112 protein-coding genes and 1 pseudogene (2 of these 113 cut by a window edge) are annotated in these 111,725 nt (G+C 64.4%); 56 read left to right on the top strand and 57 right to left on the bottom strand.

The genetic code is table 11. The annotated features are described in order from the left end of the window. The 5 genes from L0V05_RS15315 to L0V05_RS15295 form a co-directional block, all read left to right on the top strand. On the top strand, positions 1–309 hold the 3' portion of the coding sequence (locus L0V05_RS15315) for a 5-aminolevulic acid synthase (protein WP_234871923.1). Its footprint begins 288 nt before the window's first position; the window shows 309 of its 597 coding nt (coding positions 289–597); the start codon falls outside the window, past its left edge; the stop codon is at positions 307–309. 148 nt (positions 310–457) lie between these two features. Next, a complete protein-coding gene (gene hemA, locus L0V05_RS15310) occupies positions 458–1,681 on the top strand; it encodes a 5-aminolevulinate synthase (RefSeq protein WP_234871921.1) in 1,224 nt (407 codons plus the stop codon). A gap of 116 nt (positions 1,682–1,797) precedes the next feature. Further along, on the top strand, positions 1,798–3,057 hold the full coding sequence (locus L0V05_RS15305) for a helix-turn-helix domain-containing protein (protein ID WP_234871919.1): 1,260 nt from the start codon (positions 1,798–1,800) through the stop codon (positions 3,055–3,057). A 116-nt stretch (positions 3,058–3,173) separates the two neighbouring features. After that, positions 3,174–4,304, top strand: a complete 1,131-nt coding sequence (gene ispG, locus L0V05_RS15300) for a flavodoxin-dependent (E)-4-hydroxy-3-methylbut-2-enyl-diphosphate synthase (protein ID WP_234871917.1) — start codon at positions 3,174–3,176, stop codon at positions 4,302–4,304. A 116-nt stretch (positions 4,305–4,420) separates the two neighbouring features. Beyond that, positions 4,421–5,284, top strand: a complete 864-nt coding sequence (locus L0V05_RS15295) for a peptidoglycan-binding domain-containing protein (protein WP_234871915.1) — start codon at positions 4,421–4,423, stop codon at positions 5,282–5,284. Positions 5,285–5,477: 193 nt separating this feature from the next. On the opposite strand, the gene L0V05_RS15290 is transcribed toward L0V05_RS15295, so the two are convergent. After that, the gene (locus L0V05_RS15290; protein WP_234871913.1) at positions 5,478–6,272 is read right to left on the bottom strand and encodes a DsbA family protein; all 795 of its coding nucleotides are present in this window, start codon (positions 6,270–6,272) and stop codon (positions 5,478–5,480) included. A 165-nt stretch (positions 6,273–6,437) separates the two neighbouring features. Here L0V05_RS15290 and L0V05_RS15285 point away from each other — a divergent pair, with 165 nt between their 5' ends. The 3 genes from L0V05_RS15285 (at position 6,438) to prfB (ending at position 11,494) form a co-directional block, all read left to right on the top strand. Continuing rightward, entirely contained in the window at positions 6,438–7,643 is a 1,206-nt protein-coding gene (locus L0V05_RS15285) for an N-acetylmuramoyl-L-alanine amidase (protein WP_234872227.1), read from the top strand. A gap of 93 nt (positions 7,644–7,736) precedes the next feature. Further along, positions 7,737–10,280, top strand: a complete 2,544-nt coding sequence (locus L0V05_RS15280) for a penicillin-binding protein 1A (RefSeq protein ID WP_234871911.1) — start codon at positions 7,737–7,739, stop codon at positions 10,278–10,280. An 86-nt stretch (positions 10,281–10,366) separates the two neighbouring features. Beyond that, positions 10,367–11,494 (top strand): peptide chain release factor 2, encoded by a 1,128-nt coding sequence (gene prfB, locus L0V05_RS15275; RefSeq protein ID WP_234871910.1) that lies wholly within the window; start codon positions 10,367–10,369, stop codon positions 11,492–11,494. A gap of 82 nt (positions 11,495–11,576) precedes the next feature. Here prfB and L0V05_RS15270 read toward each other — a convergent pair whose 3' ends face one another. Beyond that, on the bottom strand, positions 11,577–12,146 hold the full coding sequence (locus L0V05_RS15270; RefSeq protein WP_234871908.1) for an imm11 family protein: 570 nt from the start codon (positions 12,144–12,146) through the stop codon (positions 11,577–11,579). A gap of 254 nt (positions 12,147–12,400) precedes the next feature. Here L0V05_RS15270 and L0V05_RS15265 point away from each other — a divergent pair, with 254 nt between their 5' ends. Together L0V05_RS15265 and L0V05_RS15260 are read left to right on the top strand one after the other, a co-directional pair. Beyond that, complete coding sequence (locus L0V05_RS15265) at positions 12,401–13,177, top strand: DUF2189 domain-containing protein (protein ID WP_234871906.1); 777 nt, start codon at positions 12,401–12,403, stop codon at positions 13,175–13,177. Between the two features lie 68 nt (positions 13,178–13,245). Further along, complete coding sequence (locus tag L0V05_RS15260; RefSeq protein WP_234871904.1) at positions 13,246–14,028, top strand: DUF2189 domain-containing protein; 783 nt, start codon at positions 13,246–13,248, stop codon at positions 14,026–14,028. 289 nt (positions 14,029–14,317) lie between these two features. Here the strand turns inward: L0V05_RS15260 and L0V05_RS15255 are convergent, their stop codons facing one another. The 4 genes from L0V05_RS15255 to bcp form a co-directional block, all read right to left on the bottom strand. Next, entirely contained in the window at positions 14,318–14,830 is a 513-nt protein-coding gene (locus L0V05_RS15255) for a bactofilin family protein (protein WP_234871902.1), read from the bottom strand. Next, the gene (locus tag L0V05_RS15250) at positions 14,820–16,169 is read right to left on the bottom strand and encodes a DUF5930 domain-containing protein (protein ID WP_234871901.1); all 1,350 of its coding nucleotides are present in this window, start codon (positions 16,167–16,169) and stop codon (positions 14,820–14,822) included. Before L0V05_RS15250 ends, L0V05_RS15255 begins: the two co-directional genes overlap by 11 nt. Positions 16,170–16,406: 237 nt before the next feature. After that, a complete protein-coding gene (locus tag L0V05_RS15245) occupies positions 16,407–17,207 on the bottom strand; it encodes a ferritin-like domain-containing protein (RefSeq protein ID WP_234872225.1) in 801 nt (266 codons plus the stop codon). 17 nt (positions 17,208–17,224) lie between these two features. Next, positions 17,225–17,686 (bottom strand): thioredoxin-dependent thiol peroxidase, encoded by a 462-nt coding sequence (gene bcp, locus L0V05_RS15240; RefSeq protein WP_234871899.1) that lies wholly within the window; start codon positions 17,684–17,686, stop codon positions 17,225–17,227. Positions 17,687–17,892: 206 nt separating this feature from the next. On the opposite strand from bcp, the gene L0V05_RS15235 reads away from it, so the two are divergent. The 6 genes from L0V05_RS15235 (at position 17,893) to L0V05_RS15210 (ending at position 27,263) form a co-directional block, all read left to right on the top strand. Then, positions 17,893–21,120, top strand: a complete 3,228-nt coding sequence (locus tag L0V05_RS15235) for a YhdP family protein (protein WP_234871898.1) — start codon at positions 17,893–17,895, stop codon at positions 21,118–21,120. 2 nt (positions 21,121–21,122) lie between these two features. Beyond that, positions 21,123–22,178, top strand: coding sequence for a tRNA preQ1(34) S-adenosylmethionine ribosyltransferase-isomerase QueA (gene queA, locus L0V05_RS15230; protein WP_234871896.1), 1,056 nt, complete (start codon positions 21,123–21,125; stop codon positions 22,176–22,178). Positions 22,179–22,266: 88 nt separating this feature from the next. Then, positions 22,267–23,502 carry an MFS transporter gene (locus tag L0V05_RS15225; protein ID WP_234871894.1) on the top strand — a complete coding sequence of 412 codons (1,236 nt, stop codon included), beginning with the start codon at positions 22,267–22,269 and terminating at the stop codon, positions 23,500–23,502. A gap of 147 nt (positions 23,503–23,649) precedes the next feature. Continuing rightward, positions 23,650–24,234: a DUF924 family protein gene (locus L0V05_RS15220; RefSeq protein ID WP_234871892.1), complete on the top strand. Its 585-nt coding sequence runs from the start codon at positions 23,650–23,652 to the stop codon at positions 24,232–24,234. A gap of 84 nt (positions 24,235–24,318) precedes the next feature. After that, positions 24,319–25,716, top strand: a complete 1,398-nt coding sequence (gene lpdA, locus L0V05_RS15215; protein ID WP_234871890.1) for a dihydrolipoyl dehydrogenase — start codon at positions 24,319–24,321, stop codon at positions 25,714–25,716. 380 nt (positions 25,717–26,096) lie between these two features. Beyond that, the gene (locus L0V05_RS15210; protein ID WP_234871888.1) at positions 26,097–27,263 is read left to right on the top strand and encodes an MFS transporter; all 1,167 of its coding nucleotides are present in this window, start codon (positions 26,097–26,099) and stop codon (positions 27,261–27,263) included. Here the strand turns inward: L0V05_RS15210 and L0V05_RS15205 are convergent. Next, on the bottom strand, positions 27,260–27,595 hold the full coding sequence (locus tag L0V05_RS15205; protein ID WP_234871887.1) for a rhodanese-like domain-containing protein: 336 nt from the start codon (positions 27,593–27,595) through the stop codon (positions 27,260–27,262). The two genes, L0V05_RS15210 and L0V05_RS15205, sit on opposite strands and share 4 nt — an antisense overlap. Positions 27,596–27,827: 232 nt before the next feature. On the opposite strand from L0V05_RS15205, the gene uvrA reads away from it, so the two are divergent. Next, complete coding sequence (uvrA, locus tag L0V05_RS15200; protein WP_234871885.1) at positions 27,828–30,686, top strand: excinuclease ABC subunit UvrA; 2,859 nt, start codon at positions 27,828–27,830, stop codon at positions 30,684–30,686. A 193-nt stretch (positions 30,687–30,879) separates the two neighbouring features. Then, positions 30,880–31,854 (top strand): Lnb N-terminal periplasmic domain-containing protein, encoded by a 975-nt coding sequence (locus L0V05_RS15195; RefSeq protein WP_234871883.1) that lies wholly within the window; start codon positions 30,880–30,882, stop codon positions 31,852–31,854. A gap of 2 nt (positions 31,855–31,856) precedes the next feature. On the opposite strand, the gene L0V05_RS15190 is transcribed toward L0V05_RS15195, so the two are convergent. From L0V05_RS15190 to L0V05_RS15175, 4 genes are all read right to left on the bottom strand, one after another. Beyond that, positions 31,857–32,063: a YgaP family membrane protein gene (locus L0V05_RS15190; RefSeq protein ID WP_234871881.1), complete on the bottom strand. Its 207-nt coding sequence runs from the start codon at positions 32,061–32,063 to the stop codon at positions 31,857–31,859. A gap of 94 nt (positions 32,064–32,157) precedes the next feature. After that, a complete protein-coding gene (locus L0V05_RS15185; RefSeq protein ID WP_234871880.1) occupies positions 32,158–32,814 on the bottom strand; it encodes a Crp/Fnr family transcriptional regulator in 657 nt (218 codons plus the stop codon). Positions 32,815–32,877: 63 nt separating this feature from the next. Continuing rightward, the gene (locus L0V05_RS15180) at positions 32,878–33,231 is read right to left on the bottom strand and encodes an excinuclease ABC subunit A (protein WP_234871878.1); all 354 of its coding nucleotides are present in this window, start codon (positions 33,229–33,231) and stop codon (positions 32,878–32,880) included. 160 nt (positions 33,232–33,391) lie between these two features. Beyond that, positions 33,392–34,891, bottom strand: a complete 1,500-nt coding sequence (locus L0V05_RS15175) for a CoA-acylating methylmalonate-semialdehyde dehydrogenase (protein WP_234871876.1) — start codon at positions 34,889–34,891, stop codon at positions 33,392–33,394. 101 nt (positions 34,892–34,992) lie between these two features. Between L0V05_RS15175 and L0V05_RS15170 the strand changes: the two genes are divergently transcribed. The 3 genes from L0V05_RS15170 to coaD all read left to right on the top strand — a co-directional run bounded on the left by L0V05_RS15170 (position 34,993) and on the right by coaD (position 36,950). Beyond that, positions 34,993–35,886, top strand: coding sequence for a LysR family transcriptional regulator (locus L0V05_RS15170; protein ID WP_234871874.1), 894 nt, complete (start codon positions 34,993–34,995; stop codon positions 35,884–35,886). A gap of 54 nt (positions 35,887–35,940) precedes the next feature. Further along, positions 35,941–36,375, top strand: a complete 435-nt coding sequence (locus L0V05_RS15165; RefSeq protein ID WP_234871872.1) for a CBS domain-containing protein — start codon at positions 35,941–35,943, stop codon at positions 36,373–36,375. Positions 36,376–36,458: 83 nt separating this feature from the next. Beyond that, positions 36,459–36,950 (top strand): pantetheine-phosphate adenylyltransferase, encoded by a 492-nt coding sequence (gene coaD / locus L0V05_RS15160; protein ID WP_234871870.1) that lies wholly within the window; start codon positions 36,459–36,461, stop codon positions 36,948–36,950. A 77-nt stretch (positions 36,951–37,027) separates the two neighbouring features. Here coaD and L0V05_RS15155 read toward each other — a convergent pair whose 3' ends face one another. The 5 genes from L0V05_RS15155 to gap (L0V05_RS15135) form a co-directional block, all read right to left on the bottom strand. Then, entirely contained in the window at positions 37,028–37,192 is a 165-nt protein-coding gene (locus L0V05_RS15155; RefSeq protein ID WP_234871868.1) for a DUF1127 domain-containing protein, read from the bottom strand. A 162-nt stretch (positions 37,193–37,354) separates the two neighbouring features. Next, positions 37,355–39,925, bottom strand: a complete 2,571-nt coding sequence (locus tag L0V05_RS15150) for a cation:proton antiporter (RefSeq protein ID WP_234871866.1) — start codon at positions 39,923–39,925, stop codon at positions 37,355–37,357. A gap of 89 nt (positions 39,926–40,014) precedes the next feature. Further along, on the bottom strand, positions 40,015–41,016 hold the full coding sequence (gap, locus tag L0V05_RS15145) for a type I glyceraldehyde-3-phosphate dehydrogenase (RefSeq protein ID WP_234871865.1): 1,002 nt from the start codon (positions 41,014–41,016) through the stop codon (positions 40,015–40,017). Positions 41,017–41,118: 102 nt separating this feature from the next. Continuing rightward, on the bottom strand, positions 41,119–41,262 hold the full coding sequence (locus tag L0V05_RS15140) for a hypothetical protein (protein ID WP_234871863.1): 144 nt from the start codon (positions 41,260–41,262) through the stop codon (positions 41,119–41,121). A 29-nt stretch (positions 41,263–41,291) separates the two neighbouring features. Then, positions 41,292–42,296, bottom strand: coding sequence for a type I glyceraldehyde-3-phosphate dehydrogenase (gap, locus tag L0V05_RS15135; protein ID WP_234871861.1), 1,005 nt, complete (start codon positions 42,294–42,296; stop codon positions 41,292–41,294). 196 nt (positions 42,297–42,492) lie between these two features. On the opposite strand from gap (L0V05_RS15135), the gene L0V05_RS15130 reads away from it, so the two are divergent. Then, positions 42,493–43,455 (top strand): DUF808 domain-containing protein, encoded by a 963-nt coding sequence (locus tag L0V05_RS15130; RefSeq protein WP_234871859.1) that lies wholly within the window; start codon positions 42,493–42,495, stop codon positions 43,453–43,455. A gap of 9 nt (positions 43,456–43,464) precedes the next feature. Here L0V05_RS15130 and L0V05_RS15125 read toward each other — a convergent pair whose 3' ends face one another. After that, positions 43,465–44,157, bottom strand: a complete 693-nt coding sequence (locus tag L0V05_RS15125; RefSeq protein WP_234871857.1) for a winged helix-turn-helix transcriptional regulator — start codon at positions 44,155–44,157, stop codon at positions 43,465–43,467. A gap of 166 nt (positions 44,158–44,323) precedes the next feature. Between L0V05_RS15125 and L0V05_RS15120 the strand changes: the two genes are divergently transcribed. After that, positions 44,324–44,650, top strand: a complete 327-nt coding sequence (locus L0V05_RS15120) for a DUF1330 domain-containing protein (RefSeq protein WP_234871855.1) — start codon at positions 44,324–44,326, stop codon at positions 44,648–44,650. A 56-nt stretch (positions 44,651–44,706) separates the two neighbouring features. Here the strand turns inward: L0V05_RS15120 and tkt are convergent, their stop codons facing one another. Then, positions 44,707–46,722, bottom strand: coding sequence for a transketolase (tkt, locus tag L0V05_RS15115; protein WP_234871853.1), 2,016 nt, complete (start codon positions 46,720–46,722; stop codon positions 44,707–44,709). Between the two features lie 266 nt (positions 46,723–46,988). Between tkt and L0V05_RS15110 the strand changes: the two genes are divergently transcribed. Further along, the gene (locus L0V05_RS15110) at positions 46,989–47,468 is read left to right on the top strand and encodes an Atg14 domain-containing protein (RefSeq protein ID WP_234871851.1); all 480 of its coding nucleotides are present in this window, start codon (positions 46,989–46,991) and stop codon (positions 47,466–47,468) included. Then, positions 47,461–47,820 carry a cell division protein ZapA gene (locus L0V05_RS15105; RefSeq protein WP_234871849.1) on the top strand — a complete coding sequence of 120 codons (360 nt, stop codon included), beginning with the start codon at positions 47,461–47,463 and terminating at the stop codon, positions 47,818–47,820. Before L0V05_RS15110 ends, L0V05_RS15105 begins: the two co-directional genes overlap by 8 nt. A gap of 46 nt (positions 47,821–47,866) precedes the next feature. Here L0V05_RS15105 and L0V05_RS15100 read toward each other — a convergent pair whose 3' ends face one another. The 4 genes from L0V05_RS15100 to purL form a co-directional block, all read right to left on the bottom strand. Then, the gene (locus L0V05_RS15100) at positions 47,867–48,520 is read right to left on the bottom strand and encodes a glutathione S-transferase family protein (protein WP_234871847.1); all 654 of its coding nucleotides are present in this window, start codon (positions 48,518–48,520) and stop codon (positions 47,867–47,869) included. Between the two features lie 44 nt (positions 48,521–48,564). Further along, positions 48,565–48,927 carry a Grx4 family monothiol glutaredoxin gene (gene grxD, locus L0V05_RS15095; RefSeq protein ID WP_234872223.1) on the bottom strand — a complete coding sequence of 121 codons (363 nt, stop codon included), beginning with the start codon at positions 48,925–48,927 and terminating at the stop codon, positions 48,565–48,567. A 17-nt stretch (positions 48,928–48,944) separates the two neighbouring features. Further along, positions 48,945–49,187, bottom strand: a complete 243-nt coding sequence (locus L0V05_RS15090; protein WP_234871845.1) for a BolA/IbaG family iron-sulfur metabolism protein — start codon at positions 49,185–49,187, stop codon at positions 48,945–48,947. Between the two features lie 80 nt (positions 49,188–49,267). Further along, positions 49,268–51,427, bottom strand: coding sequence for a phosphoribosylformylglycinamidine synthase subunit PurL (purL, locus tag L0V05_RS15085; RefSeq protein WP_234871843.1), 2,160 nt, complete (start codon positions 51,425–51,427; stop codon positions 49,268–49,270). Between the two features lie 222 nt (positions 51,428–51,649). Here purL and L0V05_RS15080 point away from each other — a divergent pair, with 222 nt between their 5' ends. Both L0V05_RS15080 and L0V05_RS15075 read left to right on the top strand, forming a co-directional pair. Then, positions 51,650–51,988 carry a YciI family protein gene (locus tag L0V05_RS15080; protein ID WP_234871841.1) on the top strand — a complete coding sequence of 113 codons (339 nt, stop codon included), beginning with the start codon at positions 51,650–51,652 and terminating at the stop codon, positions 51,986–51,988. After that, on the top strand, positions 51,985–53,226 hold the full coding sequence (locus L0V05_RS15075) for an RNA polymerase sigma factor (RefSeq protein WP_234871839.1): 1,242 nt from the start codon (positions 51,985–51,987) through the stop codon (positions 53,224–53,226). The genes L0V05_RS15080 and L0V05_RS15075 overlap by 4 nt, the downstream gene beginning before the upstream one ends. Positions 53,227–53,501: 275 nt before the next feature. On the opposite strand, the gene L0V05_RS15070 is transcribed toward L0V05_RS15075, so the two are convergent. Continuing rightward, positions 53,502–54,395: a LysR family transcriptional regulator gene (locus L0V05_RS15070; protein ID WP_234871837.1), complete on the bottom strand. Its 894-nt coding sequence runs from the start codon at positions 54,393–54,395 to the stop codon at positions 53,502–53,504. Between the two features lie 233 nt (positions 54,396–54,628). Between L0V05_RS15070 and L0V05_RS15065 the strand changes: the two genes are divergently transcribed. The 7 genes from L0V05_RS15065 (at position 54,629) to L0V05_RS15035 (ending at position 59,974) form a co-directional block, all read left to right on the top strand. Continuing rightward, complete coding sequence (locus tag L0V05_RS15065) at positions 54,629–55,507, top strand: lysophospholipid acyltransferase family protein (protein WP_234871835.1); 879 nt, start codon at positions 54,629–54,631, stop codon at positions 55,505–55,507. A gap of 33 nt (positions 55,508–55,540) precedes the next feature. Next, positions 55,541–56,353, top strand: coding sequence for a glutamate racemase (locus L0V05_RS15060; protein ID WP_234871833.1), 813 nt, complete (start codon positions 55,541–55,543; stop codon positions 56,351–56,353). A 172-nt stretch (positions 56,354–56,525) separates the two neighbouring features. Beyond that, on the top strand, positions 56,526–57,170 hold the full coding sequence (locus L0V05_RS15055) for a hypothetical protein (RefSeq protein WP_234871831.1): 645 nt from the start codon (positions 56,526–56,528) through the stop codon (positions 57,168–57,170). A gap of 145 nt (positions 57,171–57,315) precedes the next feature. Next, positions 57,316–58,344: an N-acetyl-gamma-glutamyl-phosphate reductase gene (gene argC / locus L0V05_RS15050; RefSeq protein ID WP_234871829.1), complete on the top strand. Its 1,029-nt coding sequence runs from the start codon at positions 57,316–57,318 to the stop codon at positions 58,342–58,344. 7 nt (positions 58,345–58,351) lie between these two features. Continuing rightward, the gene (gene ccmE / locus L0V05_RS15045) at positions 58,352–58,810 is read left to right on the top strand and encodes a cytochrome c maturation protein CcmE (RefSeq protein WP_234871827.1); all 459 of its coding nucleotides are present in this window, start codon (positions 58,352–58,354) and stop codon (positions 58,808–58,810) included. Positions 58,811–58,880: 70 nt separating this feature from the next. Next, positions 58,881–59,492, top strand: a complete 612-nt coding sequence (locus L0V05_RS15040; protein ID WP_234871825.1) for a holin-associated N-acetylmuramidase — start codon at positions 58,881–58,883, stop codon at positions 59,490–59,492. Next, complete coding sequence (locus tag L0V05_RS15035) at positions 59,483–59,974, top strand: holin family protein (RefSeq protein ID WP_234871823.1); 492 nt, start codon at positions 59,483–59,485, stop codon at positions 59,972–59,974. Before L0V05_RS15040 ends, L0V05_RS15035 begins: the two co-directional genes overlap by 10 nt. An 81-nt stretch (positions 59,975–60,055) precedes the next feature. Here L0V05_RS15035 and L0V05_RS15030 read toward each other — a convergent pair whose 3' ends face one another. The 4 genes from L0V05_RS15030 to L0V05_RS20550 are packed head-to-tail and all read right to left on the bottom strand — an operon-like array spanning position 60,056 to position 64,013. Next, positions 60,056–61,357 carry an HlyC/CorC family transporter gene (locus L0V05_RS15030; protein ID WP_234871821.1) on the bottom strand — a complete coding sequence of 434 codons (1,302 nt, stop codon included), beginning with the start codon at positions 61,355–61,357 and terminating at the stop codon, positions 60,056–60,058. A gap of 59 nt (positions 61,358–61,416) precedes the next feature. Continuing rightward, positions 61,417–62,343 (bottom strand): site-specific tyrosine recombinase XerD, encoded by a 927-nt coding sequence (locus L0V05_RS15025; protein ID WP_234871819.1) that lies wholly within the window; start codon positions 62,341–62,343, stop codon positions 61,417–61,419. A gap of 4 nt (positions 62,344–62,347) precedes the next feature. Then, positions 62,348–63,889, bottom strand: coding sequence for a hypothetical protein (locus L0V05_RS15020; protein ID WP_234871817.1), 1,542 nt, complete (start codon positions 63,887–63,889; stop codon positions 62,348–62,350). After that, the gene (locus L0V05_RS20550) at positions 63,879–64,013 is read right to left on the bottom strand and encodes a hypothetical protein (RefSeq protein WP_255683779.1); all 135 of its coding nucleotides are present in this window, start codon (positions 64,011–64,013) and stop codon (positions 63,879–63,881) included. Before L0V05_RS20550 ends, L0V05_RS15020 begins: the two co-directional genes overlap by 11 nt. 172 nt (positions 64,014–64,185) lie before the next feature. On the opposite strand from L0V05_RS20550, the gene L0V05_RS15015 reads away from it, so the two are divergent. The 4 genes from L0V05_RS15015 (at position 64,186) to L0V05_RS15000 (ending at position 68,118) form a co-directional block, all read left to right on the top strand. Further along, positions 64,186–64,731 carry a shikimate kinase gene (locus L0V05_RS15015; RefSeq protein ID WP_234872222.1) on the top strand — a complete coding sequence of 182 codons (546 nt, stop codon included), beginning with the start codon at positions 64,186–64,188 and terminating at the stop codon, positions 64,729–64,731. 1 nt (position 64,732) lies between these two features. Further along, the gene (aroB, locus tag L0V05_RS15010) at positions 64,733–65,851 is read left to right on the top strand and encodes a 3-dehydroquinate synthase (RefSeq protein ID WP_234871815.1); all 1,119 of its coding nucleotides are present in this window, start codon (positions 64,733–64,735) and stop codon (positions 65,849–65,851) included. 56 nt (positions 65,852–65,907) lie between these two features. After that, on the top strand, positions 65,908–66,567 hold the full coding sequence (locus tag L0V05_RS15005; RefSeq protein ID WP_234871813.1) for a GntR family transcriptional regulator: 660 nt from the start codon (positions 65,908–65,910) through the stop codon (positions 66,565–66,567). 153 nt (positions 66,568–66,720) lie between these two features. Beyond that, a complete protein-coding gene (locus L0V05_RS15000) occupies positions 66,721–68,118 on the top strand; it encodes an aspartate aminotransferase family protein (RefSeq protein WP_234871811.1) in 1,398 nt (465 codons plus the stop codon). A gap of 249 nt (positions 68,119–68,367) precedes the next feature. Here the strand turns inward: L0V05_RS15000 and L0V05_RS14995 are convergent, their stop codons facing one another. The 8 genes from L0V05_RS14995 to L0V05_RS14960 form a co-directional block, all read right to left on the bottom strand. Then, positions 68,368–68,922 (bottom strand): fasciclin domain-containing protein, encoded by a 555-nt coding sequence (locus tag L0V05_RS14995; protein WP_234871810.1) that lies wholly within the window; start codon positions 68,920–68,922, stop codon positions 68,368–68,370. A gap of 109 nt (positions 68,923–69,031) precedes the next feature. After that, positions 69,032–69,700, bottom strand: a complete 669-nt coding sequence (locus L0V05_RS14990; RefSeq protein WP_234871808.1) for an anti-sigma factor — start codon at positions 69,698–69,700, stop codon at positions 69,032–69,034. Next, complete coding sequence (locus tag L0V05_RS14985) at positions 69,697–70,338, bottom strand: sigma-70 family RNA polymerase sigma factor (RefSeq protein WP_319937890.1); 642 nt, start codon at positions 70,336–70,338, stop codon at positions 69,697–69,699. The genes L0V05_RS14990 and L0V05_RS14985 overlap by 4 nt, the downstream gene beginning before the upstream one ends. After that, on the bottom strand, positions 70,310–72,352 hold the full coding sequence (locus L0V05_RS14980) for an ASKHA domain-containing protein (protein ID WP_234871807.1): 2,043 nt from the start codon (positions 72,350–72,352) through the stop codon (positions 70,310–70,312). The genes L0V05_RS14985 and L0V05_RS14980 overlap by 29 nt, the downstream gene beginning before the upstream one ends. Before the next feature lie 149 nt (positions 72,353–72,501). Beyond that, the gene (locus tag L0V05_RS14975) at positions 72,502–72,729 is read right to left on the bottom strand and encodes an N-(5'-phosphoribosyl)anthranilate isomerase (protein ID WP_234871805.1); all 228 of its coding nucleotides are present in this window, start codon (positions 72,727–72,729) and stop codon (positions 72,502–72,504) included. A gap of 39 nt (positions 72,730–72,768) precedes the next feature. Then, positions 72,769–73,749, bottom strand: coding sequence for a methyltetrahydrofolate cobalamin methyltransferase (locus L0V05_RS14970; RefSeq protein ID WP_234871803.1), 981 nt, complete (start codon positions 73,747–73,749; stop codon positions 72,769–72,771). A 15-nt stretch (positions 73,750–73,764) separates the two neighbouring features. Then, the gene (locus tag L0V05_RS14965) at positions 73,765–74,685 is read right to left on the bottom strand and encodes a methylenetetrahydrofolate reductase (protein WP_234871801.1); all 921 of its coding nucleotides are present in this window, start codon (positions 74,683–74,685) and stop codon (positions 73,765–73,767) included. Between the two features lie 22 nt (positions 74,686–74,707). Beyond that, complete coding sequence (locus tag L0V05_RS14960; RefSeq protein WP_234871799.1) at positions 74,708–75,004, bottom strand: virulence factor; 297 nt, start codon at positions 75,002–75,004, stop codon at positions 74,708–74,710. Positions 75,005–75,290: 286 nt separating this feature from the next. On the opposite strand from L0V05_RS14960, the gene L0V05_RS14955 reads away from it, so the two are divergent. Then, positions 75,291–76,430 carry a Ppx/GppA phosphatase family protein gene (locus tag L0V05_RS14955; RefSeq protein ID WP_234871797.1) on the top strand — a complete coding sequence of 380 codons (1,140 nt, stop codon included), beginning with the start codon at positions 75,291–75,293 and terminating at the stop codon, positions 76,428–76,430. Continuing rightward, on the top strand, positions 76,427–77,173 hold the full coding sequence (locus L0V05_RS14950) for an RlmE family RNA methyltransferase (protein WP_234871795.1): 747 nt from the start codon (positions 76,427–76,429) through the stop codon (positions 77,171–77,173). The genes L0V05_RS14955 and L0V05_RS14950 overlap by 4 nt, the downstream gene beginning before the upstream one ends. Before the next feature lie 54 nt (positions 77,174–77,227). Here the strand turns inward: L0V05_RS14950 and mepK are convergent, their stop codons facing one another. Next, positions 77,228–77,797: a peptidoglycan L,D-endopeptidase MepK gene (gene mepK / locus L0V05_RS14945; RefSeq protein WP_234871792.1), complete on the bottom strand. Its 570-nt coding sequence runs from the start codon at positions 77,795–77,797 to the stop codon at positions 77,228–77,230. Between the two features lie 318 nt (positions 77,798–78,115). Here mepK and L0V05_RS14940 point away from each other — a divergent pair, with 318 nt between their 5' ends. The 5 genes from L0V05_RS14940 to L0V05_RS14920 are packed head-to-tail and all read left to right on the top strand — an operon-like array spanning position 78,116 to position 82,704. Further along, positions 78,116–79,735, top strand: a complete 1,620-nt coding sequence (locus tag L0V05_RS14940; RefSeq protein ID WP_234872218.1) for a L,D-transpeptidase family protein — start codon at positions 78,116–78,118, stop codon at positions 79,733–79,735. A gap of 31 nt (positions 79,736–79,766) precedes the next feature. Further along, complete coding sequence (gene lpxD, locus L0V05_RS14935) at positions 79,767–80,852, top strand: UDP-3-O-(3-hydroxymyristoyl)glucosamine N-acyltransferase (RefSeq protein WP_234871790.1); 1,086 nt, start codon at positions 79,767–79,769, stop codon at positions 80,850–80,852. Positions 80,853–80,882: 30 nt separating this feature from the next. Then, complete coding sequence (locus tag L0V05_RS14930) at positions 80,883–81,146, top strand: acyl carrier protein (RefSeq protein ID WP_234871788.1); 264 nt, start codon at positions 80,883–80,885, stop codon at positions 81,144–81,146. Positions 81,147–81,155: 9 nt separating this feature from the next. Further along, the gene (locus L0V05_RS14925) at positions 81,156–82,364 is read left to right on the top strand and encodes a beta-ketoacyl-[acyl-carrier-protein] synthase family protein (RefSeq protein ID WP_234871786.1); all 1,209 of its coding nucleotides are present in this window, start codon (positions 81,156–81,158) and stop codon (positions 82,362–82,364) included. A 13-nt stretch (positions 82,365–82,377) separates the two neighbouring features. After that, positions 82,378–82,704: a YnfA family protein gene (locus L0V05_RS14920; RefSeq protein WP_255683816.1), complete on the top strand. Its 327-nt coding sequence runs from the start codon at positions 82,378–82,380 to the stop codon at positions 82,702–82,704. Positions 82,705–82,764: 60 nt separating this feature from the next. Here the strand turns inward: L0V05_RS14920 and L0V05_RS14915 are convergent, their stop codons facing one another. Beyond that, positions 82,765–83,397, bottom strand: coding sequence for an invasion associated locus B family protein (locus L0V05_RS14915; RefSeq protein WP_234871784.1), 633 nt, complete (start codon positions 83,395–83,397; stop codon positions 82,765–82,767). A 475-nt stretch (positions 83,398–83,872) separates the two neighbouring features. Here L0V05_RS14915 and L0V05_RS14910 point away from each other — a divergent pair, with 475 nt between their 5' ends. The 4 genes from L0V05_RS14910 (at position 83,873) to L0V05_RS14895 (ending at position 88,835) form a co-directional block, all read left to right on the top strand. Further along, the gene (locus L0V05_RS14910) at positions 83,873–85,435 is read left to right on the top strand and encodes a helicase HerA-like domain-containing protein (protein WP_234871783.1); all 1,563 of its coding nucleotides are present in this window, start codon (positions 83,873–83,875) and stop codon (positions 85,433–85,435) included. 119 nt (positions 85,436–85,554) lie between these two features. Beyond that, entirely contained in the window at positions 85,555–87,525 is a 1,971-nt protein-coding gene (locus L0V05_RS14905) for a heme lyase CcmF/NrfE family subunit (RefSeq protein ID WP_234871781.1), read from the top strand. Further along, positions 87,522–87,992 (top strand): cytochrome c-type biogenesis protein, encoded by a 471-nt coding sequence (locus L0V05_RS14900; protein ID WP_234871779.1) that lies wholly within the window; start codon positions 87,522–87,524, stop codon positions 87,990–87,992. Before L0V05_RS14905 ends, L0V05_RS14900 begins: the two co-directional genes overlap by 4 nt. 66 nt (positions 87,993–88,058) lie before the next feature. Beyond that, positions 88,059–88,835: an enoyl-CoA hydratase-related protein gene (locus L0V05_RS14895; protein WP_234871777.1), complete on the top strand. Its 777-nt coding sequence runs from the start codon at positions 88,059–88,061 to the stop codon at positions 88,833–88,835. On the opposite strand, the gene ilvN is transcribed toward L0V05_RS14895, so the two are convergent. From ilvN to L0V05_RS14860, 7 genes are all read right to left on the bottom strand, one after another. Continuing rightward, a complete protein-coding gene (gene ilvN / locus L0V05_RS14890) occupies positions 88,836–89,396 on the bottom strand; it encodes an acetolactate synthase small subunit (protein WP_234871775.1) in 561 nt (186 codons plus the stop codon). It abuts the gene before it with no gap. Between the two features lie 86 nt (positions 89,397–89,482). Then, positions 89,483–91,249 (bottom strand): acetolactate synthase 3 large subunit, encoded by a 1,767-nt coding sequence (locus L0V05_RS14885; protein ID WP_234871773.1) that lies wholly within the window; start codon positions 91,247–91,249, stop codon positions 89,483–89,485. 305 nt (positions 91,250–91,554) lie between these two features. Further along, the gene (locus L0V05_RS14880) at positions 91,555–92,331 is read right to left on the bottom strand and encodes a phosphotransferase enzyme family protein (RefSeq protein ID WP_234871771.1); all 777 of its coding nucleotides are present in this window, start codon (positions 92,329–92,331) and stop codon (positions 91,555–91,557) included. Further along, positions 92,328–92,714 carry a VOC family protein gene (locus L0V05_RS14875; RefSeq protein WP_234871769.1) on the bottom strand — a complete coding sequence of 129 codons (387 nt, stop codon included), beginning with the start codon at positions 92,712–92,714 and terminating at the stop codon, positions 92,328–92,330. Before L0V05_RS14875 ends, L0V05_RS14880 begins: the two co-directional genes overlap by 4 nt. 4 nt (positions 92,715–92,718) lie before the next feature. Further along, positions 92,719–93,555, bottom strand: a complete 837-nt coding sequence (locus tag L0V05_RS14870; RefSeq protein ID WP_234871767.1) for an arginyltransferase — start codon at positions 93,553–93,555, stop codon at positions 92,719–92,721. An 80-nt stretch (positions 93,556–93,635) separates the two neighbouring features. Next, entirely contained in the window at positions 93,636–94,073 is a 438-nt protein-coding gene (locus L0V05_RS14865; protein WP_234871765.1) for an RDD family protein, read from the bottom strand. A 74-nt stretch (positions 94,074–94,147) separates the two neighbouring features. Continuing rightward, the gene (locus L0V05_RS14860; RefSeq protein ID WP_234871763.1) at positions 94,148–94,591 is read right to left on the bottom strand and encodes a DUF2852 domain-containing protein; all 444 of its coding nucleotides are present in this window, start codon (positions 94,589–94,591) and stop codon (positions 94,148–94,150) included. 171 nt (positions 94,592–94,762) lie between these two features. Between L0V05_RS14860 and L0V05_RS14855 the strand changes: the two genes are divergently transcribed. Further along, on the top strand, positions 94,763–97,618 hold the full coding sequence (locus tag L0V05_RS14855; RefSeq protein ID WP_234871761.1) for a [protein-PII] uridylyltransferase family protein: 2,856 nt from the start codon (positions 94,763–94,765) through the stop codon (positions 97,616–97,618). After that, on the top strand, positions 97,605–97,880 hold the full coding sequence (locus L0V05_RS14850) for a hypothetical protein (RefSeq protein ID WP_234871759.1): 276 nt from the start codon (positions 97,605–97,607) through the stop codon (positions 97,878–97,880). Before L0V05_RS14855 ends, L0V05_RS14850 begins: the two co-directional genes overlap by 14 nt. 68 nt (positions 97,881–97,948) lie before the next feature. On the opposite strand, the gene L0V05_RS14845 is transcribed toward L0V05_RS14850, so the two are convergent. Together L0V05_RS14845 and edd are read right to left on the bottom strand one after the other, a co-directional pair. Then, a complete protein-coding gene (locus tag L0V05_RS14845) occupies positions 97,949–98,584 on the bottom strand; it encodes a bifunctional 4-hydroxy-2-oxoglutarate aldolase/2-dehydro-3-deoxy-phosphogluconate aldolase (RefSeq protein WP_234871757.1) in 636 nt (211 codons plus the stop codon). Positions 98,585–98,616: 32 nt separating this feature from the next. Continuing rightward, positions 98,617–100,422 carry a phosphogluconate dehydratase gene (gene edd / locus L0V05_RS14840; RefSeq protein ID WP_234871755.1) on the bottom strand — a complete coding sequence of 602 codons (1,806 nt, stop codon included), beginning with the start codon at positions 100,420–100,422 and terminating at the stop codon, positions 98,617–98,619. 204 nt (positions 100,423–100,626) lie between these two features. Here edd and L0V05_RS14835 point away from each other — a divergent pair, with 204 nt between their 5' ends. From L0V05_RS14835 to L0V05_RS14825, 3 genes are all read left to right on the top strand, one after another. Beyond that, positions 100,627–100,818, top strand: coding sequence for a hypothetical protein (locus tag L0V05_RS14835; RefSeq protein ID WP_234871753.1), 192 nt, complete (start codon positions 100,627–100,629; stop codon positions 100,816–100,818). Positions 100,819–101,103: 285 nt separating this feature from the next. Beyond that, positions 101,104–102,321: an RSP_2647 family RNA methyltransferase gene (locus tag L0V05_RS14830; RefSeq protein ID WP_234871751.1), complete on the top strand. Its 1,218-nt coding sequence runs from the start codon at positions 101,104–101,106 to the stop codon at positions 102,319–102,321. Further along, the gene (locus L0V05_RS14825) at positions 102,318–102,866 is read left to right on the top strand and encodes an RSP_2648 family PIN domain-containing protein (RefSeq protein WP_234871749.1); all 549 of its coding nucleotides are present in this window, start codon (positions 102,318–102,320) and stop codon (positions 102,864–102,866) included. Before L0V05_RS14830 ends, L0V05_RS14825 begins: the two co-directional genes overlap by 4 nt. A gap of 33 nt (positions 102,867–102,899) precedes the next feature. Here L0V05_RS14825 and L0V05_RS14820 read toward each other — a convergent pair whose 3' ends face one another. From L0V05_RS14820 to L0V05_RS14770, 11 genes and pseudogenes are all read right to left on the bottom strand, one after another. Next, positions 102,900–103,595, bottom strand: coding sequence for a M48 family metallopeptidase (locus L0V05_RS14820; protein ID WP_234871747.1), 696 nt, complete (start codon positions 103,593–103,595; stop codon positions 102,900–102,902). Between the two features lie 42 nt (positions 103,596–103,637). Continuing rightward, positions 103,638–104,237 carry a DedA family protein gene (locus L0V05_RS14815; protein ID WP_234871745.1) on the bottom strand — a complete coding sequence of 200 codons (600 nt, stop codon included), beginning with the start codon at positions 104,235–104,237 and terminating at the stop codon, positions 103,638–103,640. Beyond that, entirely contained in the window at positions 104,237–104,566 is a 330-nt protein-coding gene (locus tag L0V05_RS14810) for a hypothetical protein (protein ID WP_234871743.1), read from the bottom strand. Before L0V05_RS14810 ends, L0V05_RS14815 begins: the two co-directional genes overlap by 1 nt. Before the next feature lie 44 nt (positions 104,567–104,610). Further along, positions 104,611–105,213: a DedA family protein gene (locus L0V05_RS14805; protein ID WP_234871741.1), complete on the bottom strand. Its 603-nt coding sequence runs from the start codon at positions 105,211–105,213 to the stop codon at positions 104,611–104,613. Then, entirely contained in the window at positions 105,210–105,542 is a 333-nt protein-coding gene (locus tag L0V05_RS14800; RefSeq protein WP_234871739.1) for a hypothetical protein, read from the bottom strand. Before L0V05_RS14800 ends, L0V05_RS14805 begins: the two co-directional genes overlap by 4 nt. Then, on the bottom strand, positions 105,539–106,723 hold the full coding sequence (locus tag L0V05_RS14795; RefSeq protein WP_234871737.1) for a vWA domain-containing protein: 1,185 nt from the start codon (positions 106,721–106,723) through the stop codon (positions 105,539–105,541). The genes L0V05_RS14800 and L0V05_RS14795 overlap by 4 nt, the downstream gene beginning before the upstream one ends. A 3-nt stretch (positions 106,724–106,726) precedes the next feature. Beyond that, positions 106,727–106,891: a hypothetical protein gene (locus L0V05_RS14790; protein ID WP_234871735.1), complete on the bottom strand. Its 165-nt coding sequence runs from the start codon at positions 106,889–106,891 to the stop codon at positions 106,727–106,729. A 22-nt stretch (positions 106,892–106,913) separates the two neighbouring features. Then, on the bottom strand, positions 106,914–108,305 hold the full coding sequence (locus L0V05_RS14785; RefSeq protein WP_234871733.1) for a DUF2927 domain-containing protein: 1,392 nt from the start codon (positions 108,303–108,305) through the stop codon (positions 106,914–106,916). Then, entirely contained in the window at positions 108,302–108,739 is a 438-nt protein-coding gene (locus L0V05_RS14780) for a GNAT family N-acetyltransferase (RefSeq protein ID WP_234872214.1), read from the bottom strand. The genes L0V05_RS14785 and L0V05_RS14780 overlap by 4 nt, the downstream gene beginning before the upstream one ends. Positions 108,740–108,820: 81 nt before the next feature. Further along, a pseudogene (locus tag L0V05_RS14775) lies at positions 108,821–109,228 on the bottom strand (GNAT family N-acetyltransferase); the annotation flags it as partial. Between the two features lie 105 nt (positions 109,229–109,333). Continuing rightward, complete coding sequence (locus L0V05_RS14770; RefSeq protein WP_234871732.1) at positions 109,334–110,173, bottom strand: AAA family ATPase; 840 nt, start codon at positions 110,171–110,173, stop codon at positions 109,334–109,336. A gap of 202 nt (positions 110,174–110,375) precedes the next feature. Between L0V05_RS14770 and dksA the strand changes: the two genes are divergently transcribed. Beyond that, the gene (gene dksA / locus L0V05_RS14765; RefSeq protein WP_234872213.1) at positions 110,376–110,798 is read left to right on the top strand and encodes an RNA polymerase-binding protein DksA; all 423 of its coding nucleotides are present in this window, start codon (positions 110,376–110,378) and stop codon (positions 110,796–110,798) included. Between the two features lie 99 nt (positions 110,799–110,897). Then, positions 110,898–111,725, top strand: the 5' portion of a protein-coding gene (locus tag L0V05_RS14760; RefSeq protein ID WP_234871730.1) for an FAD-dependent oxidoreductase. It continues 333 nt past the right edge of the window; 828 of the gene's 1,161 nt are visible here — the first part of the coding sequence; the start codon lies at positions 110,898–110,900; its stop codon lies beyond the right edge, outside the window.

Here is a 111,725-nt window from a genome sequence, read left to right as displayed (position 1 = left end):
GCTGCCAAGGTTGCGGCGCTCGCCGCCTGCACCGAAAAGCGGAAAGGTGCGGCGGACTGCGTGATCGTCGGCCTGATCCGTCCGAAAGGCTGGACCGAGCGACCCTTCCAGTTGTCGTCAAGCGCAACCGAGGATTTCGACAAGACTTACAAGAAGATCCGCCGCGACAAGGTCTTTGCCATCTCGCCCTCGACCGGAACCTGGGGAATCGGCAAGGGCAAGGACGCAGCGGCCAAGGCCATTGAGGAATGTGCGAAGAAGCCGGCGCCGGTTGTCCCGACCGACTGTATCGTCGCAATTGCCGATTGACGGGATTGGTGGTTAACAGATCTCTGAATATCAGCGGCAAAATGACCGATGTCAGAGATGGCTTTTTGATCAGTATCAAGGAACCACGCCGCCTGCTGTGAGAGCGAGAGAGGGCAGACCTGCCCCCCAGCGGAACTTGGAGACGCGAATGGACTACGATAAGGCCCTGGACTCAGCCCTCAAGCGGCTGCACGACGAAGGGCGTTATCGCACCTTCATCGACATCGAACGTCGCAAGGGTGCCTATCCGAACGCCGTCTGGCGCCGCCCCGACGGGACGGAGAAGGACATCGTCGTCTGGTGCGGCAACGACTATCTCGGCATGGGCCAGCATCCGACGGTGCTATCCGCCATGCATGAGGCGCTGGATGCCACCGGCGCCGGCTCGGGCGGAACGCGCAACATCTCGGGCACGACGATCTATCACAAGCGTCTCGAGGCCGAGCTTGCTGACCTGCATGGCAAGGAAGCCGCGCTGGTCTTCACGTCGGCCTATATCGCCAACGATGCGACGCTCTCGACGCTGGCTACGCTGTTCCCGGGCCTCGTGATCGTATCGGACGAGTTGAACCACGCGTCGATGATCGAAGGCATCCGTCGCAGCCGGGCAGAAAAGCATATCTTCAAGCACAATGACGTGGCCGACCTGCGCCGCATCCTGCAAGGCATCGAGAGGGGGCGGCCGATCGTGATCGCCTTCGAATCGATCTATTCGATGGATGGCGATGTCGGCCCGATCCGCGCAATCTGCGATCTGGCAGCCGAATTTGGCGCGCTGACCTATCTCGACGAGGTTCATGCCGTCGGCATGTATGGGCCGCGCGGTGGCGGCGTGGCGGAACGCGAAGGTCTGATGGACCGCATCGACATCTTCAACGGCACGCTGGCCAAGGCTTATGGCGTGATGGGCGGCTATATCGCCGCTTCGGCAAAGATGGTGGATGCGATCCGCAGCTATGCGCCGGGTTTCATCTTCACGACGTCGTTGCCGCCCGCGGTCGCGGCAGGGGCTGCCGCCTCGGTTCGGCACCTAAAGACAGATCAGTCGCTTCGCGATGCCCAGCAGTTGAACGCGCGCATCCTGAAGATGCGGCTCAAGGGTCTTGGCTTGCCGATCATCGACCACGGCACGCATATCGTCCCGGTCCATGTCGGCAACCCCGTCCATTGCAAGATGTTGTCGGATATGTTGCTGGAAAACTTCGGGATTTACGTACAGCCCATCAACTTCCCGACCGTGCCGCGTGGGACCGAACGGCTTCGCTTCACGCCGTCGCCCGTGCATGACGCGCGCCACATCGACCATCTGGTCAGGGCGATGGACAATCTCTGGTCACATTGTGCGCTGAATCGCGCCGAGGCCTCTGCCTGATACGCTCTGCAAGTGCAAAGCGACTTGTCCTGTGTTAGCGTTTGGTCAATAGGACGTGATGCGAGTCGGCACAGACACGACTCGTCCGTACGGTGGGGCAGAAGGGCAAGAGGCGCATGATCGGGCGGAGGTCCAATCCTTCGACGCCAGTGGAAGACAAACCCAAAGGGTTTGACGACTTCGAGGTGCGGCTGGGCGACGTGATGCGCGGCGAACGTGCCACGCTCGGGCGCTCACTTCTGGATGTTCAGCGGGAGTTGAAGATCAAGGCGACCTATATCGCCGCGATCGAGAATTGTGATGTCTCGGCCTTTGAAAGCCAGGGCTTCATCGCTGGATACATCCGCTCCTACGCGCGCTACCTCGGCCTCGATCCCGAATGGGCCTATGCGAAATTCTGTGCCGAAGCTGGGTTTGCTCCGACGCAGTCGCTCGGCAGTTCCAGCAGCACACGCGTGTCAAAGGCCGCACCCGCGTCGCGGACGATGCCCGGCCTGCGCGATCCGTTTGTCGAGCCCGGAACGCCGTTCATTCCCCGTGGGCAGAGTTTCCTTTCGCGGATCGAACCGGGCGCTGTCGGGTCCATTCTTGTGCTGGTCGGTCTGATCGGCGCACTCGGCTACGGCGGCTGGTCTGTCCTGCAGGAAGTGCAGCGGGTGCAGCTTGCCCCGATCGAGCAAGCGCCGGTCGTGGTTGCCGAGGTTGATCCGCTTGGCAACGTGAAGAGCGATGCGCCGCTGGTGCGGTCCGCCCCACCGGTTGACACGACGATCGCGTCTGCAGATCAGTCAGCCGATCCGGTCGCCGCCGCGCAGGGGTATGACCGGCTCTATCGCCCGCAGGCGCTGGATGTTCCGGTTCTTGTGTCTCGCGACGGACCGATCGCCTCGATCAATCCGCGTGCCGGTGAAACCGGACCCGCGCTTGGCTCGGCCGTGGATCAGGCGCTTGCTGCCGCCGGCGTGAGCGATGCCGCGACAGGTGACACCCCGCAAGTTGTTGCCGATGCGGCACCGGGGGTGGAGCTGATTGCCGCGCGCCCGTCCTGGGTGCGGGTTCAGTCTGCTGACGGGACGGTGCTGTTCGAAAAGGTACTCGACGCCGGCGAACGCTATGTCGTGCCGCAGATGGAACAGCCGCCTGTTCTGCGCGCCGGGAACTCCGGATCAGTCTATTTCGCCGTAAATGGTCAGACCTATGGTCCGGCCGCGCCTGGGGCGCAGGTTGTCAAGAACGTGGCCCTGTCGCCCGAGGCGCTGACGCAGAAGTACCAGTTGGCCGATCTTTCCGTCGATCCCGATCTCGCTGCTGCCGTTGCGGTTGCGGATGCGACGGCAACTACCGCTGCACCCGGAGCCGTTACTCCGACCGAGTAACGGCTTTTCTCGGCTGGTCATTTGTTCCATGGGGCCGTCTGTAACCGAGACCGCCGTTGCGGTGCTGGTCGTGCAGGGCTATCTAGAGCGCGACGCGGAACCCCGAGGCTAATCCCATGTCCCACAATCCCGTTCGTCCCTGGCGCAACATCGACCGGCGCAAGTCGCGTCAGATCCGTGTCGGCAAGGTGCTTGTGGGCGGCGACGCACCGATTTCGGTGCAGACGATGACGAACACCATCACCAGCGACGCCAAGGCGACGATCGAGCAGGTGATGCGCTGCGCCGTGGCTGGGGCAGACATCGTCCGCGTCTCGACCCCCGATCAGGAGAGTACGCGTGCGCTGAAGGAGATCGTGGCGGAAAGCCCGGTGCCAATCGTGGCGGACATCCATTTCCACTACAAGCGTGCCATCGAGGCCGCCGAGGCGGGTGCGGCCTGCCTGCGGATCAACCCCGGCAATATCGGCGATGCCGCCCGCGTGCGTGAGGTCATCAAGGCCGCGAAGGACCACGGCTGTTCGATCCGCATCGGCGTGAATGCCGGCAGCCTCGAGAAGCACCTGCTCGACAAGTATGGCGAGCCCTGTCCCGAGGCGATGGTCGAAAGCGGGCTCGACCATATCAAGATCCTGCAGGACAACGACTTTCACGAATTCAAGATCTCGGTGAAGGCCTCGGATGTGTTCCTCGCTGCCGCCGCCTATCAGCAGCTGGCCGATGCGACCGACGCGCCGATCCATCTGGGCATCACCGAGGCTGGAGGGCTGGTTTCGGGCACGGTGAAATCGGCGATCGGCCTGGGCAACCTGCTCTGGATGGGGATCGGCGATACGATCCGCGTCTCTCTCTCCGCCGATCCGGTGGAAGAGGTGAAGGTCGGCTACGAGATCCTGAAGTCGCTCGGCCTGCGCCATCGTGGCGTAACGATCATCTCCTGCCCGTCTTGCGCGCGGCAAGGCTTCGACGTCATCAAGACCGTCGCGGCGCTGGAAGAGCGGCTGGCCCATGTCACCACCTCGATGAGCCTGTCGATCATCGGCTGCGTGGTAAACGGCCCGGGCGAGGCGCTGATGACCGATATCGGCTTTACCGGCGGCGGGGCGGGGTCGGGCATGGTTTATCTTGCTGGCAAACAAAGCCACAAGCTGGGCAACGACAAGATGATCGACCACATCGTCGAACTGGTCGAGGCGAAGGCCGCAGAAATTGAGGCGGCACAGGCCCGCGCGGAAGCGGCGGAATAGAGCAGATCGTTCACAGCCGGGCCTGGTTGTGGTAGCGTCACTGACGTTGGGTCAGCGGGCTGATGGCTGTCATGTTGCGTTATGCCGTTTCCTTTGCCCTTTTGCTGACAGCGACCGTGCCCGGTACCGTCCGCGCCGAGATTACCTTCGCAATCGACAACGACCTGAGCCTTGGCTTCTGTGTCAACTGCGGGGCATACGGATGGGAACAGGCAGTCCAGTTCTGCAAGGATGCCGGCGGACCTGCCTGCCAGATCCCGCTGACCTGTCCGCGCGGCTGGGCAGCAATTGCCAGCTCATCCAATGATTGGTCCGAGGCCCTCGCCATTTCGTGCGGCATGAGTAGCGAGGCTGGGGCGCGGCTCGCGTCGATCACGGCCTGCATGACCAGACTGAACGGGTACTGCACAACGACACAGACCGTCAGCCCCAACGGCAAGATCACCAAATTCACCGAGCCTGGCCCTCTTTTCACGACCTACATTGCGCAGGCGGCGCTCGGGCTGTCCGGCTATGACGTGGGCACCCCCGACGGCGAGATGGGGCCGAAGACACGCGCCGCTCTTCATGCGTTCCAGGACGACATCGGGCTTGCGAAGACCGACGACATTTCTCCTGAAACGGCCTGGAGGACCATTATGGCCTTCGGCGGTAGGCAAAAACTCTGGGACATCATCGCCACAGAGGTGGTTGCCCCGAATGTCGAGGCGTTTGGCAATCAACTCTACATCTCGGCGCCGAAAGCCAAGCCGCCCGAGCCGTTTGGCGCCGAACTGGCTGGCTATGAGGACGATGTTCGTCGAAACGCGCTCGCGCTTTACCTGCGCGGCCATGACCACCCTTGCAGCATCCCCGCGATCAGGGCGACGGCCCCTTTCGAGAATGACACCGTCTACTGGAATGTTGACTGCAAGGAAGCGGAGTATGACCTCTTCTTACAGCCGGATGGTTCGAGCGTGATAAACGCCACTTCCAAATGAATCTGGGGCATGGTTGAAAAAGCTTTGGATTATATGCGTTTGTTAGACAATTCTGACATGCGACCTTCACTCGATTGCGCCTCGGGCCTGGCGTAACTCGTGTTGGCCTGCGGCGGGGAAAAGTTGATCTTGTCCCAAGCTGCAAGAAAGCCGGCAAAGGAATGGCGGCGTCAAGGCAACGCGCAGGACGGCGTCAGCCCTTGCGCTGCTGCGCCACGATCTGGCGCATCCCGTCGAGCGGAACATAGCCGCGCAGCATTGTGCCGTCGACGACGAAGGTCGGGGTCCCCGAGATTTGCAGCGCCTCGCCAAGGGCATGGTTGGCGGTGATGACGGCCGTCACCTCGTCGCTGCCCATCTTGGCAAGGACGACATCCTTGTCGAGGCCAAGCTGGTCTGCCAGCTTTCCAAGGTTCTCGGGCGTCGGATCGCCGCGCAGAGTGATGAGCGCGTCGTGGGCCTTTTCATAGGCCGCATCCCCGGCCGTCAGCCGCACCGCGATGGCGAAGCGTGCCGAGGTCACGGAGGCTTCGCCGAGGATCGGGAACTCCTTGACAACAAAGCGGATGTTGCCGTCCGACTGCACCAGTTCCGAAACCTCGTCATAGGCCTTGCGGCAATAGCCGCAGCGGTAGTCGGTAAACTCGACCACGGTGATGTCGCCGTCGGGATTGCCGCCGACCCAGCTGTTGGGATCGTTGAAGATCTCGGCCGAGTGGCTCTGGATCAACTGCTGGTCGTTCGCGGCCTCGGCCTGCTGCTGGCGCTCCTGCAGGACGTTCATCACCTCGACAAGGACTTCGGGGTTCTCGAGCAGATAAGCCCGCACCTCTTGTCCGAATGCGGCGCGTTCGGCATCGGTCATCTGCGACAGGTCTGTCGCCAGGGCCGGCGCCCCAAGGGCAAGGGTCGCCGCTAGGGCTGGGATCAGCCGCCGGGCGGCACGGGTCGCAGGCATATCGAACTCCATCTCGTTGGCCGCAAGCATGCCGAGGCGACCCTATTCGCGCGCGAGTTTACCGGCTGGTGGGCAGGAAAGACAAGGCGAAGGCCGGGGTTTCGCTGCAACGTGATCGCCACGCGCGACCTGCCGTGCATGGACAAGCGCGCGCGCTCGACCGATAGTCTGGCGCAAAAAATGAGGGCAGGGCGGATGCGGGCATTCCTGACGGCGATGGTTTTGGTCCTCTGCACGGGTGCCGCGGCGCTTGCCGATGAGCTTTCTGCGCTGGCCCGGCTTGATGCGGCGCGATCCTCGATCGAGGGATCGGGCGGCGGGTTGACTGTGACGCTCGGCCTGTCCCAGCCCGTGCCTTGGCGCGTGCGCCTGCTCGACTCTCCTCCGCGTCTGGTCCTTGACACGCGAGAGGTGGATTGGGCCGCGATCGGCACCCTTGAACGACCCGAGAGCGGGCTTGCCGACCTTCGGGCCGGAACCGTGCGGTCGGGTTGGTCGCGGCTGGTGATGGAGCTTGCCAGTCCGATGTTGGTCGCCAGTGCGGGGATGGAGACGGGCGATGGCCGCGCGCTGCTGACGATCCGTCTTGCCCCCGCCACGGCCGAGGAGTTTGCGGCCAGGGCCAGTCAGCCCGAGCCCCCGGAATGGGCGCTGCCAAAGGCTGCCGATCTGCCCAAGGCCCTGCCACGGGGCACCGGGCCGCTGGTCGTCGTCCTTGATCCCGGCCATGGCGGCATCGACCCCGGCGCGGAACGCGACAAGACCTTTGAAAAGGACATCGTTCTGACCTTTGCGCGCGAACTGAAGGAGGCGCTGCTGCGCGCCGGCGGCTTCACCGTGGTGATGACCCGGGACGAGGACGTCTTCGTCCCGCTTGAGACGCGGATCTCGATCGCCAATGCAGCTGCAGCGGACGTCTTCATCTCGATCCACGCCGACGCGCTGGCCGAGGGCGAGGCGGTTGGTGCGACGATCTACACCCTGTCCGAAGATGCAAGCGACCGAGCCGCGGCGACGCTGGCCGAACGGCACGACCGTGATGAACTCTTGTCGGGCGTGGATCTGACCGATCAGGACGACACGGTGGCGACCGTGCTGATGGACCTTGCCCGGACAGAAACCCGTCCCCGGACGGAGGCGCTGGCAATCGACCTGCGCGATGCGATCCTGGCGGATGGGCTGAAGATGCACAGGGTGCCGCTGCAGTCTGCGGGATTTTCGGTGTTGAAACTGCCCGACATCCCATCGCTCCTGCTCGAGATCGGTTTCTTGTCCAGCGCGCGCGATCATGCGCGGATGACCGATCCGGAGTGGCGGGCCAAACTGGCCAAGGCAATCGTGAGCGGGTTGCTGGTCTGGGCCAAGGAAGATGCGGCCCGCGCCCAGATCCCGCGTGACTGAGGTTCCGAGCGGCTCACGGCCTGTTTAACCCAACGGGTTTTGACCTTTCGGGGCTTTCCCCTGTATAGGGGGGCATCCGTTCGGGAGTCGCTTTTGCTCAGGTTCATCGGTTCATTCTTCGGGGCCATCTTTACGATGGTCACGCTCGGCCTGTTCTTCGTCGCTCTCGTAGTGGGCGGCGTCTTCTACATGTACAGCCGTGACCTGCCCGACAGCGCCAGTCTTGCCAATTACGCCCCCAAGACGATGAGCCGGATCTATTCCGGTGAAGGCGAGATCATCGACGAATTCGCCGATGAGCGCCGCCTGTTCACGCCTATCGAGGACATTCCTGATCTGGTGAAGGACGCCTTCATCAGTGCCGAGGACAAGAACTTCTACCACCACAAGGGCTATGATGTGACCTCGATGGCCGGCGCCTTGCGCGACGCCATCGTGTCTCGCGGAGAGAATACGCGTGGCGCCTCGACCATCACCCAGCAGGTGATGAAGAACTTCCTGCTTGGCGGCGAGCGGACGGGCGAGCGGAAGATCAAGGAGATCATCCTTGCCTCCAACATCGAGAAGACGCTTTCCAAGGACAAGATCCTCGAGCTGTATCTGAACGAGATTTTCCTGGGGCAGAACTCCTACGGGGTCACCGCTGCGGCGCAGACCTATTTCAACAAGCCGCTGACGGCGCTGACCGCAGGCGAGGTGGCCTATCTTGCAGCACTGCCGAAGAAGCCGGCAGAGCTTCACCCGGTGCGCAACTATCAGGACGCGGTCGACCGGCGGAACTACGTTCTCGGCCAGATGCTGGAGAATGGCTATATCGATCAGGCGACCTACGAAACCGCCAAGGCCGAGCCGCTGAAGACCGTGCAGAGCGGTGACTTCCCAGCCTTCCGTTCAACCCTTCCGCCGCGCAGCTACTTCACCGATGAGATCCGCCGCCAGCTGTCGGGCAGCTTCGGCGAGGATCAGTTCTTCGCGGGGGGCCTGACGATCCGCGCGACTGTCGACCCCGAGCTGCAGGAGCGCGCCGCCTTCGCCTTGCGCCAGGGCCTGGAAAAATACGACCGCGGGCTTGGCGTCTGGCGGGCCTCGCGGGTGACGATCCCCGAAGCCGAGCTTGGCCCTGATGCATGGCGCAACGCCCTCGGCAAGGCGGAGGTGCCGCGCGACATTACCGGGTGGTATCCGGCGGTGGTGCTGTCGACCGAGGGTGGCGTCGCGACCATTGGGGTCGAAGGCTTCGATGGTACCCAGGAAATCCCCGCCGATGACGTGACCTGGGCGCGCAAGCGCGGGGCGGACGGCAAGCTTGGCCCCAAGGCCAAGGCGCCGGGCGATCTGGTTTCGGTGGGCGACGTGGTGCTGGTGACGCGCCTGACCGCCGATGACGGCAGCCTCAAGCGCTGGTCGTTGCGGCAGGTGCCCGAGATCCAGGGCGCCTTCATGGCCATGGACGTCAATACCGGCCGCGTCATCGCCATGCAGGGTGGCTTCAGCTACCAGTCGTCGGTCTTCAACCGCGCCACCCAGGCGCAGCGCCAGCCGGGTTCGAGCTTCAAGCCCTTCGTCTATGCCGCAGCGCTCGACTCAGGCTTCACGCCGGCGACGATCGTCATCGACGCCCCGATCGAGGTGAACACGCCCGAAGGGCTGTGGAAGCCGAAGAACGCCTCGAATAAGTTCTACGGCCCGTCGCCCATGCGGACGGGGATCGAGCAGAGCCGGAACCTGATGACCGTGCGGATCGCGCAGGCGATCGGGATGGAGACGGTCGCGAAATACGCGGAACTCTTCGGCGTTTACAACCCGATGAGCCCCTTCCTTGCCAACGCACTCGGTGCGCAGGAGACGACCTTGTTCAAGATGGTCGCCGCTTATGCGATGTTCGCCAATGGCGGCGAGCGGGTGGAGCCCACGCTGGTCGACCGAGTGCAGGACCGCTACGGCCGCACCATCTACCGCCATGACGACCGCAAATGCGAGGATTGCCAGCTGGCGAGCCTCGATGCCGGCGACGCGCCGGCCATCATTGCCGACCGCGAGCGGGTGATGGACCCGATCACCGCCTATGAACTGACCTCGATGATGCAAGGCGTGATCGAGCGGGGCACCGGGCGCGGCATCAAACTGCCGGTCCCGATCGCCGGAAAGACCGGCACGACCAACGATGCCAAGGACGTGTGGTTCATCGGCTTCAGCTCGAACCTCGTGGCAGGCTGCTACATCGGTTACGACCAGCCCCGCAGCCTTGGCAGCGCGTCGGGCGGCGGCACCTGCGCACCGGTCTTCCAGACGTTCATGGAAGAGGCGGTGAAGAAGTACGGGGGCACCGAGTTCAAGGTGCCACCCGGTGGCTATTTCGTGAAGGTCGACCGCTATTCCGGCGCCCGGCTGCCTGACGATGCCACTGGTCCGAACGTGCAGGCCGAATACTTCCGCGAGGGCCAGCAGGACACCGCCTTTGCCCAGGCCGTGGTCGACGGCGGCTTCGCCATGGGCTCGAACTTGCCGCTCTTCTCGGCCGGCGAGACGGACGGGGCAGAGGGCTTCGGTTCAGCCGTCACCACCTCGACCGGCGAACGGGCCGTGATCCCGAAGAAGGCCGATTTCGGCACGCTGAGCTCGGGCGGCCTCTACTGACAGGCGGGTTAGGGCAGGGGTGGCGGGCCTTGCCCCGCGACCTCTGAACGGCTATCTCCGCCCCGACCTTCGAAGGATGACGACCGATGCGCGCCGAAACCCAGAACAACGTCGAAGCGATCAAGAAGTCGCTGACGCTGCTTGCCCAGAGGATGGACTGGGAAACCGCCCCGCACCGGCTGGAAGAATTCAATGCCATGATCGAGGATGGCGACCTGTGGTCCGACCCCGCCCGTGCGCAGAAGTTGATGCGTGAACGCCAGGCGCTGCTGGACCAGGTCTCGACCTATCGCCTGATCGAGAGCGGTCTGAAGGACAATGTCGAGCTCATCGAACTCGGCGAGGCCGAGGGCGATACCGAGATCGTCAGCGAGGCCGAGGAGGCGCTGAAGAAGCTGGTCGAGCTTGCCTCGGCCAAGGAAGTCGAGGCGCTGCTGAACGGCGAGGCGGACGGCAACGACACCTATCTGGAAATCAACGCAGGCGCCGGTGGCACCGAAAGCTGCGACTGGGCCAACATGCTGGCGCGGATGTATGTCCGTTGGGCCGAGAAAAAGGGCTACACGGTCGAGCTTCAGTCCGAAAGCCCGGGCGAAGAAGCGGGGATCAAGTCCGCCTCTTACAAGATTTCAGGCCCCAATGCCTATGGCTGGCTGAAGTCGGAATCGGGCGTCCATCGCCTTGTGCGCATCTCGCCCTATGACTCGGCGGCGCGGCGGCACACCTCGTTCTCGTCCGTATGGGTCTATCCGGTGGTCGACGACAATATCGAGATCGAGATCCCGGCGTCGGATATCCGCATCGACACCTACCGCTCGTCCGGCGCGGGTGGGCAGCACGTCAACACCACCGACTCGGCCGTGCGGATCACCCACCTGCCGACCAACATCGTCGTCACCAGCTCGATGAAGTCGCAGCACCAGAACCGCGAGATCGCCATGAATGCCCTGCGCTCGCGCCTCTACCAGCTGGAACTCGACAAGCGCAACGCCGCGATCAACGCCGCGCATGAAAGCAAGGGCGATGCCGGCTGGGGCAACCAGATCCGCTCTTACGTGCTGCAGCCCTACCAGATGGTGAAGGACCTGCGGACCGGGGTCGAGACCTCGGACACGCAAGGGGTGCTCGACGGCGACCTCGACCGCTTCATGGCCGCCACGCTCGCCATGGACGTCGCCGGCAAGAGCCGCGCCGAGGCCAACGCCGAGGACTGAGGCCGGGTCGAGCGCCCGCAAATTCCTTCGAAGGAACTTGCCAAGAGTCTTCGAAGACTTTTTGTCCCGCCCCGGCTGACCGTCACACCACCCGGCAGGGTTTGAACTTCAGCGACCGCGCGGTGATCTTCTCGGCTTTGATCGCGCGATACAGGCGGTCAGAGACAAAGATGCGATTGCTCAGGGTCGGATCGACCCAGAGATCAGGGCCTTCGGCGGCCGAGGCGCGGACTGCGATGACATCATCACCCCTCATCCATGGGTCCGGCTTCCAGGCGTCGCCACTCGGATACATCTCCACATTCTCCGACGCTTCCGGCACGAATTCGGTCTTTTGCGCGACGATGTGCAGGATCCAAAACCGCCCCGGCCGCTGCCGCTGCTGGTCGTATTCGAAGACCGGCACCTCGATCAGTCGCGTTGGTCCGAGATCGAAGCCCTGCAGAAGATCGTGGAAGCGCTCCGAGATGACGATGATGCCGCCGCCGACTTCAAAGATGTCACGCAGACTGGACTTTAGTTTTTCCGGATAGCCCGATTTGTTGAAATGGAGGTAGTCTGGCGCCTGTTCGGGCGTCACTGGAACCCGGGCCTCATAGAGATTGATGTACTCGATCAGCGGGCGGTCATGATGCGGAACGAGTTTTGTCATGTTGAGCGTTGTTGTCTGGAAATCCGTCGCCCATATCTTCGGCATCCCACTCGTCACCGCACCGCCTCCTCCTTGCCCGCCGGTAGGATGGGCCATATTGTTCCTCCTACGCCTGTCGCCGCGAGCCTAACCCGCGCGGCTGTTGCCCCACAAGCGCAGGTTGCGGGCCGCTCATAACCCGATATCCTAAATACGGAATTGATCGGACTTCCCTCCTTCCGCTAGCGTAACCAGTGAGGAGAGGGAGGACCGCGATGACCGAGGAGGGTCTTGCCGGGCCGCCGGCGGTGCCGGAGGTGAATAGCGTCACGTTCGCCGACCTGCGCGCCTGCCTTGCGGCGGGCTGGCGGGACTTCACCCGTGCGCCCCTCTATGGCCTGTTCTTCGCCGCTGTCTATGTTGCCGGCGGCTGGCTGATCCTGTGGGCGGTCACGGCCAAGGGCCAAATCTGGTGGACGCTGCCCGCCTCAGCCGGTTTCCCGATCCTGATGCCCTTCCTCGCCTGCGGGCTTTACGAGGTCAGCCGGCGGCTGGAGGCGGGCGAGCCGCTCGACTGGAAGGGCGTCCTTGGCGTGATCTTCCGCCAGAAGGACCGCCAGATCCCGTCGATGGCGGCGGTGATCGTGGTGTTCTTCCTGTTCTGGAACTTCCTTGCGCACATGATCTTTGCCCTGTTCATGGGGCTGAGCGTGATGACAAATGTCACCTCGTCCTTCGAGGTGTTCCTGACGCCGAACGGACTGATGTTCCTGGGCGTCGGCACGCTGGTCGGCGCTGTCTTTGCCACGCTTCTGTTCTCGCTGACCGTAGTCAGCCTGCCGCTGCTTCTGGACCGCGAGGTCGACTTCGTCACTGCCATGCTGACGAGCCTGGCCTGCGTGCGCGAAAATCCGGTGGTGCTGCTCGGCTGGGGGATCATCATCTCGGTGCTGCTGTTCCTTGGGATGCTGCCGGGGTTCCTTGGCCTGTTCATTGTCCTGCCGGTGCTGGGTCATGCGACATGGCACCTTTATCGAAAGGCATTGAGCTAGATTGATGCACCCGCTTGCGGTCGGGATGAGAGGGGTCGCGGACGGGCGGAAACTCAAAGGGAGACGAGATGACCACAACAACCATGACTGATGCGCCTTCTCCCGCCGAACCGGTGGTGCGCAAGCTCAGCATCGCCGATATCGATGCGGCGCTTGCAGCGGGCGGACGCGATTTCCGCAGGGCGCCGTTCTACGGCCTGTTCTTCAGTTCGGTCTACGTGCTGGCGGGCATCGCGCTTTGGGTGGTTTTCACGCTGAAGGGGCAGGTCTGGTGGATCATTCCCTTCGCCGGGGGATTCCCGCTGGTCGCGCCCTTCGCCGCCGTTGGGCTTTACGAGGTCAGCCGGCGGCTGGAGAAGGGCGAGCCCCTGCGCTTCGGCTCGATCCTCGGGGTCATCTGGAAGCAGCGGCAAGGACAGCTGCCCTTCATGATCGTGGTGATCTTCTTCGTGTTCATGGCGTGGATCCTGCTGGCCTACGGCCTTTTTGCAGCCTTCTTCGGTACCATGACCATGGGCAACCTGTCCGAACCTCTGGACTTCATCGCATCCCTGCGCGGCATCGCGATGTTTGCCGTGGGCAGCATGCTGGGCGGCCTGCTGGCCGGGCTCCTGTTCGCGCTGACCGTCATCAGCATGCCGATGCTGCTGGAGCGCGACGTGGATTTCGTCACCGCCATGCGCACGAGCGTCGCCGTCTGCCTGGCCAATCCCCGGGTGATGGCAAGCTGGGCGGGGCTGATCGCAAGCTTCCTGATGGTTGCGATGGTGCCGGCCTTCCTCGGCCTCTTCATTGCGCTGCCGGTGCTGGGCCATGCGAGCTGGCACCTGTATCGCCGGGCGCTTGACTGACCATCGGGCAGTGAAAAAGGCGGCGCAGGGAGGCGCCGCCTTTCGATTTTCGGATCGAGCCGCGATCAGGCGCGACACAAGGATCGCCAGCGCGAAGCAGTCGTGAGAATACGCATCGTCTGTCCCCCTTTACGATGAGCGACAGAGCGCTGGCGGGGGGCGGTGCAACTTGCGTGTCGGCCGGACAAAGGTTTGATGACGGTGTTTGTTTCCCGCGAGGTGGCCGGAAATGACGAGGGGCGCCTCGGCCGGCGCCCCTCGCGAAACCTCGATCGGTGCGGCAGGCGGATCAGACGGCGTCTGGCTTGGCCACTGCCGGCGCTGCCGGTGTCGGCGCGGCGAGGGCCGGGCGACCGCTTTGCAGCGGATCGTCCTGACGCTGGACCGAACCCTCGAAATGCGCACCGCTTTCGATGGCGATGGTCTTGTGGATGATGTCGCCTTCGACGCGCGCCGTCGAGGTCAGGCGCACTTTCAGGCCACGGACGCGGCCAATCACCCGGCCATTAACGACGATATCGTCAGCCACGATCTCGCCGCGTATGGTGGCGCTTTCGCCGACCGTCAGCAGATGGGCGCGGATGTCGCCTTCGACCGTGCCTTCGATCTGGATGTCGCCCGTGGTCTTGAGATTGCCGACGACCGTCAGGTCGGACGACAGCACAGACGCACCGGGTTTGGCCTTGCTGGCAGAAGACGTAAAATCCATCGAGCTTTTCGCTGCAGTCTCAGGCGCCTTGGGGCGCTCCGGTTCGGAACCAGACTTCGGGCCGGGTTCGTTGATTCGGCTTTTAGAAAACATTTCGCGCTGCCTTTAGGAACGTCATCGGGTTCTTGGCGGTCCCATCGACCCGGACTTCGTAGTGGAGATGCGTGCCGGTGGACCGGCCCGTACTGCCCATATCACCGATCCGGTCGCCACGCGATACCTTGTCGCCGACGTTCACGCGAATTCGCGCCAGATGGCCATACCGGGTCTCCAATCCGAAGTCGTGACGGATGCGCAACAATTGGCCATAGCCGCTTTCCCAGCCGGCAAAGACGACCGTTCCTTCTGCGGTCGCATAGATGGGCGATCCATAGGCGCCGGCAAGATCCACACCCTCGTGGCGGCGCAGACCGCGACCGAGGGGGTCATTGCGGCCTCCGAAGCCCGACGTGAAGCGGAAACTGGTCTTGAGCGGCATGGCGACGGGGATCTTGCCCGAAGCGATGCGATACATGTTCATCCGGTCAAGCGATGAAAGGATGCCGTTGGCGCGCGCCTCCTCGGTCGAGCCGAGTCCGGACGGGTCGCTCTTGGTCGACAGCGAGATCGGGGTCAGCGGTCCGCCCTGGCCCGAATAGCCGCGGCGCACCTGCGCCAGGACTGAGTCCGGGTTCAGACCCACCGACTTGAACATCTTGTCCAGCGGTTCCATCGAAACGGTCACCGCCTGTTCGAGCTGATCGAAGATCGCATCGTTGCGCTCTTCCATGAGCCGCAGGTCAAGCTCGGATGCGGCAGCCTGCTCCTGCGCTTCGGCCGTCGCGATGGCCATCTGATCGCGCTCGGTTGCCGTATCGGCGAGGGCGCTCGACAGAACGGCCAGCGTCGCCTGCATGTCCTGGTGGCGGCTGTCGTCGGTCTGCACAGATCCGCTTTCCGACTGAAGCTGGGCCGAGACTTCCACCAGCTGGCTCCGGGCCTCGTCGCGTTCCTTGATCGTACGGCGCAGGGTCTTCTGGATCACGTCGATCCCTGTTTCCAGCTCGCGCCGGCGATCTTCCGAAGCCAGAAGCCGCGCCTGCATCTGCGAGACCTGGTCGAGCGCAAGGTTGAAGCGCGTCTGCGCGCTTTGTGCTTCGGCGGAACGGGCGTCGCGGTCGTTTGACATCGCGACAAGCCGATCCTCGAACATCTGGTTTGCCAGCCGGACCTGCTCACGCGCTGTTCCGGCAGAGATCATGCCCAGAAACAGGACTGCAGAAGCGATGATGGCCCAGGCCACGAACAGCCCGGAACCGACAAGCGCGACAAGCTGCGTCGCAGGTCGCAGCCTGATGTAGCGCGTCTCTGTATCCGATTTCAGGAAGAGCCGCTGTTCTGGCAGCCAGCGCTCGAGCACAGAATTGATTTTATGCGAGAGTTGCCCCGTCACGTCCCCGTTCCGTCCAGTGTCCCCAAGGTAGGAAGGCGTAGGCCGCCCTTATGCGGACGCGACATTCCCCAAGCGCCCGGATGATCGTGGGCTAGCAGAGGCAGTGCGGAAGCCGCAATGATTTTGCGCAGGTGATGCCGAAAAGCTGCGCATCCGGAGCCGAAATAGGCGATTTCCTGCCGATGCCTTAGCGTAAGAGGCTCATCTGCATTTGTCTTCTCGCTTGCCAAGTCGCGATCAGCTGTCTGCCGACTCTTCCGCGAGCGGCCAGTAGAAGTCTGGCGGCAGTCCGGCTTCTGCGCGCTTCTCCTCGTTGAAGGGCGGCTTCAAGGCGCCGTGGAAATACCTGCGAACCAGCGCGTAGAAGGCGTCTTTCGGGTCCATGTCATGGCGCCCGCACAGGAAGTTGAACCATTTGGAGCCATAGGCGACATGGCCAACTTCCTCGGCATAGATGACTTCCATCGCCTCGACCGCGCCCGTCTCGCCGGCCTTGCGGAAGACCTCGATCATCCCCGGCGTCACATCGAGCCCGCGGGCTTCAAGCACCATGGGCACGACGGCGAGCCGGCCTGGCAGGTCATCGACGGTATCTTCTGCTGCCCGCCACATCCCGGCATGGGCAGGAAGGGCGCCGTAATGGCTGCCCATGGCCTCAAGACAGTCGCAGATGAGGTTGAAATGCTTGGCTTCTTCGTCGGCAGCCCTGACCCAGTCATCATAGAAGCCAAGCGGCATCGGCACATCGGTGAAGCGGGCGACGATATCCCAGTGCAGATCGACCGCGTTCAACTCGATATGGGCGACCGCATGCAGAAGCGCGATGCGTCCGGCGGGCGTGCCCGGCCGGCGCCGCGGGACATCGCGGGGCGGCAGCAATTCGGGCCGTTCCGGCCGGGCCGGGCGCAGCGGCGGCTCTGACTTGCCGATCGGCAGGGGTGCCCCCGCTGCCCGCGCGGCGGACCAGGCGGCGGCATGGCGACGTCCGAGCGCCGTCTTGGCGCGGCCGTCGGCGGTGGTCAGCACCTCCACCGCCATTTCGGCAAGCGACAGCGTCACAGGGCCTTGACCACAGCCAGCACTTCGTCGGCATGGCCCTTCACGCTGACCTTCGGCCAGACGCGGGCAATCTTGCCGGCCCCGTCGATCAGGAAGGTCGTGCGTTCGATTCCCATGTAGGTTTTGCCGTACATGCTTTTCTCGACCCAGACGCCGTAATCCTCGCAGGTGGTGCCGCCTTCGTCCGAGGCCAGAACGATCTGCAATCCGTGCTTCTTGCAGAACTTGTCATGCGCCTTGACGCTGTCTTTCGAGATGCCGATCACCGTAGCCCCCGCCGCCTGGAAATCGGCAAGGCGGGCCGTAAAGTCCTGCGCCTCGAGCGTGCAGCCGGGCGTGTCGTCCTTGGGATAGAAGTAAAGCACCACCTTGCCGGGTTTCAGGTCCGAAAGGGTGATGCTCGCGCCGCCGTCGCGCGGAAGGGTGAAGTCGGGCGCAATGTCGCCGATTGCAGGCATGGAAGGCTCCCTGTGTCGAAGAGGTTACAACCTTTTGTGTTTTAGTTGCCGCCGGGCAAAGATAAAGGCAAGTCCGGCTATCGACCGACGGTTGCGGGGCATCGGGCGGGGCAAAGGGTCCGGGGAGCGGAAAGATACGGGACGAAGAGGAAAAGCCGGTCAGCACCCGACCCCGGCGGCTGCTGTCGCATCGCCGCCATAGCGGCGTGCGCTGGACGCTTGCTGCGGTCTTTCTTGGGATGATCGCCTTCTTCGCCGTCCTCGGCCTGACTGGCCGGCCGCTGCATGTTCCCGTCTGGGTCGTCGCAGAGGTTGAAAGTCGCGTCAACAAGGCCTTGGAGAGGGGGCTCGCGCCGGGTGTGCGGGTCGCCATCGGCGGTGTCATCCTGCGGGTGGATCGCGACTGGAAACCGCGCCTTGCACTCGATGACTTGCGCCTGCTGACGCTGGAGGGCAAGACCATCGCCAATCTGCCCGAGGCGCAGGTCACCTTCGATGCCGGAGCCCTGCTGTCGGGTGAACTCAGGCCCAACCGGCTTCGCATCGTCGGCGCACAGATGACGCTGGTGCGGCTAGAGGATGGACGTCTCGACCTTGCTTTCGGCACAGACACGGCCGGCGCGCCGGCAGGAACGCTGGCCGAGATCCTTGACCAGACCGAAGCCGCCTTTCAGGCCCCGATCCTGAGCCGGATCGACATGATTGAAGCCGATGGTCTGAGCCTGACGCTGGACGACCGCCGGGCGCGGCGAGTCTGGCAGGTTGGCGATGGACGCATCTCGCTTAAGAACCGCGCAGAGGAACTTGCGCTTCAGGTCTCGCTCGGTTTGGTCGGCGGAGCGACCGATCCCGCCCGTGCCGACCTGACCATCGTCAGCGTCAAGCCATCGCACGCGGCGCGTCTGACCGCCAGCGTGACCGACGTCGCCGCGGCCGACATCGCCGCGCAAAGCAACGCGCTGGCCTGGCTTGGGGTTCTAGACGCGCCGATCTCGGGCGGCATCCAGGTCAATATCGATGATCAGGGCGCGATGTCGGTGATCGACGCCTCGCTCGACATTGCCGAGGGTGCGCTGCATCCCTCGCCGGCGGCCAAGCCGGTGCCGTTCAACCGGGCGGGTCTTAAGGTGCATCTCGATGTGCCGTCCGAGACCTTCACCTTCTCGGACCTCACGATCGACAGCCAGACGCTGCGGATGAAGTCCTCAGGCGTCAGCCGTCTGCCGGGGCTCGCACGCGGGCTTCCGACGAGCTACGTCTCGCAGGTTTCTTTCAGTGACCTCCAGCTTGATCCCGAAGGCCTGTTCCAGGCGCCGGTTCGCTTTTCCGCCGGGCAGGCCGATTTCCGGCTGACGCTCGATCCCTTCACGGTGCAGATCGGGCAGTTTGCCCTCCAGGAGGGCGATACGCGCCTTGTCTCGCGCGGCAGGGTCACCGCAGGCCCGGAAGGCTGGGCCGTTGCGGCCGATCTCGGGCTGAACCAGATCAGCGCAGACAAGGTGATGGGACTTTGGCCGCTCTCCCTCACGCCCAAGACACGAGACTGGGTAAAGGCCAACCTGCAGGAAGGCACCCTGTTCAACGTCCGCGCCGGGCTGCGGCTGGTACCGCAAGTAGAGCCGGTCCTGACCTTCGATTACGAGTTCGCCGGCGCAGAAGTGCGTTTCATGCGGACCATGCCCCCGATCCGTGATGGCTACGGATATTCCTCGATCAGGGGGAAGACCTATACGACAGTGCTTGAACGGGGTGCCGTCGAGCCACCCCAAGGGGGCCCGGTCGATATGGCGGGTTCAGTGTTCAAGGTGCTCGACATCACGCAAAAGCCCGCCACGGCCCAGGTCACGATCAAGGCCGACAGCAGCGTGACGGCCGCCCTGTCGATCCTTGACGAACCACCGTTCCAGTTCCTGTCAAAGGCCGGTCAGCCCGTCGATCTGGCGGAGGGGCGAGCCCAGGTCGACGCGATTCTGACCTTTCCGCTTAAGCCGAAGATCGAGATGCCCGATGTGGATTTCCGGGTTGAGGGCAGGATGACCAGCGTCCGGTCGGATCGACTGGTCGAGGGGCATGTCCTGACAGCCGAGGCGTTGCAGGTCAGGGCAAACCGCCAGGGCCTGACGATTTCGGGGCCGGGTCATATGGGCGAGGCGCCGTTCGATGGCCAATGGCATATGGACTTCGCCCCCGCGAAGAAGGGCACGAGCCAGGTTACCGGGACGGTCCAGCTTTCAGACGCCGCCCTGCGAGAATTCGGCGTGACGTTGCCAGAGGGCATGGTGACCGGGCAAGGGCCAGCCGACATGCAGATCGATCTGGTGAAAGGCGAGGGCGGCCGGTTCCGCATCGCGTCAGAGCTTGCCGGCATCGGTCTCAGCCTGCCGGCGATCGGGCTCGACAAGGCCGTTGGCGCGCGTGCCCAGCTTGAAGTCGAGGGGCAGATCGCCAAGCCCGCTGGTGTTGACCGTCTGGTGCTGAAGTCCGGGCCGGTTCAGGCGGAAGGCTCGGTCACCACACGCCCCGAGGGCGGCCTTGACCTCGCGCGGTTCACCAAGGTCACCAGCGGCGACTGGCTCAACATCAGCGTCGATCTGCGGGGACAGGGCGTTGGCAAACCGGTCGCAATCTCCGTCACCGGCGGCACGGTCGATCTGCGGAAGGTTCCCGACATGGCGTCGGGCTCGGGAGAGGGGAGTCCCGATCTTGCTGTGCGGCTGGATCGGATCACCGCGACAGAAAGCCTGACGCTGACCGATTTCTCAGGGAACATAAACGGGCGCGGCGGGCTGAACGGCGACTTCAGCGCCCGGCTGAACGGCAAGGCACCGGTGAAGGGTGAGATCGCGCCGACCTCCAAGGGGTCCGCGCTCCGTCTGCGGTCGGACGATGCGGGGGCGGTCATTGCTGCTGCCGGCATCTTCGAAAAGGCGCGCGGCGGAACGCTGGATCTGACCCTGACCCCGACGGGCGGAAAGGCCGCGTATCGTGGGGTCGCCGACTTCCGAAACGTGCAGATCACCGAAGCGCCGGTGCTCGCGGCGCTGCTTAACGCGGTCAGCGTCGTTGGCCTGCTTGAGCAGTTGCGCGCGTCGGGCCTGTTCTTCAGTTCCGGACAGGCCGAATTCCAGACATCGCCTGCCGGGGTGGAGATCCTGCAGAGTTCGGCCATCGGCGCCTCGCTTGGTGTCTCGCTGTCTGGGCGTTTCGACGCGGAGGCGCACACGATCGATCTGGTCGGGGTCGTCTCGCCGATCTATATGCTCAATGGCATCGGCAGCATCTTGACCCGCCCGGGCGAGGGGCTGTTCGGCTTCAATTACACTGTCCGGGGATCGACAAGCGCCCCCCGGGTTTCCGTCAACCCGCTTTCGATCCTGACCCCCGGTATGTTCCGCGAGATTTTCCGCGCCCCGCCACCAAAGGCCGGTGGCTGAGGATGCAGCTCTCAGATTTCGATTTCGACCTGCCTGAAAGGCTGATCGCGACGCGCCCCGCACGCCCCCGCACCTCGGCAAGGTTGCTTGTCGCGCGCGGCGACCGGATCGAGGGCCGCCGCGTCTCGGACCTGATCGAAGAGTTCCGCCCCGGCGACCGGCTGATCCTGAACAACACCAAGGTCATTCCGGCACGCCTGACGGGAACGCGGCGGCGGATGACGGGGCAGGGCGAGGTCGAGGCGAGGGTCGAGGTGACGCTGCTTGAACCCGCGGTCGAGGGCTGGAGGGCGCTTGCCAAGCCGATGCGCAAGCTCGCCACAGGCGAGGTGATCCGCTTTTCCGAACAACTGTCCGCGGAGGTCGCGGAAAAGACCGACACGGAACTTCGTCTGGTGTTCAATCTTTCCGGCGATGATTTCGACGCAGCCCTGGCCGAGGCGGGGGCAATGCCGCTTCCGCCCTACATCGCCGCCAAGCGCGCGCCGGATGCCCAGGACAAGGACGACTACCAGACCGTCTTCGCCCGACATTCAGGGGCCGTGGCGGCGCCGACCGCCTCGCTCCACTTTGACGAGGCGCTGCTCAGGTCTCTGGCCGAGATGGGCGTGACCTTCACCGAGGTTACGCTGCATGTCGGCGCCGGGACCTTCCTGCCGGTCAAGGTCGAGGACGTGACCACCCACCGCATGCATGCCGAATGGGGCGAGGTCACTGCCAAAGCCGCGGCAGAGATCAACGCCACCCGCGCGGCGGGCGGGCGGATCATTCCCGTCGGCACCACCGCGCTGCGGCTCATCGAAAGTGCGGCCGATCCCGCGGGCACAGTCCGCGCGTTCAGCGGCACGACCGACATCTTCATCTATCCTGGCTATCGCTTCCGGGTCACCGATGCCCTCATGACCAATTTCCACCTGCCGAAGTCGACCCTGCTGATGCTCGTCTCCGCGCTGATGGGGCAAGAGCGTATCCGCCGGATCTACGGCCATGCCGTGGCCGAGGGCTACCGGTTCTTTTCCTACGGCGATGCATCGCTCCTGATCCCGGAGCCAAGATGACGCGCCTTCTTGCCTCCCCGTCGCTTGCAGAACAGAAGCGCGGCGCGGGCCAATTAGTGCTAGACTTCATCCATCCTGGGAGACCGAAGTGCTGAAGGTTCTCGCCTCTTCCTGGCCGCTGCTGGCTGGCATGATGTTCCTCATGGTCGGCAATGGCATGCAGGGCTCGCTCCTCGGCATCCGCGGCACGGGGGCGGGGTTCTCGACATACCAGATCTCCTACGTGATGTCGGCCTACTTCCTGGGCTTCCTGCTAGGGTCAAGGCTTGCCCCGGTCATGATCCGCCAGGTCGGCCACGTCCGCGTCTTCGCGGCCCTCGCCTCGATCATCTCGGCGGTTCTGGTGCTCTACCCGGTCATCGAGGACTGGATGGCCTGGTCGGTGATGCGGGCGCTGATCGGCTTTTCGTTTGCCGGCGTCTACATCACCGCCGAAAGCTGGCTGAACAACACCGCCACGAACGAGACGCGCGGCCAGGCGATGTCGCTTTACATGATTGTCCAGATGATCGGGATCATCGCCAGCCAGGCACTCTTGAACCTGCCAGACCCGTCGGGCTTTGTCCTGTTCATCCTGCCGTCGGTGCTGGTTTCCCTGTCCTTCCTGCCGATCCTTCTGGCAGCTACCCCGGCGCCGATCTTTGACTCGATCAAGCCCTTGCCCTTCCGCCGCCTGTTCCGCATCTCGCCGCTTGGCTGCATGGGGATGCTGCTGACCGGAAGCATCTTCTCGGCCATGTTTGGCATGGCGGCGGTTTGGGGGGCACAAAAGGGTTACAGCGTTCAGCAAATCACCATGTTCGTCGCCTCGCTCTATGTCGGGGGCCTGGTGTTCCAATATCCGATCGGCTGGGCCTCGGACCGGATCGACCGGCGCAAGCTGATCCTCGGCGTCTCGGCTTTCGGCGGTTTCGCCATGGTGCTGACCTTCCTCTTCGAGATGCCCTTCGCGGCCTATCTCGTCTCCGGGGTCATCCTCGGCGGCATGATCAACCCGCTCTACTCGCTGCTCATCGCCTACACGAACGACTTTCTCGGCAAGGAGGAGATGCCGGCGGCCAGTGCGGGGATGATCTTCCTCAACGGGCTTGGCGCGATCGGCGGCCCGGTTGCGGCAGGCTGGCTGATGAACCAGCTTGGCCCTGAGGGGCTGTTCCTGTTCCTCGGCGTTCTGTTCCTTGCCCTGGCCGCCTATGCCGGCTGGCGTATGACCCGCCGTGCAACGCCGGCCCGCGGAACGGGCTTTGCGCCCGTGGTTCCGTCTGCCTCGGTGACGGCGGTGGATGCCGTAGTCGACAAGCGCCCCGAAAAGACGGCGGCCTGAGACCGGGCGGGATCTGTCGCAAGAACGCTCCCAAAGGCCTTGGAAGTCTTTGGTTCCCGCTTCTGCCATCGGCCCCAGACAGGACCGTTGCGGGCCGCGTCGTGACCTGTCAGGGTGCAACTAGAGACGTGGCATGGAGGAGGGGTCATGGCCGATCCGGTGGACGTGCTCGACTTCTGGCTGGGCGAGATCGGCGAGGACGGCTGGTATTCCGGCAGCGAGGAGATCGACTCTTCCTGCCGGGACGGGTTCCTCGACCTATGGCAGGCCGCGCATGATGGCGGCCTCGAGCATTGGGTCGACGGCACTGTCGGTTCGCTCGCCTACCTCATCCTGACTGACCAGTTGCCGCGCAACATCCATCGCGGGTCGGCGCTTGCCTTTGCCACTGACGCGAAGGCCCGCGACGCAGCACGGAAGGCGGTCGCATCCGACTGGGATCTGGGCGCGCCGGAACCCGAGCGGCAGTTCTTTTACCTTCCGTTCGAGCATAGCGAGGATCTGGCGGATCAGGATTTCGGAGTCGCGCTCATGCGGGAACGCCTGCCCGAAACCGGTGCCGAGAATGTCCTCCATGCCATCGCCCATCGCGAGATCATCGCCCGCTTCGGGCGGTTTCCATTTCGCAACGTCGCGCTCGGGCGGGAGTCGACGGCTGCCGAGCAGGAATTCATGGATGCCGGCGGCTATCCCGCCTTTGTGAAGAGGCTACGGGACGAAGCCATGCACTGACCGCAACGAGGTGCGGCGGCCCTTGTATTGCTGGGGTCATAAAAATAGTTTAATGGCAAACTACTTTTCCAGAGGAGGGGAACCGTGGCTGCCAAATCCTTCGACGTCATCGTGATCGGCGCTGGTCCGGGCGGCTATGTCGCCGCGATCCGTGCCGCGCAACTGGGCAAGACCGTCGCCATCGTAGAGCGCGAGCATCTGGGCGGAATTTGCCTGAACTGGGGCTGCATCCCGACCAAGGCGCTGCTCCGCTCGGCCGAGGTCTTCCACCTGATGCACCGCGCCAAGGAATTCGGGCTCAAGGCCGAGGGGATCGGCTATGACCTGAACGCCGTGGTCGCGCGGTCGCGCGGGGTGGCCAAGCAGCTGTCCTCGGGCATCGGCCATCTGATGAAGAAGAACAAGATCACCGTTTTCATGGGCACTGCCGTCCTTGCCGGAAAAGGTGCCGTGAAGGTCACGACCGACAAGGGGGTCGAGGAACTGACCGCCCCCGCGATTATCCTCGCCTCCGGCGCCCGCGCGCGCGAGCTTCCGGGGCTTGAGGCAGATGGCGATCTGGTCTGGACCTACAAGCACGCCCTTCAACCCAAGCGCATGCCGAAGAAGCTGCTCGTCATCGGTTCGGGCGCCATCGGCATCGAATTCGCGAGCTTCTTCCACACGCTTGGCGCCGACACGACCGTGGTCGAGGTCATGGACCGCATCCTGCCGGTCGAGGATGCCGAGATCAGCGCCTTCGCCAAGAAGTCCTTCGTCAAGCAGGGCATGAAGATCATGGAGAAGGCGGCGGTCAAGAAGCTCGACCGCAAGCCGGGCGTGGGGGTCACCGCGCATATCGAGGTCGGCGGCAAGATCGAGACGCAGGATTTCGACACCGTGATCTCCGCCGTGGGCATCGTCGGCAACGTCGAGAACCTTGGCCTCGAGGCGCTTGGCGTGAAGATCGACCGCACCCATGTCGTGACCGACGAATACTGCCGTACTGGCGTTGAAGGGCTCTATGCCATCGGCGACATCGCCGGCGCACCCTGGCTTGCCCACAAGGCCAGCCATGAAGGCGTCATGGTGGCCGAACTGATCGCAGGCGGCCATCCGCATCCGATCAAGCCGAACTCGATCGCCGGCTGCACCTATTGCCACCCGCAGGTCGCGAGCGTCGGCCTGACCGAGGAAAAGGCCAAGGCGGCGGGCTACACGCTGAAGGTCGGCCACTTCCCATTCATCGGCAACGGCAAGGCCATCGCGCTTGGTGAACCCGAGGGGATGATCAAGACCGTCTTCGATGCCAAGACGGGCGAATTGCTCGGCGCCCACATGATCGGCGCCGAAGTGACCGAGCTGATCCAGGGCTATGTTGTCGGCCGCACACTGGAGACCACCGAAGCCGAGCTGATGGAGACGGTCTTCCCGCATCCGACGCTCAGCGAGATGATGCACGAGGCGGTGCTCGACGCTTACGGTCGCGCGCTTCACATCTGACGAATCGTGGCGGTGGAATCGCAAGGGGGCAGGGCGGTCGTCCTGCCCCTTTTGCTTGTGGACTTGCGTCAGGTGGCAACAATCCCGCAGCCGCCTGCCCAGTGTTTCCGCTATTTGCCGACGGGCCACGAAAAGCCCCGAAAGTCCCGAAAATGCGCAGAAAATCCGCCACGAACAGCCGGCAGATTGTCCTCAAGCCCGAAGACGATCCCGGGACAGGATCGACGAAGAGGGATACCTGCGCCATCTGGCGCTGGCGCAGGCAGCCGGGGTCGGGACAACCTCGGCAAATCGGAAGGGGCGGCCAAGGGACGGGCCGCCCCTTTTCCATTTGTCGCATCCGGGATGGAGCATTCCGCCCTGCCTTGCTAGGCAGGGGCATGACATCCCTGCATGCACGACCGTTTCCCATCATCTTTGCCCTTTGGGCCGCGGGACTTGGCGCCGCGGCACAGTTCGGCAAGGTCAGCATCCTCTATGATCTGCTCGTCGCCCATTACGGCGGAATCGGCCGCGTCGCCTTCATGGTTTCGGTCGTGGGCCTGGTCGGGCTGGTCTTCGGCACGACTGCGGGGATCATCGTCGAACGTCTTGGTCTGCGCCGCGTTCTCCTCGTGGCACTTGCGGCGGGTGCCGTCATCTCGGCTGCTCAGGCGGCCCTCCCGCCTTACCCACTGATGATGGCCAGCCGTATCGTCGAGGGCCTATCGCACCTTGCCATCGTTGTGGTCGGGCCGGTGCTGATCGCGCAGACGGCGCCGCCGCGCCATCAGGGCTTCGCAATGACCCTTTGGTCCACTTTCTTCGGTCTGTCCTATGCGCTTCTGGCGTTGGTCGGCGGCTGGTTCAGCGCGCACGGGGCAGGGGCGTTGTTCCTGGCGCATTCGGCCTACATGGCGGCGATGACGGTCATCATCTGGGCCTTGCTGCCGCCCCACCCGCCAGTCGCGGCTCGCGATCTGCCGCAAGGGGGCGTCCTTGCCCAGCACGTCGAGATCTACCGCTCACCCCAGATTGCCGCCCCCGCGACCGGCTTCGTCTTCTACACGATGCTCTATGTCGCGCTGCTCACCCTTCTGCCGCCGATGCTGGGCAAGGACCGGGCTGTCGCCGCTACGGTCATGCCGCTTCTCAGCATCGGCGTTTCGCTGACGTTCGGCGTCTGGCTGTTGAAGCACCTGCCTGCCGTGAGGATCGTGGAGGGCGGATTCGCGGTTGCCCTCGGCGCAGCTATCGTGATGGGCCTGTTCTGGGGAATGCCGCCGGTCAGGCTTGCCGCGGCGCTGACGCTGACTGCTGCGCTCGGGATGGTGCAGGGGGCGTCCTTCGCCTCGATCCCGCAGCTGAACCCGGTCGAGGCGGACCGGGCCAGAGCCTCAGGTGCGGTGGCGCAGCTCGGCAATCTTGGCACCACCAGCGGAACGCCGATCCTGGCGGCGCTGGTGGCAAGCTTTGGCTCTGCAGGAGTGGTGTGGTTCGCGGTGTCACTCTGTGCGGGCGGCATCCTGATGCATGCCTGGCAGGCATACCGCAGGCAGCGGCTTTAGGCCTTTTCGACTGCCCCGCCGGCACCGGTCCAGTTCGAGAGCCCACCGAGGTTATAGACCTCGGTATATCCCATCGCGACCAGCGCCTCGGCCGCCTTCGCACTTCGGCCGCCCATCATGCAGTAGACCGCGACCGGCTTGTCCGGTGACAGGCGCGGATCAAGATCGGGCGCCTTGGGGTCCGCCTTGACCGTCACAAGGCCAAGCGGGATGTGAACCGCACCCTTGGCCTTCCCTGAAGCGGCCACCTCGGCCACCTCGCGGACATCGAGCAGGGTCAACGTCCCCGCCTGGGCCCGGGCAATGGCGTCGGCCGGGGCGATGGGGGACACCTTTGGGCCGGAAGAGCGGAAGAGGTTCAACATGGCAGTCCTTGTGGGTTGCTGGAGGGGCCTGGCTCGCCCAGATTTAAATTCGGTAAATTGAATGTCAACGGCAGTATGCCCGTTTCGCCATCGCCCTTGTCATTGACCTTATACTTGTTCACCATTCGTTCACAATTTCGCATTGGAGACTCGGTTCCCTTCGCCTATCTATCAGCGGGTCCGGGTGTTGGGGGCTTTCATGGCCGAGCAGAAATTCATCGAGGTTCGCGGTGCCCGCGAGCATAACCTCAAAGGCATCGACGTCGATATCCCCCGAGATCAGCTTGTGGTGATTACCGGGCTGTCTGGGTCGGGCAAATCCTCGCTGGCTTTCGACACCATCTATGCCGAGGGGCAGCGCCGCTATGTCGAGTCGCTCTCGGCCTATGCGCGGCAATTCCTCGACATGATGGGCAAGCCCGATGTCGATCACATCTCAGGCCTCTCGCCTGCGATCTCGATCGAGCAGAAGACCACCTCGAAGAACCCACGGTCCACCGTTGGCACGGTGACCGAGATCTACGATTACCTGCGCCTGCTCTTCGCCCGCGTCGGCACGCCCTATTCGCCTGCAACCGGCCTGCCCATCACAGCGATGCAGGTGCAGGACATGGTCGATGCGGTCATGGCGATGGAGGAGGGGACGCGCGCCTACCTGCTGGCCCCGATCGTGCGAGACCGCAAGGGCGAGTACCGCAAGGAATTCCTGGAACTTCGCAAGCAAGGCTTCCAGAGGGTCAAGGTCGACGGCCAGTTCTACGAGATCGAGGAGGCGCCGACGCTCGACAAGAAACTGCGCCATGACATCGACGTGGTGGTGGACCGGATCGTCGTGCGCGAGGGGATCGAGACCCGGCTCGCCGACAGCTTCCGCACCGCGCTCGACCTTGCCGACGGGATCGCCATCATCGAAACCGCCCCGCCAGAGGGCGAGCCGCAGCGGATCACCTATTCGGAAAACTTCGCCTGCCCGGTTTCCGGCTTCACCATCCCCGAGATCGAACCGCGTCTGTTTTCGTTCAACGCGCCCTTCGGCGCCTGTCCGTCCTGCGACGGGCTGGGGGTAGAGCTTTTCTTCGACGAACGTCTGGTCGTTCCCGATCAGGGCCTGACACTGGCCGGCGGGGCAATTGCCCCATGGGCCAAGTCGAAATCGCCCTACATAACCCAGACCATCGACGCGATCGCCACCCATTACGGCTTCGACAAGCGCAAGAAGTGGAAAGACCTGCCCGAGAAGGCGCAGCAGGTCTTCCTGTACGGCTCGGGCGAGGAAGAGATCACCTTCCGCTATGACGAGGCGGGACGGGTCTATCAGGTGTCCCGCGTGTTCGAGGGCGTGATCCCGAACATGGAGCGGCGCTACCGCGAGACCGACTCTGCCTGGTCGCGCGAGGAGATGGAGCGTTATCAGAACAACCGCCCCTGCCACACCTGCCACGGCTACCGGCTCAAGCCCGAGGCATTGGCGGTCAAGATAGCCGGCCTGCATATCGGCCAGGTTGTGCAGATGTCGATCAAGGAGGCCTTCGCCTGGGTCGAGACGGTTCCGGCGACGCTGACGGCACAAAAGAACGAGATCGCCCGGGCGATCCTGAAGGAGATCCGCGAGCGGCTCGGATTTCTTGTGAACGTCGGTTTGGATTACCTGACGATGTCGCGGAATGCCGGCACCCTGTCGGGCGGCGAGTCGCAGCGGATCCGACTGGCAAGCCAGATCGGCTCGGGCCTGACCGGGGTGCTCTATGTGCTCGACGAGCCCTCGATCGGCCTCCATCAGCGCGACAATGACCGGCTGCTGACGACGCTCAAGAACCTGCGGGATCAGGGCAATACCGTCCTAGTGGTCGAGCATGATGAGGACGCGATCCGCGAGGCCGACTATGTCTTCGACATCGGGCCGGGTGCGGGTGTGCATGGCGGACAGGTCATCGCGCATGGCACGCCTGCGCAGATCGCCGCCGATCCTGTGAGCCTCACCGGCCAATACCTTGCCGGAACACGGGAAATCGCGATTCCCGCTGAGCGGCGGAAGGGCAACGGCAAGAAAGTGACCGTGGTCGATGCGACCGGCAACAACCTCAAGCATGTGACGGTGGACTTCCCGCTCGGCAAGTTCGTCTGCGTCACCGGGGTGTCGGGCGGCGGCAAGTCGACGCTGACCATCGAGACGCTGTTCAAGACCGCCGCCATGCGCCTGAACGGCGCGCATGAGACCCCCGCGCCCTGCGAGACGATCAAGGGGTTCGAGCATCTCGACAAGGTGATCGACATCGACCAGCGCCCGATCGGTCGCACCCCACGGTCGAACCCGGCGACCTATACCGGCGCCTTCACCCCGATCCGCGACTGGTTCGCGGGGCTGCCCGAGGCCAAGGCGCGCGGCTACCAGCCGGGACGCTTCAGCTTCAACGTCAAGGGCGGGCGCTGCGAGGCCTGCCAGGGCGACGGCGTCATCAAGATCGAGATGCACTTCCTGCCCGACGTCTATGTGACCTGCGAGACCTGCAAGGGGCATCGCTACAATCGCGAGACTCTGGAAATAAAATTCAAGGGCAAGAGCATAGCGGACGTTCTTGATATGACGGTCGAGGATGCGCAGGGCTTCTTCCAGGCCGTCCCGGCGATCCGCGAGAAGATGGATGCCCTGGTGCAGGTGGGACTTGGCTACATCAAGGTCGGCCAGCAGGCGACGACGCTCTCGGGCGGCGAGGCGCAGCGGGTGAAGCTGTCCAAGGAACTGAGCCGCAGGGCGACGGGGCGGACGCTCTACATCCTGGACGAGCCGACAACCGGCTTGCATTTCGAAGATGTGCGCAAGCTTCTTGAAGTGCTGCATGAACTGGTCGAGCAGGGCAATTCGGTCATCGTGATCGAGCACAACCTCGACGTCATAAAGACCGCCGACTGGATCATCGACATCGGTCCAGAGGGCGGCGACGGCGGTGGCGAGATCGTCGCGACCGGTACGCCCGAGGACGTGGCCAAGGTCGAGCGCAGCCATACCGGCCGCTATCTGAAGGACATGCTCAAGACGCGGCGGGTTGCCGCCGAATAGGGCGGACCTGGCGCGCGGTCAGCCGCCGAGGCCTCGCAACCGCCGGGTGGCGCGAGGCCACGAAGCATGACAGTCTGGCCAGGATACGGACGAAGATCCGGCAAGACTGGGGATGCGGGGCGCGATGGCAGGCGGTAAGAACGGCTTTGGACTCAATTTCCGACCCTCTCAGCCGGGCCGGCGTCACCTTCTGATGCGGACGATCCAGTTGCTGTTGATCCTGCCGTTCCTCGTTCTGCTGATCTTGGCAGTCCATTACCAGTTCGCCGGTGCCGCGCGCATCGCGCTACAGCTCTTGATCTTCGGGGCCGCCGTGGCCTTGGCGCGTCTTTGGTGGGCCAACAACGTCTGGACCGTCTGGCTGGCAGCGGCGGCCCTGGTCTTTGTCGCATCGGTCTGGTGGGGAACGATCCGGCCCTCGAACGATAGGGATTGGCAGCCGGATGTCGAGTTTGGCGTGACCTCCGAGATCAGCGGCAACATCGCCACGCTGCATCACGTCCGAGACTTCGACTGGCGCACCACCTCGGACTTTACGCCCCGGTGGGAAGAGAAGCGCTACAACATCGACGAGATCACCTCTGTTGACCTGTTCACTTCGGTCTGGGGCAGCCCCGCGATCGCCCATGTGCTGGTTGGCTTTGGCTTCAAGGATGGCCAGCACGTTGTCTTCTCGGCCGAGACCAGAAAGGACAAGGGGCAGGTCTATTCCACAATTGGCGGTTTCTTCCGGCTCTACACGCTGGTCCTGCTGGCGGCCGAGGAACGCGACATAATCCGTCTGCGATCCGATGTGCGCGACAATCCCCCCGAGACCGTTCGCTTCTTCGCGCTCAATCTCGGCCCGGAGCGGCGTAAGGAATTGTTCCTGGAATACCTGGCGCTTGGCAATCAACTGGCCCGCGAGCCGGAGTTCTACAACACGCTGACCACCAACTGCACCACCGTGGTCTGGCGGCTGGCCCGGAAGATCGAGCCGGGCCTTCCGCTGACCTGGAGGGTGCTGCTGTCAGGGTATTTCCCGCAATACCTCTACGACCACGGCGCGATCCGCACCGATGTACCCTTTGACCAGGTCATGAAGGAGGCGATCGTGCCTTCCTCGCGTGAGGTAGGGCCCGATGGCCCCACCTTCGCGCAGCGCCTCAGGGCGCTGGAGCGCAATTAGCGTCAGGCCTTCATCGGGCAGGTGCTGACGCCCAGGATCGAGTAAAGCGGGCAAGTGCTGAACAGGCCGGTCAGCAGCGGCACGACGCCGATCAGCTTGGCGTAGTGCCAGAATCCTGTTCCCTGATCGACGAAGAACCAGACCAGCAGTGCTAGCCCGACGACAATCCGGAGGACGCGGTCGATACCGCCGACATTCGTGGTGAACATTGTTCTGGTCCTTTTCCTGGCCCCTTCCGATGGGGCATGAACCATTTCTGTCACAGTCGCAGACCGGCGTCTGTGACAACGTCACCAAACGCGATCAAACATCTCCAGCCGCCGCGAGACGCCGCAGGGCAGGGATGTCGGTCAGGCTGACGCGCCCGCGCTCGGTCGTCACCCAACCGCGGCTGGCGAACTGGTCGAGGCGCCGCGTCACCACCTCGCGCGCAGAACCGATGCGGGTCGCGAGTTCCGCCTGCGTGGCATGGACTTCCGCGCCCTCTGCGATACGCAGAAGCTCAGCCGCCAACCGGCACTCGACGCGGGTGAAGGCCACTCGTTCCAGCACCTGCATCATGCCCTGCATCCGCTGCGCAAAAGCGGAAAACACGAAGCGTCGAAACGCCTCGGAGCCATCCATAAGGGCAAGAAACATCGGACGGGGGATCAGCACCATCCGGCACTCTGTCGCCGCGATCGCCTCGCCCGAGTAATCCTCGCCCCCCAGAAGGCCAAGCGTCGTCTGAACGCAGCTTTGGCCCGGCTCGACCGCATAAAGCAGGATTTCCCGCCCGGTGGGCCCAGTCAGATAGACCTCGATGCGGCCGGACAGCACCACGACAAAACCCTTGGCGCGATCTCCGGGATGGAAGAGCGCCGCGCCTTTTTGCACTTCGACCGGCAGCAGGCGTGCGAGGGTCGCACGTGCCTGCGCGTCGAGGCCGGCAAGAAGGGAAGTCTCTGTCCAGGCGGTCATTGAAGGTCCTGGGAAGGATGCACGTCCAACACCTAGGATGCCGCGAGGAGTGCGATCAACCGTTTAGTTGAGAAACGCCGAAACAGCCCCGATCAGGTTCAGGATCTTGTAGGTATCGCTGTCGACCCGGTAGATCTGGTCATTCGCGATGTAGTAGCGCTCACCGGGGCGCAGGGGCGGCAGGCCATAGCGTTCGGGGTAGCGCAGGCGCTTGTAGTCGTAATCGGTGATGTAGTAGCCGCCGCGATAGTGATCGTCGTCGTCGCGCTCATCCCACTGGCCATGCTTGGCATGACCCGGTGGAACGCAGGGCACGGCTTTCTTTGCCAGTCCCGGCGGACAGCCCTTGGCTTCCACGGCAGCGGGAGAGATGGCGAAGGCCCCGATAAGGGCAAGTGCAATCGCAAGTCGGGTCATGGTCGATCCTTCCGGTCTTTGGGGATGATTTACCCCTATCCGCCAGGAAGGACAGCCACACTTTGCGGCAGCGGCGGAAACCGGCGCATCAGATTGTTGCCGAAAATGAAACGACCCCGGATTTCGCCGGGGTCGTTCCTGATTGGGAAACAGGTCGGACTCAGTCCATCGGCTTGAAGTTCAGGCTCGCGCCCTCCTTGATGCCCGAGGGCCAGCGCGAGGTGATGGTCTTGGTGCGTGTATAGAAGCGGAAGGCGTCGGGCCCGTGCTGGTTCAGGTCGCCGAAGGCCGATTTCTTCCAGCCGCCGAAGGTGTGGTAGGCCAGCGGAACCGGGATCGGCACGTTGATCCCGATCATGCCGACGTTGACGCGGTTGGCGAAATCACGCGCTGTGTCGCCGTCGCGGGTGAAGATCGCGGTGCCGTTGCCGTATTCGTGGTCCATGGCATAGCCGAGGGCCTCTTCATAGGTCTTGGCGCGCACGGTCGAGAGCACCGGCCCGAAGATTTCCTTCTTGTAGATGTCCATGTCGCGGGTAACGTGGTCAAACAGGTGCGGCCCGACGAAGAAGCCGTCCTCATAGCCCTGCAGCTTGAAGTTCCGGCCGTCGACGACGAGTTTCGCGCCCTGCTGGACGCCCGACTCTACGAGTTTCAGGATGTTGGCCTTCGCGGCGGCGGTGACGACCGGGCCGTAATCCACGTCGTTACCGGCGGTGTAGGGGCCGACCTTGAGCTTTTCGATCCGGGGGATCAGCCGCTCGATCAGCGCATCCGCCGTCGCGTCGCCCACGGGCACAGCGACAGAGATCGCCATGCAGCGCTCGCCGGCCGCGCCATAGCCTGCGCCGACCAGTGCGTCGGCGGCCTGATCCATGTCGGCGTCCGGCATGATGATCATGTGGTTCTTGGCGCCGCCGAAGCACTGCACGCGCTTGCCGTTCGAGCAGCCGCGGCCATAGATGTATTCGGCGATCGGGGTCGAACCCACGAAGCCGATCGCGCCGATCTCGGGGTTGTCGAGGATCGCGTCAACCGCTTCCTTGTCGCCGTTGACGACCTGGAGCACACCATCGGGCAGCCCGGCTTCCTGCATCAGTTCCGCAAGCATCAGCGGCACCGAGGGGTCACGCTCCGACGGCTTGAGGATGAAGGCGTTGCCGCAGGCGAGTGCGGGGCCCATCTTCCACATCGGGATCATCGCCGGGAAGTTGAAGGGCGTGATTCCGGCTGCAACGCCAACGGGTTGGCGCATGGAATACATGTCGATGCCGGGGCCGGCCGAGTCTGTGAACTCGCCCTTCAGCATCTGCGGCGCGCCGATGCAGAACTCCATGACCTCGAGGCCACGCTGGATGTCACCCTTGGCGTCCGGCACGGTCTTGCCATGTTCGCTGGACAGCACTTCGGCCAGTTTCTGCATGTCGCGGTTCAGGAGACGGACGAATTCCATCATCACCCGCGCGCGGCGCTGCGGGTTGGTGGCACCCCATTTGACCTGCGCCTTGGCGGCCTCGGACGCGGCATGGTCAAGCTCGGCCTTCGAGGCGAGCGGCACTTTGGCCTGAACCTCGCCCGTGGCGGGGTTGAAGACATCGGCGAAGCGGCCCGACGTGCCTTTCACATGCTTGCCGTTGATCCAGTGGGTGAGTTCTTTCATGGGATCCTCCCTGATGCGCTGGCCGCAGAATAGGCTTGCGGAAATGCGCCGAACAGCGGCAAGATTCCAAAGTCGTTTTGCATTCCTGCAATGGTGAGGTGATGGCCGACTGGGATGACCTGCGGGTGTTCCTTGCCGTGGCGCGAGCGGAAAGTCTTTCGGCCGCAGGGCGCGTGCTGCGGATCGACCCGGCAACGGTGGGGCGCCGGATCGCCCGGTTGGAAGAAGACATGGATGTGCGGCTCTTCCTGAAGGGACCGCAGGGCTATGCGCTGACCGAGGCCGGCCAGCGCCTTCTGCCCCATGCCGAGCGGGCCGAGCAAGCCATGGGAGCGGCTGCGGAAGAGTTGCGCGGGGGCGAGCGTGGCCTGTCGGGGCAGATCCGCATCGGCGCGCCCGACGGCTGCGCGAATTACCTGCTGCCGCAGGTCGTCGCGGCCATCTGTGACGAGAATCCGGGGCTCGAGGTCCAGATCGTGGCCCTGCCGCGGGTGTTCAACCTGTCCAAGCGCGAAGCGGACATGGCCGTCGGGGTCTCGCCCCCCTCGGCCGGGCGTCTGACCGTCCAGAAGCTGACCGACTACAGGCTTTGCCTCGCGGCGAGCCGCAACTACCTCGCGCGGCACGGGCGGATCGGGTCGGTCGCTGACCTGAAGGGGCGGCGGTTCGTGGGCTATATTCCCGATATGATCTTCGACAAGGAACTCGACTACCTCTCGGAGGTTGGAGCCGAGACGGTGGGCCTCGCGTCGAATTCTGTCTCGGTTCAACTGAACTGGCTGCGGCACGGGGCAGGGATCGGGGTGGTCCACATGTTCGCCATGCCGTCGGCGCCGGAACTGGAGAAGATCCTGCCCGATCAGGTCGCCCTGACCCGCGCCTTCTGGCTGATCCGCCATGCGGACGATCGGCGAGTTGCGCGGCTGAACCGTTTTGCGGATCTGCTGGCGCTTGGGGTGAGGAAAGAGGTGCAACGCCTTGAAAGCATTTCTTGACAGAAAGTTGCGCAGGCGCGACGCTGAAAGAAATAAAGCATACGGGAGGAACCGATGATCGTTCAGCAGATCCTGGCGATGAAGCCGCAGACCGGCACCATCACCATTGCGCCGAGTGCAACACTCAACGAGGCAGTAGAACTCCTTTCCGCGCATCGGATTGGTGCACTTGTCGTCTCGCTGGATGGCAAGGCGGTCGCCGGGATTCTGTCGGAGCGCGACGTGGTGCGCGAGCTTGGCAAGCAGGGTCCGTCCTGCCTGTCGCGGAAGGTATCGGATGTGATGACCGCAAAGATCATCAGCTGCACGCGGAGCGAAACCGCGCTCGACGTTCTTCAGACGATGACGGATGGCCGCTTCCGCCACATGCCGGTGATCGAAGGCGGGCAGATGGTCGGGCTCATCTCGATCGGCGATGTCGTCAAGGCGCGGCTTGCCGAACTGGCCGCCGAAAAGGACGCGCTCGAGAGTATGATCAAAGGCTACTGAGCCGCAGCCTGTCGGGATACTTGGCGCTTGCAAAGCCGCGCGCAATAATGTTGCGTGCGGCGCGGGGCAGCGAGAGAGGTTCCATGCGCATCGGACTTTATCCCGGCACATTTGATCCGGTGACCCTTGGCCATTCCGACATCATTCAGCGGGCGATGGCCCTTGTCGACCGGCTGGTGATCGGGGTGGCAATCAACCGTGACAAGGGGCCACTCTTTAGTCTGGAAGAGCGGGTGGCCATGGTAGAAGAGGAATGCCAGGCCATCGTCGCGAAGACAGGCGGCGAGATCGTGGTGCATCCCTTCGAGAACCTGCTGATCGATTGCGCCCGCGACGTGGGGGCGACCGTGATCGTACGTGGCCTGAGGGCGGTTGCGGACTTCGAATACGAGTTCCAGATGGTCGGGATGAACCGCGCGCTCGATTCAAGCATCGAGACCGTGTTCCTTATGGCAGATGCCCGGCGTCAGGCGATTGCCTCCAAGCTGGTGAAGGAGATTGCTCGTCTGGGCGGCGATGTCTCGAAATTCGTCACCCCGACAGTGCAGGAAGCGCTCGCCCGCAAGTTCTCCTGAAAAGAGGAAGGGGGCGGTCCTTGCGGTCCAGCCCCCTGGAAATCCCTGATTGACGCTCCCTGTTGGGGCGTACCCGCTCAGTTGCCGTATACGGCCTTGCGGGCGATCTGTTCGGCGTCGCCCCGGTAAATCCCGAGGTCCAGCGCGATGTCGAGCGGCATGCGTTCAATTTCCTGCCGCGTGCGACGGTAGAGGGCCTGCTTGCGAGCAGCTTCCTTCAGGCGTTCGATCACGTTCAGCATCGTTGTATCCTTTCACAGTCTTCGGTCCGGTCAGACACCCTTGGCGTTCTCTACCGATCCGTGTCCTGTAATCTGGGAGTAATGATAGCGCTAACAACCGCCAAAAACCGCATGCCGCCATGCGATTTACGCATGGACACCTTATATGGCGCATGGCTTCCGTCAGCGGTCGCGCTGCGACGGCAGGACCGCGCGGAGCCGCGCGAACCGCCGTTCCGAACGGACGGGCTGGGCTGAAAGGGCGGCAAGATCGAGTTTCACGCCGCGCTTTGCGGCGGCGGCGACCGCTTGTTCGGCGAAGGCCTCGTTGCCGCGGACAAGTGCAAGAAACCCGGCATCGTCCAGCGTGAGAAGAGTGCAGCTTGCCACAGCCGTCACGCGCGCCCGACGGGGCTGCCCTGTCAGGACGGCGAGCTGGCCAAACATGTCACCCCGGCCGAGAAGCGCCTTCTGGCCGGCCCTCATCACCTCGACTGCCCCGGAAGAGATGAACCAGACCCGGCGCGGTCGTTCGTCCTCGCGCAGAAGGATATCGCCGGGGGCGGCATAGACCGTGCGCAGGCGGCTCGCGAGCTGCTTCTGCTGCTCTGCCCCTAAGCCCGCGAAAAGGGGAAAGCTTCGGACCAGCTCGGTTTTCTGCAAGGCGAGATCGAGATCGGGCAGATCCTCGATCTGGCTTTGCTGCTGGCCGATCTTGCTCATCAGTTCCGACCGCAACTCCGGCCCGATCAGGCCGTCCTGTGTCAGTTGGTCATATTCCGCCGCCTCAAGCTGCAGGGCGATCTGGCGGATCATGCGCCGTTCCAGCTCTTCGGCATAGCCGGGGTACTGGAGGCGCAGCGCCTCGAGCGCCGTGGCAGTTTCTTCCTCGCGGCGGTGGAGAAGCTCGTGAAGCAGGTCCGCGACCCGCCGCCCGTGGATGCGCAGGATGCGTCGGTCGATGAAATCATGCAGCTGCCGCTGGATCACGGTCTGGGCGATCATCCGGCCGAAGCGGTCGGCGGTTTCCCGTTCCAGCGGCGCCGAGATCGACAGGCGGTTGTGAAGGAGCTCGGCCAGACGGTTCCACCGGCTGGGGCGCAGCGCCGTGCGGGCGGCGACGCGATAGCCCGATCGGCCGCCGATCCGCGTCGCTTCGATCAGTCGGTCGGCCTCGGCCAGCATCCGGTCGGCAAGCCGGGCTCCGATCATCCGTTCGCGGAAGGCGTCGAGCACCAGGTCGCGTTCCTGGCCTGCAAGAGCGACGAGGCCGAGGGTGATGCGGTCGCGGTCCTGGATCCCTTCGCCGTCGTCCGCCTCATCGACAGCGGTGTCGAGCCGGGCACCGAAGCGCTTTGCCTCCTCACGGACGAGTGTCTTCTGCAGGCCGAGTTCCTTCGTCGTCTCGGCAACCGTCTCTCGGACGGTCTGAAGGGCGACGGCGACGACCTGCTTTGACAGGGCAAGGTCGAGAGGCGAGAGCTTGTCGAGGCCGAGGAGCGTGATCACCCGGCGCAGCGTGGTACCCTGGACGAGCAGGGTGAACAGGGTGAATCCTGTCGCGATGATGCCGACTTCGCGCTTCACCCCCGGCGGGATCCCGGCGCTTTCGGTAACGGCAAGGGCGAGCGCCAGCGTGACCGCGCCCCGCAGGCCGCCCCAGAGGATCGCAAGCCGGTACGGCCTTTCAACCCGGGGAGACATACGCAGGAGCGTCAGGAGCGGCAGCAGCCCGAAGAGGATCAACGCGCGGGCGAACAGGGCCGCGACGACGGTCACCCCGATCAGCAGGACATCATGCGCCCCGAGCCCCGAAAGCAGGCGGGGGATCAGGATCGCGGCCAGCATGAAGATGAGCGACCCGGCCCAATAGGCCAGCAGATCCCATGTGTCGCTCAGCTTCGTGAAGGCAGGCGGCGACATCCGGCCCGGTGCGACAAGGTTGACTGTCATCCCGGCGGCGACCACCGCGATCACGCCCGAGGCATGGATCACGTCATCCGCAACCAGGAAGGACGCATAGGGGATCGCCAGCGAGACCGAGATCTGGCCAAGCGGATAGTCGGGGATCCGCGACATGAGCCAGATCGCAAGTCGCGCGATGATCCAGCCGGCCAGGCCTCCCCCCAGCACCAGCCACGGGAAATCCATGAGCGCTGCGGCGATGCCGGGATTGTCCTGGGTCGTGATCGTGACGACTCCGATGAACACCCCGAACAAGGCGATGGCGGCGGCATCGTTCAGAAGGCTTTCGCCCTCGACAATCCGGGCGAGGCGCTGCGGTGCCGGCGTGGAGCGGAAGATGCTGACGACGGCGGACGGATCGGTTGTCGAGACAATCGCGCCGATCAGAAGGCAGGCGGCCAGCGGCATGGTGGTGAATGGTGTCAGCGCAAATCCGATGACCACCGTCGCCACGGCCACCGCGACCACGGCCAGGACGAGGATTGGCACCCAGTCGTCCAGCATCTGTCGCAGGCTGAGAGACAGCGAGACCTGAAAGATCAGGGTCGGCAGGAAGATGAACAGAAAGACGTCGGACGAAATCGGCAACCGCAGGATGGCGAGCGCCACCGGGTTAAGGAAATCGGTTATGGGCGTGAACCAGAAGAAGGCCGCGCCCGCGCCTATGGTGATCCCGGCTCCGGCAAGCACCACCGTCACCGGCAGACGCAGCTTCTCGGCGAGGGGATCGCAAAGCGCGATCACCACGAAAAGACCGGCGAGAATTCCAAGAAGTGCGGCGATGTCCATGGACTTCCCCTAGCGTCAGCGGGGGCGCATGTGAATCGCCAAAGTGGTCCGGGCCGGTCACAAGATGTAACCGGCCCGAAATGCGCCTGTCAGATGAGCTTGCCCATGGCGACGGCGGTATCGGCCATGCGGTTGGAGAAGCCCCACTCGTTGTCGTACCAGGACAGGATCGAGCAGAAGGTGCCGTCCATGACCTTGGTCTGGTCCATGTGGAAGACCGAGGAATGCGGATCATGGTTGAAGTCGGATGAGACGTTCTTGAAGGTCGTGTAGCCGAGGATGCCCTTCATCGGACCGTCGGCCGCCGCCTTGATCGCCGCGTTGATCTCCTCGACGCTGGTTGCGCGCTTGGCGAAGAACTTCAGGTCCACGACCGAGACGTTCGGCGTCGGCACGCGGATCGCGAAGCCGTCGAGCTTGCCCTTGAGGTCCGGCAGGACAAGGCCCACGGCCTTGGCGGCCCCCGTCGAAGTCGGGATCATGCTGAGTGCCGCTGCGCGGGCGCGGTAGAGATCCTTGTGCATCGTGTCGAGCGTCGGCTGGTCGCCGGTATAGGAGTGGATGGTGGTCATCATCCCCTTCTCGATGCCGATCGTGTCATGCAGCACCTTGGCGACCGGTGACAGGCAGTTCGTGGTGCAGGAGGCGTTCGAGACCACGATGTCGTCCTTGGTCAGGACATTGTGGTTCACGCCATAGACGATGGTCTTGTCCGCGCCATCGCCCGGGGCCGAGATCAGCACGCGCTTCGAGCCGTTCTCGAGATGGGGCAGGCATTTCTCCTTCGAGGTGAAGATGCCGGTGCATTCCAGAACGATGTCGACATTGCTCCACGGAAGGTCCGCGGGATTCTTCAGCGCGGTGACCTGCATCGGGCCACGGCCGACATCGATCCAGTCGGGGCCGGTGGTTACCTCGGCCGGGAAGCGACCATGGACCGAGTCGAAGCGCAGCAAGTGGGCATTGGTCTCGACCGGGCCAAGGTCATTGATCGCAATGACTTCGATATCTGTCCGCCCGGATTCGATGATCGCGCGCAGGATGTTCCGCCCGATCCGGCCGAAGCCGTTGATAGCAACCTTGACCGCCATGCCACTCTCCTTGCTGAAGGACGCCCCGCCGGGCGACTCGCCAATTCTGATAGCGCTAACATCATCGTCATGACGGCAAATGCAACCGCCTGCAAAGGCAGATTAACGCCAGAAGGAAAGATATTCCACGAGGTCCGCGAACTTTCGCGCAAGGAAAAGCGTTGCGCCCGTGTGAAGGACGCCGAGGTCAAGGACAATCAGGCCGAGGACGAGCCCGCCCAGAACAAGTGCCAAACGGTCGGTCATGGGCGGGGGCAGGGCCCCCGAGGCTCCTCTCAGCTTGCGAGCCGCCCCAGGGCGCCGGCCACATCGGCCATCCGGCAGGAGAAGCCCCATTCGTTGTCATACCAGGCCAGCACGCGCACGGTGCGCTTGCCGACGACCTTGGTCTGGTCAGGGGCGAAGATAGACGAATGCGTGGTGTGATTGAAGTCGATCGAGACTTTCGGCTCGGGGTCATAGGCCAGAACCATGCCCATGTAACCGGCGGCGGCTTCGCGCACGATTTCGTTCACGTTCTCGACCGTTACGTCCTTGGACGCGACGAAGGTCAGGTCCACGGCGCTGACGTTCGGGGTCGGCACACGGATCGCGGTCCCGTCAAGCTTGCCCGCCAGTTCCGGCAGCACTTCGCCCAGGGCCTTGGCCGCGCCGGTCGAGGTCGGGATCATCGCCATGGCGGCAGCGCGGGCGCGGTAGAGGTCCTTGTGGCGGCGGTCGAGCGTCGGCTGGTCGCCGGTATAGCTGTGGATCGTGGTCATGATCCCCGACTCGATGCCGATCGCGTCGTTCAGCACCTTGGCGAGCGGCGCGAGGCAGTTCGTGGTGCAGGAGCCGTTCGAGACGACCAGATGCTCGGGCAGAAGCTGGCGGTGGTTCACGCCATAGACCACGGTCTTGTCGGCGCGCTTGGCCGGCGCCGAGACCAGAACGCGCTTGGCGCCGCGGGTCAGGTGGACCGCGGCCTTGTCGCGATCGTTGAACTTGCCGGTGCATTCCAGCACGACATCCACGCCTTCCCAGTCGAGCTCGTCCGGGTTGTAGGTCGACATTACGCGGATCGGGCCACGGCCGAGGTCAAGCGCCCCGTTCACGACCTTGACGGTGCCGGGGAAGCGGCCATGGACGCTATCGTATTTCAGCAGGTGGGCGTTGGTCTCCACCGGACCGGTCGCATTGATCGCGACGACCTGGACGTCGTTCCGGGCGGCTTCGGTGATATGGGCCAGCGTGCAGCGGCCGATCCGGCCGAAGCCGTTGATTCCGACGGTGATCGTCATGGATGACTCCGAAAATGCTGCGTATGCGAAGGGATGCAGAGCAGTTACCCCGAGAAAAGATTCATGGAAAGACTAAAAACGACGGTATTTCATGGTGTTAGCGCAAACTTGCGGTGGTAGCGCTAACGGCGGAGGGGCTTGTGCAAGTTCTGTCATCAATTAGGTTTGAGCGTGGAAACGATCGAGAGGTTGGTGGATGAGCGGCTTGCTTGCGCTGCTGGATGACGTGGCGGCGATCGCCAAGCTGGCGGCAACCTCGGTCGACGATGTTGCGGCGGCAGCGGCAAAGGCCGGAACCAAGGCGGCGGGGGTTGTCATCGACGACGCGGCGGTGACCCCGAAATACGTCACCGGCTTCGAGGCCAGTCGCGAACTGCCAATGATAGGGCGCATTGCCCTCGGCTCGGTCCGCAACAAGCTCCTGATCCTGCTGCCCGCGCTGATGCTGCTGGAAGCCTTTCTGCCGCAGGCGATCACGCCGCTTCTGATGCTGGGCGGCGCCTATCTGTGTTTCGAAGGCGCCGAGAAGTTGCTGCATGCGGTCGCGCCCCATGCGGATCATGCGGTCGAGCAGGATTTCGACACCAGAGACCCCGCACATCTGGAAGAGCAGAGGGTTTCCGGCGCGATCAAGACGGATTTCATCCTGTCGGCCGAGATCATGACGATCGCACTGGCGGTGATCCCCGGCGACAGCCTGTGGCTGCAAGCGGTGACGCTGGCGCTGGTCGGTATGCTTATCACAGTCGGCGTCTATGGTGCGGTCGCCCTGATCGTGAAGATGGACGATGTCGGATTGCATCTGGCCAAGACTGCGCGGCTCGGTGCGACGCGGGCCGTTGGGCGCGGGCTCGTGCGGGCGATGCCGCGGCTCCTGTCGGTCCTGTCCACGGTCGGCACCGCTGCGATGCTCTGGGTTGGCGGCAACATCGTGCTGCATGGACTTGCCGAGTTGGGGTTTGCCGGTCCCTACGACATGATCCACCACTGGGCCGAAGCTGCCGCACATCATGCGCCCGGCGCAATCCAGGGGCTGGTCTCGTGGCTTGTCACGGCGCTTTGCGATGGCGTGGTCGGGCTTGCGCTCGGCCTCTTGCTGATCCCGGTCGCAACGAAGGTCATCTCGCCGCTTGCCCGTCTTGTCTTTCGTGCCGGGTGAGCGTTGTGCTCAACTGACGCGCTTGGGCTCCACGGCGAAGGGGCTGAGGCCCAGCCAGACCTGCATCGTCGAGGTGATGGCGCGCGGACCCGACAACTCGATCCGGTCGCGCTCCTTCTCGACGGTGGTCACGCCCATCCAGATGGCGGTCATGGTCCTGAGGTCGGTGGTGACGTAGCAATCCACATCGAACCCCGGGTCGGACCAGCACAGATCGACTTCGCCCTGCGGCTCGACCACAAGCCACCACAGCTGTTTCGAGGCCGGAAGTTCGGGATACAGAAACTGGATCACCGTGCGCTTGCGGGGCAGGGGCTCGGGGTTCAGGTTGCGCCGCATATCCCACATCAGCAGCGACGGATCGAGATTCTTCAGCGACAGGCTGGATTGAACCCATTTCTGTCCCCAGAAGCCGACGCTCTCGATCACGCTGCGCAGGTCGCGGCCCGCCTCGGTCAGGTGATACTCGAAAACGCCGCGCTCGCGCGGGACCGCGCGGCGCTCGATGACGCCTGCATCCTCCAACTCCTTGAGACGTTGGGATAAAAGCGTCGGTGACATCTTGGGCACTCCCCGGCGCAGGTCGTTGAACCGCGTCGATCCAGCGATGAACTCGCGCAGGAGCACCAGCGTCCAGCGCGTGCACAGGATCTCGGCGGCCATGGAGAGGGGGCAGAACTGCTTGTAGCTGGCCTGGGTCATGGGAACCTCCCGCTTTGCATGAAGTCAGGATTGCGCCGAATACGTCTTCGATCCAGTCCAGAAACTGTACCCGTTGCTCCAGACCCGAGACTGGATGCCTTTGTCGCAGTGCCTGACCCTGAAGGCCTCCTGCAATCCCGCGGGAACCGAGTCTCAGGAGCGTGCCATGACCGTCTATCTGATTGCCGACATCAAGATCACCGACGACCGTTGGGTCCCCGACTATGCCGCCAAGGTCCACAAGCTGGTCGAGCGCCACGGCGGGCGATATCTGTCCCGCAGCGGCAACATCGCCAATCTCGAAGGGGGCGATCAGGACAGCACGCTGATCGCGCTGGTCTCATTTCCTAGCCGCGAGGCGGTCGAGGCCTTTGCCGCCGATCCCGACTATGCCCCGTTCGGCAAGGCACGGCAGGCCGGGAGCGTCAGCCGCTTCCGGTTGATCGACGACACCGACCTTGCCGGGACGATTCCCTATCTCAGGGCCGGCTGACAAAAACGAAAACGCCCGGCCTTGGGCTGGGCGTTTCCTTTAGCGGGACTGATCTGTCAGAGCAGCGCCTTGGCCTTGGCGACGGTCGCTTCGGCGGTGATGCCGAACTCCTTGTAAAGCCGGTCTGCCGGGGCCGAGGCGCCGAAGCCCTCCATGCCGACGAAATCGGCCTTGTTCGCCTTGCCGCCTTCGCCCAAGAGCCAGCGATCCCAGCCGAACCGCACGCCAGCCTCGATCGCAATCCGGACCGGACCGGGCGGCAGGATCTTCTTGCGGTAGCTGGCGTCCTGCTGGGCGAACAACTCCTGGCAGGGCATCGAGACGACACGGGTGCCGATCCCCTGCGCTTCCAGCAATTCATGGGCCTTCAGCGCGATTTCCACTTCGGAGCCGGTGGCGATCAGGATGACCTGACGGCGCCGGGTCGACTCGGCCAGCACATAGGCGCCCTTGGCAACAAGGTTTTGCGCGGTGTGAGACTTGCGGACCGCCGGCAGGTTCTGGCGGCTCAGCGCCAGCACCGTCGGCGTCGATTTCTGGTTCAGCGCCACTTCCCACGCCTCGGCGGTCTCGACGAGGTCGGCGGGGCGGATCACCAAGGTGTTCGGCGTCGAACGGCTGATCGCGAGATGCTCGACCGGCTGGTGCGTCGGACCGTCTTCTCCGAGGCCGATCGAGTCATGCGTCATCACATAGACGACAGGAACACCCATCAGCGCCGAAAGCCGCATCGAGGGGCGGGCATAGTCGGTGAAGCACATGAAGGTCCCGCCATAGGGGCGAATGCCGCCATGCAGCACCATGCCGTTCATCGCGGCCGCCATGCCATGCTCGCGGATGCCGTAGTAGACGTAGCGGCCCTTGCGGTTGCCGGGTTCGAAGGTGCCAAGATCGGGCGTCTTGGTGTTGTTCGAGCCGGTCAGGTCGGCCGAGCCGCCGATCGTTTCCTGCATCACCGGGTTGATCGCGGCGAGCACCTTTTCCGACGACGCGCGGGTCGCGAGTTTCGGCAGGGCCTCGACCGCAGCTTTCTTCACGCCACGGATGACAGAGGCAAGACGGGCCGGCACTTCGTGAGCGAAGATGCGCGCGAATTCCTTCTGCTTGGCGGGAGACAGCGCGGAAAGACGCGCTTCCCATTCCTTGCGGGCGGGCACGCCACGATGGCCGATGGCTTCCCAGGCCTTCTTGATATCCGCCGGAATCTCGAACGGGCCGTGATCCCAGCCATAGGCCGCGCGGGTATCGGCGATCAGCTTCGCATCGGTCAGCGCGCCGTGGCCCTTGGAGGTGTCCTGCGCCGAGGAACCAAGAGCGATATGCGTCTTGCAGGCGACAAGAGCCGGCCCTTTCGATGCCTTCGCGGCGGTCAGCGCGCGGTCGATGTCCACCGGATCATGGCCGTCGCACTCGAACACGTCCCAGCCCGAGGCGGCGAAGCGCGCCTTCTGGTCGGTCACGTCGGAGAGGGAAACCTTGCCGTCGATGGTAATGCCGTTGTTGTCCCACAGCACGATCAGGCGCGAAAGCTGCTGCTTACCGGCAAGTGCCAGCGCCTCCTGGCTGACGCCTTCCATAAGGCAGCCGTCACCGGCGACGACATAGGTATAATGGTCGATGATCTTCGACCCCCACCGGGCGCGGAGCGATTCCTCGGCGATGGCGAAGCCGACCGAGTTGGCGATGCCCTGACCTAGAGGACCCGTCGTCGTCTCGATGCCCTTTGCATGACCGTATTCCGGGTGACCCGCGGTGATTGCACCCCACTGGCGGAAGTTCTTGATCTGCTCCAGCGTCATGTCGGCATAGCCGGTGAGATACAGCAGCGAATAGAGCAGCATTGAGCCGTGGCCGGCCGACAGAATGAAGCGGTCGCGGTTCGGCCAATCGGGGGCCGAAGCATCGAAGCTCATGTGCTTCTCTAAAAGAACGGTTGCCACGTCGGCCATGCCCATCGGCATGCCGGAATGGCCGGAATTGGCGGCGGCGACCGCATCCAGCGTCAGGACGCGGATGGCGGCGGCTTTCTTCCAGTGCTCGGGGTGCTGGGCGCGCAGGGTCGCAATATCCAAGGGTCCGATCCTTCGGGATGGGGGCGCTGTTGGCCGGCGGGTGCTCTCGACCGGCTCAATACCAGCCTAGGCGGATTGTTCAAGCGCGGCCCGCAGCCCATTGGGCGGAAAGGGGCGCAAAGCCCTTCGCCTTTCGTGCAAATTCGGGGAAGATGGGGCAAGTTACGATTCGTTCTGGGGAGGACGGATCGGTGTCCCCCTCGGGAGGGCAAAGACAAGAAGGCCGCACGCGAAGCGGTCGCGAGGCAAGAAGGGGAGCCGTGCCGATGAGCGATATCACGGAACTCGGAAACCGCATCACTGCGGCGCTTGACCGGATCGAGCGCGGACTGGCTGATTTGCCGGGTCCGGAGGCCGGACTGGATGAAAGCGCTGCCGAACTGACTGAAGCGCTTGAGACCGAGCGGCTGGCGGCAGCGCAGCTCGCCGAGCGGCTTCGACTGACCCGGGAACAGGCGGCGACCGAGAATGCCGATCTGACCGACAAGCTCGAACGGCTGACCCGCCAGCTCGATCAGCAGGGCCTCGAAATCCAGAAACTGCGCAAGCGCGTCTTCCGGCTGCGCGACGCGGTCCGATCCCTGCGCGAGGCCCATGCGGAAGGCATCACCGATGCCGAACTCATCAACCGGGCGATGCAGGCCGAACTGGACGCTCTGTACGCAACCCGGCAGAGTGAGATCTTCGAGATCGACGAAATCCTGGCCGAACTCCGGCCGCTGGTACTGGAGGCGCAGGATGCCTGAGGTCGACATCCACATCGGGGGACGAACCTTCCAGGTCGCCTGCCAGCCGGGAGAAGAGCATTTCCTGCGCGCCGCCGCGAAACTGCTCGACAACGAGGCACAGCCGCTTGTCCAGCAGATGGGACGGATGCCGGAATCCCGTATGCTGCTGATGGCGGCATTGATGCTTGCTGACCGGATGGCCGCACTCGAGGATGAACTGCGGCTGGTCAAGTCTCAGGCCGCGACGCTCCAGGCCCAGGCGGCGGGCGAAGTGCGACAGGTGCCTCCTGCGGTCATCGATACGCTTGGCGAGATTGCTGCCCGGGTCGAGGCACTCGCCCAGGCTGTCGAGGAACGGGCAGGGGCCTGATAGTCCGCTACGACGGCACCGGCGGGAAACGCGGAAAGACTTCGGGTCAGGCGCCCGCCTGTTTCCGTTGTATGTCGGCCGCCTCGAAATGGTCCAACTGGTCCTGAACTGCTTTCCGAAAGGCAGGACGGTCACAGACCCGTTCAAGATAGGACGTCAGGGCGGGAAATTCTTCCAGTTGCCCCAGCTTGGCCGGAATGCGCAGAACATCCGCCATCAGCAGATCTGCGGCAGTGAAGCGGTTGGCGGCAAGCCAGTCGCGCGACGCCAGAACGACTTCGAGCTTTTCGAAGCGCTGCCGCATCCAGCCGGCCAACGGATTTTCGGTGACACCCTTCATCCGGATATACCACCAGGGTACCGTCACCATCTCGACCGAGTTCAGGGCAGCGAAGATCCATTGCATCGTCTCGGCCCGCATCTTGGGGTCGCGCGGCATCAGGATTTCGCTCTGCTCGGCCAGATGCAGAAGGCAGGCGCCGCTTTCAAACAGGCGGACACCATCATCCTCGATGAAAGGCACCTGAGCGAACGGTTGGCGGGCCACATGATCCGGCCCGCGATCCGCGATTGGGACGGTTGCGATGGCGTAGGGGATGCCTGCTTCTTCCATCGCCCACCGCAGACGGAGGTCGCGCACATGGCCGCGCGGGCCGTTCGGCACCCAGTCATAGGTCCAGATCGTCACGGTGCCCGTCATCGGCGCCTCGCGCTTTATGGGGCCGGAACCAGCACCGGCGCCGGTCAGGCGTTCGCAGCGCGGATCTTTTCCGCCGCATCCTTGTCGTAGCCAACGCCCTTGGCGTCGAAGAGCTGGTCCAGCTCGCCCGAGAGCGTCATCTCGGTGACGATGTCGCAGCCGCCGACGAATTCACCCTTCACATAGAGCTGCGGGATCGTGGGCCAGTCGGAGAAGTCCTTGATCCCCTGGCGGATTTCGGCATCGGCCAGCACGTTCACGTCCTGATACTCGACACCCATGTAATTCAGCACGCCGGCGACGCGGCTGGAGAAGCCGCATTGCGGCATCATCTTCGTGCCCTTCATGAACAGCACGACATCATTCTTTTCAATCGTGTCGCGGATCTGCTCTTCAGCGGTTGCCATGGTGGTTCCTTTCAGGGTCATTCGGGGGCCTTGGTGGTCAGGGCGAGCGCGTGCAACTCGCCGTTCGGACCATCCATCTTGCCCTTGAGCGCAGCGTAGACCGCGCGCTGTTGCTGGACGCGGTTCAAGCCGCGAAAGCTCTCGTCGACGACCTCGGCAGCCCAATGGTTCCCATCTCCGGCCAAGTCGGTGATGGTGATCCGCGCCTTGGGAAAGGTCTCGCGGATCAGGTCTTCGATATCCTGGGCTTCCATCGCCATCTGCGGCTGTCCTTTGCTGCCGGGCCTTCGTGAAAATGTAGTGCCGGCGGAAAGGCGGTGCAAGCGGGGCGCGTACAGGCTCAGCCGACAGCAGCCTCGAAGGCTGAGCGGTAAACGCCGGACAATTCAGCCATTGAAGCGGCGGAGTGGCCCATGCGGAAGTCGGTGCCGGTGAAACGGCCGACCTGGGCGCAGGGAACGCCTGCCGCACTGGCCGCCGCAAGCAGCGCCTCGACCGCTTCGGGCCTGCAGGCCAGAAGGTAGCGGGCCTGATCCTCGCCGAAGAGTGCAGGGGTCTCTGCCAGCTCAAGGCTCAGCCCGATCCCGGCGGCCTCGGCCATCTCGAAGGCGGCCAGCGCAAGGCCGCCGTCAGACAGGTCGCTTGCCGCGACGATATGCTTGCGGTTGGCCAGCAGGAACTCGCCATTCCTACGCTCGACGGCAAGATCGACCTGCGGCGCATCGCCGTCCTCGCGGCCGAAGGCCTCGGCCAGAAGGGCGGACTGGCCAAGATGGCCCGTGCCGGAACCGATCAGAACGGCGACATCCCCCTCCTGCGGCTGGCCGCCGATCAGGTCATCCACGCTGTCCAGAAGGCCCACTGCACCGATGGTGGGCGTGGGCAGGATGCCCTTTCCGTCGGTCTCGTTGTAAAGGCTGACGTTGCCGGAGACGATCGGGAAGTCGAGCGCGCGGCAGGCCTCGCCGATGCCTTTGATCGCGCCGACGAACTGGCCCATGATCTCGGGCTTTTCCGGATTGCCGAAGTTCAGGTTGTCGGTCGCGGCGAGGGGCGTCGCGCCGACCGCGACGAGGTTGCGCCAGGCTTCGGCCACCGCCTGTTTGCCGCCCTCGACCGGGTTCGCCTTCACGTAGCGTGGCGTCACGTCCGAGGTGAAGGCCAGCGCCTTCGCAGTGCCATGAACCCGCACCACGCCAGCACCAAGGCCCGGTGTGCGGATCGTGTCGGCCATGACCTGACTGTCATACTGTTCCCAGACCCAGGCCTTGTGGGCATAGCTGGGCGAGGAGAGGAGCGCCTTGAGTGCGTCGATGGGGTCGATGGCCGGCACCGCGCCGAGCGGTGCGGCGGCGGGCGTCGGCACCCAGGGCCGGTCGTACTCCGGGGCGCTGGAGGAGAGTTTCGACAGCGGCAGGTCGGCCTTCACCTCGTTGCCGTGCAGGATCAGGAAGCGGTCCTCGGGGATCGTCTCGCCGACGATTGCGAAGTCGAGGTCCCACTTGTCGAAAATCGCCTTGGCCTCAGCCTCCATCTCGGGCTTCAGCACCATGAGCATCCGCTCCTGGCTTTCCGACAGCATCATCTCGTAGGCCGTCATCTTCGCTTCGCGCTGCGGGACGGAGTCGAGTTGCAGCTTGATGCCGAGACCGCCCTTGTCACCCATTTCGACCGCCGAGCAGGTCAGGCCCGCCGCACCCATGTCCTGGATGGAGATGACCGCGCCCGAGGCCATCAGCTCGAGGCAGGCTTCGAGCAGGCGCTTTTCGGTGAAGGGGTCGCCGACCTGCACCGTCGGGCGCTTTTCCTCGATCGTGTCGTCGAACTCGGCCGAGGCCATAGTCGCCCCGCCAACACCGTCTCGCCCGGTCTTGGCACCGAGATAAACGACCGGCATGCCGACACCCGACGCGGCAGAGTAGAAGATCTTGTCGGCCTCGGCGAGGCCCGCGGCAAAGGCGTTGACCAGGCAGTTGCCATTATAGCTGCGATGGAAGCGCACCTCGCCCCCGACCGTGGGCACGCCAAAGGCGTTGCCATAGCTGCCGATCCCCTCGACCACGCCTTTGACCAGATGCGCGGTCTTGGGATGCGACGGCTCGCCGAAGGACAGTGCGTTCATCGCCGCAATCGGGCGCGCGCCCATGGTGAAGACGTCGCGCAGGATGCCGCCCACGCCGGTCGCCGCGCCCTGATGCGGCTCGATGTAGGAGGGGTGGTTGTGGCTTTCCATCTTGAAGATGACCGCCAGCCCGTCGCCGATATCGACGACGCCCGCATTCTCGCCCGGCCCGCAGAGCACTTGCGGCCCGGTGGTATGCAGCGTGCGCAGCCATTTCTTCGACGACTTGTAGGAACAGTGCTCGTTCCACATGGCCGAGAAGATGCCAAGCTCGGTGAAGCTCGGGACCCGCCCGATGATCTGGAGGATGCGCTGGTATTCGTCGGGCTTCAGCCCGTGCGCGGCAATCAGGTCCTCGGTGATCACGGGTTCGGTCATTGTTCATCCCCTTTGGCCGGCGCCTTGCGGGCCTCTTAGGGCAAGCGCGGACGGGGGAAAAGGGGGCAACGAGAGGCCGGTTGCACGGGATAGATTTTTTTCGGCTAGCATGTCGAAAAGCAGCGCCCCCGCGCGTCCTTGTGCTGTCCGGATAACAGGACAGTCATTTCGATCCCGCCCGGACGCCTGGGGCCGGGACCGGCAACCTGAGGAGACAGCCCGATGCAATACATGGCCCTGATCTACACCGACCCGGCCAAGGCCCCCGAGATGGGGGAGAAGATGAATGGCGAGTATTTCGAGCTTACGAAAAGGATGCGGGAGGCCGGGGTGATGCGGGCGGGCGACGCCCTGCATCCGGTATCGAGCGCGACCTCGGTTCGCGTGCGCGGCGGCAAGGTCGAGACGATGGACGGACCCTTTGCCGAGACAAAGGAACATCTCGGAGGTTACTACCTCATTGACTGCGCCGATCTGGACGAGGCGATCAAATGGGCAGCGCAGATCCCCGGGGCGCAGTTCGGCACGGTAGAATTGCGCCCGGTCGTGGTGTTCAGGTGAGCGATGATCCGGCGCGCGCGGCCCTCGAGGCCGCGCTTCGCGCTGACCGCGGGCGGCTGCTGGCCGCCCTGATCGCCCGGACCGGGGATTTCCAGCTGGCCGAGGATGCCTTGCAGGACGCGACCGAGGCGGCTCTGGTCCATTGGCGGCGCAGCGGGCCGCCGGTCTCGCCACAGGGCTGGATCCTGCGGGTCGGCTGGCGCAAGGCGCTGGACCGGCTGCGCCGCCGGGCGCGCGACCAGCGCCATCTGGAGGCGGAAACCGTTCTCGCCGCCGAGGAGGGGGCCGAGATGACGCCCGAGGACATTGCCGATGACCGCCTACGCCTGATCTTCACCTGCTGCCATCCGGCCCTGGAGCCGAAATCGCGCATAGCCCTGACCCTCAGGACGATCGGCGGGCTGACGACAGCGGAAATTGCCCGCGCGTTTCTCGACAGCGAAACGGCGATGGGACAGCGGCTCAGCCGAGCAAAAGCCAAGATCGCTACCGCCGGGATTCCCTTTGCCATCCCGGGGCCGGAGCTTTGGGCCGAGCGACTCGGCTCGGTTCTGGCAGTGATCTACCTCATTTTCAACGAAGGCTATTCGGTCGGGCGGCACGAGGCGCCAGTCCGGACCGATCTTTGTGAAGAGGCGATCTTTCTGGCCCGGCTGGTCGATGTCCTGCGCCCCGGCGATGCCGAGATCGAGGGGCTTCTTGCCCTGCTGTTGCTGACCCATTGCCGCCGCTGCGCCCGCCATGACGCCGCCGGACAATTGGTTCCGCTGCAGGATCAGGACACCAACCTGTGGGATGCCGATCAGCGGCAGGAGGGGCTGGACCTGCTCGACCGCGCCATCGCGCGCAGTGCGCCGGGTCCTTTTCAGATCAAGGCGGCGATCGCGGCCCTGCATGTCACCGCCGGTCCTGCAGGCACTGACTGGCTGCAGATCACCGCGCTTTATCGGGCACTGTTGCGATACGAGCCGACCGCAGTGGTCCGGTTGAACCTTGCCGTCGCGATTGGCGAGGCCGGCGATCTGACCGGGGCGTTGGCAGAACTTGGGGCGGTCTCGGAAGACCTTACGGATTACCAGCCCTATCATGCCGCGCGGGCCGAATTCCTCGGCCGGGCAGGGCGGCTGGACGAATCGATTGCATCCTATGACCGGGCAATCACCCTTGCCACAAATTCCGCGGACGCCGAATTTCTTTGCAACCGTCGGGAAAAACTGCGCGAACGTTGGGCGTCGTGACGCTGCGATGCAGAAAGCAAAAAAAAGGCCGAGCAGAAGCTCGGCCCAAGTCCAACAGGGAGGTATGAGGAAGTGAGAGAAACTCGATCACCGCCTCGCCGACCGATCTAGGGGGGCGAACGAGTCGGTTCAAGTGAAGAATGCTGCTAGTGCAGCAACGCCGCTATGCGTTTTTCGCATGGCGATATTTTTGTCACATGAAAACAAGGCAGAAGCGGGGTCTTCTCGCCCCCTTGGTTCACAGTCTGAAATCGTCTCGTCGCAAGAGGCGTCGATCAGATCTGCTGGCGTTTCCTGTAGGCGAAAATCTCTTCCATCACAAAATCGCGGAAGGCCGCCACGCGTTTCGAATGGCGCAGCTCTTCCGGGTAGGCGATGAAGACTGGAACCTCCCCAGACTCGATCTCGGGCAGGACGCGAACCAGGTTCGGGAAGTCATCCAGGAGATAGTCGGGCAGAACGCCGATCCCCAGATCGTTCAGAACCGCCTGAAGCACCCCGAAATAATTGTTCACCGTCAGCGTCGACGGGATGTCGTAGGCCATGAGCTGTTGAACCAGATGCGCGCCGGCTGCGACCTGCGGGGTCGAGGCATGCTGGCTGATGAGGCGATGCTGCGACAGATCCTCGGGTCGGGTCGGGGTGCCGTTCTTCTCCAGATAGGCCGGGCTCGCGTAAAGCTGCATCCGGATATTCATAAGTCGCTTGCGGATCAGGTCGGCCTGGCTCGGTTCCTTCATGCGGATGGCCACGTCGGCCTCGCGCATCGGCAGGTCGAGCACACGCTCTTCAAGCATCAGGTCGATCTTGAGCGACGGATATTTCTCGTAAAGCGTGCCCAGCCGCGGGGCCAGCCAGAGCGTGCCGAAGCCGGTGGTCGTGGTCACCCGCAGCTCACCGAGAACTTCGTCCTCCGCGTCGCGGATGCGGGCTGCGGCGGCGTCGAGCCGTTTGACCATCGCCTGGGTCGCGTCGAACAGCAGTTCGCCTTGCTCGGTCAGGATCAGCCCGCGCGCATGGCGATGGAATAGGGTCGTGTTCAGGCTCTCTTCAAGCGCGCGGATCTGGCGCGAGACGGCGGACTGCGACAGATGCAGGCTTTCGCCGGCATGGGTCAGGCTGCCGGCATCGGCCACGGCATGAAATATCCTGAGTTTATCCCAATCCATAACGAAATTCCCGCCGATGAGCGCAGCATTATCTAAGATCGACATGCCTGCCTTGCAATGATGGCATGGCTCGAGATCTTTCCGCAATGCGGCATCGTTGCCGAATTGCCGCTTCGCTTTGGCTGCGACGGCGCAAGACCGAAGGAATTCGTCACCAGCCTGTCATCTTTTGTGGCGCAAATCCCAATACGGACGTAGGAGGACGCGATCGCTTTGGGGGAGCCATTCAGGGCATGAACAGACGGCAGGTCACGCGGGATATCACCTATGCCTATTCCGCCCGGTCCAAGCCCGGTCGGGCATTCATCCGCGTTCTTGAAAATGCCACTGGCCGCCTGTCGCTGATCCGCCGGGCCGACGGCTATGAACGCGAGGTTGCCGCGGGTCGCAGCTTCTGGGAGGTGATCTCCGAGCGCTACGGCCTGTCGCTTGATGTGGTCGGCGGGTCGCTGGCGCAGATCCCGGCCAACGGACCGCTGATCCTGATCGCCAATCATCCCTACGGTATCCTCGACGGTCTGATGATGGGTCATCTGCTGGACCGGGTCAGAGGCGATTTCCGCATCCTGGCGAACTCGGTCTTCCGCCGGGCCGAGGAGCTGAACCGCGTGATCCTGCCCATCTCCTTCGACGAGACGAAGGAAGCCGTGAAGCTGAACCTCCAGACCCGTGCCGAGGCGTTTCGCTACCTCGCGCAGGGCGGGGCGATCGGCGTGTTTCCGGGCGGCACCGTCTCGACTTCGGCGAGACCCTTTTCCCGGCCGATGGACCCAGGCTGGCGGAACTTCACCGCCAAGATGATAGCGAAATCGGATGCGACCGTCGTGCCGGTCTATTTCGCCGGCCATAACAGTCGTCTTTTCCAGTTGGCCAGTCACATCCACTCGAACTTGCGGCTTGGCCTGCTCATCAAGGAATTCCGCGCGCGGGTGGACGAGCCGGTGCGCGTCGTCATCGGCCAGCCCATCGCGGCGGCCGAGTTGCAACCGCTCAAGGCCGACCCGAAGGCGCTGATGGATCATCTGCGCCGCGCCACCTATGCCCTTTCGCCGGAACCGCTCAAGTCCTATGACTACGGCTACGAGTTCGAGCAGAGATACCGGGCGCAGTAGCTTTCGCTGACCCCGGAAGAGAAGGGGCGAAACATGGCGGTTGGCATCTTCGATTCCGGTCTGGGCGGCCTGACGGTCTACGAGGCGGTCGCCAAGCGCCTGCCAGACGTGCCCTTCGTCTATTACGGCGACAACGCCCATGCACCTTATGGCGTGCGCGATGCCGATGACATCTTCAACCTGACCTGCGCCGGGGTGGAGCGGCTCTGGGCCGAGGGCTGCGATCTGGTGATCCTGGCCTGCAACACCGCCTCGGCCGCCGCGCTGAAGCGGATGCAGGAAACCTGGGTCCCGAAGGACAAGCGGGTGCTCGGCGTCTTCGTGCCGCTGATCGAGGCGCTGACCGAACGGCAATGGGGCGACAACTCGCCGCCCCGCGAGGTGGCCGTCAAGCATGTGGCGCTGTTCGCGACGCCTGCCACCGTGTCGTCCCGTGCCTTCCAGCGCGAACTCGCGTTCCGCGCCATCGGCGTCGATGTCGAGGCCCAGCCCTGCGGCGGCGTGGTCGATGCGATCGAGGCGGGGGACGAGATGCTGGCCGAGGCGCTCGTGCGGTCGCATGTCGAGGCGCTGAAGCGGCGTATGCCGCATCCCGAGGCGGCGATCCTCGGTTGCACCCATTATCCCCTGTTGGAAAAGACCTTTGCCGAGGCGCTCGGGTCGGGCGTAAAGGTCTATTCGCAGGCCAATCTCGTCGCCGAAAGCCTGGCCGACTACCTTGCCCGCCGGCCCGAGTTCCGCGGGACGGGTAAGACGCCGAAGTTCCTCACGACCGGCGATCCGAAGAAGGTATCGGACAAGGCGACGCAGTTCCTGCGACATCGGATCGAGTTCGAGGCGGCCTGACCGCTCGGGGACGGATCTCGAATTCATCCTCACGGATTCGTCCGGTCGTGACGCCACGTCATGGCCGGAATACCTATTGTTTCCAGTCTTCTGCCTTGTTCTTGCCGCACAGCACCGCCATCTCGCGCTCGTACCGGTGAACCGGACGATGTACTGAACTCAGGTGATTCAAATGTTCGACTTCAACCGCAGCGTTCTTGCGGCAGCCTTTGCCGCCCTGATGGCCGGCCCGGCGATGGCCGCGACCGTGACCGAGGGCGATCTTGGCGATTTCTCCGGCAGCTACTCGACCCCGACCGTGATCGCGAATGGCGCGACGCAGGTGGACGGCGTCTGGTCGGGCGGCGGTGACTACGATCTTCTCGCCTTCACCGGCCTGAAAGCCGGTGCGCAAGCCATCACCCTGACCTTCGCGCCGCTGAGCCCGATCGGCGACACCGACTGGTCGTTCTCGGCCGGCGGCACTGTGCTGTGGAAGACTTCGCAGTTCCTTTACAGCGCCTGGGAAGGCAACTGGCTGGCCTCGGTCGGCATCCAGCACTGGAACCGGAACAACGACTTCACCTGGACCATCAACCTGGGCGACGATTTCGGTGGCTCGCTCTATCTCGCGCTGCTGAACACCTACGGTACGCTGAGATACTCGATCTTCGCACCGGGCAATGCTTCTGCAAGCGTGACGCCGACCGATCCGGTCATCGTACCGGATGAGCCGGTTCCGGCCGCCGTCCCGCTGCCCGCCGCCGCGCCGCTCCTGCTGGCGGGCCTTGGGGCGCTTGGCGCTGCGGGAGTCGCCCGCCGTCGCAAGGCGGTCTGATCGCCGGGGCACGACCGCCCCTGCAAAATCAATCGGTTGGCCGGTGTCTGCCCGCGCGGACGCCGGCCTTTCGCTTTCGCTTTTCCCTTGCCATTCCGGGGTGTTTCCCCCATCACTCCCCCGTCTCATCCAAGGGGGACCACCCATGACCCAGAACATCGCCATTCTCGGAGCCTCCGGCTACACCGGGGCGGAGCTTGTCCGCCTGATCGCGACGCATCCCTCGATGCGGATCGCGGCGCTGACCGGCGACCGAAAGGCGGGCATGGCGATGGCCGAGGTCTTCCCGTTCCTGCGCCATCTTGACCTGCCGGACCTGACGAAGATCGAAGATGTCGATTTCTCCAGTATCGACTTGGCCTTCTGCGCCCTTCCTCATGCAACGTCTCAGGCGGTAATCGCCCAGTTGCCGAGCGACCTCAAGGTGGTGGACCTCTCCGCGGATTTCCGGCTGCGGGATCTCTCTGCCTATGAAAAATGGTACGGCAAGCCGCATTCGGCGCCCGACCTGCAGATAGAGGCCGTCTATGGCCTGACCGAGTTCTACCGTCCCGAGATCACGGCGGCGCGGCTGGTCGCCGGAACCGGCTGCAATGCCGCGACCGGGCAATATGCGCTGCGCCCGCTGATCCAGAAGCAGGTGATCGACCTTGACCGGATCATCATCGACCTCAAGGCCGGGGTCAGCGGGGCGGGGCGCAGCCTGAAGGAAAACCTGCTTCATGCGGAGCTTTCCGAGGGCACCCACGCCTATTCCGCCGGCGGCAAGCACCGGCACCTGGGCGAATTCGACCAGGAGTTCTCGAAGATCGCCGGCCGCCCTGTTCAGGTGCAGTTCACGCCGCACCTGCTGCCCATGAACCGCGGCATCCTTGCCACCGCCTATGTCGACGGCGACCCGGCGGCGGTCCATACCACGCTGGCCGAGGCGTATCAGGGCGAGCCGTTCCTCAAGGTGCTGCCTTTTGGCGCACTCCCCTCGACGCGCGATATCCGCGGATCCAACTATGTCCATATCGGTGTGACCGGCGACCGGATGGCTGGCCGTGCCGTTGTGGTGGCTGTTCTCGACAACCTCTGCAAGGGATCGTCGGGGCAAGCCATCCAGAATGCGAACCTGATGTTGGGCATCGAAGAGACGGCCGGGCTGATGCTCGCTCCCGTCTTCCCGTGAGGCGAGAATGCGAGGGCTGAAGAAGAAGCGTCGCGTCCAGATCGTCTTACTGGCGGTCGTGGCGCTGTTGGTGGCGACCGGCCTGATCGGCTACGCCATGCGCGACGGCATCAACTATTTCCGCACGCCAACCCAGGTTGCCGAAGCCCCTCCGGGGCCGTCCGAGGTCTTCCGTATCGGCGGTCTGGTCGAAGAGGGCACGCTGGTGCGGGGGCAGGGCGAGACGGTGACGTTCCGGGTGACTGATACGAACAAGAGCGTGCCGGTCGCCTATACCGGCGTGCTTCCCGATCTGTTCAAGGAAGGCCAGGGCATGGTCGGGACCGGTTCGATGCAGGACGGCACCTTCGTTGCCACGGAAATCCTCGCCAAGCATGACGAAAGCTACATGCCGAAAGAGGTCGTCGACGCTCTGAAGGAGCAGGGTGTCTATGTCGATCCGAAGGCGGCTCCGAGCGGTTCGTAACGCCCGCGTTAACCCTCCTGTCCCACCCTCCCTTCCGTGACGCGCGGGGGAGCGTGAGGCAGGAGAGACCATGATATCGGTTCAGGAACTGGCCGAAGAGATTGTTGCCCGCGAGGGCGGCTTCGTGAACGATCCAGACGATCCGGGCGGCGCGACCAATCTGGGCGTGACCCTTGCAACCCTCCGGCGCCTGGGGTTGGATCTGACCGGCGACGGGCAGGTGGCCGAGGATGACCTGCGGCGACTGACGCGGGCAGAGGCGGTGCAGATCTTCATCCGGCACTACTTCGAAACGCCGAATTTGGGCGCCTTGCCCGAAGTGCTGCACCCGGACGTTTTCGACATGTATGTGAATGCCGGCTCGAATGCGGTGAAGGTCCTGCAACGTCTGCTGACTCAGATGGGTTTCGCCTGCTCTGACGATGGCGTGGTCGGTCCGTTGACGATCCGGGCCGCGCAGCTCGCGTGGGATGCGGCCCCGGCCTATCTGGCCGACGCCTATGCCATCGCGCGGCGCAACTACTACTACGCCCTTGCCGACGCACGGCCCGCCAGCCGCAAGTTCGCGCGGCGCAAGGATGGAGGCAAGGGCGGCTGGATTGCCCGGGCAGAGGTGTTCATGGCTGCGAAGTACCGCCTGACCGACGCACAGCACAAGGCAAGGGTGGCGGCATGGGGTTGATCGGGACGATCCTCGGAAATTCCGGCGCAGTCGAGGCCGTGGGCTCGACGGTCAAGACTGTTGCCGAGGTCTTCACCCCGAATGCGACCCGGCAGATGGAAATTTCGGCCGAAGCGCAGGAAGCCGCTCTGACGCAGTTCTCGACCGAGTTCCAGGCCACGGGTGATGGGCGGTTTGATCGCATCGTCAATGGGTTGAACCGCCTGCCGCGCCCGCTTCTGGCCTTCGGCACGCTTGGCCTGTTCGTTTATGCGATGGTAGCACCTCAGAGCTTCGGCGAGCGGATGGCAGGCCTCGCCCAGGTGCCCGAGCCGTTGTGGTGGCTTCTTGGCGCGGTCGTCAGCTTCTATTTCGGCGCGCGTGAGGCGCATTACTTTCGCACGCGACCCGCAGCCTTGGCCAAGGCGGTGAAGACAGCGGCGACCGTGCCGCCTGACGCAGAGAATGCCGCGCTGGAAGACTGGCGGCGGTCGCAGACCTAGCGCTCCCCGATTCCTTCTTTGCAAAAATGCCCTGCGGGCGGGGCGGGGGGCGCAATGCCCCCCGTTTCCATGGCTGCCGCATCAGAGCGGTCGCACCTTGAGCTTGGTGATGCGGTTGTCCTGTCGCCCGGCGACCTGGAAGCGGAAGCCGTGAAAGCTGAACGCCTGGCCCTCGTTCGGGATCATCTGCGCCTCGTGGATGACCAGTCCGGCGACGGTATTCGCCTCGTCATCGGGCAGCGACCAGTCCATCGTCCGGTTCAGGTCGCGGATCGTCATCGATCCCTCGACAAGATAGTCGCCATCCGCCGCGCGCTTCAGCACTGTCGTCGGTGCGATGTCGAACTCGTCGGCAATGTCGCCCACGATCTCTTCGAGGATATCCTCGAGCGTGATGAGCCCCTCGAGCGCACCGTATTCATCGACGACCAGGGCGAAATGGGTGCGCCGCTTTAGGAATTCGCGCATCTGCTCGTCCAGCGTCGTGGTGTCCGGGATGAAGTAGGGCTTCATCGCGACCTTGAGGATGTCGAGGTCCGCCAACGCCGCCGGGTCGGCCTCGGGGCCGCGCAACAGGCTGTCGACCTCGCGCAGTAGGTCCTTGGCATGGACGACGCCAAGGATGTTCTCGGGACTTTCGCGATAGACCGGCAACCGCGTGTGCCGCGAGGCGAGGCACTGGGTCAGGATCGCGTCGGGCGAAGCATCCGCATCGATCATCTCGATCTGGCTGCGGTGGCGCATGATCTCGTCCACGGTGCGGTCTGTCAGGTCGAGCGCGCCCATCAGGCGGTCGCGATGTTCCTTCTCCACCGCGCCGCCGGAATGGCCAAGGGCGATGGCGCCGACGATCTCCTCGCGCAGCGCCAGCATGTGGCCATCGGGGTCCGTCTTGACGCCGAACAGCCGAAGAATACCCCGGACGGCGGCCCGCACCACGGTCACGATGGGCGAAAAAACCCGGATCACGATCAGGATCAGCGGTGCAACCCGGGTCGAGACTGCTTCGGCATTGCTGATCGCATAGGTCTTGGGCAGCACCTCACCGAAAATCAGGACCAGCAGTGTCATCACGAAGGTAGCAATCGCCACGCCGCTGTCGCCGAAGAGACGGGTCAGCGCGGCGGTGGCGAGCGCGGCCGAGGTGATGTTGACGACATTGTTGCCCAGAAGCAGCGCACCGATCATCCGCTCGTTGTCATCAGTGACTTTCAACGCTGAGGTGGCCCCCGTCGACCCCTTGTCGGCTTGTGCCCTGAGCTTGCCCCGAGACGCGGCGGTCAGGGCTGTCTCCGATCCGGAAAAGAAGGCTGACATCACCAGAAGCGCGACGATGGCAGCGCATGTCAGCCAGAATGATGTATCGAGACTGGAGAAATCCATCAGGGCACCCTAGAAACCTGCCCCGCTTATGCGGCGCAGGACAAGTTGCACGCAAGGCGTCAGTCGGTGTCGCGGGCGAGGGGATGGTGGGTCAGGACAAGTGACTTCAGGCGTTCGTCCAGAACATGCGTGTAGATCTCGGTCGTGGCGAGATCGGCATGGCCAAGCAGCGTCTGGATCACGCGCAGGTCGGCGCCGCCTTCCAGAAGATGGGTGGCGAAGGCATGGCGCAGGGTGTGGGGCGTTACCCGTTCCGGGTCGATCCGGGCGTTCAGGGCGAGCGTCTTGACCAGCGAATGGAAGCTCTGGCGGGTCAGGTGCCCTTCCTTGCCGCCCGCGGGAAAGACGAAGCGGGACGGCGGGATACCCTTGGTGCGCGCCAGATCCTCGTCCCGGTCGCGAACCGCGAGCCACGCTGTCAGCGCCGCACGGGCAGGTGTGGACAGAGGAACCATCCGTTCCTTGCCGCCCTTGCCCCGGACGAGGATCATGCGCGGATCGCCCCGGACCGCCGCAATCGGCAGTTCCACCAGTTCCGAAACCCGAAGGCCGGTCGCATAGATCAGTTCCATGAGGCAGCGGTTGCGCAGGCGCTCGCCCTCGTCGCGCCCCGTGGTAGCAGCAGCGGTCAGAAGCGCGTCGACCTCGGCCTGGCTCAGCGTCTTGGGCAGGCGCTGCATCCGGCCCGGTCCCTTGATCGGCAGGGCCGGGTTGTCGGCGCGAAAGCCCTCCTCATGGGCAAAGCGGTACATCTGGCGGATGGCTGACAGACGCCGGGCGCGGGTGGCCTTGGACAGGCCCTGTGCCTCGCAGAAGACAAGGTAATTCTCGACCTCGGCCCGGCCTGCCTGCGCAAAGTCGCTACCGCGCCGCTCCAGCCAGTCGGCGAAATCCTTCAGGTCCCGGCCATAGGCAAGGCGCGTGTTGCGCGCGGCATCCCGTTCCGCCGACTGCGCCTCGAGGAAGGCTGAGATCCAGCGGTCCATCGCCTTAGCCCCTGCGTTCCAGGAGCATCAGTTCCAGTGCGGTCTGCCGGGCGGCATCCTCGAGCCCGACCTTGCGCAGGAGCGAAAGCCCTGTCGTCACCCCCTTGAGGTCGCTGCTCAGCCCCTTGGCGATTTCGTCGATCGCATTCAGGATCGCCTCACCCACCCGGTTGTCAGCCAGAAGCAGCTTCGACTGGGCCGAAAGCTCGGGCCTTGTGAATGCCGGCGCGATCGCCCGTCCCAGACTGTCGGGCGCGGTCGTTCCGACCAGGCTGCCGCGAGCCAGCCCCAGCAGGAACCCTTCGGCAATATCGACCGGCTTGTACCCCGTGGTGAGCTTTCGGTAGTCCGGCGACAGAAGCTCGATGCGAAAGGCCAGGCTCGCGGCATAGCCCTTGAGCGGCAGCGCGGCGAGTGGCGCGGCGAAGATCGTGGCGAAGGGCACCTCAAGCTCGCTCGTCACCATCAGGTCCCAGACGCCGGGCAGCATCTCGGCCACATCGGTTGTATTCTGTGCCGCGATCGCGGCCTCGAGCTTCTGGATCCCCGCAGCCCTGTCCCAGACACCGCCAGAGGCAGCCGGTTTACGCAGGGTGTATAGCCCCAAAAGCTGGTTCGGCGGCACGGCGCCGGCACGGGCAAGGCGTTCCGCCGCGTCGAGTTGTGCCTTCCAGCCCGCGGTTTCGCGCAGTTCGGCATGGGCGAAGGCGAGCGGAAGCTGCGTCGTGGGCAAGGGCTGGCCTACGGCCTCGTACATCCGCCAGACAAGAGGCGAGGGGCGGTCGGGGATCGGAAGGTCAGGCGCGCCATCCGACAGTTCGGGGTCGAGGAACCGGGCCAGCAATTCCTCCTCGTCTGCGCTGACATAGCCGAGCGCCTCGGCCGTGCGCAGCGTCAGCGCCGCGGCGTTCCAGTCGCCCGAGCGGGCCAGGCAAAAGACTCGTGCCGGAAAGGTCGGCGCAAGGGTTGGCGATTCCTGCATCTTCTTGCAGGCCGCATCCTCGTCGCCAGTCAGAAGCGCCACGTCGAATTCGCGGCGAAAGACCTCGGGGTCGTTGCTTTCGGCCACATCGATCAGCGCGGCGACCTGATCCAGCGCGCCCATGTCGAGCAGCGCGTCGATCCGCGCCAGAAGGAGCGTACCCGATCCCCCGGAATCGGCAGGTGGTTCGGACTCGGCCAAAAGCACCGCGGTCAGCAGCGATTGCAGGGCCGGCAATGTTCCCGGTCGGGGTTGGCGGATCAGGGCCGCGATCTCTTCGGTGCGGCCAAGCCCCCAGAGACTCGACGGCAGTCCTGTGACGGCGGGGGGCAAGAGGCCGACTGCATCGGGCGAGGGCGCCCCGATGACACTGACCGCGATATCTGCCCCGATCGCTGCGCCACTGGTCACTGCGGGTTCCTCGGGCTTGGCAGGAAGGGGCGCGACGGGTTCGTTGATCGAGTTCGACAGCCAGTCGATCGCGGACAGTGGCGCCTCCGCCCAGGCGGGCGGCGCCAGGAACGCCAACATCAGAAGGGCGACGCGCCCCGTCTCAGTTGACATCCAGCGTCACCGGCACGGTCACCGGGGCCTGTTGTGGTGTGAGGTCCCCGAAGTAGGCAAACACGGCCAGAACCGCCACCGCCAGAACCGCCAGAACCAGAACTGCGATGAAAATGCGTGCCATGCCTGCCTTGCCTTGTTCCGTTTCTTGTCAGCCTGCGATGCGCGGGGCATCGCCTGCCGCTCCCATGCCCGTTCCGGGTCTCGATGTCGAGCGGTGCGAATATATATGGCATTCTCTGCGACTTCACGCCATTCAAGGCAGAAAGTTGAACTTGCGCGGGACGCTGCCGAAATTGGGTGGACGGCTGAACAAAACCGTCGTGATGGTGGGAATGATGGGCGCCGGCAAGACGGCCGTCGGTACGGCGCTGGCCCGGATGCTGGGCGTGCCCTTCCTCGATTCGGACGAGGAAATCGTCCGCGCCGCCCATCGCTCGATCGCCGAGATCTTCGAGCGTGACGGCGAGCCGTTCTTCCGGGCGCGGGAAACCGAGGTGCTGGCCCGCCTGCTGCGCGGCGAGCCCTGCATCCTGTCGACCGGCGGCGGCGCCTTTCTGGCCGAGACGAACCGCAAGCTGGTTGCCGAGCAGGGCGTATCGGTCTGGCTGAAGGCAGATCTTGATCTTCTGTGGCAGCGGGTCCGCCACAAGACGACGCGCCCGCTTCTGCGCACGGCCAACCCGCGCGAGACCTTGCGGACGATCTACGAGGCGCGGGTGCCGATCTATGCGCTGGCTGATGTGACGGTCGAGAGCAGCCCGTCCTATTCCGTCGACGAGATGGCTGGACGAGTGCTGACGGCCCTGCAGGCGCGCCCCGACCTATGGGAAGGAAAGTGACATGACGATCCAGACGGTTCCGGTCGCGCTTGGGGCGCGGTCCTATGAGGTGCGCATCGGCGAGGGGCTGATCGATCGCGCCGGGGCCGAGATCGTACGTCTCCTGAAGCGCAAGCGGGTGGCGATCGTCACCGAGAACCGCGTCGCGCCCCTGCATCTGGCACGGCTTCAGGCGGCGCTTGAGGCCGAAGGCATCGCATCCTCGGCGCTGGTGCTGCCTGCAGGCGAGGGGACCAAGGACTGGGCGCACCTCGCGCGGGCGACCGAATGGCTGCTGGAGCAGAAGGTTGAACGGCGCGATGTCGTGGTGGCGCTTGGCGGCGGCGTGATCGGCGACCTGATCGGTTTTGCCTCGGCCATCCTGCGCCGGGGCGTACGTTTCGTGCAGGTTCCGACCTCGCTTCTGGCGCAGGTGGACAGCTCGGTTGGTGGCAAGACCGGGATCAACACCGCTCAGGGCAAGAACCTTGTCGGAGCCTTCCACCAGCCGAGTCTCGTGCTGGCCGATATCGGCGTGCTCGAGTCGCTGCCGGCCCGTGATTTCCTTGCGGGCTATGGCGAGGTGGTCAAGTACGGCCTGCTCGGCGATCCCTTGTTCTTCGAATGGCTCGAGGTCGAGGGGCCGAGACTTTCGACCGATGCCGCCCTGCGCCAGCGCGCCGTCCTGCGTTCGGTCGAGATGAAGGCTGGCATCGTCGAGCGCGACGAGACCGAGGAGGGCGAGCGCGCGCTTCTCAATCTTGGGCACACTTTCTGCCACGCGCTGGAATCCGCGACCGGCTATTCCGACAGATTGCTGCATGGCGAGGGTGTGGCCATTGGCTGCGCTCTGGCCTTCGAACTCAGCCAGCGTCTTGGCCTGTGTTCGCAGGAGGCGCCAAGCCGGGTCCGCGCCCATCTGAAGGCGATGGGCATGAAGACCGACCTTGCCGACATTCCGGGCGAGTTGCCGGGGGCTGAGGCGCTGCTCGCGCTGATGGCGCAGGACAAGAAGGTGATCGACGGGCGGCTGCGTTTCATTCTCGCGCGGGGGATCGGTCAGGCCTTCGTCGCCGACGACGTGCCGGGAGATGTGGTCAAACGGCTACTGACTGACGCGCTTCAGGGCAAAGCCGGTTGATCCCGCCGCAGCCTTGGCCTAATTGATCAAATTCCCGAGTGCCCGAGGTAGCGCGCATGAACGCTGAAGATCGCAACATCCCGACGCATGAGGTCACCTACGGCCGCTTGCGCGACATGGTGCTTTTTGGCGTGCTCGAACCGGGCCAGCCGGTGACGATCCAGGGCCTGATCCGCGACCTCGACGCCGGCATGACGCCGGTGCGCGAGGCGATCCGCCGCCTGACCGCCGAAGGGGCGCTGCTGTTGCAGGGCAACCGTCGCGTCGTGGTGCCGCCGATGACCGAGACGCTGCTCGACCAGATCGCCTTCGCCCGGCTGACCATCGAGCCCAAGCTCGCCGAACTGGCCGGGCCGCGCCTGAGCGCCGAGCAGATCGACGGGCTGGAACGCATCGACCACGGCATCGATGCGGCGATCGAACGCGGGGACGTGCACGATTATCTCGAAGGCAATACCCGCTTTCACTTTACGCTCTACGATGCCGCCGAGGCCAATGTGCTGAACGACATGGCCCGCTCGCTCTGGCTGCGCTTTGGCCCGGCGCTCCGTGTCGTTTGCGCCCGGATCGGGGCGCAGAACCTGCCCGACCAGCATGAAGAGGCGCTGGCTGCACTGCGCGCAGGCGATTTCGCCGCCCTCTCGAAGGCCATCGAGAAAGACATCGAGCAGGGCGTCGAACAGGTGCGGGCGGCGCTCAAGGCGGGCGAAGTCTGAGCCTCGGGGCGGTGCAGAAATAATTTGATCAAATCTTGCGCGACGGTCGGTTTTGATCATATTGTCGCAGCATGAGAGGTGCCGATTCCGGCGCCGAACCGGGGCAGGGGGCCAGGGCGGCCTGTCCGCGCCCGGACCAAGTCCGAGGATGCCATGAACAAGATCACCAACCACCTGCCGACCGCCGAGCTGCAGCGCCTCGACGCCGCGCATCACATGCATCCCTTCACCGCGAATGCGGAACTGGCCCAGAAGGGGGCACGCGTCATCACTTCGGCCAAGGGCGTGTGGCTGAAGGACAGCGAGGGCCACAAGATCCTCGACGCCATGGCAGGCCTGTGGTGCGTGAACATCGGCTACGGCCGCAAGGAACTGGCCGAGGCCGCTGCCCGCCAGATGGAAGAACTGAGCTATTACAACACCTTCTTCCAGACCACCCATGTTCCGGCCATCGCGCTGGCCGCCAAGCTCGCCGAGCTTGCCCCGGGCGATCTGAACCACGTCTTCTTCGCCGGTTCGGGCTCGGAGGCCAATGACACCAACATCCGCCTCGTCCGCCGCTACTGGCAGGTCAAGGGCCAGCCCGAAAAGCGCACGATCATCGGTCGCTGGAACGGCTATCACGGCTCGACCCTCGGCGGCGGTTCGCTCGGCGGGATGAAGTCGATCCATGCCCATGGCGGCAAGATCGAAGGCATCGTCCATATCGACGAGCCGAACTGGTGGGCCCAGGGCGGCGACATGTCGCCCGAGGAATTCGGTCTGGCCCGTGCGCGCCAGCTGGAAGAGAAGATCCTTGAGCTTGGCGTCGAGAATGTCGCGGCCTTCATCGGCGAGCCGATCCAGGGCGCCGGCGGCGTGATCGTTCCGCCCTCGACCTACTGGCCGGAAATCCAGCGCATCGTCGACAAGTACGGCATCCTGCTGATCGCCGACGAGGTCATCACCGGTTTCGGCCGCACCGGCAACTGGTTCGGGTCGGAGACCTTCAACATCCGCCCGCATATCATGACCATCGCCAAGGGCCTCAGCTCGGGCTACCAGCCGATCGGCGGGTCGATCGTCTGTGACGAGGTGGCGGCGACCGTCGGCGGCGCGGGCGACTTCAACCACGGCTACACCTATTCGGGTCACCCGGTGGCCGCGGCCGTGGCGCTGGAGAACCTGCGGATCATGCAGGAAGAGAAGATCGTCGATCACGTCCGCGACGTGGCCAATCCCTATCTCGCGGTGAAATGGCAAAGCCTGACCGAGCACCCGCTGGTCGGCGAGGCCAAGCTCGTCGGCCTGATGGGCTCGATCGCGCTGACCCCGAACAAGGCCACCCGCGCCAAGTTCGCCACCGACGAAGGCAAGGTCGGCTATCGTTGCCGCGAGCGCTGCTTTGCCAACGACCTCATCATGCGCCACGTCGGTGACCGCATGATCATCTCGCCGCCCCTGGTCATCGAGCCGTCGGAAATCGACGTGCTCATCGAGCGCGCCTGGAAATCGCTCGACGAGACCTATGCGGCGCTGAAGGCCGACGGCTGGCTGAAGGCCGCCGCGTAACGAAGACCGGCCAAGTCCGGCAGGGAGAAACAGCAACGGGGCGCCTTCGATCGGAGGCGCCCCGTCGGCATTTCCGGGCTTGCGGTGCAACGTCCTGGGGGCAGGACCGGCCCGGAACTGCTGGTGGAAAGTGCCGCGCTGCGGGTCCGAATTTCGTGATCGTGGAATGGCAGGTCCGGACTCAGGCAATTGCGCGGCCCACTCCGCCCGGCCGGCAGAAACAGGACCGGGCGAAGTCTGGCGCGCCGCTTACATCTTCGGCGGCAGAAGCACAGTGTCGATGACGTGGATCACACCGTTCGACTGCATCACGTCGGCGATGGTGACGGTGGCGACATCGTTCATGCCGTCCTTGACCATGATCTTGTCGCCCTTGGCCATGATCGTGTACTCGCAGCCGCCGACCGTCTTGACCTTGATCGCATTGCCCTGCTTCAGCATGTCCAAGATCTTGGCCGAGGTGATGTCACCGGCGACCACATGGCAGGTCAGGATCTTGGTCAGCATCTCCTTGTTTTCCGGCTTCAGCAGGTTCTCAACCGTGCCCGCCGGCAGTTTCGCGAAGGCTTCGTTGGTCGGTGCGAAGACAGTGAAGGGGCCGGGGCCGTTCAGCGTATCGACAAGGTCAGCCGCCTTGACCGCCGCGACCAGCGTGGTGTGATCGGCGGAGTTCACGGCATTCTGGACGATGGTCTTGGTGTCATACATCGCCGCGCCACCGACCATCGGGTTCGCCGCAAGGGCCAGGCTGGTCGTCAGGCAAAGGGCTGCGGCCGCCGTCACGCTCCGGATTGTGAAGGTCATCGAAATTCTCCTCTCTCTGTATGATGCCGGGCGGGGGATCGCCCTTGCATCAGCAGCTACGGAGGCTTCGGCGGAGAAGTTTCAGACCGCTTGCCAGATCACGCTTTCGTTATCCGTTGATCAGCGCGCCGGTCACCAGCACCGGGCCAGTCGGCTGGCCCGTGGTCGAGCCGCCTGCGGGCTCGAGGCTGACTGCAAGCACCATGCCCGGTCCAAGCGCCGGGGCGGGCAGGGTGATCTCCTCACCGCGAAGAAGTCCAAGCGAGGCCGGGATGCCGTCGGCCCCGATCGACCACAGTTCATAGTCGCGGCCCGCTTCTGCCCCCGCGCCGCTGCGCCTTGTCAGCGTGACTGTACCTGCACTGCCATCGTAGCGGGCTTCGAAGAGAAGCGGCTGCGTTTCGGCCCGTAACTCGGCTGTCAGGATGGGTCCGGGCGGTGCGGGCGGCCCGCTGAAGACCAGGATCGCGAGTCCCACCATCGCGGCCGTCACCACCCCGGCAAGGAAACGCCAACCGGCCCATCGGCGCCGTGGCAGAGCCGGGAACAGCCGCGCTTCGATCCGGGGCAGCAAGTCGGGCGGCGGAACCGGAGCAAATCCGGCGTTCAGGGGCGCAAGTCGCTCAGTCCATTGATCGACGAGCGCGGCAAAGCCCGCGTCGATCCGGATCCGCGCCTCGGCTGCCGCCCGCCCTGCCGGGTCGAGCAGGCCCAGCACATATTCCGCGGCCAGTGCGTCCGGATCGTCATCGGGTGGGGGCAGGTCACGGTCGCTCATCGCTCCATGCACTCCTTCAGCCTTTGCAGGCTGCGGCGGAGCCAGGTCCGCATCGTGTTGAGCGGAACGCCGAACCGTTCGGCGAGCTCCTGGTAGGACTGGCCATTCAGATAGGCGCCCGTGATCGCCGCCGCCCGGTCGGGCTCGAGTTCCCCCATACAATCGGCGATCCGGCGGCTTTCGCCCAAGGCGACGATGCGATCCTCGGCGCCAGGCCGGTCATCGGCGACAAGCTCGAGAACCGAGTCATCCTGCGATACCGGCGTGGTTGGGCGGGCGCGCAGCCGATCGATTGCATGGTTGCGGGCGATGGCGATCAGCCACGTCATGCCACGCCCCTTTGCCGGATCGAAGCGTCGGGCATTGAGCCATACCCTGGTGAACACTTCCTGTAACGCATCCTCTGCCTCGGACCTCGTGCCGAGGATACGAAGCGCGACGCCGAAGAGTTTCGCCGATGCCGCAGCATAGAGCGCCCGGAAGGCCGCCCGATCACCATCCGCGACACGCGACAGGAGGGGGGCCAGGGGATCGTCGTTCGTCATGCGGCGGGCGATCTTTCTTAGCGGATCGCACCAGACTAGCGGGTTCCGATCCGCCGCGAAACCGTCATCCGCGCCGCCGCCGCCGCCCGCCATCGGCGCCGCCACCGCCGCCGGTGTTGAAGCTCACCTCGGGCAAGCTGACCACCTTGCCGAGTTCCGGGAAGGGATCGACGGCATGGGGAATGGCGTTGGCATTGACGAAATGCTCCTGAAAGCGCGGCTCGATCGCGGTCTCGACCTTGTGGATGTGGTGGACCGTTTCCTCGATCGCCGCCCGTGACGCCTTGTTGCACAGAGCGATGCGCGCACCCGTGCCGGCGGCGTTGCCGGCCGATATCACATGGTCGAGCGGCACGTCGGGGATCATCCCCAGCACCATCGCGTGTTTGGGGCTGATATGCGCACCGAAGGCCCCTGCCAGCGTGACCTTGTCGACCTTGTCGACGCCCATCTCGTCCATCAGCAGCCGTGCCCCGGCATAGAGCGCCGACTTGGCCAGCTGGATCGCGCGGATGTCGCCCTGCGTGACCATGATCTTCGGTCCGCCGCTCTCGCTGCCGTCGTAGACGAGGTAGCTGTGCGTCCGGCCATAGGGGATCGAGCGGTCAGTGCCGGTCTGTTCGGCGCTGCCAATCAGGCCACCGGGATCGACAAGGCCCGCCATGCGCATCTCGGCGACCGCCTCGATGATGCCCGAGCCGCAGATGCCGGTGACGCCGGTGGTCTTCGTGGCTTCGGCAAAGCCCGGATCGTCCGACCAGAGGTCGCTGCCGATCACGCGGAAGCGTGGCTCCTTGGTGACCGGATCGATCTCGACCCGCTCGATTGCGCCGGGGGCCGCGCGCTGGCCCGAGGAAATCTGCGCGCCCTCGAAGGCGGGGCCCGTCGGCGAGGAACAGGCAAGCACCCGCGTCTCGTTTCCCAAGAGCAGCTCGGCATTGGTGCCGACATCGACGATCAGCACCATGTCCTTGGATTTGTTCGGCTCTTCCGACAGCGCCACAGCAGCGCAGTCGGCGCCGACATGGCCGGCGATGCAGGGCAACACATAAACTCGCGCCTCGCGGTTGACCGAAGTCAGGTCAAGGTCGCGCGCATCGAGGTCGAGGCTCCCCGAGGTTGCGAGCGCGAAGGGCGCCTGACCGAGTTCGACCGGGTCGATGCCGAGGAGAAGGTGGTGCATCACCGGGTTGCAGACGAAGACGATCTCGTAGATCGCCGTAGCCTCAACCTTGGCTTCCTCCGCAATCGCGGTGACGAGCGTGTTCAGGGCCTGCCGGACCGCAGCTGTCATTTCCTGATCGCCGCCGGGATTCATCATCGCGTAGCTGACCCGGCTCATCAGGTCCTCGCCGAAGCGGATCTGCGGGTTCATCAGGCCGGAAGAGGCCAGCACGCGCCCGTCCGACAGATCGCAAAGATGCGCGGCGATGGTGGTGGAGCCGAGGTCGATGGCAAGGCCCAGAAGCGGCCCCTCGTGGAAGCCCGGCCAGATGTCGAGAATGCGCGGACGGGCATCGCGGTGGCCCTGGTGCAGCGCGACCGTCACCTTCCACTCGCCTTTGCGCAGGGCGGGCTGAAGGCGGCGGAGCAGGGCGAGGTCGGCTTCGACATCCTTGACCTGCCATTGCGCGTCGAGCGCCCGGGCAAGCCGCTCGAAATCGCCGGTCGGTTCGTGCATGTCGGGTTCCTCGACCTCGACATAGAGAAGCCGCGTGGCGGGATCCATGGCGATGACCCGCTCGGTTGCCGACTTGCGGATGACCTGCTTGTGGACCTGGCTTTCCGGCGGCACGTCGATGACGATGTCACCCATGACCTTGGCCTGGCAGCCCAGGCGGCGGCCCTTCGGCAGACCGCGGATGCGGTCGTAGCGGTCCTCGACCGCGTTCCAGTCGGACAGCGCACCCTCATGGACGGTAACGCCGTGCTTCGGGAATTCGCCATAGCCTGGCGTGATCTGGCATTTCGAGCAGATGCCGCGCCCGCCGCACACGGAATCGAGGTCGACGCCCAACTGCCGTGCCGCGGTCAGGACCGGCGTGCCAAGCGCGAAACGGCCGCGCTTGCCCGAGGGGGTGAAGATCACGAGTGCGTCGTCAGACATCGCAAGGCCTCCGTTTCCGTCAGTCTATCTAGGAACGGGTGGTGGATGCGCCATGCCTGTTCGCGGCGCAAGGCGGCGCGGAAGCGTCATCCTGAGTCACGGATACGATTTTTCTGCGAAAAATCAGAATTTTCGCGAGAAAATTCGCTTCAGCAGATGACCCGGAAAAACCCTGAACTGCAGATCACGATCCACTGGCCTCCCGTTTCGACAAGATGAAATCCCCTGGATCGGACCTCGGCGACGAAGCGGTTCCGGCCAATCTCCCGGTCGATCCAGGCAAGGTCGCGGCGGATTACGCCGCCCTTGGACACAGCCTTGGCCGAGAAAACCTCCTCGATCCAGCCTTCCGGATCAGCAATGCGTATAGGGCCCATGCCCCGGATTTTCTCCGGGCCATGGTTAAGGACGCGTTATCAGGCGCGGGCGCGACGACCGCCGCGGCGACCGGAGGTCGCCTGCGAGGCGGCGGCTGAGGCTTCCGCGAAGGTCGCACCGGCTTCGACGGCCTCGATCACTTTCGAGAAGCGGATCCACTCCCCGCCATTCGGGTCGTGGTTCATCAGGAAGTTGGCGGCGCGGATCGCCTCCATCTCGACCTGACGGACGGGGTTCATGATGGCCGAGGTCATGCCGGCACCGATCGCCATCGGCAGGAAGGCCGCGTTGATGCCGTGGCGGTGGGGCAGGCCGAAGGAGATGTTCGAAGCGCCGCAGGTGGTGTTGACGCCCAGTTCCTCGCGGAGTTTCCGGACCAGCGCGAAAACTTGCTGACCGGCGGTCGCCATCGCGCCGACCGGCATCACCAGCGGGTCGACCACGATGTCATGCGCCGGGATGCCGAAATCTGCGGCGCGCTGGACGATCTTCTTGGCCACGGCGAAGCGAACCTCGGGGTCGGGCGAAATGCCGGTGTCGTCGTTCGAGATCGCCACGACCGGCACGTTGTATTTCTTCACCAGCGGCAGCACGCGCTCCAGCCGCTCTTCCTCGCCGGTGACGGAGTTCAGGAGCGGACGGCCCTCGCAGGCGGCCAAACCCGCCTCCAGCGCTGCCGGAACCGATGAGTCGATGCAGAGCGGCACGTCGGTGATCGCCTGGATGCGGGCGATGAGTTCGCGCATCAGCGGCGGTTCGACGAAGTTGTTGTCGGCATAGCGCGGGTCTTCGGCCATCTTGTTGGTGAAGACCGCGCCCGAGTTGACGTCCAGAACCGTGGCACCGCAAGCGACTTGCTGGAGCGCATCGATCTCGACTGTGGTGAAGTCTCCCGCTTCCAGCTCGGCGGCGAGTTTCTTGCGGCCGGTCGGGTTGATGCGCTCGCCAATCACGCAGAAGGGTTCGTCGAAACCGATGATGACGGTTTTCGATTTGGATTCAAGAACGGTACGGGTCATTGTTCAACCTGTCTTTCAAGCGTGGGAGGCAGGAACGCCCGAGGCGCCGCCGTTTTCGGTGGCCCAGGTGGCATTGGTCTTGATGCCGCCGAGGGGGAAGAAGTGGACGCGCTCGATGTTGAAGCCGGGCGTCTTGGCCTTGTGCGCAGCGAGTTCGGTCAGGAACTCGGTCGGCTCGTAGGGCAGCAGGAGCTTCGTCACATCCATCGCGCGCTTCTGCAGCACGCGGAGCGACGGGCCGACGCCGCAGGCGACGGCGAACTTGATGAGGGTTTGGAGCTTGGCCGGACCCGCGACGCCGATATGGATCGGCAGCTTGATGCCCTCGGCCGCGAGACGGTTGGCCCAGGCGATGACCGGGCCGGCTTCGAAGCAGAACTGGGTCGCGATCGCCATCTGGGCATCCGTCCGCTCGGAGAATTTCTGCTTCCAGCGCAGGGCGTCCATCACGGCGCGGTCCGAGCCGTCGGGATCAATGTCCTTGTTGCCTTCGGGGTGGCCGGCGACGTGGAGCCGCTCGAAGCCGTCGAAGAGGCCGGTCTCGATCATCTGCATCGAGCTGTCGAACTCGCCAGCCGGTGTGGTCACGCCGCCACCGAGCAGCAGGGCCTGCTTGATGCCCGCCTCGCCCTGGTAACGGGCGATCCAGTCGGAGAGTTCGGCCTTGCTCTTGATGATACGCGCCGGGAAGTGCGGCATGACGGTGAAGCCTTCGCCGGAGATCCGCTTGGCGGTTGCGACCATTTCCTCGATCGGCGTGCCTTCGATATGGGCAATGTAGACGCGCGTGCCGGCTGGCAGGATGTCGCGGAAGTTTTCGACCTTCTCGGCGGTGCGCGGCATCACCTCGATCGAGAAGCCGGCAAGCAGCGCCTCAAGCTCCGGGTTCACGCCCGATGGGGCAGCGGCCTCGCGGCGGAAGTTGAACAGGGCCATGTCCGGTCTCCTCTGGGCGCTCTCAGGCCCGGCCTTCGTTGTCGATCAGCGCCTTCAGGCGCGGCATGTCGTATTCGGCTTCCAGCCGGGCCGCCTCGGAACGGGCGACTTCGTCCTGATCGCCCTCCTTCTCATAGGGGGCGGCCTTGCGCCATTCGGCCATGTAGGCGTCGGCATCCTTTGCTCCGATCTTCATGGCGCAGCGGTCGATCGCCTGTTCGAAGCGTTCGCTGAGCTGCACCTTGGATCCGCGCCGGCCCTTGCCGACGATCACCTGGGCGGGAATGTCGCGCCAGTAGACGATCGTGACCTCGGGCATGTGCTGATTCCCCCTGCCGTTTCTGCGTCCGTTCTACGGAGCGGAGCGCGACATCCGCTGTCGGTTTTCGACATCTTCGTGACGCGGAGCGACCCTTGCTGCCGACCCCGCATCTTCTACCGCAACCGGCTTCCTCGTGCGACAGCCCCAAGGGATCATTCTCTTCATCATCAAGATGAATCCTGTCGATGGCCTGCGACTCTCCGGCAGGCTTCTGGCGGATCATGGTCTTGCGTGGCGTGGTTCCGGGGGCTAGGTTGATCCCAACCACGATTGGAGGGCGAAAATGACGCCCGAGCGTCCCTTGGGTGCGGACGCGATCCCGACGTCGGCCGCTGCCCAATGGGTCGCAGAGCCGCCGGGCGAACCGTCTGGCACCCGCATGGCCGAGGACGACCGTCTATATGCGGCGCTCGATCTCGGAACGAACAGTTGCCGGATGCTGATTGCCCAGCCGAAGGGCAGTCAGTTTACGGTGATCGACAGTTTTTCCAAGACCGTCCAGCTCGGTGTCGGGCTGGAGGCGTCGGGGAGACTGAGTCGTGCCTCGATGAACCGGACGGTCCAGGCGCTGCGTATCTGTCAGAAGAAGATCGAGAAACACGGCGTGCGGCGGATGCGCCTTGTCGCAACCGAAGCCTGCCGTCGCGCCCGGAATTCCAAGGACTTCATCCGGCAGGTCCGCCGCGAGACCGGGCTGCAACTCGAGATCATCCAGCCCGAGGAAGAGGCGCGGCTGGCGGTGATTTCCTGCGCGCCGCTTGTGTCTCGGCGGACCGAGCAGCTTCTGGTCGTCGATATTGGTGGCGGTTCGACGGAACTGGTCTGGATCGATCTGTCCGATGTCGCGCCGGAAGATCGGCCGCGATCGATCATGCGCCTGCATGCCGGGTTCCAGTCGCAAGGCGAGGGCGCGGCGCGGGTGGTGGACTGGATCTCGGTGCCGCTCGGGGTCGCAACGCTCCGCGATCAGTTCCACGATGTCGAGGACGATGCGGCGCGCTTTGCGCTGATGAGTTGGTTCTTCGAGGAACATCTGTCGAAGTTCTCGCCTTACAACGCCGACAACCCGCGCGAGGGATTCCAGATCATCGGCACCAGCGGCACGGTGACGACGGTCGCTGCCTCGTTCCTTGGCCTGCGGCGCTATGACCGGGCCAAGGTCGACGGGCTGCGTATGACCTCGGACCAGATCGACACGGTGATCCGCGATTACCTGACGCTTGGGCCGGAGGGCCGGCGGACCGATCCGCGGATCGGGCGCGACCGCCACGCCCTTATCATGTCGGGAGCAGCGATCCTCCAGGCGATGATGCGGATCTGGCCGACGGACCGCCTCTCTGTGGCGGATCGCGGCCTGCGCGAAGGGTTGCTTTATGCCCAGATGAGCGCTGATGGCGTGCTCGAGGACGGACCCTACGAATGACAGAAAAGAAGAACACCACGAAGAACACCTCGGGCCGGGGCCAGCGCGATCTGCGGGTCAAGGTCAAGACCGCGAAGGGGCGCAAGCTGTCCTCGACACTATGGCTCGAGCGGCAGTTGAACGACCCCTACGTCCAGCGGGCAAAACGCGAGGGTTTTCGGGGCAGGGCGGCCTACAAGATCATCGAGCTTGATGACAAGTACGGTTTTCTCAGGCCCGGCGCGCGGGTGGTTGACCTTGGCTGCGCCCCAGGCGGCTGGTGCCAGGTTGCGGTTGAGCGGGTGAATGCACTTGGCCAGAAGGCGGGAAAACCGGTCGGCACAGTCCTTGGCGTGGACCTGCAGGAGGTGGAACCCATTGCCGGGGCGGAAATTCACCGGCTCGATTTCCTGTCGGACGATGCCGACGAGAAGGTCAAGGGCTGGCTCGGTGGCCGCGCCGATGTCGTGATGAGCGACATGGCCGCTGCTGCTTCGGGCCACAAGCAGACAGACCACCTTCGGATCGTGGCGCTGTGCGAGGCGGCGGCGGGATTTGCCTTCGACGTGCTGGAAGAGGGTGGGACGTTCGTCGCCAAGGTGCTGGCCGGTGGGGCCGAAATCGGGCTCCAGACCATGCTGAAGCAGAACTTCGCCAAGGTCGCGAATGTCAAGCCGCCCGCCAGCCGAGCGGACAGCTCGGAGAAATTCGTGGTTGCGACCGGGTTCCGGGGACGCCGCGATCAATCAGAGCCAGAAGCCTGAAATGACGAAGGGCGCCCCGGGGGCGCCCTTTCATCTGGCTGGCGACGTCTCGGATCAGCCGCCCCAGGTGCGAACCGGCCCACAATCCATGTGGACGAAGTTCGATCGAGGATACTTGCCAACGCCACCCGCCGAGCAGGCCAGTGCCGCACGCGATATCTGCCCGACCGAGCGCGAGGAAAGACGCAGGTCAGCAGCCTGACCCTTCATGTGCAGCGAGTTGCGGGCGACGCCGCGCGAATGTTCGCGCAGCATGGCATTGGTTTGCGGGCTGCGGTAACCGGACAGAAGCATGTAGGGTTCGTTGACATCCAGCAGGCGATGCGACGCAGCAGCGATATCGATCGTGCGGCCGTCCATCTTGACCTGGGTGTCGGTCCGCCAATCACGCATGAAGTGGTTCAGTTCCTTCATGACCTGCGGGATGTATTCACCTTCGATCCAGTAGATCGTGTCGATGCTTTCGCCGGTGCGGCCCGAGTACATCCGGATCCGGCGGACATCGCCTGCACCGCGTAGCAGGCCGAAGGCGTTGGAGTAAGTCGGCGCAGCCACCACCATGGTTGCGGCAAACACCCCAATCAACCCACGCCGGGTCATTCCGGCCGAAGTCGAAGATGCCATTTGAAAAGCCTGTCCCGTCGCTCGTGCTGCCTCCGCCTTGACGGCGGATTGTCGCAACTTGTCCCCAATTGCTTCACTTGTATGCCATACTGATTTTCTCGACCCAAGCGTTGATTGACATCAAATTCGCAAAGGCGGGTTAATTGGGCTGAAATTTGCTCACGCACGCGAAACGCTGCCCAGAGGGCGGCGTGGCAGTTCTGTGACAGGGGCGTTGTCTGAATGTCGCGTGGGCATGGACAATTCCTGGAGGCTCCCCGAAAGTTGCGGGACATTACGCCCGAGGTCCGGATGCCTGTGAGTTCTTCCTTTTCCCGTATGTTCGTCTCAAGTCTTTCTTCTCGTTCAGCTTTTCTTGCCTATTTCCTCTCGACCTCTGCCGCCGCCCTGACCGGAACGACCCCTGCGGTGGCGCAGGTGGCAGCACCCGACTCGAGTTTCGTGCAGGCCGTTGCCGAGGCCGCAGCGGCTGATGAAGCGGTTGCCGCCTTCTACCGCGAAACTGGGTATGCCGCGATTTGGACCGACGCCGACGATGCGGCGCGGCGCAATGCGCTGTTGCTGACCCTGTCTCGCGCCGGGGATCATGCGCTTCCCGTATCGCGCTACGACGCGGGCGCACTTCTCGCGGCGTTGCGATCTGCCCAGTCGGAACGGGATCGCGGCCAGGTCGAAGTTCAGATGACCGAGGCCTTCCTCGACTACGCGCGCGACGTGCAAACCGGTGTTCTGGTGCCGAAGAAGGTCGATGCCGGCATCGTCCGCGAGGTGCCGGTTCGCGACAGGCGGGTGCAGCTCGATGCTTTTCTGGCCTCTGATCCCGCTGACTACCTGCGTAACCTGCCGCCTTCAGCGCCTGAATACTCGCAGCTGATGCGGGTGCGCTTCGATCTGATGCAGCAAATTGCGGCGGGCGGCTGGGGCCCCGAAGTCGGATCGAACAGGCTCGAACCGGGGGACAGCGGCGATGCGGTGGTCGCACTGCGCGACCGGCTGATTGCCATGGGTTACCTGCGCCCGACGGCCTCGGCCGAATATGATGCGGCAATGCGCAAGGCCGTCGAGACCTTTCAGATCACGCATGGCCTGACTGTGGATGGGGTCGCCGGCGCCTCGACGATCGAAGAGATCAATGTCGGTCCCGAGGACCGGCTCAAATCCGTGCTCGTCGCGATGGAGCGGATGCGCTGGATGGAGCCAGACCTTGGCACGCGCCATGTCTGGGTGAACCTGCCTGATTTCACCGCTCGGATCGTCGACCATGGCCGCGACACCTTTGTCACGCGCGCCGTCGTCGGCAAGGCGAGCGGAGATCTCAAGACGCCAGAGTTCTCGGACCAGATGGAACTGATGGTCCTCAACCCGAGTTGGAGCGTGCCGCGCTCGATCACAACAAAGGAATACCTGCCGCTTCTGAAGGCGAACCCGAACGCCGCCGGACATCTGAAGATCGTGGATCGGTCAGGGCGCGAAGTGTCGCGCGCCTCGATCGACTTCTCACGCTACACGGCGGCGAACTTTCCCTTTGCGATGCGCCAGCCGCCCTCGGATGGCAATGCGCTTGGCAAGGTCAAGTTCCTGTTCCCGAACCAGTACAACATCTACCTTCACGACACGCCGCAGAAGCAGCTCTTCTCGCAAGAGGTGCGGGCCTATAGCCACGGCTGCATCCGCCTCGCCGACCCGATCGACTTCGCCTATGCGATGCTGGCCCCGCAGTCCGCCGATCCCAAGGCGGAATTCGATGGCCAGCTCAAGACCAAGGCCGAATCCTCGATCAAGCTGACCTCGCCGGTTCCGGTGCATCTGGTCTATTTCACGGCATTCCCCGACGCGAAGGGTGAGATGACCTATCGCCGCGACATCTATGGCCGCGATGCCGAGATCTTCCGCGCCCTGTCCGATGCCGGGGTGGCGCTTGGAGACGTTCAGGGATAGGGTCCGCCGCGATCTGCGAGCGGAGCCTGACATGAGCCACACGATCCGGGATATCGCGGCCGCGCTTGGCGCGCGGGCCGAGGGCGATCTTGATCTGGTCATCATCCGGACAGCCGAACCTTCCGAGGCTGGGCCCGATGCGCTCGCGATCGCACTGGACAAACGCTATGCCGAGGGGCTGGCCAAGGGGCAGGCCAGGGCGGCCATGCTCTGGCCCGAGGCTGACTGGCGGGCGCTCGGGCTTCAGGCGGCGATCTTCATGCCGAGACCGCGCTATTCGATGGCCGGGATCACGCGGGTCTTCGAGAAGGCCGTGGAAGCCGAACCTGGCATTCACCCGCTCGCGGTGATCCATCCGTCCGCGGAAATCGGTGCCAATGCCTCGATCGGGCCTTTCGTGGTTGTCGGGGCGCGGGCGCGGATTGGTGCGAATGCGCGAATCCTGTCGCACGTGTCCGTGGCGGAAGACGCGGTGATCGGGGATGACGTTCTGCTGCATCCCGGCGTACGGATCGGGGCGCGGGTGCGGATCGGCCATCGCTTCATCGGCCAGCCTGGTGTGGTGATTGGCGGCGATGGGTTCTCCTTCGTGACGCCGACCCCGGGTGTCGTGGAACAGGCCAGGGCTGAAAAGACGGTCACTTTCGAGGATCAGGATGCCTATGTCCGGATCAACTCGCTTGGTGCGGTGCGGATCGGTGACGATTGCGAGATCGGCGCAAACTCCTGCATCGACCGGGGCACCATCACCGATACGGTGATCGGCAGCGGCACCAAGATCGACAACCTCGTACAGGTTGGTCACAACGTGCGGATCGGCGAGCATTGCCTGATCTGCGGCCAGGCCGGAGTTGCGGGCTCGGCGGTGATCGAGGATCGCGCGGTGCTGGCGGGGCGTTGTGCCGTTGCCGATCATCTGCGGGTCGGCCGGAACGCCGTGGTCATGGGAAATGCCGGTGTCGCGACGAACGTCCCCGACAATGCTGTCGTGTTCGGCTACCCTGCCGTGCGCTATGACCAGCATCTGTCGATGTACAAGGCCTTGCGCCGTCTGCCGAAGGTCCTGGCGCGCCTTGACTCGGAAAAAACCGTTCCAAAGGCCGCCGAGTCAGACTAAACGAACCGGGCAGGAAAGTGAGAGGCGGCCATGACGGTTAGCGTGAAGGACAGGGTCATCGCGATCATTGCCGAACAGGCCGTGCTTGACCCGTCGGACGTGAAGATGGACTCGACTCTCGAAAGCCTTGGCATCGACAGCCTCGGGCTGGTCGAGTCGATCTTCTCCATCGAGGAAGCGTTTGACATCTCGGTGCCGTTCAACGCCAACGAACCGACCCAGAGCGACTTTGACATCTCCTCGGTTGCCGCCATCGTGCGCGCGGTCGAGGACCTTGTCGCGCAGAAGGGCTGAGGCCCGGCGGTGAAGCGCGTCGTCATCACCGGAGCCGGCACGATCAATGCGCTGGCCCATGACGTGCCCGGCACGCTGGAAGCCTTCCGCGAGGGGCGCTGCGGGATCAGTGAGCTCGACATCCGCGACAAGGACCGGCTGTCGATCCAGATCGGCGGACAGGTCCACAACTGGGACCCCGAGGCGCATTTCAATCGCCAGCAGATTGTTCTTTATGACAAATTCACCCAGTTCACCCTGCTCGCCGCACGCGAGGCGGTGTCGCAGTCGGGGCTGAATTTCGACGGGCATCTGGGCTACGAGACGGGTGTCGTTCTTGGCACCGCTGGCGGTGGCGTGAACACCTGGGACGAGAACTATCGCGCCGTCTACGAAGAGGGAAAGAACCGCGTCCATCCCTTTGTCGTGCCGAAGCTGATGAACAATGCCGCGGCCAGCCACCTTTCGATGGAGTTCAACCTTAAGGGGCCGAGCTTCTCGGTAGCCACTGCCTGCGCCAGCTCCAACCACGCCATGGGCATGGCCTTTCACATGATACGCTCGGGCATGGTGCAGGCGATGCTGACCGGCGGGTCAGAGTCGATGCTGTGTTTCGGCGGCATCAAGGCCTGGGAAGGGCTGCGCGTGATGTCGAAGGATGCCTGCCGCCCGTTTTCGCTCAATCGCAATGGCATGGTCCAGGGTGAGGGCGCAGCCGTCTTCGTCTTCGAGGAATACGAGCACGCCCGGCAGCGCGGTGCCGAGATCCTGGCCGAGGTCGCGGGCTTTGCCATGACCTCGGACGCGGCCGATATCGTGATGCCATCGAAGCAGGGCGCGGCGCGGGCGATTTCCGGCGCGCTGCGCGATGCGCGGATCAGCGGCGACAGTGTTGGCTATATCAACGCTCACGGCACCGGTACGGCGGCCAACGACAAGACCGAATGCGCGGCCGTCGCCGATGTCTTTGGCCCCCATGCCGACCGGCTGATGATCTCGTCCACCAAGTCGATGCATGGTCACCTGATCGGCGGCACAGGCGCGGTGGAGCTTCTGGCCTGCATCATGGCGCTGCGCGACGGGTTAATCGCGCCGACCATCGGATATGAGGAACCGGATCCGGAATGCGCGCTCGACGTGGTGCCGAATACCGCGCGCGAGGCAAAGGTCGATGTAGCCCTGTCGAACGCCTTCGCCTTCGGCGGGCTCAACGCCGTCCTGGCCTTGCGCCGGGTCTGATCCGGTGCCCGGGTTGGCGGCGCTCTCGCTGTATCTTGCGGCTGCGATGGCCGAGATTGCCGGTTGTTTTGCAATCTGGGCCTGGATGCGCCTTGGCCGATCCGCCGTCTGGCTGGTGCCGGGCGGGGCCTCGCTTCTTTTGTTTGCATGGCTTCTGACGCTGTCGCCAGCGGCCTTTGCAGGACGAGCCTATGCTGCCTATGGCGGAGTCTATATCGCGGCCTCGCTTGGCTGGCTCTGGCTGATCGAGGGGCAAAGGCCCGATCGGTGGGACCTGGCCGGGGTAACCCTGTGCCTTGCCGGGGCGGGTATCATCCTGTTCGTCCCAAGGTCCAGCTGACCCGGAGAAAGCAAAACGCCGCCCGGTTGGGGCGGCGCTCGGCATTGCTGAACTTACGCATCACTGCTGCGGAACGGACTTCTTCATTTCTTCGAAGCCTGCGGTGAAGCCCTTGAGCGAGACATTCAGCGTGATCTTCTGATCCGGGGCCATCGCCGGAACGATCGTAAGGCTCGCCGACTTGCCGTTCTTCATGGCATCGACTTCGGCCTGGGTGAAGCCGACGCGGGCCACGCAACCGGGCGGAGCGCAGAAGGTCATCGGATAGCGGCGGGCCGGATTGGTATCGATTGCAATCGTGATACCGGGGGCAAGCAGCGTCTGCAGAGGCACGACAATCGTCGCACCGGCCGCGGCCTGCTGGCCGGGGGGCATGGCGAACATGCTGAACTCGGCGACCGGGCCACCCTGGTCATCCTTGAGCAGCTGGTAGAGCTGGCAGGGATTGGAACCGTCCACGGTGCGGATGCAGCGCTTCTCCCAAGAATCGAAGGTTGCCTCGACATAGGTCGTGCCGGGACCGTCGGGCGCCTGCGTTGCCGAGCCCATCGACAGGCCGGAGCCCGGTGCCGCTTCACCTGCCGCGGGAGCGCTGCCACCCGCATCTGCGGGCGCGGTCTGGGCAAAGGCTGCGTTCCCGACCGGCAGGGTCAGGCTGAGGGCAAGGAGGAGGGATTTGGTCAAACTGGTCATCGGCTGTTCCATCAGGACGCATCATTCGCCCGCCGATTAGCACGCGCCGGGCACGGTGTCAGGTGCGAAAAGCGCGGACGGACGAATCCTCACCGAGATTGCATGCAGCGATCTTTCAATCGTGAGGGGATGTGAAGGCCCCGTTACGGTTCGCGCCCCGCCCGAAATGAAAAAGGGCCTGCAGCGAGGCCCTTTTCCGGTTTGTTTTTTTGCTCCCTGTCGGACTGGCCGACTTCATGGTTCGGGACGCTAGGCCGGATCGGCACATGCGTCAACGACTTTCTTCACGAGAATTTGCGACCTGTACTTTTGAAAATCATGAAAAAAAGCCGCGCCTTAAGCGAGGCGCGGCCAGTCAACAGGGAGGAAGTCGCGCTCCGGTTGAGACGCCCTGAACCGGAACAACATCGACACTGGCACAACTGGGTTAACGATGTATTTTCGAGCTGACGCAGCGGCAGGATAAGGGGGCGTGATGTCCGGCACCGAGAGCATCTTCGTAGGAGGCGCAGGCGAAACGCATGCTGACCCGCAGGTCCTGCTATTGGGTTATGGCAACCGCCATGGCTTGATTGCCGGGGCAACCGGTACCGGCAAGACGGTCACGCTTCAGGTGCTGGCCGAAGGATTTTCCGCAGCGGGCGTTCCAGTCTTCGCCGCCGACATCAAGGGCGACCTCTCCGGTGTGGCCGCACCCGGATCAGAGCAGGACAAGCGCCACGATGCCTTCATGAAGCGCGCCGAGTCGATGGGCATCGACCTGCAGTATCGCGCCTTCCCGGTCACGTTCTGGGATCTCTTCGGTCAACAGGGCCACCCGATCCGCACGACGGTGGCCGAGATGGGGCCGCTGCTCCTGTCGCGCCTGATGGAATTGAGCGAGGCGCAAGAAGGCGTGCTGAACATCGCCTTCCGAATCTCGGATGAAGAGGGGCTGCCGCTTCTCGATCTGAAGGACCTCCAGTCGCTCCTGGTCTTCATTGGCGAGAATGCCTCGTCGATCGGGCTTCGCTACGGCAACATCTCTCCTGCGACGGTGGGTTCGATCCAGCGACAACTCCTCGTTCTCGAGAACCAGGGGGGCCATAACCTGTTCGGCGAACCGGCGCTGGACCTTGCCGACCTGATGAGCGTCGACGAAACCGGGGCAGGGCGGATCAACATCCTCGCCTCGGACCGGCTTATGGCCTCGCCCCGTCTCTACGCCACTTTCCTTTTGTGGCTGCTGTCGGAGCTTTTCGAACAGATGCCGGAAGTAGGCGACCCCGAAAAGCCGAAGCTCGTGTTCTTCTTCGACGAGGCTCATCTTCTGTTCAACGACGCGCCCAAGGCGCTCGTCGACAAGGTGGAGCAGGTTGCCCGTCTGATCCGCTCCAAGGGGGTCGGCGTCTATTTCATCACCCAGAATCCGGCCGACATTCCCGAAAAGATCCTCGGCCAGCTCGGTAACCGCGTGCAGCACGCGCTCCGCGCCTTTACGCCGAAGGACCAGAAGGGGCTGAAACTCGCGGCGGAAACCTATCGTCCGAACCCCGCCTTTTCGACCGAGGCCGCGATCCGCGAGGTCGGGACGGGCGAGGCGGTGACATCCTTCCTCGAACTCAAGGGCGTTCCGGGAATCGTCCAGCGCACGATGATCCGGCCGCCCTCGGGGCAGGTCGGCCCGCTCGACCCTGCGCAACGCGCGGCTGTGATGGCGGCATCGCCCATGATGGGCAAGTACGACACGCCGATCGACCGGGAAAGCGCCTTCGAGATCCTCAAGGCTCGCGCCGACAAGGCAGCCGAAGAGGCTGCCCGCGCTGAAGAGGAAAAGGCATCCCAGAAACAGGGGGGCGGATCGGCCATCGACGACGCCTTCAAGAATGCCCGCCGCTACGATGGCGGTGCGGCGACGAAGCCGGCAACACGTTCGCCGTCACGGCAAAGCGACAGCGTGGCCGAAGTCTTTGCCAAGAGCCTCGCCCGGCAGCTTGGCACCAAATCGGGGCAGGCGCTGGTCCGGGGGGTATTGGGGTCGCTGTTCCGGGGCAAATGACGGGTCGTCGCTGACATTCGCGCGAGCAGGGCGCCAAGGCCGCGACAAGCGCGCGCAGGCGCTTTCCGACCCGGCCAATTCGCCCTAGTGTCGCCGCTCATCTAGGCAGGAGGACGGGGATGATCGTCGAACTGGGGCATTTCGCGCTGATCCTGGCGCTGGTCGTGGCACTGGTCCAGTCGACCATCCCCTTGGTCGGCGCGCATCGTCGCTGGTCGTCCTGGATGGCGGTGGCCGAGCCTGCCGCCTTGATCCAGCTTCTCCTGGTCGGTTTTGCCTTTGCGGCGCTGACCTGGGCGTTCGTCACGTCCGACTTCTCGCTCAAGCTGGTGGTCGAGAATTCGCACACGCTGAAGCCGATGATCTACAAGATCTCGGGCGTCTGGGGGAACCACGAGGGGTCGCTGCTACTCTGGGTGTTGATCCTTGCCCTGTTCGGCGCGGCGGTCACGCTCTTTGGCGGCAACCTGCCGACAACGCTGAAGGCGCGCGTCCTCTCGGTGCAGGCGATGATCGGCGTTGCCTTCCTGGCCTTCATGATCCTGACATCAAACCCGTTCCTGCGGCTGGCCATGCCGCCGATGAATGGACAGGACATGAACCCGCTCCTTCAGGATCCGGGCCTCGCCTTCCATCCGCCCTTCCTTTATCTCGGCTATGTCGGGCTATCGATGTCCTTCTCCTTCGCCGTCGCCGCGCTGCTCGAGGGGCGGGTCGATGCCGCATGGGGGCGTTGGGTGCGCCCCTGGACGCTCGCCGCCTGGATCTTTCTGACCATCGGCATCGCACTCGGGTCGTGGTGGGCCTATTACGAACTCGGCTGGGGCGGCTTCTGGTTCTGGGACCCTGTCGAGAACGCCTCCTTCATGCCCTGGCTCTTTGCCGCCGCGCTGCTCCATTCCGCAATTGTCGTGGAGAAGCGGGAGTCGCTGAAGAGTTGGACGATCCTTCTCGCGATCCTGGCTTTCGGCTTCTCGCTGATCGGCACCTTCCTCGTGCGTTCGGGCGTCATAACCTCTGTCCATGCCTTTGCCAACGATCCGCAGCGCGGGGTTTTCGTGCTGCTGATCCTCGCGGTCTTCATGGGCGGTGCGCTGACCCTCTTTGCCGCCCGCGCTGGCGCGATGGAAGCGAAGGGCATCTTCTCGCTGGTGAGCCGCGAAAGCGCGCTGGTCGCGAACAACATCCTTCTTTCGGTTTCGGCCTTCGTCGTCTTTGTCGGCACGATCTGGCCGCTGGTCGCCGAGATGGGATTTGGTCGCAAGCTGTCGGTCGGCGCGCCTTTCTTCAACGCGGCCTTCACGCCCTTCATGATCGCTCTGGCCCTGATCCTGCCGATCGGGGCGATCCTGCCCTGGAAGCGCGGCAATCTCCGCCGTGCGATCCTGCCGCTGCGCGGCGCTCTGGTACTGTCGCTCGCGCTTGCCGTGCTGATCTGGTCGGTCCAGACCGGACGATCCGCTCTTGGCCCGATCGGCGCCCTGCTTGCCGCCTGGGTGATCCTCGGGGCGCTGACTGACCTCTGGCTGCGCGCGGGCAGGGGGACCATATCCGATCGCCTGTCGCGCCTGACGCGATTGCCCCGCGCTGACTGGGGCAAGGCGTTGTCCCATGCGGGCTTCGGCACGACGATCTTCGCCGTTGCGGCAATCAACGCCTGGGCGGTCGAGGATATCCGGGTGGTCAAGCCCGGCGAACCCTTTGCCCTTGGCCCCTATCAGGTGACGCTGACTGGCGTCGATGAGATTCAGGGGCCGAACTACACCTCGCACATGGCAACCATGACGATCACCAAGGATGGGCGCGAGATTGCCACGCTTCATCCCGAGAAGCGCAGCTACACCTTCGCGCGGATGCCCACGACCGAGGCCGCCATCGACTATGGCGTGACCCGCGATGTCTATCTGGTGATCGGCGATCAGCAGGAAGATGGGGGTTGGGCCGTGCGCAGCTATATCAAGCCCTTTGCCAACTGGATCTGGCTCGGATCCCTGATGATGGCGGGGGGCGGGGTGCTCAGCCTCACCGACCGCCGCTATCGCATCGCGGCCGGGGCGCGGCGACCGGCGAACGCGGTGCCTGCCGAATGAAGCGCCTTCTCGCCGCCACGGCTCTGGCCCTGAGTCTGCTGGCGCCCGCGGCCCATGCGGTGCAGCCGGACGAGATCCTGCCGGATCCCACGCTGGAAGCCCGGGCGCGTGCCCTGTCGCAGAACCTCCGTTGCCTTGTCTGCCGAAACGAGAACATCGACGACAGCAACGCCCCGCTCGCCCGCGACCTGCGGATTCTCCTGCGCGAACGTCTGACCGCAGGCGACACCGACGATCAGGCGGTGGCCTATCTGGTTGACCGCTACGGCGAGTATGTCCTGCTCAAGCCGACGACCCACGGCGCGAACCTCATCCTGTGGATTGCCGGGCCGGCGATGCTGATCGCCGGGATCGGGATCGCCGTCTATGCCAATTCCCGCCGCTACCGCCGGGTGGCATTGCCTCCGTCTCCGGAGGTGCTGAGCGAGCAGGAGAAGAAGCGGCTCGACGAACTCATGCAGCAGTGACGTGTCGTCCCGCTTCCCTTGGCCGAGGACCCCGATAGGATCGCGGTCAGGCCAGGGGAGAAGCGCATGCCGTACGAGACGATCACCTACACCGAAGTCGATGGACTTGCCGTCATCGCGCTAAACCGCCCAGAAGTGATGAACGCGCTGAACCGCATGCTGCGCGGGGAGCTGATCGACGCGATTGGGCGGGCGGCGGGCGAGGCGAGGGCGGTGGTCCTGACCGGCACGGGGCGCGCCTTCTGTTCTGGCCAGGACCTGTCAGACCCGGCGATGCAGGGCGCCCTCGACTTCGAGGAGGTGCTAAACGACGAATATGTCCCGCTCTTGATGGCGATCTACGACTGCCCGATCCCGACGATCTCGGCGGTCAATGGCGCGGCGGCGGGGGCCGGCGCCAATCTCGCGCTGGCCGCCGATGTGGTGATCGCCGCGGAAAGCTCGGTCTTCGTGCAGGCCTTCAGCCGGATCGGGCTGATCCCGGACGCGGGGGGAACCTGGTGGCTGCCACGCCAGATCGGCATGCCGCGCGCCATGGGGGCCTGCCTGTTCGCCGATCCGGTGCCGGCGCGGCAGGCGGCCGAGTGGGGGATGATCTACGAGGCTGTCGCCGATTCCGACTTCGAAACCCGCTGGCGCGATCGCGCCATGCGGCTCGCCCAGGGTCCGACCGCGGCCTATCGCGCCGCCAAGCAGGCGCTGCGGGCCGCGCCCGGCAACACGCTTGCCGAACAGCTGGCGCTCGAGGCGCGGCTTCAGGGCCAGTGCGGGCGGACCGAGGATTTCAAGGAAGGCGTCGCCGCCTTCCTCGAGAAGCGAAAGCCGCGCTACATCGGGGCCTGATCAGACCCCGCGCGCCAGCGCCGCCACGCCGGTCCGCGCGATCTCGCGCAGGCCCAGCGGCCTCATCAGGTCACCGAAGGCGTCGATCTTTTCCGGCGTCCCGGTGATCTCGAAGACAAAGCTCTCGAGCGTCGAGTCGACCACATTGGCGCGGAAGATCTCGGCCAGACGGAGCGCCTCGATCCGGTGCTCACCCTTGCCAGCGACCTTGAACAGCGCGAGCTCGCGCTGCACCGCCGGACCATCCACGGTGAGGTCATGCACCTCGTGCACCGGAACCATCCGCGACAGCTGAGCCTTGATCTGGTCGATTACCTGCGGCGTGCCGGTGGTGACGACGGTGATGCGGCTGCGGTGGCCGGTGCGGTCGACCTCGGCCACGGTCAGGCTCTCGATGTTGTAGCCCCGTCCCGAGAACAGGCCGATCACCCGCGCCAGAACCCCGCTTTCGTTGTCGACCAGCACGGCGAGGGTGTGAACCTCGATCACCTCGGCATGGGGATCCCGAAGGTCATAGGCGGAATGGCTCGTCGAGCCTTTCTTGATGTTGAGCGGCGACATCGGCCTGCTCCCTTCCTGTCATTCTTCTGTTCACAAATATCCTGCAGGGGGTCCGGGGGACGCAAAGTCCCCCGGCGCTCTCCGCTTCAGACCAGCACCGCGCCCTTGGCCCCGATCACGCCCTGCGTGTCGGCCTCGCCCAGCAGCATCTCGTTGTGCGGTTTGCCTGACGGGATCATCGGGAAGCAGTTCTCGTGCTTCTCGACCAGGCAGTCGAAGATCACCGGTCCGTCGTAGCGGATCATCTCCATGATCGCGTCGTCGAGGTCCTTCGGGTCCGAGCACTTGATGCCCTTGCAACCGAAGGCCTCTGCGAGCTTGACGAAATCGGGCAGGCTCTCCGACCAGGAATGGCTGTAGCGCTCGCCATGCAGCAGTTCCTGCCACTGGCGAACCATGCCGAGGCGTTCGTTGTTCAGGATGAACTGCTTGACCGGCGCGCGGAACTGCATCGCCGTGCCCATCTCCTGCATGTTCATCAGCCACGAGGCCTCGCCCGCGACGTTGATGACCAGCGCCTCCGGATGGGCGATCTGCACGCCGATCGAGGCGGGCAGGCCATAGCCCATGGTCCCGAGCCCTCCGCTCGTCATCCAGCGGTTCGGTTCCTCGAAGCCCAGGAACTGCGCCGCCCACATCTGGTGCTGTCCCACTTCCGTGGTGATGTAGCGGTCCATGCCCTTGGTCAGCGCCTCGAGCCGTTCCAGCGCGTATTGCGGCTTGATGGTCTTGGTCGAGGGCTTGTAGCTCAGGCATTTGACCGCCTTCCACTCGCCAATCTTCGCCCACCACTTGGCCAGCGCCTCGCGGTTCACCTTGCGGCCGCGCGCGACCCACCGTTCCAGCACGTCTTCCAGCACCGAGGACACATCGCCGACGATCGGCACCTCGACGCGGATCACCTTGTTGATCGAGGAGGGATCGATGTCGATATGCGCCTTGCGGGAATGGGGAGAGAAGTCCTTGACCCGGCCGGTGATCCGGTCGTCGAAGCGGGCGCCGACATTGATCATCACGTCGCAGCCATGCATGGCGAGGTTGGCCTCGTAGAGGCCGTGCATTCCAAGCATCCCCAGCCAGTGCTTTCCGCTCGCCGGATAGGCGCCCAGACCCATCAAAGTCGAGGTGATCGGAAAGCCCGTGGCCTCGACCAGTTCGCGCAGTAGTCGCGAGGCGGCCGGCCCCGAGTTCACCACGCCGCCGCCGGTATAGAAGACCGGGCGTTCAGCGGTCTCGATCATCTCGACCAGCGCCTCGATCATCTCGGGGTCGCCCTTGGTACGCGGCTGGTAATGGCCGATCCGCGCGCTTTCGGGCGGGGTGTAGTCGGCGGTCGCGAACTGCACGTCCTTCGGTATGTCGATCAAGACCGGGCCGGGGCGACCCTGGGTGGCAACATGGAACGCCTGGTGAATGGTGTCCGACAGTTTCGAAGTGTCCTTCACCAGCCAGTTCATCTTGGTGCAGGGCCGGGTGATGCCGACCGTATCGGCCTCCTGAAACCCGTCGGTGCCGATCATGAAGGTCGGAACCTGGCCGGACAGCACGACGAGCGGGATCGAATCCATCAGCGCATCGGTCAGTCCGGTCACGGCATTGGTCGCGCCGGGGCCCGAGGTCACCAGCGCCACGCCCGGTTTCCCGGTCGAGCGGGCATAGCCCTCGGCCATGTGGACCGCGCCCTGTTCGTGACGGACAAGGATGTGGCGGATGTCGTTCTGCTGGAAGATCTCGTCATAGATCGGAAGCACGGCGCCGCCCGGATAGCCGAAGACCACGTCGACCCCGTGATCCTTCAGCGCCTGCACCACCATCCTTGCGCCGGTCATCTGCCGGCTCTGCGCCTTGCTCATCGCCTGTTCCTCTGCTTGCCCGTCCGGGCCTGTCGTGCCGCCAGAATGAAAAAGCCCCCGAGTTCATCGGGGGCGCATGGTTACCATCATGGTGTGCCGTCACCGGCCCATGCGCCACGTCCTTCCAAGTACAAGTACCAGAGCCATCATGCTCTCCATCCGCTGCACGAGGTGTCTAGGGCGCGGCTTCGGGCAGGTCAACAGCAAAAGCGCATAGAAAGTGTCGTGGCGGGCCAAAATGCCGCACGTTTCTTTCGTTTGTCGACCGAGATCGCGCAACAAGCGGAAAACGACCGGCAGCACGTTCAGATGCGCAACACCCGACTCGCCCTGCGCGGGGGATCGGGAAAGCCGACGGGGCGGAACTGCCCCAGCAGTTCCCGGGCATAGTCCGGCTCGTCCCTCCAGCTCGTAGCGATCTCGAAGGCGAGATGGGCGCGGGCCTCTGTGACCGAAAGCTCGCCGCCCGTGGCCAGGTCGTGCAGCGGCAGGTCGCAGCGCGCCTCGTCCCAGTCGATCAGGGCAGGCCCGCCGACTGCCATCAGGACGTTGCCCGGCCCGAGATCGCCATGCAGCGCCGCGGTCGGCCGGCCGAGAAAGGGTTCCCAGGTCGCGCGCATTTCCGTGGCGAGGTCGACTGGCACCAAGGACAAGTCCACATCGCCGCCGCGATCGCCCGTAACAAGATCAAGGCAAGAGGCGAAGCCCGGGCGTTGCGGAATCCCTGCCGTCAGGTCGTGAAAAGCGCGGATGCGCGGCGCCAGCGCCCGCATCTCGGCCACGCCCGCCCCACGCCCGTCGAGGAAGGGCTCGAGCGTCCAGCCCGCAGGGGCGACCGCACCACTCAACGTCGTACGGTAGGGGGCAACCCGGAAACCGGCCTGGCGGGCAAGCCGCATCAGCGACAAGACCCACCGCAATTGCGCCTCGCTCCGCCGGGTGCTGCGGGCGACGTAGAGCCGGCCCATGTCGTCCTCGACCCGCCAGACGGTGGCGCGGCGGCCGCCAACCATGGGTCCGAGCACGCGGAAGGTCCCGAAGGCTGAAAGATCGGGCGGATCAATGCGGGCAGGAGGAGTCATTTGCGTTCGATCAGGTCCCATCGGTTGCCCCAAGGGTCTCGCCACACGGCGACGGTCCCATAGGGTTCATGGCGCGGCTCTTCCTCGAACAGGATACCTGCCGCCGTCAAGGCGGCATGGTCGCGCGCAAAGTCATCGGTTTCGAGAAACAGGAAAACCCTCCCGCCGCATTGGTCTCCCACCGCCGCATTCTGACGGTCTCCCTCGGCGCGGGCGAGGACGAGCGCGGACCCGCCGCCGGGCGGAGCAACCGTGACCCACCGCTTGCGCCCCTGGTCGATGTCGGCGGTCAGGCGGAAGCCCAGTACACGGGTGTAAAAGTCGATCGCAGGGTCATAGTCGTGCACCAGAAGCGCCACCGCGCCCAGACTCGCGCCGGTCATCCGCTTACTCGGATTTCGCGCGGCTGTCGGGCAGGGTGATGCGGGCGACCTGCTCGGCTATGGGATCGACCGAGAGGGGGTGGAGTTCGGCCTTGTGATCGGCCGGGTCGCCGATGTCGCGCCAGACACCGCCCTTGTAGATCTCGAGCGCGTTGAACTTGGCCTTATAGCCCATCTTGCGGCTGCCGGGCACCCAGTAACCCAGATAGACGTAGGGCAGGCCCAGCTCGCGGGCGATCGCCACATGGTCCAGCACGACATAGGTGCCAAGGCTGTCGGCCGTCAGTTCGGGATCGTAGAAGCTGTAGACCATGCTCAATCCGTCATCGAGCACATCGGTCAGGCAGACCGCCGTCAGCGGCCGTGCCGTATCGCCGGGCTCGGGGGCGGAGGTATACTCGATCACCCGGCTGCGGATCGGGGTTTCCTCGATCATCGCCGCGAATTCGAAGATATCCATGTCGGCCATCCCGCCATCGGCATGGCGATGGTCGAGATAGCGACGGAACAGCGCATATTGGTCTTCGGTCGCCCAGGGGCTTGTCGCATTGCGCTGAAGGCCGGCGTTGCGCTTCAGGATGCGGCGCTGCGTGCGCGACGGCTGAAAGTCAGATACGCGGATCCGGGCCGATATGCAGGCCGAGCATTCGGCACAGGACGGGCGGTACAGCACGTTCTGAGACCGGCGGAATCCCTGCTTCGACAGCGTGTCATTCAGCTTCTGCGCGTGATCTCCCTGCAGCGCCGTGAACAGTTTCCTTTCCATCCGCCCCTCGAGATAGGGGCAGGCTTGGGGAGCCGTCACATAGAACTGGGGCGCTATGGGTAGCGTGTGGCGCATCTGGAATTGCAGTCAGGATTTTGCAGACGTTAGCAAGACCCGACCTCGCCGCCAAGCATCCAGTTGGGTTGCGTGGCGACTTACCAGTTGGAAGGACGGTTGATTGCCACGGTTCCGAGCACATGGTCGGTCAGACCCTGCCGGCGCGCCGAAGTCAGCATCAGCACGATCGAGAAAACCTGCACCAGAACGGTCGTCATCGACAGCGTGTAGCCAAGCGTATGGGCCAGCGCGAGGCCCAGATCGAACCGTTCGCCCTCACGCGAGCGGAACTCGATCCCGAAGAGCCGCATCCCCGGCGTCGCCGACTTCCGCGCAAGCGATATCGTCCGGTACATGAAGCTCAGCGTCATGTAGAGCAAGGGCAGGAAGAACAGGGCCGTGAACGCCGTGAACGGCACGATCACAAGCGTCAGCATGGCGATCAGGATCGTATCGACGATCCACGCCAGGCCGCGCTTCATCGGCACGTCGGAGTAGAACTCGGCCTGAAAGTACGGATCGGGCAGGGCGGTCATTGTACTGTTGTTCCAAAAGAAATGGTTGGGACACGCGGCCCATATGGGGCCGCGCATCGGTCAGCGGAAGGGGGTCACGCCTCGGGCGAGTCCGATTTCGTCTCGGTGGCCTTGCGGGCCCGGTCTTCCATGAAGGCGTCGAACTCCTGCTTGTCCTTCGCGTCACGCAGACGCTGCAGGAAGGAGTTGAACGCATCCTGTTCTTCCTCGAGCCGCCGAAGCGTTTCGGCCTTGTAGGCGTCGAAGGCGGTGTTACCCGAAGGCATCCAGGCGCTGCGATGCATGCGGTGCATCTCGCGGAACTGTTCGCGGCGGGCGTGGCAGGCGGAACGGTTGAACATGCGTTTGCTCCAGATGGTGTAGCCGAGAAGGGCAATGCCCACGGGCCAGAAGACGACAAAGCCAAGGACGGTGGCCGCGATCCAGGCGGGCTTGCCACGATCGTCAAGCCAGGCTTCCGCCCGACGAGGCCAACTGAAGATGCCGGTGCCGGTGTCCGACGCCGTATAGGTGTTCATGGGCGGTCTCCCGAGGTTGATGTGAATGCTTTTCACATTGCATCAGATGGGAAGTGCAGGGATGCGGTCAAGACCCGATGTTAAAGAAATTCACATCGACTGGTGCCGAACTCTGCATCAGCGGATTTTCGCCAGATTGACCCCGGCCACACCTGCCGCCACAGTCTGCGCATGCACTCGACCGCCCAACCCACCGCCTTTGCCGCACGATTGACGCGCCTGCCGATTCCGCATGAGGCCGAGGCAGCCAAGGATGTTGCCTTGGTCTTTGCAGACATACCCGCTCCCCTGCGGGATCTTTTGGCGGCGACCGCGGGCTGCAGCCCCTTCTTGCGTGATTTGATGCGGCGGGAAGCGGACTGGCTGAGAGAGGCCATGACAGAGGCGCCGGAGGTGCGTCTTTCTCTGGAACTGGCCACGCTCGACGGTCTTGGCGCCGAGCCTCTCGCGCCCGCGCTTCGGCGCACCAAGCGCCGGGTGGCCTTGCTGACCGCCCTGGCCGACCTTGGCGGGGTCTGGTCGCTGGAACAGGTCACCACGGCCCTGACGATCCTTGCGGACCGGGCGGTTTCCCTTGGCATATCCGCCTTCGTCGCCGAGGAAATCCGCCGGGGAAAGCTGCCTGGAACGGTAGAATCCGACGCGGCGACCGGGGCGGGCATGGTCGCGCTTGCCATGGGAAAGATGGGGGCAGGGGAGCTGAACTACTCCTCCGACATTGACCTTATCTGCCTGTTCGACGAGGCACGTTATCCCGGCGAAGATCAGGAGGCGCGCACGGCCTTCATCCGGGTCACCCGCAAGTTGACCGCGCTTCTGTCGGACCAGACCGGAGATGGCTATGTATTCCGGACCGATCTGCGCCTGCGGCCCGACGCGGCGGTAACGCCCGTCTGCCTGTCGATGGCCGCCGCCGAAGCCTATTACGAGGCGCAGGGCCGGACCTGGGAACGTGCGGCCTATATCAAGGCGCGTCCCTGCGGCGGGGATCTGGCGGCGGGCGAACGGTTTCTCAAGACGCTCACCCCCTTTGTTTGGCGCAAGCACCTCGACTACGCCGCAATCCAGGATGCCCATGACATGCGCCTCCGCATCCGCGACCATCGCCATCTGCATGGCCCTCTCCAGCTCGAGGGCCACAACATGAAACTCGGGCAGGGCGGCATCCGCGAGATCGAGTTCTTTACCCAGACACGTCAGCTGATTGCCGGCGGCCGCGACCCCGACTTGCGCGACCGCACGACTGTCGGAGGCCTTGCCGCGCTTGCGGCCAAGGGCTGGGTGCCGCCAGACGTGACCGACGAGCTGACGCAGACCTATCGCGACTGGCGTGAGATCGAGCATCGCCTTCAGATGGTGAACGACGCGCAGACCCAGACCCTGCCGCCGACCGCCGATGGCATCGCGCGGATCGCGCATTTTCTCGGACAGTCGGATGTCGACGCTTTCCGCCGCAATCTTCTTGACCGTCTGGAGCGTGTCGAACGCCTGACCGGGGGCTTCTTCGCGCCCTCGGAAGCGGCGGAGGGGCCGGACCTCAGCGACCATGCGCGGTCGATCGTCGCCAACTGGTCGCGCTATCCGGCACTTCGATCCGATCGAGCCTCTGCGATCTTCCGCCGCCTCAGACCGAGCCTGCTCAAGAGCCTCTCGCGGGCGAGCAACCCGGACGAAGCGCTTCTGGCGCTCGACGGTTTCCTTGCCGGGCTGCCCGCCGGGGTGCAGCTTTTCTCGCTGTTCGAGGCCAACCCTGTGCTTGTGGACCTGATCGTCGACATCTGCTCGACCTCGCCTGCACTCGCCTCGTACCTGTCGCGCAATTCGGGCGTGCTAGACGGAGTGATCGGTGGTTCTTTCTTCGCGCCCTGGCCGGGAACGGCCGCCCTGACACAGATGCTTGCGGCCCAACTCGACGATGCGGCCGATTACGAACGCCGCCTCGATGCGGCGCGGCGGTGGATGAAGGAATGGCATTTCCGCATCGGTGTGCATCACCTGCGCGGCCTGATCGACGCTTTCGAGGCAGGCAAGTCCTATGCGGAACTGGCCGAGGCGGTGGTCGCCGCCCTTTATCCACATGTCGAGGCGGAAGTGGCCGCCCGCCATGGCCCGCCTCCGGGCGAGGGGGCCACGGTGCTCGCGATGGGCAGCCTTGGCGCCGGTCAACTCAATGCCGGTTCCGATCTTGATCTGATCGTGATCTATGACCCCGCCGGCCAAGACATAAGCGAGGGGCGACGTCCGTTGCCGAGCCGCACATGGTATGCCCGGCTGACACAGGCGCTGGTCACGGCCCTGACCGCGCCGATGGCCGAGGGAAGGCTCTTCGAAGTCGACATGCGCCTGCGCCCGTCTGGCCGCCAGGGGCCGGTTGCCACTTCGTTCGACGCCTTCTGCGCCTATCAGCAGGACGAGGCCTGGACGTGGGAGCACCTCGCCCTTACCCGTGCCCGCGCCATTGCCGGGAATCGGGCGCTTGGCGACCGGATCGAGACCTTCCGCCGTGATCTGCTGGCGGCCAAGGGACGGGGAGAGAAAGTCCTGACCGACGTGGCCGAGATGCGCGCGCGCCTCAGGAGTGCCAAACCCGCCGGCGGCGACTGGGAGGCCAAGAACGGACCCGGGCGACTGATGGACATCGAGCTTCTGGCCCAGACAGCGGCGCTGCATGCTGGAAGCCCGCAACGCCGAGTCGAGGCGCAACTGCGCGCCGGAGTGAAGGCCGGATTCCTGACGGCAGCCGACGAGGCGAGGTTGCTGACCACCTACCGGCTTTGCTGGCGCGTCCAGTCAGCCTCGCGCCTGATCGCTGACGAGGCTTTGCCTCCGGAGACCTGGGGCGAGGGCGGCCGGGCCTTCCTTCTGCGCGAAACCGACATGCAAACCGTCGCATCCTTGACGGCGGCGTTGGTCGAGGCGACGGATGATGCAGCATCAATCATCGATGCCCGCCTGGGTGTCGGTGGGGATGTGGCCGCGCAGGGCGGGGAGACGCACAATGAGGAGACGGGCGATGCTGGTGCATGAGGCCGATCCGAAGGGGCTGGTACGGGAAAGCTACCGGATCGAGGGTATCACCCCCGATCAGTGCAGGTCGGTCTTCATCGACTGGGCGCTGAGCCTGCCGGTCGATGCCCAGATCCCAGAGGCCGTCCGGACGTTGATCGCGGAATATGCGATCGCCGAGCCCGATCACCCGATGAGCGCTGTCCTGAAGGACGGGTTGAACATGCCGGCTTCGCCCAAACGGCGCGGCGGCCGCGCGGCCCGTGTGGGCGCAACCGGGTAACCGGACGATTTTTCGACGAAAGTCCCCACCCGCTCCGGGGTTCACGCAGAAAGTTCGAGGAACGGCTTTCAGAGTGCCGCCGCCTCGGCAGCCAGCCGGGTGATCTCTGCCCAGTCGCCCTTGGCCATGGCCTCCTTCGGCGCGACCCAACTGCCCCCCACGCAGACCACATTCTTCTGGATCAGATAGTCGCGCGCGTTCTTCAGGCTGATGCCGCCGGTCGGGCAGAAGCTGACCTGCGGCATCGGTCCACCGAGGGCCTTCACTGCCGCCGCCCCGCCAGAGGTTTCGGCCGGAAAGAACTTGAGCATGGAATAGCCGCGTTCCAGAAGCGCCATCACCTCGCTGGCCGTCACCGCGCCAGCGAGCAGGGGCAGGCCCTCGTCCTCACAGGCGGCGACCAGACGCTCGGTCGCGCCGGGAGAAACACCGAACTGCGCACCGGCCTTCTTTGCCGCTTTCACGTCCGCCGGGGTAAGAAGCGTTCCGGCGCCAACAATCCCGCCGGCCACCTCGGCCATGGCGCGGATCGCGTCCAGCGCGACCGGGGTCCGAAGCGTGACTTCCAGCGCCGGCAACCCGCCCTTGACCAGGGCTTCTGCCAGCGGTCGTGCATGGGCCAACTCGTCGATCACCAGCACCGGCACCACCGGGGCAAGTTGGCAGATTTCAAGCGCGGCCTGGCTTTGCTCGGCGGGGGTCATGGCAGTTTCTCCTTGTACGATCGCGGACCGGATCAGACGACGAGGGCCGCGCCCTCGGTGGCGGGGCCGACATGGGTGCGGAAAGCCGCGAACAGTTCGCGCCCGATCCCGTGGCCATTGGCCGACAGGTCGGCAACAACCAGCTCGCGGCTGTCAAAACCCTCGGCCATGACTGTCAGCGTTCCGGCCACGGCATCCAGCCGCACGATGTCGCCGTCGCGAAGACGGGCCAACGGCCCGCCGTCGGCCGCTTCGGGGCTTACGTGAATTGCGGCAGGCACCTTGCCCGAGGCGCCGGACATGCGCCCGTCGGTCACCAGCGCCACCTTGAGCCCGCGATCCTGGAGGACCGACAACATCGGCGTCAGCGAATGAAGTTCCGGCATCCCGTTGGCCCGCGGCCCCTGGAAGCGGACCACGACAACTGTATCGGACGTGAACTGACCCGACTTGAAGGCAGCCTTGACCTCGGACTGGTCGTGGAAAACCCGGGCGGGCGCCTCGACGATGTGGCGCTCGGGCGCGACGGCGGAAACCTTGATGACGCCCCGGCCAAGATTGCCGGTCAGTTGCTTCAGTCCGCCGGATTTCTGGAACGGGGCCGAGGCGGGGCGCAGGATCTTGTCGTTGAGGCTTTCGCGGGCGCCCGCTTCCCAGACAAGCTTGCCGTCCTTGAGCTTCGGTTCCTGACGGTAGAGGTCGAGACCATCGCCCGCGACCGTCCGTGCATCCGGATGCAGAAGGCCTGCATCAATAAGTTGGCCGATCATGTAGCCAAGTCCGCCGGCGGCATGGAAATGGTTCACGTCGGCCAGTCCATTGGGATAGACCTTGGCCATCAACGGCACCACGTCCGAGATATCGGAAAAATCCTGCAGGTCGAGGATCACGCCCGCTGCCCGCGCCATCGCCGGCAGGTGCAGCACGAGGTTGGTCGAGCCACCCGTCGCCATCAGCCCGACAATGCCATTGACGAAGGCACGTTCGTCGAGGATTTCACCCACGGGCCTGAAATCATTGCCAAGCGCGGTGATCGAGGCTGCGCGTTCGACGGCGGCGTCGGTCAGGGCGGAACGAAGTTCGGTGCCGGGATTGACGAAACTGGCACCGGGCAGGTGCAACCCCATGAACTCCATCAGCATCTGGTTGGTGTTGGCGGTGCCGTAGAAGGTGCAGGTGCCGGGACCGTGATAGCTGGCCATCTCGGCCGCCATCAGTGCGTCGCGGCCGACCTCCCCCGTGGCGAACTGGTTGCGGATCCTGGACTTCTCGTCGTTCGGCAGGCCAGAGGTCATCGGCCCCGCGGGCACGAACACGCTCGGCACATGACCAAATGTCGCGGCAGCGATGATGAGGCCCGGCACGATCTTGTCGCAGACGCCCAGGTAAAGCGCGGCATCGAAGCAGTTGTGGCTCATCGCCACGCCAGCGGCGAGCGCGATCACGTCGCGAGAGAAAAGCGACAACTCCATGCCGGGCTGGCCCTGTGTCACTCCATCGCACATCGCAGGGACGCCGCCCGCAACCTGGGCCGTCGCCCCGGCCCGCCGCGCGGCGGCGCGGATCTGGCCCGGATAGCTTTCGAACGGTTGGTGGGCCGACAGCATGTCGTTGTAGGCGGTGACGATACCAATGTTAGGGTTGCGCCCCTCGGCGAGCGCCTCCTTGTCCTCGCCCATCGCCGCAAAGGCATGGGCCTGGTTGCCGCAGGCAAGATGCGCTCGGACCGGCCCGTCAGAGACCGACTTCCGCAGACGCTCGAGATAGAGACCCCGACGGTCTTCCGACCGGGCGCGGATCCTGTCGGTGACCCGGGCAATGGTTCTGTCGAGTGTCATGGGCGTCTCCGTTCTGGCTCACGGGCGTTAGGCTGGCGGCTATATAGCATTGTCTGTTAGCGCTAACAACAATCGAGGACTCCTCAATATGTCAGTGCTATTGACGTGGCGCATGGCGGGGTTGCGCAAACGGGGAATGCAACTCTTCGCAACACGTCTAGATTAGCGGCAGGGAGGTGTGTCCGTCACGAAGGAACTTTGATGATGACCACCGATGCAACCAACCTCCGCCAGTATCGCAGCCTTGCCGAGGTCGATGTCGACGCGTTCATCCGCGCCGCGCATATCGAGCGCAACCGGGAAATAGTAGCTGGAGCCGCCGCATTCTTTCGCACTCTGACGCGTGGTCTGGCCCACCGGCTCCAGATATCCCCGCGGATTCTGCCGGTTGAATAAAGAGAACTGACGGTGTCTGCCTCAGCAGCCATTGTTGCTGTGGCAGCTTCTATGGCGTCCAATTGGGAGAATTGGATGACGCTTGGCCACAATCTTCGGAAAGAAAGACGCATCATGAACGCGCCCGTTGCCGACAGATGCGCCATTCGATGAGCCATCATTCGGATGGCAGCGTGGGGTAGGCCGGTTTCATAATAAATAGTCAGGCGAAACGCCGCGCCGAACAGTCACACCACCGGGCGCTGAACCCTTCCGCCGACCGGATCGATCGGCTAGGGAAGGGGCATGACCGATGATACCGCCGCCCCCGCCTATCGCTATCCTGTCGTCCGACTGCGGCCCAAGGCCGAGGCGCGCGCGATCCGCCATGGCTTTCCCTGGATTTATGCCGACGAACTGGTGACCGACCGGCGGACGCAAGGCCTAGCCGCCGGTGCGCTTGCCGTGCTCGAGGATCAGGATCGCCGCCCGCTTGGCCTCGTGACCGTCAATACCGCCTCCAAGATCATCGCCCGGATGCTAGACCGCGACCCCGGCGCGGTGATCGATGAAAGCTGGTTTGCCTCGCGCCTGTCCCGTGCGCTGGCCCTGAGAGAACGGCTGTTTGATGCGCCCTTCTATCGGCTGGTCCATGCCGAGGCCGACGGACTGCCCGGCATCGTCATCGACCGGTTTGGAGATACAGCGGTGATCCAGCCCAATGCCGTCTGGGCCGAGGCTCATCTGCCGGCTCTGACTGCGGCGCTGATCAGCGTCACCAAGGTCGCGAAGGTCATCAAGAATGGCTCTGGTCGCGCGCGCGGTCTCGAGGGGCTGAAGGAAGAGACAGATGTTCTGATCGGCACGCTGTCGGGACCGGTCCCGGTTCCGATGAACGGCGCTACCTATATGGCCGACCTTTTGGGAGGCCAAAAGACCGGCCTCTTCTATGACCAACGCCCGAACCACGCCTTCGCGCAGCGACTGGCGAAGGGCGCGGCTGTGCTTGACGTCTTCTCGCATGTTGGTGGCTTCGCGCTGGCCGCGCTTGCAGGCGGGGCGGCCTCGGCGCTTTCGGTCGATGCCTCGGCGGCGGCCCTGGCGCTCGCTTCCGATGGCGCTGTCGCCATGGGGGCAGGCGAGAGGTTCGCCACGCGGCAAGGCGACGCCTTCGCCGTGCTCGAAGCCCTTGGCGCCGAGGGCACCCGCTTCGATCTGGTGATCTGCGATCCGCCGGCATTTGCGCCCGCGAAGCCCGCGGTTGAAGCGGGGCTGCGCGCCTATGAGCGGGTCGCACGCCTGGCCGCACCTCTGGTTTCGCCCGGTGGTTATCTTGTCCTGTGTTCCTGTTCGCATGCGGTGGACCTGACGGCGTTCCGCAATGCCTCGGCGCGCGGGATCGGCCGTGGCGGGAGGCGGGGGCAACTGATCCATACCGGCTTTGCCGGGCCCGACCATCCGATCCTGCCGCAGCTCGCCGAAGGGGGCTATCTCAAGGCGCTGTTCTTCCGGCTGGACGGATGAAAATCGTCCTGGACGCCTGCGTTCTTTATCCAACTGTCCTGCGCGAGATCCTTCTCAAGGCGGCTCAAGCCGGTCTCTACCAGCCGGTCTGGTCCGACCGCATCCTCGAGGAATGGGCGCGGGCGACCCGCAAGCTGGGGCAGGGTGCCGAGACGGTGGCGCGCGGCGAAATTGCCGTGGCCCGCGCTGCCTTTCCCCGTGCGGCAATGCCGGAGCATCCCGAGATCGAGGCCCGGCTTCTTTTGCCCGACGCAAATGACCGGCACGTGTTGGCGACGGCGATTGCCTCGCATGCAGATGCGATCCTGACCTTCAATGCCTCCGACTTCCCGCGCCATCTGCTCGCCGAGGAAGGCATCGCGCGGCTCGACCCTGACGGCTTCCTTCGTGACCTCTGGCAGCGCAACCCGGACGCAGTGACAGCGGCGGTGGAGACGGTGCGGAGAGAGGCGGAGCGGCTGTCGGGCGAAAGCTGGCCCGCGCGGCGGCTGCTCAAGAAAGCCAGCCTGCCACGGCTCGGCAAGGCGCTTGACCCCAGGACCTGAGGCCAGAAGGCAGCCCCGCCCGGAAGTGGGCGATCAGGCCTCGACGCTCCAGCGCGTCTCGCGTTCTTCGATCCGACGGATGCGTTCTTCGATTGGTGGGTGGCTTGCCAGCCAGGCGGGTGCGCCTCCGGGCATGCCGCTGCTGCCGGTCAGGGCGCCAAGCTTGCGGAACATCGTCTTCTGCGGCCCGGTGCCGATGCCGGCCCTGACCAGAAGAGCCGAGGCATAGGCATCCGCCTCGTGTTCGTCGCTCCGTGACAGATGGGCGGTCAGGGCGCCGGTGACGGTGCGGACCAGCACCGGACCGATGCCCGGAACGAAGCGCCCCAGTGTCGCCATCAGCAGCATCCCCAGTGCGTTCGCCCCGGTGAAATCGATCATCCGCCGCTTCGAGTGGCCGAGGGCCACATGCCCAAGCTCATGGGCGATCACGCTGGCCAACTCTTCGGCCGAGACTATGCCCTGCCGGTACTTCTCGACGAAGCCGCGGGTCAGGAAGATCCGCCCGTCCGGCGCGGCCAAGCCGTTGACGGCTCCGATCTCGTACACGTTGACCTTGACCTGCGGCAGGTCGAGCGCCTTGGCCATCTTGCCGGTCATGACGGCAAGGCCTGGCTCGTCGAGCGGCCGCGACTGCGCGTCAAGCGTCTTGAGCGTCCGCCAGGCCGAAAAGCGGTACATGGCATAGCCATAGGCTAGCATCAGCAAGAGGGGCAGGAACTTCAACATGATCCGAATATGGGGCGCATCTCTCCCGTCGCCAAGCGCAGATCAGCCGTCCTCGTGCTTGCGCCACATGGCTCTGCCGACCATCATCGCAAGGCCGAGGAAGGCCACGGCGGATAGCACCGAGGTCATTTTTGCGCTCAGATGACTGACATTGTCGGCAAAGACATACCCGCCGCCGATATAGGCGAGGATCCAGATCCCGTCGCCGATCAGCACGCCAAGCGAGAACCGGCTCCATCCGACCCGCGTCGCGCCCGAGGCGAGATTGATCCAGGGGCCGAGCGCCGAAAGCGGAAAGCGGCTGATGATCACCGCAATCAGCGCCCGCCGGTCGAGTTCCTTCTGGGCGCGGTCCATTGTAGGGGCCAGCCGCAGATTTCGATGGAACCGCTGCCAGAAAGGCTCGCCGCCGAAGCGCCCGGCGAAAAAGCCGATCTGGTCGCCGATCACCGCGCCGACCAGCGTCGCGATCATCACTGGCACCATGTGCATGTCACCTGCCGCGATGAAAGCGCCAGCCGCCATCATCATTGCCGAGGTTGGCATGGGGATGCCGGCGCAGGAAATCAGCGCCACCACGAACAGGACAGAGGCGCCATGCGCCGGGATCAGGGCGTTGAGTTCATGGATGATGTGCTGCATCACGGACCATCCCCGGCATGGGCATCGGCCGCTGCCTGGATTTCGGCCATCACCTCGGCCACGCTACGCCCCTGCGCTTGGGCAAGGTCGCGGATCGAGGCGAAGGGCGGGGCGCCGGGCGGGAAGCCAAGGATGCGGCCAAGGTCTGTTTCGGGCACATGGAACACAGCCATGACATGGCGCGGGCTCATCCAGTCCTCGACCGGTCGCCGTCCGTCGTCGTTCAGGATGCGCCACGCTGCATCGGCGGCGAAGGCCAGCCCGAGAGCGAGGCTTACCCAGAAGATCAACCGAAGCGTCAGGGGCGTGGCAGATGGCGGAGATGTCATGCCGTCATCATTCGCCGACACGGCGGGCCCGATCAAGCCTGGCGTCAGAGGGAAGAGGTCCTGCTTCGCCACCATTGCCAGATCGCCCGGCCCAGAAGCAGCGTCACCATGCCCGCCCCCAGGAAGCCGATCGCGGGAATCACGGTCTCGCCCATCTGGTCGAGCTGGGCTGCGAAGACATAGCCCAGCCCGACATAGAGCAGGACCCAGGTCGATTCGCCCAGCAGGCTGGCCAGCGAGAAGCGCCGCCAGTTCACCTGCGTCGCGCCGGCGGCAAAGTTGACGTATGGCCCAAGAGCGCTGACCAGCCAGCGGCTGAAGTACACCGTTGCCGTCGCCCGACGATCAAGCGCATCGGCGGCCTTTCGCAGCATCGGACCCGAAGTCGGGCTGTTCGCCAGGCGCCGCCACAGCATCGCTCCTCCGAGGCGACCTGCACCATAACCGGTCTGGTCGCCGATCAGCGCCCCTGCCAGCGCCGCGCTCAGGACGGAAAGGGCGGCCAGGTCGCCCGATGCGACAAAGGCGCCCGCCGCCATCATCAACAGCGACGAGGGGATCGGTAAGGCCAGACACGACAGGAAGGTCGCAAGAAACAGCACGCCCGGGCCGTGCGTGGGCACAAGGCCGTAGAGCGAGTCGATCATTGCCGCGCCTTGTTGGCGTCGACCGCCGCCTGCACCCTGGCGACAAGCTCCTCCGGGGCCAGCCCCTGAACCTTGGCAATCTCGGCCAGGGTCCTGGCGCTTTTCCTGGTGCCATCCCTTTGCGGCTCTCCGAAGATCGCTTCCATCTCGGACTTGGGCAGGTCGTAGACATGCGCGATCAGGCCGGGTGTCATCCAGTCTTGCACCGGTCCGGCCGGCGGTTCGGGACGCAGCACATGCCACAGCAGGATGCCCCCGAAAGCAAGCGTCGCCGCCGCGGCAACCACGAAGGCCGGCAGGACCCATCGCGGCAAGCTCTCCCTGGTCACCGCGCCAGTTCCTTGATCCCCCGAGACAATCCGTCGAGCGTCATCGGCACCATCCGGTTCTCGAAGATGTCGCGGATCAGGCGGATCGAGTGAGTGTGTCCCCAATAGCGCTCTGGTACCGGATTGATCCAAAGGCTGGATGGCCAATGTGTGCGGACCCGCTCCAGCCAAACCTGCCCGGACTCCTCGTTCCAGTGTTCGTTCGCGCCGCCGGGGTGCAGGATTTCGTAGGGGCTCATGGACGCATCGCCGACGAAGATCGCCTTCCAGTCCGGCCCAAAGCTGCGCAACAGTTCCCAGGTCGGCGTCTGCCTATCCCACCGGCGCAGGTTTTCGGTCCAGACGCCTTCGTAGATGCAGTTGTGGAAGTAATAGTGCTTCAGGTGCCGGAACTCGGACTTCGCTGCCGAGAACAGCTCCTCCACAACCTTCACATGGGCATCCATCGAGCCGCCCACGTCCAGAAACAGCATCACCTTGACCGCGTTGCGGCGCTCGGGCCGGGTCTGGACATCCAGCCAGCCATGTTCCGCCGTAGCGCGGATGGTGCCGTCGAGATCCAGTTCGTCCACCGCACCGTCACGCGCCCATTTGCGCAGCCGTCGAAGTGCCACCTTGATCGAGCGGGTGCCGATTTCGACCTGATCGTCGAGATCGCGGAATTCGCGCTTGTCCCACACTTTCACCGCGCGCTGGTGGCGGCTTTCCTGCTGGCCGATACGCACACCTTCGGGATTGTAGCCCTGCGCGCCAAAGGGGCTGGTTCCTGCGGTTCCGATCCACTTGTTGCCGCCCTGATGGCGGCCCTTCTGCTCCGCAAGCCGCTGGCGAAGGGTCTCGATCAGCTTGTCGTAACCACCAAGCGCCTCGATCTGGGCCTTTTCCTCTTCGGTGAGGAAGCGTTCGGCGAGCTTCTCAAGCCATTCGCGCGGCAGGTCGACGGCCTCCAGCACCTGTTCAGGCGTGATCGCCTCGAGCCCGGCAAAGCACTCGGCAAAGGCCTGATCGAAGCGGTCGATGTGGCGTTCGTCTTTCACCATCGCACTGCGGGCAAGGTAGTAGAACCCATCCGCGTCATAGGTCACAAGCCCCGCCGCCATACCTTCGAGGAACGTCAGATATTCCCGGAGCGATACCGGCACCCCCTTCCGCCTGAGTGCGTCGAGGAAGGGCAGGAACATGGCTCAGGTCACCCGGCTGACGATCACCGTGACGATGACGCCGATCACCGCGAAGGCGATGCCGAAGGCCGCGCCGTAATGCCATTGGTCAATCGGTCGTCCCCCACGCTGCCGGGCGGTACGCACGCCAAGGAGGATGCCGAAGACTGCGGCGCTCAGGATAATCATCGCTTTGCCTTTCCCTTTCGGATCAGGGTCTTGCGTCATCCGCGCCGACTTGCGTCACCGGGGCGAGCGCGGCGATCTCGCCCATGCGCAGCACCGCTTCCTCATCCGTGCCGAAGCCATAGCGCGCCCAGCTCAGGCTGTCGAGGCGCAGTGCCCTCGCCTCTGATTTGCGTCCCTTGAGCTCCATCCCTTCGGCCCGCAACATCAGCAGCGTCGAAAGCAGGGCGGCGTTCTGGGCCTTGCGCGCCGCAGGAATGGCGCGCGAGGTCAGCGCGAGGACATCATCTGCCTGCCCAAGCGACAGGGCGAGGGCCGCCATCTGCATGTCGATATGGGCGACCTGAATGTCGGTGCCAGGAAGCTGAGCATAGTCGTAGCGCGCCTCGAGCAGCGCCATGACGGCAAGCTCGATTTCATCGGCAAGGCTGAGACGGCCGAAGGCGAAATAGCTGAAGGCCAGGCGCGAGTCCTGCCACCCCTCGTTGCGGGCAAGCTCGACTGCCCGCGCGGCGGCTCGCCTGCGTGAGGTGAGTGTCCCCGTAGGGCCGAGAGCGGTCTCGATCGCGTCTTTCCATTCCATGGGCGTCGGATCGGGGGGCAAGGGTCGACCTTTGCCGCCACCGGGATTGAGCCGCTGCAAGACCCGGGGCAGGGCGGCTGCATAGTCCGCTTCTGTCATGCCGTTGTGCATCTCGGGCGCGTAATGAACCTTCAGCGCCAGCATGTCGAATCCGGTCAACACGTTGCGGAAGTTGTCGTCGTTGAAGACGGAGTCCGTCAGCCGGTAGAGGTCGTTCAATGGTCCGAGCGCCTGGGCCAGTTCCTCGTGCAGGCAATCGCGCAGTTCCTGCGGGCCGGTGTCGGACGGCACGAAGATCGTTGCCCGGTCGCGCACGGTCAGGGTGCGCCAATCCACCCGATCGCTGCGGCGCGCCGCCTTGTAGTCGTCCCAGCCCGTGACGCGAGGCACCACAAAGCAGGCAGCCTGGGGCACCAGACCGTGCAGCTTAGCCCTTGGCAGGAAGTCGACGGTGATCGAGGCAGGGCCCTCGCCCACCCGCGAGATGTCGAGGCCCGCCTCGTGCCGTAGCCGCCCGAGCAGTTGATCAAGTTCGATCGGCGCGATGTCGGGGACGTCGCCAGTCAGGGTGACGGTAATCGGACCTTCGAAGCGGGTCAGAACCCCCAGATCGCGCCCGGTTTCCATGCGGAATTCAAGCTCGATCAGGTCGCGGGCAATGCTGGCATTGCTCCGACCAGGCGGCGGGGCGGCCACGACCGGGAATGTCTTCATCGGCGGAAGGGCGATCTGCGGCATCTGCGAGCGCTTCGTCGTCTCGGGCGCGACGCAGGCGGACAGGGCAAGCGTCAGGATCAGCGCGGTGAACCTGACCAAATGGCGCGGAATGGTCATTCCGGGCGGTCGTATTCGATGAAGGGTGTCAGTACGCCGATCCTGTCGTAAAGCTGTCGCGCGGTTGCGTTGCTTCTGGCCGTCAGCCAGTAAACCATGGGCGATCCGCTGAGGTCAGCCTCGCGATACACCGCCTCGATCAGGGCCCGGCCAAGACCGGTGCCACGTGTCTCGGGCAGAGCGAAAAGATCCTGAAGATAGGTCACCTTTTCATCACGCCAGCAATGACGATGGCGGACGTAATGGACCATCCCGACCAGGCGGCCGGAAACCTCTGCCACGCGCCCGCGCATTTCGTCGGGATCATCGGACTGAAGCCGCGCAAACGTCGCATCCGTCACTTCGTCGGGAAGGGCGGTTTCATAGAAGGTCAGGTAGCCTTTCCACAACTCACGCCATTGCGGCTCATCAGCCGAGCACAGCGGACGAATGATCGCTCCGCCCCGCGCCGGTGGGGTCGTGAAGGGGGCAGGGCGGCTGTAGCGGATGAAGGGCGTTTCCACACCGATCCGGTCGTAGAGCAGCCGCGCCGTCGTGTTGAAGTCCTGCGTGAACCAATAAACCGATGGGCAGCCGGCTGCGTCCGCCTCGGCATAGACCCGCGAGATCAATGCCCGCGCCACGCCCTGCCCACGGGCGGAGGTGTCGGTGAAGAGGTCCTGCAGATAACAGACATCTTCCACCTTCCAGGACGAGCGGTGGAACAGGAAATGCACAAGACCGACGGGTTTGCCGTCGAGAAGCGCGATCCGTCCCTGGAATTCCTTCGGGCCAGCGGCCAGCAGCCGGGCAAAGGTGATCGCATAGATCGCCTCGGGCAGTTTCGTCTCGTAATAGTCGAGATAGCCCGTCCAGAGCCGGCGCCACTCGGCTTCGTCACCCGGTTCGAGGCGACGGATCACGAGGTTTGCGGTCTGGTTCATGGGCTGCCCGTTTCTCGGGCGAGTCGCGCCGCCCGGTTATTTCCCTCATGACGGACCCGTGGGGAGGGGAAGTCAATGGGCCGGGGGCGTCTCGAACCCGGGCTATCAGCGCCCCGCCCGCGCCATGAAGGCGAGCCGTTCAAAAAGGTGCAGGTCCTGTTCTGTCTTGAGCAGCGCACCATGGAGTTTGGGCAGAGCGTTCTTCCCATCGCGGCGCAGATCCTCTGGCTTGAGGTCCTCGGCGAGCAGGAGCTTCAGCCAGTCGAGCACCTCACTGGTGGAGGGCTTCTTCTTCAGGCCCGGCGTATCCCGCACCTCGTAGAACTGGGTGAGCGCGACGGTGAGAAGCTGGTCCTTGATGCCGGGGAAGTGCACACCGACAATCTGTTTCATCGTCTCGAGATCGGGGAAACGGATGTAGTGGAAGAAGCAGCGGCGCAGGAAGGCGTCGGGCAGGTCCTTCTCGTTGTTCGAGGTGATGATGACCACCGGGCGATGTTGCGCCCGCACGGTCTCGCCGGTCTCGTAGACATGGAACTCCATCCGGTCGAGTTCCTGAAGCAGGTCGTTCGGGAACTCGATATCGGCCTTGTCGATCTCGTCGATCAGCAGCACCACCTTGCCGGGGGCGGTAAAGGCCTGCCAGAGCTTGCCGCGGCGGATGTAGTTGGCCACGTCATGCACCCGCTCGTCGCCAAGCTGGCTGTCGCGCAGACGACTGACGGCATCGTATTCGTAAAGCCCCTGCTGGGCCTTGGTCGTGCTTTTCACATGCCATTCAAGGATCGGCAGCCCGAGCGACTGCGCCACCTGGCGCGCGAGCTCGGTCTTTCCGGTGCCGGGTTCCCCCTTGACCAGGAGCGGCCGCTCCAGTGCCACGGCGGCATTGACCGCCACGGCGAGGTCGGCGGAAGCAATATAGGCATCGGTCGAGGAAAAACGCATGAAACACCCGGGGGTTGCGCCGAACCATCCATAGATTGGGCTCGGCGGACGCAAAGACCATACCCATGCCCCCATTCCGCCGCAACCCGGCCCCAACAGCTAGTGACAATCCCCCGGTCATGGGATATGGCAGCGCCCGAAGGGATGCCGGATGAGTACGAACACCGTTTCCGCACTCTCCGGTCTGCAGGAGAAAGCCGTGATGAAAGCCGAAGTCTTTCTGCCCGACGACTACCGCCCGGCCGAGGACGAGCCGTTCATGAACGAACGGCAACTCGAATACTTCCGCCGCAAGCTGGTGACGTGGAAGCAGGAACTTCTCGACCAGAGTGCCGAGACCATCGACAACCTCCAGGATTCGGCCCGCAACGTACCCGACATCACCGATCGGGCCAGCGAAGAGACGGACCGGGCGCTGGAACTCAGGACCCGCGACCGCCAGCGCAAGCTGGTCGCCAAGATCGACGCCGCACTGCGGCGGATCGAGAACGGCGAATACGGCTATTGCGAGATGACGGGTGAACCGATCTCGCTGAAGCGTCTCGACGCCCGCCCGATCGCGACCATGACGCTCGAAGCTCAAGAGAAGCACGAGCGGCGCGAGAAGGTTCACCGCGACGATTGATCGCTCTGGTCGCAATCTGCTTGAGGCAGGATCAATGCAACGGATAATTGGCGCCGGACCCTTCGCAGGTCCGGCGCCATTTGCATTCCGGGGGACAGCATGAGCCTGAACGGCCAGGAGATTACCATCCTCGGGGCAGGGATTGCCGGACTTGCGGCGGCCAGAGCCTTGGCGCTGCAAGGCGCGTCGGTCACCGTTCTGGAACAGGCCGAGGCCTTGCGGGAAGTGGGCGCGGGCCTGCAGATTTCGCCCAACGGGGCGGCCGTGATGCGCGCGCTCGGGCTTGGGCAAGAATTGGAAACCGCCGGTCTCACGGCCGAGGCAGTCGATCTTCGGGACGGTTTGTCCGATGAACGGGTGCTGCGGATGGATCTGTCGGGGCGCGACTATCGTTTCCTTCACCGCGCCGACCTGATTGCGATTCTGGCGGAAGGGGCCCGGTCCGCAGGCGCGCAGGTCCGTCTCCTGCAACAGATCGAAACGGTCGATCTGTCCGGCGACACGCCGGTCCTGACCACCCGCCAGGGAGCCAGCATTTCCGTTGGGCTGCTGATCGGGGCGGATGGACTGCATTCCAAGACGCGTGCCGCGCTCAATGGCCCGGCCACGCTGGCCTTCACCAATCAGGTGGCTTGGCGCACACTGATTCCCTGCGAAACCGAAGCGCCTGCGGTTGCCGAAGTCTTCATGGGCGAAGGGCGCCATCTGGTCAGTTATCCCCTGCGAGGCGGCGCGCTGCGCAATATCGTGGCGATCGAGGAACGCCGACGCTGGACCGAGGAAAGCTGGTCGATGCGGGACGATCCGATGGAACTGCGCCTGGCATTCGAGACCTTCGCACCCCGGGTGCTCAACTGGCTGGAACAGGCAGAGCAGGTCTGGCTCTGGGGCCTTTTCCGCCATCCGGTCGCAAAGACATGGTATCGC

Origin of the sequence: Alitabrizicola rongguiensis, from assembly GCF_021491355.1 — a bacterium.
GTDB lineage: Bacteria > Pseudomonadota > Alphaproteobacteria > Rhodobacterales > Rhodobacteraceae > Aliitabrizicola > Aliitabrizicola rongguiensis.
Note: the sequence above shows the minus strand (reverse complement) of the source record. Positions and strands in the feature narration are given on the sequence as shown.

Bases quoted from the DNA above. Each gene is read 5' to 3' on its own strand.
- hemA (WP_234871921.1), top strand. From the start codon at position 458: ATGGACTACGATAAGGCCCTGGACTCAGCCCTCAAGCGGCTGCACGAC.
- L0V05_RS15305 (WP_234871919.1), top strand. From the start codon at position 1,798: ATGATCGGGCGGAGGTCCAATCCTTCGACGCCAGTGGAAGACAAACCC.
- ispG (WP_234871917.1), top strand. From the start codon at position 3,174: ATGTCCCACAATCCCGTTCGTCCCTGGCGCAACATCGACCGGCGCAAG.
- L0V05_RS15290 (WP_234871913.1), bottom strand. From the start codon at position 6,272: ATGCTTGCGGCCAACGAGATGGAGTTCGATATGCCTGCGACCCGTGCC.
- L0V05_RS15285 (WP_234872227.1), top strand. From the start codon at position 6,438: ATGCGGGCATTCCTGACGGCGATGGTTTTGGTCCTCTGCACGGGTGCC.
- prfB (WP_234871910.1), top strand. From the start codon at position 10,367: ATGCGCGCCGAAACCCAGAACAACGTCGAAGCGATCAAGAAGTCGCTG.
- L0V05_RS15270 (WP_234871908.1), bottom strand. From the start codon at position 12,146: ATGACAAAACTCGTTCCGCATCATGACCGCCCGCTGATCGAGTACATC.
- L0V05_RS15265 (WP_234871906.1), top strand. From the start codon at position 12,401: ATGACCGAGGAGGGTCTTGCCGGGCCGCCGGCGGTGCCGGAGGTGAAT.
- L0V05_RS15260 (WP_234871904.1), top strand. From the start codon at position 13,246: ATGACCACAACAACCATGACTGATGCGCCTTCTCCCGCCGAACCGGTG.
- L0V05_RS15255 (WP_234871902.1), bottom strand. From the start codon at position 14,830: ATGTTTTCTAAAAGCCGAATCAACGAACCCGGCCCGAAGTCTGGTTCC.
- L0V05_RS15245 (WP_234872225.1), bottom strand. From the start codon at position 17,207: ATGGCGGTGGAGGTGCTGACCACCGCCGACGGCCGCGCCAAGACGGCG.
- bcp (WP_234871899.1), bottom strand. From the start codon at position 17,686: ATGCCTGCAATCGGCGACATTGCGCCCGACTTCACCCTTCCGCGCGAC.
- queA (WP_234871896.1), top strand. From the start codon at position 21,123: ATGCAGCTCTCAGATTTCGATTTCGACCTGCCTGAAAGGCTGATCGCG.
- L0V05_RS15220 (WP_234871892.1), top strand. From the start codon at position 23,650: ATGGCCGATCCGGTGGACGTGCTCGACTTCTGGCTGGGCGAGATCGGC.
- L0V05_RS15210 (WP_234871888.1), top strand. From the start codon at position 26,097: ATGACATCCCTGCATGCACGACCGTTTCCCATCATCTTTGCCCTTTGG.
- uvrA (WP_234871885.1), top strand. From the start codon at position 27,828: ATGGCCGAGCAGAAATTCATCGAGGTTCGCGGTGCCCGCGAGCATAAC.
- L0V05_RS15195 (WP_234871883.1), top strand. From the start codon at position 30,880: ATGCGGACGATCCAGTTGCTGTTGATCCTGCCGTTCCTCGTTCTGCTG.
- L0V05_RS15190 (WP_234871881.1), bottom strand. From the start codon at position 32,063: ATGTTCACCACGAATGTCGGCGGTATCGACCGCGTCCTCCGGATTGTC.
- L0V05_RS15185 (WP_234871880.1), bottom strand. From the start codon at position 32,814: ATGACCGCCTGGACAGAGACTTCCCTTCTTGCCGGCCTCGACGCGCAG.
- L0V05_RS15180 (WP_234871878.1), bottom strand. From the start codon at position 33,231: ATGACCCGACTTGCGATTGCACTTGCCCTTATCGGGGCCTTCGCCATC.
- L0V05_RS15175 (WP_234871876.1), bottom strand. From the start codon at position 34,891: ATGAAAGAACTCACCCACTGGATCAACGGCAAGCATGTGAAAGGCACG.
- L0V05_RS15170 (WP_234871874.1), top strand. From the start codon at position 34,993: ATGGCCGACTGGGATGACCTGCGGGTGTTCCTTGCCGTGGCGCGAGCG.
- L0V05_RS15165 (WP_234871872.1), top strand. From the start codon at position 35,941: ATGATCGTTCAGCAGATCCTGGCGATGAAGCCGCAGACCGGCACCATC.
- coaD (WP_234871870.1), top strand. From the start codon at position 36,459: ATGCGCATCGGACTTTATCCCGGCACATTTGATCCGGTGACCCTTGGC.
- L0V05_RS15155 (WP_234871868.1), bottom strand. From the start codon at position 37,192: ATGCTGAACGTGATCGAACGCCTGAAGGAAGCTGCTCGCAAGCAGGCC.
- L0V05_RS15150 (WP_234871866.1), bottom strand. From the start codon at position 39,925: ATGGACATCGCCGCACTTCTTGGAATTCTCGCCGGTCTTTTCGTGGTG.
- gap (WP_234871865.1), bottom strand. From the start codon at position 41,016: ATGGCGGTCAAGGTTGCTATCAACGGCTTCGGCCGGATCGGGCGGAAC.
- L0V05_RS15140 (WP_234871863.1), bottom strand. From the start codon at position 41,262: ATGACCGACCGTTTGGCACTTGTTCTGGGCGGGCTCGTCCTCGGCCTG.
- gap (WP_234871861.1), bottom strand. From the start codon at position 42,296: ATGACGATCACCGTCGGAATCAACGGCTTCGGCCGGATCGGCCGCTGC.
- L0V05_RS15130 (WP_234871859.1), top strand. From the start codon at position 42,493: ATGAGCGGCTTGCTTGCGCTGCTGGATGACGTGGCGGCGATCGCCAAG.
- L0V05_RS15125 (WP_234871857.1), bottom strand. From the start codon at position 44,157: ATGACCCAGGCCAGCTACAAGCAGTTCTGCCCCCTCTCCATGGCCGCC.
- L0V05_RS15120 (WP_234871855.1), top strand. From the start codon at position 44,324: ATGACCGTCTATCTGATTGCCGACATCAAGATCACCGACGACCGTTGG.
- L0V05_RS15110 (WP_234871851.1), top strand. From the start codon at position 46,989: ATGAGCGATATCACGGAACTCGGAAACCGCATCACTGCGGCGCTTGAC.
- L0V05_RS15105 (WP_234871849.1), top strand. From the start codon at position 47,461: ATGCCTGAGGTCGACATCCACATCGGGGGACGAACCTTCCAGGTCGCC.
- L0V05_RS15100 (WP_234871847.1), bottom strand. From the start codon at position 48,520: ATGACGGGCACCGTGACGATCTGGACCTATGACTGGGTGCCGAACGGC.
- grxD (WP_234872223.1), bottom strand. From the start codon at position 48,927: ATGGCAACCGCTGAAGAGCAGATCCGCGACACGATTGAAAAGAATGAT.
- L0V05_RS15090 (WP_234871845.1), bottom strand. From the start codon at position 49,187: ATGGCGATGGAAGCCCAGGATATCGAAGACCTGATCCGCGAGACCTTT.
- purL (WP_234871843.1), bottom strand. From the start codon at position 51,427: ATGACCGAACCCGTGATCACCGAGGACCTGATTGCCGCGCACGGGCTG.
- L0V05_RS15080 (WP_234871841.1), top strand. From the start codon at position 51,650: ATGCAATACATGGCCCTGATCTACACCGACCCGGCCAAGGCCCCCGAG.
- L0V05_RS15070 (WP_234871837.1), bottom strand. From the start codon at position 54,395: ATGGATTGGGATAAACTCAGGATATTTCATGCCGTGGCCGATGCCGGC.
- L0V05_RS15065 (WP_234871835.1), top strand. From the start codon at position 54,629: ATGAACAGACGGCAGGTCACGCGGGATATCACCTATGCCTATTCCGCC.
- L0V05_RS15060 (WP_234871833.1), top strand. From the start codon at position 55,541: ATGGCGGTTGGCATCTTCGATTCCGGTCTGGGCGGCCTGACGGTCTAC.
- L0V05_RS15055 (WP_234871831.1), top strand. From the start codon at position 56,526: ATGTTCGACTTCAACCGCAGCGTTCTTGCGGCAGCCTTTGCCGCCCTG.
- argC (WP_234871829.1), top strand. From the start codon at position 57,316: ATGACCCAGAACATCGCCATTCTCGGAGCCTCCGGCTACACCGGGGCG.
- ccmE (WP_234871827.1), top strand. From the start codon at position 58,352: ATGCGAGGGCTGAAGAAGAAGCGTCGCGTCCAGATCGTCTTACTGGCG.
- L0V05_RS15040 (WP_234871825.1), top strand. From the start codon at position 58,881: ATGATATCGGTTCAGGAACTGGCCGAAGAGATTGTTGCCCGCGAGGGC.
- L0V05_RS15035 (WP_234871823.1), top strand. From the start codon at position 59,483: ATGGGGTTGATCGGGACGATCCTCGGAAATTCCGGCGCAGTCGAGGCC.
- L0V05_RS15030 (WP_234871821.1), bottom strand. From the start codon at position 61,357: ATGGATTTCTCCAGTCTCGATACATCATTCTGGCTGACATGCGCTGCC.
- L0V05_RS15025 (WP_234871819.1), bottom strand. From the start codon at position 62,343: ATGGACCGCTGGATCTCAGCCTTCCTCGAGGCGCAGTCGGCGGAACGG.
- L0V05_RS15020 (WP_234871817.1), bottom strand. From the start codon at position 63,889: ATGTCAACTGAGACGGGGCGCGTCGCCCTTCTGATGTTGGCGTTCCTG.
- L0V05_RS20550 (WP_255683779.1), bottom strand. From the start codon at position 64,013: ATGGCACGCATTTTCATCGCAGTTCTGGTTCTGGCGGTTCTGGCGGTG.
- aroB (WP_234871815.1), top strand. From the start codon at position 64,733: ATGACGATCCAGACGGTTCCGGTCGCGCTTGGGGCGCGGTCCTATGAG.
- L0V05_RS15005 (WP_234871813.1), top strand. From the start codon at position 65,908: ATGAACGCTGAAGATCGCAACATCCCGACGCATGAGGTCACCTACGGC.
- L0V05_RS15000 (WP_234871811.1), top strand. From the start codon at position 66,721: ATGAACAAGATCACCAACCACCTGCCGACCGCCGAGCTGCAGCGCCTC.
- L0V05_RS14995 (WP_234871810.1), bottom strand. From the start codon at position 68,922: ATGACCTTCACAATCCGGAGCGTGACGGCGGCCGCAGCCCTTTGCCTG.
- L0V05_RS14990 (WP_234871808.1), bottom strand. From the start codon at position 69,700: ATGAGCGACCGTGACCTGCCCCCACCCGATGACGATCCGGACGCACTG.
- L0V05_RS14985 (WP_319937890.1), bottom strand. From the start codon at position 70,338: ATGGCGGGCGGCGGCGGCGGCGCGGATGACGGTTTCGCGGCGGATCGG.
- L0V05_RS14980 (WP_234871807.1), bottom strand. From the start codon at position 72,352: ATGTCTGACGACGCACTCGTGATCTTCACCCCCTCGGGCAAGCGCGGC.
- L0V05_RS14975 (WP_234871805.1), bottom strand. From the start codon at position 72,729: ATGGGCCCTATACGCATTGCTGATCCGGAAGGCTGGATCGAGGAGGTT.
- L0V05_RS14970 (WP_234871803.1), bottom strand. From the start codon at position 73,749: ATGACCCGTACCGTTCTTGAATCCAAATCGAAAACCGTCATCATCGGT.
- L0V05_RS14965 (WP_234871801.1), bottom strand. From the start codon at position 74,685: ATGGCCCTGTTCAACTTCCGCCGCGAGGCCGCTGCCCCATCGGGCGTG.
- L0V05_RS14960 (WP_234871799.1), bottom strand. From the start codon at position 75,004: ATGCCCGAGGTCACGATCGTCTACTGGCGCGACATTCCCGCCCAGGTG.
- L0V05_RS14955 (WP_234871797.1), top strand. From the start codon at position 75,291: ATGACGCCCGAGCGTCCCTTGGGTGCGGACGCGATCCCGACGTCGGCC.
- L0V05_RS14950 (WP_234871795.1), top strand. From the start codon at position 76,427: ATGACAGAAAAGAAGAACACCACGAAGAACACCTCGGGCCGGGGCCAG.
- mepK (WP_234871792.1), bottom strand. From the start codon at position 77,797: ATGGCATCTTCGACTTCGGCCGGAATGACCCGGCGTGGGTTGATTGGG.
- L0V05_RS14940 (WP_234872218.1), top strand. From the start codon at position 78,116: ATGTTCGTCTCAAGTCTTTCTTCTCGTTCAGCTTTTCTTGCCTATTTC.
- lpxD (WP_234871790.1), top strand. From the start codon at position 79,767: ATGAGCCACACGATCCGGGATATCGCGGCCGCGCTTGGCGCGCGGGCC.
- L0V05_RS14930 (WP_234871788.1), top strand. From the start codon at position 80,883: ATGACGGTTAGCGTGAAGGACAGGGTCATCGCGATCATTGCCGAACAG.
- L0V05_RS14915 (WP_234871784.1), bottom strand. From the start codon at position 83,397: ATGACCAGTTTGACCAAATCCCTCCTCCTTGCCCTCAGCCTGACCCTG.
- L0V05_RS14910 (WP_234871783.1), top strand. From the start codon at position 83,873: ATGTCCGGCACCGAGAGCATCTTCGTAGGAGGCGCAGGCGAAACGCAT.
- L0V05_RS14905 (WP_234871781.1), top strand. From the start codon at position 85,555: ATGATCGTCGAACTGGGGCATTTCGCGCTGATCCTGGCGCTGGTCGTG.
- L0V05_RS14900 (WP_234871779.1), top strand. From the start codon at position 87,522: ATGAAGCGCCTTCTCGCCGCCACGGCTCTGGCCCTGAGTCTGCTGGCG.
- L0V05_RS14895 (WP_234871777.1), top strand. From the start codon at position 88,059: ATGCCGTACGAGACGATCACCTACACCGAAGTCGATGGACTTGCCGTC.
- ilvN (WP_234871775.1), bottom strand. From the start codon at position 89,396: ATGTCGCCGCTCAACATCAAGAAAGGCTCGACGAGCCATTCCGCCTAT.
- L0V05_RS14885 (WP_234871773.1), bottom strand. From the start codon at position 91,249: ATGAGCAAGGCGCAGAGCCGGCAGATGACCGGCGCAAGGATGGTGGTG.
- L0V05_RS14880 (WP_234871771.1), bottom strand. From the start codon at position 92,331: ATGACTCCTCCTGCCCGCATTGATCCGCCCGATCTTTCAGCCTTCGGG.
- L0V05_RS14875 (WP_234871769.1), bottom strand. From the start codon at position 92,714: ATGACCGGCGCGAGTCTGGGCGCGGTGGCGCTTCTGGTGCACGACTAT.
- L0V05_RS14870 (WP_234871767.1), bottom strand. From the start codon at position 93,555: ATGCGCCACACGCTACCCATAGCGCCCCAGTTCTATGTGACGGCTCCC.
- L0V05_RS14865 (WP_234871765.1), bottom strand. From the start codon at position 94,073: ATGACCGCCCTGCCCGATCCGTACTTTCAGGCCGAGTTCTACTCCGAC.
- L0V05_RS14860 (WP_234871763.1), bottom strand. From the start codon at position 94,591: ATGAACACCTATACGGCGTCGGACACCGGCACCGGCATCTTCAGTTGG.
- L0V05_RS14855 (WP_234871761.1), top strand. From the start codon at position 94,763: ATGCACTCGACCGCCCAACCCACCGCCTTTGCCGCACGATTGACGCGC.
- L0V05_RS14850 (WP_234871759.1), top strand. From the start codon at position 97,605: ATGCTGGTGCATGAGGCCGATCCGAAGGGGCTGGTACGGGAAAGCTAC.
- L0V05_RS14845 (WP_234871757.1), bottom strand. From the start codon at position 98,584: ATGACCCCCGCCGAGCAAAGCCAGGCCGCGCTTGAAATCTGCCAACTT.
- edd (WP_234871755.1), bottom strand. From the start codon at position 100,422: ATGACACTCGACAGAACCATTGCCCGGGTCACCGACAGGATCCGCGCC.
- L0V05_RS14835 (WP_234871753.1), top strand. From the start codon at position 100,627: ATGACCACCGATGCAACCAACCTCCGCCAGTATCGCAGCCTTGCCGAG.
- L0V05_RS14830 (WP_234871751.1), top strand. From the start codon at position 101,104: ATGACCGATGATACCGCCGCCCCCGCCTATCGCTATCCTGTCGTCCGA.
- L0V05_RS14825 (WP_234871749.1), top strand. From the start codon at position 102,318: ATGAAAATCGTCCTGGACGCCTGCGTTCTTTATCCAACTGTCCTGCGC.
- L0V05_RS14820 (WP_234871747.1), bottom strand. From the start codon at position 103,595: ATGTTGAAGTTCCTGCCCCTCTTGCTGATGCTAGCCTATGGCTATGCC.
- L0V05_RS14815 (WP_234871745.1), bottom strand. From the start codon at position 104,237: ATGCAGCACATCATCCATGAACTCAACGCCCTGATCCCGGCGCATGGC.
- L0V05_RS14810 (WP_234871743.1), bottom strand. From the start codon at position 104,566: ATGACATCTCCGCCATCTGCCACGCCCCTGACGCTTCGGTTGATCTTC.
- L0V05_RS14805 (WP_234871741.1), bottom strand. From the start codon at position 105,213: ATGATCGACTCGCTCTACGGCCTTGTGCCCACGCACGGCCCGGGCGTG.
- L0V05_RS14795 (WP_234871737.1), bottom strand. From the start codon at position 106,723: ATGTTCCTGCCCTTCCTCGACGCACTCAGGCGGAAGGGGGTGCCGGTA.
- L0V05_RS14790 (WP_234871735.1), bottom strand. From the start codon at position 106,891: ATGATTATCCTGAGCGCCGCAGTCTTCGGCATCCTCCTTGGCGTGCGT.
- L0V05_RS14785 (WP_234871733.1), bottom strand. From the start codon at position 108,305: ATGACCATTCCGCGCCATTTGGTCAGGTTCACCGCGCTGATCCTGACG.
- L0V05_RS14770 (WP_234871732.1), bottom strand. From the start codon at position 110,173: ATGCGTTTTTCCTCGACCGATGCCTATATTGCTTCCGCCGACCTCGCC.
- dksA (WP_234872213.1), top strand. From the start codon at position 110,376: ATGAAAGCCGAAGTCTTTCTGCCCGACGACTACCGCCCGGCCGAGGAC.